95 protein-coding genes and 2 pseudogenes (2 of these 97 cut by a window edge) are annotated in these 115,343 nt (G+C 64.3%); 33 read left to right on the top strand and 64 right to left on the bottom strand.

The features are described from left to right. Positions 1-334: the 5' end (the start) of an FAD-binding oxidoreductase gene (locus tag EN874_RS27570; RefSeq protein ID WP_127428387.1), read on the bottom strand. Its footprint begins 785 nt before the window's first position; only the first 334 of its 1,119 coding nucleotides appear in the window; the start codon lies at positions 332-334; the stop codon falls past the left edge of the window. A gap of 110 nt (positions 335-444) precedes the next feature. Here EN874_RS27570 and EN874_RS27565 point away from each other — a divergent pair, with 110 nt between their 5' ends. The 5 genes from EN874_RS27565 to EN874_RS27545 all read left to right on the top strand — a co-directional run bounded on the left by EN874_RS27565 (position 445) and on the right by EN874_RS27545 (position 7,178). Then, positions 445-1,350 (top strand): LysR family transcriptional regulator, encoded by a 906-nt coding sequence (locus EN874_RS27565; RefSeq protein WP_127428388.1) that lies wholly within the window; start codon positions 445-447, stop codon positions 1,348-1,350. A 90-nt stretch (positions 1,351-1,440) separates the two neighbouring features. Beyond that, on the top strand, positions 1,441-3,525 hold the full coding sequence (locus EN874_RS27560; protein WP_127428389.1) for a hydantoinase/oxoprolinase family protein: 2,085 nt from the start codon (positions 1,441-1,443) through the stop codon (positions 3,523-3,525). Positions 3,526-3,529: 4 nt separating this feature from the next. Next, positions 3,530-5,515, top strand: coding sequence for a hydantoinase B/oxoprolinase family protein (locus tag EN874_RS27555; protein WP_127428390.1), 1,986 nt, complete (start codon positions 3,530-3,532; stop codon positions 5,513-5,515). Next, entirely contained in the window at positions 5,512-5,814 is a 303-nt protein-coding gene (locus EN874_RS27550; RefSeq protein ID WP_127428391.1) for a (2Fe-2S)-binding protein, read from the top strand. The genes EN874_RS27555 and EN874_RS27550 overlap by 4 nt, the downstream gene beginning before the upstream one ends. Further along, on the top strand, positions 5,811-7,178 hold the full coding sequence (locus EN874_RS27545; RefSeq protein ID WP_127428392.1) for an FAD/NAD(P)-binding oxidoreductase: 1,368 nt from the start codon (positions 5,811-5,813) through the stop codon (positions 7,176-7,178). The genes EN874_RS27550 and EN874_RS27545 overlap by 4 nt, the downstream gene beginning before the upstream one ends. Before the next feature lie 23 nt (positions 7,179-7,201). Here EN874_RS27545 and EN874_RS27540 read toward each other — a convergent pair whose 3' ends face one another. Further along, positions 7,202-8,527 (bottom strand): FAD-binding oxidoreductase, encoded by a 1,326-nt coding sequence (locus tag EN874_RS27540; RefSeq protein WP_127428393.1) that lies wholly within the window; start codon positions 8,525-8,527, stop codon positions 7,202-7,204. A gap of 222 nt (positions 8,528-8,749) precedes the next feature. On the opposite strand from EN874_RS27540, the gene EN874_RS27535 reads away from it, so the two are divergent. Beyond that, positions 8,750-9,226, top strand: coding sequence for an Lrp/AsnC family transcriptional regulator (locus EN874_RS27535; RefSeq protein ID WP_126085504.1), 477 nt, complete (start codon positions 8,750-8,752; stop codon positions 9,224-9,226). Positions 9,227-9,308: 82 nt separating this feature from the next. Here the strand turns inward: EN874_RS27535 and EN874_RS27530 are convergent, their stop codons facing one another. From EN874_RS27530 to EN874_RS27465, 14 genes are all read right to left on the bottom strand, one after another. After that, complete coding sequence (locus tag EN874_RS27530; protein WP_127428394.1) at positions 9,309-10,643, bottom strand: FAD-binding oxidoreductase; 1,335 nt, start codon at positions 10,641-10,643, stop codon at positions 9,309-9,311. Between the two features lie 20 nt (positions 10,644-10,663). After that, the gene (locus EN874_RS27525) at positions 10,664-11,017 is read right to left on the bottom strand and encodes a cupin domain-containing protein (protein ID WP_127428395.1); all 354 of its coding nucleotides are present in this window, start codon (positions 11,015-11,017) and stop codon (positions 10,664-10,666) included. Between the two features lie 11 nt (positions 11,018-11,028). After that, entirely contained in the window at positions 11,029-11,721 is a 693-nt protein-coding gene (locus EN874_RS27520) for an ABC transporter permease subunit (RefSeq protein WP_127428396.1), read from the bottom strand. Position 11,722: 1 nt separating this feature from the next. Beyond that, entirely contained in the window at positions 11,723-12,436 is a 714-nt protein-coding gene (locus EN874_RS27515) for an ABC transporter permease subunit (RefSeq protein WP_126085500.1), read from the bottom strand. A gap of 59 nt (positions 12,437-12,495) precedes the next feature. Then, entirely contained in the window at positions 12,496-13,269 is a 774-nt protein-coding gene (locus tag EN874_RS27510; RefSeq protein WP_245513707.1) for a transporter substrate-binding domain-containing protein, read from the bottom strand. A gap of 85 nt (positions 13,270-13,354) precedes the next feature. Beyond that, positions 13,355-14,131 (bottom strand): amino acid ABC transporter ATP-binding protein, encoded by a 777-nt coding sequence (locus tag EN874_RS27505; protein WP_168247631.1) that lies wholly within the window; start codon positions 14,129-14,131, stop codon positions 13,355-13,357. 469 nt (positions 14,132-14,600) lie between these two features. Next, entirely contained in the window at positions 14,601-15,080 is a 480-nt protein-coding gene (locus tag EN874_RS27500) for an Lrp/AsnC family transcriptional regulator (RefSeq protein ID WP_127428399.1), read from the bottom strand. Positions 15,081-15,167: 87 nt separating this feature from the next. Then, positions 15,168-16,823, bottom strand: coding sequence for an ABC transporter ATP-binding protein (locus EN874_RS27495; protein ID WP_127428400.1), 1,656 nt, complete (start codon positions 16,821-16,823; stop codon positions 15,168-15,170). 2 nt (positions 16,824-16,825) lie between these two features. Then, positions 16,826-17,677, bottom strand: coding sequence for an ABC transporter permease (locus EN874_RS27490; protein ID WP_127428401.1), 852 nt, complete (start codon positions 17,675-17,677; stop codon positions 16,826-16,828). Continuing rightward, positions 17,674-18,624: an ABC transporter permease gene (locus EN874_RS27485; protein ID WP_126085494.1), complete on the bottom strand. Its 951-nt coding sequence runs from the start codon at positions 18,622-18,624 to the stop codon at positions 17,674-17,676. The genes EN874_RS27490 and EN874_RS27485 overlap by 4 nt, the downstream gene beginning before the upstream one ends. Before the next feature lie 86 nt (positions 18,625-18,710). Beyond that, positions 18,711-20,321 (bottom strand): ABC transporter substrate-binding protein, encoded by a 1,611-nt coding sequence (locus EN874_RS27480; protein WP_127428402.1) that lies wholly within the window; start codon positions 20,319-20,321, stop codon positions 18,711-18,713. Positions 20,322-20,385: 64 nt separating this feature from the next. After that, a complete protein-coding gene (locus EN874_RS27475) occupies positions 20,386-21,108 on the bottom strand; it encodes an HAD-IA family hydrolase (protein ID WP_127428403.1) in 723 nt (240 codons plus the stop codon). A 237-nt stretch (positions 21,109-21,345) separates the two neighbouring features. Then, complete coding sequence (locus EN874_RS27470; RefSeq protein WP_127428404.1) at positions 21,346-22,722, bottom strand: aspartate aminotransferase family protein; 1,377 nt, start codon at positions 22,720-22,722, stop codon at positions 21,346-21,348. 14 nt (positions 22,723-22,736) lie between these two features. Continuing rightward, positions 22,737-23,576 (bottom strand): GNAT family N-acetyltransferase, encoded by an 840-nt coding sequence (locus tag EN874_RS27465; protein WP_127428405.1) that lies wholly within the window; start codon positions 23,574-23,576, stop codon positions 22,737-22,739. A gap of 318 nt (positions 23,577-23,894) precedes the next feature. On the opposite strand from EN874_RS27465, the gene EN874_RS27460 reads away from it, so the two are divergent. Continuing rightward, on the top strand, positions 23,895-24,563 hold the full coding sequence (locus EN874_RS27460) for a haloacid dehalogenase type II (protein WP_127428406.1): 669 nt from the start codon (positions 23,895-23,897) through the stop codon (positions 24,561-24,563). Between the two features lie 16 nt (positions 24,564-24,579). Further along, entirely contained in the window at positions 24,580-25,854 is a 1,275-nt protein-coding gene (locus EN874_RS27455; RefSeq protein WP_127428407.1) for an FAD-binding oxidoreductase, read from the top strand. 57 nt (positions 25,855-25,911) lie between these two features. Here EN874_RS27455 and EN874_RS27450 read toward each other — a convergent pair whose 3' ends face one another. The 6 genes and pseudogenes from EN874_RS27450 to argE all read right to left on the bottom strand — a co-directional run bounded on the left by EN874_RS27450 (position 25,912) and on the right by argE (position 32,487). Further along, positions 25,912-27,369: an NAD-dependent succinate-semialdehyde dehydrogenase gene (locus EN874_RS27450; protein WP_127428408.1), complete on the bottom strand. Its 1,458-nt coding sequence runs from the start codon at positions 27,367-27,369 to the stop codon at positions 25,912-25,914. A 17-nt stretch (positions 27,370-27,386) separates the two neighbouring features. Then, the gene (locus EN874_RS27445) at positions 27,387-28,430 is read right to left on the bottom strand and encodes a tartrate dehydrogenase (RefSeq protein ID WP_127428409.1); all 1,044 of its coding nucleotides are present in this window, start codon (positions 28,428-28,430) and stop codon (positions 27,387-27,389) included. Positions 28,431-28,440: 10 nt separating this feature from the next. Next, positions 28,441-29,904, bottom strand: coding sequence for an aldehyde dehydrogenase family protein (locus EN874_RS27440; protein ID WP_127428410.1), 1,464 nt, complete (start codon positions 29,902-29,904; stop codon positions 28,441-28,443). 147 nt (positions 29,905-30,051) lie between these two features. Next, positions 30,052-30,405, bottom strand: a complete 354-nt coding sequence (locus EN874_RS27435) for a cupin domain-containing protein (RefSeq protein ID WP_127428411.1) — start codon at positions 30,403-30,405, stop codon at positions 30,052-30,054. A gap of 24 nt (positions 30,406-30,429) precedes the next feature. Continuing rightward, entirely contained in the window at positions 30,430-31,353 is a 924-nt protein-coding gene (locus EN874_RS27430; protein ID WP_127428412.1) for a glyoxylate/hydroxypyruvate reductase A, read from the bottom strand. A gap of 13 nt (positions 31,354-31,366) precedes the next feature. Further along, a pseudogene (gene argE / locus EN874_RS27425) lies at positions 31,367-32,487 on the bottom strand (acetylornithine deacetylase). Positions 32,488-32,771: 284 nt separating this feature from the next. On the opposite strand from argE, the gene EN874_RS27420 reads away from it, so the two are divergent. Beyond that, positions 32,772-33,629, top strand: a complete 858-nt coding sequence (locus EN874_RS27420; protein ID WP_189394142.1) for a GNAT family N-acetyltransferase — start codon at positions 32,772-32,774, stop codon at positions 33,627-33,629. A gap of 183 nt (positions 33,630-33,812) precedes the next feature. Here the strand turns inward: EN874_RS27420 and EN874_RS27415 are convergent, their stop codons facing one another. Next, entirely contained in the window at positions 33,813-34,508 is a 696-nt protein-coding gene (locus tag EN874_RS27415; RefSeq protein ID WP_127428414.1) for a helix-turn-helix domain-containing protein, read from the bottom strand. Positions 34,509-34,614: 106 nt separating this feature from the next. Here EN874_RS27415 and EN874_RS27410 point away from each other — a divergent pair, with 106 nt between their 5' ends. Further along, positions 34,615-36,036, top strand: coding sequence for an FAD-binding oxidoreductase (locus EN874_RS27410; RefSeq protein ID WP_127428415.1), 1,422 nt, complete (start codon positions 34,615-34,617; stop codon positions 36,034-36,036). Positions 36,037-36,181: 145 nt separating this feature from the next. Here the strand turns inward: EN874_RS27410 and EN874_RS27405 are convergent, their stop codons facing one another. After that, on the bottom strand, positions 36,182-37,222 hold the full coding sequence (locus EN874_RS27405; protein WP_127428416.1) for an EscU/YscU/HrcU family type III secretion system export apparatus switch protein: 1,041 nt from the start codon (positions 37,220-37,222) through the stop codon (positions 36,182-36,184). Positions 37,223-37,340: 118 nt separating this feature from the next. Here EN874_RS27405 and EN874_RS27400 point away from each other — a divergent pair, with 118 nt between their 5' ends. After that, positions 37,341-38,111 carry a tetratricopeptide repeat protein gene (locus EN874_RS27400; RefSeq protein ID WP_245513706.1) on the top strand — a complete coding sequence of 257 codons (771 nt, stop codon included), beginning with the start codon at positions 37,341-37,343 and terminating at the stop codon, positions 38,109-38,111. Positions 38,112-38,281: 170 nt separating this feature from the next. Here EN874_RS27400 and EN874_RS27395 read toward each other — a convergent pair whose 3' ends face one another. The 8 genes from EN874_RS27395 to EN874_RS27365 all read right to left on the bottom strand — a co-directional run bounded on the left by EN874_RS27395 (position 38,282) and on the right by EN874_RS27365 (position 44,392). Next, positions 38,282-38,731, bottom strand: coding sequence for a hypothetical protein (locus tag EN874_RS27395; protein ID WP_127428418.1), 450 nt, complete (start codon positions 38,729-38,731; stop codon positions 38,282-38,284). Positions 38,732-38,743: 12 nt separating this feature from the next. Beyond that, the gene (locus EN874_RS27390) at positions 38,744-40,105 is read right to left on the bottom strand and encodes a type II and III secretion system protein family protein (protein WP_245513705.1); all 1,362 of its coding nucleotides are present in this window, start codon (positions 40,103-40,105) and stop codon (positions 38,744-38,746) included. Between the two features lie 48 nt (positions 40,106-40,153). Then, entirely contained in the window at positions 40,154-42,316 is a 2,163-nt protein-coding gene (gene sctV, locus EN874_RS27385) for a type III secretion system export apparatus subunit SctV (protein WP_127428419.1), read from the bottom strand. Next, positions 42,313-42,510: a hypothetical protein gene (locus EN874_RS34555; RefSeq protein ID WP_245468211.1), complete on the bottom strand. Its 198-nt coding sequence runs from the start codon at positions 42,508-42,510 to the stop codon at positions 42,313-42,315. Before EN874_RS34555 ends, sctV begins: the two co-directional genes overlap by 4 nt. Positions 42,511-42,647: 137 nt before the next feature. After that, entirely contained in the window at positions 42,648-43,088 is a 441-nt protein-coding gene (locus EN874_RS27375; protein WP_245513704.1) for a hypothetical protein, read from the bottom strand. Continuing rightward, positions 43,085-44,086, bottom strand: coding sequence for an EscD/YscD/HrpQ family type III secretion system periplasmic domain-containing protein (locus EN874_RS27370; RefSeq protein ID WP_127428420.1), 1,002 nt, complete (start codon positions 44,084-44,086; stop codon positions 43,085-43,087). The genes EN874_RS27375 and EN874_RS27370 overlap by 4 nt, the downstream gene beginning before the upstream one ends. Further along, positions 44,076-44,213, bottom strand: coding sequence for a hypothetical protein (locus EN874_RS33855; RefSeq protein ID WP_168247630.1), 138 nt, complete (start codon positions 44,211-44,213; stop codon positions 44,076-44,078). Before EN874_RS33855 ends, EN874_RS27370 begins: the two co-directional genes overlap by 11 nt. Next, complete coding sequence (locus EN874_RS27365; protein WP_126085472.1) at positions 44,210-44,392, bottom strand: hypothetical protein; 183 nt, start codon at positions 44,390-44,392, stop codon at positions 44,210-44,212. Before EN874_RS27365 ends, EN874_RS33855 begins: the two co-directional genes overlap by 4 nt. Positions 44,393-44,612: 220 nt before the next feature. Between EN874_RS27365 and EN874_RS27360 the strand changes: the two genes are divergently transcribed. Both EN874_RS27360 and EN874_RS27355 read left to right on the top strand, forming a co-directional pair. Beyond that, entirely contained in the window at positions 44,613-45,461 is an 849-nt protein-coding gene (locus tag EN874_RS27360; RefSeq protein WP_245513703.1) for a MurR/RpiR family transcriptional regulator, read from the top strand. Between the two features lie 72 nt (positions 45,462-45,533). Further along, positions 45,534-55,175 (top strand): LysM peptidoglycan-binding domain-containing protein, encoded by a 9,642-nt coding sequence (locus EN874_RS27355; RefSeq protein ID WP_127428422.1) that lies wholly within the window; start codon positions 45,534-45,536, stop codon positions 55,173-55,175. On the opposite strand, the gene EN874_RS27350 is transcribed toward EN874_RS27355, so the two are convergent. Together EN874_RS27350 and EN874_RS27345 are read right to left on the bottom strand one after the other, a co-directional pair. Next, entirely contained in the window at positions 55,148-56,125 is a 978-nt protein-coding gene (locus EN874_RS27350) for a LysR family transcriptional regulator (protein WP_127428423.1), read from the bottom strand. The two genes, EN874_RS27355 and EN874_RS27350, sit on opposite strands and share 28 nt — an antisense overlap. Positions 56,126-56,128: 3 nt before the next feature. After that, entirely contained in the window at positions 56,129-56,851 is a 723-nt protein-coding gene (locus tag EN874_RS27345) for a L,D-transpeptidase (RefSeq protein WP_245513702.1), read from the bottom strand. 234 nt (positions 56,852-57,085) lie between these two features. Here EN874_RS27345 and EN874_RS27340 point away from each other — a divergent pair, with 234 nt between their 5' ends. The 12 genes from EN874_RS27340 to EN874_RS27285 all read left to right on the top strand — a co-directional run bounded on the left by EN874_RS27340 (position 57,086) and on the right by EN874_RS27285 (position 66,178). Continuing rightward, entirely contained in the window at positions 57,086-57,742 is a 657-nt protein-coding gene (locus EN874_RS27340) for a type III secretion protein (RefSeq protein ID WP_245516199.1), read from the top strand. Positions 57,743-57,753: 11 nt separating this feature from the next. Further along, on the top strand, positions 57,754-58,374 hold the full coding sequence (locus EN874_RS27335; protein WP_127428424.1) for a hypothetical protein: 621 nt from the start codon (positions 57,754-57,756) through the stop codon (positions 58,372-58,374). Between the two features lie 16 nt (positions 58,375-58,390). After that, positions 58,391-59,221 (top strand): type III secretion inner membrane ring lipoprotein SctJ, encoded by an 831-nt coding sequence (gene sctJ / locus EN874_RS27330; RefSeq protein WP_245513700.1) that lies wholly within the window; start codon positions 58,391-58,393, stop codon positions 59,219-59,221. Between the two features lie 47 nt (positions 59,222-59,268). Beyond that, a complete protein-coding gene (locus EN874_RS27325; RefSeq protein WP_189394140.1) occupies positions 59,269-59,841 on the top strand; it encodes a SctK family type III secretion system sorting platform protein in 573 nt (190 codons plus the stop codon). Continuing rightward, positions 59,841-60,461 carry a type III secretion system stator protein SctL gene (gene sctL / locus EN874_RS27320; RefSeq protein ID WP_127428426.1) on the top strand — a complete coding sequence of 207 codons (621 nt, stop codon included), beginning with the start codon at positions 59,841-59,843 and terminating at the stop codon, positions 60,459-60,461. The genes EN874_RS27325 and sctL overlap by 1 nt, the downstream gene beginning before the upstream one ends. Beyond that, the gene (locus EN874_RS27315) at positions 60,458-61,816 is read left to right on the top strand and encodes a FliI/YscN family ATPase (RefSeq protein WP_127428427.1); all 1,359 of its coding nucleotides are present in this window, start codon (positions 60,458-60,460) and stop codon (positions 61,814-61,816) included. Before sctL ends, EN874_RS27315 begins: the two co-directional genes overlap by 4 nt. A 1-nt stretch (position 61,817) precedes the next feature. Beyond that, positions 61,818-62,291, top strand: a complete 474-nt coding sequence (locus EN874_RS27310) for a hypothetical protein (RefSeq protein ID WP_127428428.1) — start codon at positions 61,818-61,820, stop codon at positions 62,289-62,291. A 152-nt stretch (positions 62,292-62,443) separates the two neighbouring features. After that, complete coding sequence (sctQ, locus tag EN874_RS27305) at positions 62,444-63,424, top strand: type III secretion system cytoplasmic ring protein SctQ (protein WP_168247629.1); 981 nt, start codon at positions 62,444-62,446, stop codon at positions 63,422-63,424. Further along, the gene (gene sctR, locus EN874_RS27300) at positions 63,417-64,070 is read left to right on the top strand and encodes a type III secretion system export apparatus subunit SctR (RefSeq protein ID WP_127428430.1); all 654 of its coding nucleotides are present in this window, start codon (positions 63,417-63,419) and stop codon (positions 64,068-64,070) included. The genes sctQ and sctR overlap by 8 nt, the downstream gene beginning before the upstream one ends. 18 nt (positions 64,071-64,088) lie before the next feature. Further along, positions 64,089-64,358 carry a flagellar biosynthetic protein FliQ gene (locus tag EN874_RS27295; protein ID WP_127428431.1) on the top strand — a complete coding sequence of 90 codons (270 nt, stop codon included), beginning with the start codon at positions 64,089-64,091 and terminating at the stop codon, positions 64,356-64,358. Between the two features lie 9 nt (positions 64,359-64,367). Then, positions 64,368-65,183 carry a type III secretion system export apparatus subunit SctT gene (sctT, locus tag EN874_RS27290; protein ID WP_127428432.1) on the top strand — a complete coding sequence of 272 codons (816 nt, stop codon included), beginning with the start codon at positions 64,368-64,370 and terminating at the stop codon, positions 65,181-65,183. 167 nt (positions 65,184-65,350) lie between these two features. Then, positions 65,351-66,178, top strand: coding sequence for a DUF1445 domain-containing protein (locus EN874_RS27285; protein ID WP_127428433.1), 828 nt, complete (start codon positions 65,351-65,353; stop codon positions 66,176-66,178). Between the two features lie 225 nt (positions 66,179-66,403). Here the strand turns inward: EN874_RS27285 and EN874_RS27280 are convergent, their stop codons facing one another. The 4 genes from EN874_RS27280 to EN874_RS27265 all read right to left on the bottom strand — a co-directional run bounded on the left by EN874_RS27280 (position 66,404) and on the right by EN874_RS27265 (position 68,944). Further along, positions 66,404-66,922, bottom strand: a complete 519-nt coding sequence (locus tag EN874_RS27280; RefSeq protein ID WP_210236008.1) for an SRPBCC family protein — start codon at positions 66,920-66,922, stop codon at positions 66,404-66,406. Then, the gene (locus tag EN874_RS27275; RefSeq protein ID WP_127428434.1) at positions 66,900-67,265 is read right to left on the bottom strand and encodes a metalloregulator ArsR/SmtB family transcription factor; all 366 of its coding nucleotides are present in this window, start codon (positions 67,263-67,265) and stop codon (positions 66,900-66,902) included. The genes EN874_RS27280 and EN874_RS27275 overlap by 23 nt, the downstream gene beginning before the upstream one ends. Before the next feature lie 256 nt (positions 67,266-67,521). Continuing rightward, on the bottom strand, positions 67,522-67,803 hold the full coding sequence (locus EN874_RS27270) for a hypothetical protein (RefSeq protein WP_127428435.1): 282 nt from the start codon (positions 67,801-67,803) through the stop codon (positions 67,522-67,524). Between the two features lie 103 nt (positions 67,804-67,906). After that, positions 67,907-68,944, bottom strand: a complete 1,038-nt coding sequence (locus EN874_RS27265) for an ATP-dependent DNA ligase (protein WP_127428446.1) — start codon at positions 68,942-68,944, stop codon at positions 67,907-67,909. Between the two features lie 152 nt (positions 68,945-69,096). Here EN874_RS27265 and EN874_RS27260 point away from each other — a divergent pair, with 152 nt between their 5' ends. After that, positions 69,097-69,705 (top strand): cysteine hydrolase family protein, encoded by a 609-nt coding sequence (locus EN874_RS27260; RefSeq protein WP_127428436.1) that lies wholly within the window; start codon positions 69,097-69,099, stop codon positions 69,703-69,705. Positions 69,706-69,747: 42 nt separating this feature from the next. On the opposite strand, the pseudogene EN874_RS27255 reads toward EN874_RS27260, so the two are convergent. From EN874_RS27255 to EN874_RS27245, 3 genes and pseudogenes are all read right to left on the bottom strand, one after another. Next, a pseudogene (locus EN874_RS27255) lies at positions 69,748-70,192 on the bottom strand (PPC domain-containing DNA-binding protein). A 68-nt stretch (positions 70,193-70,260) separates the two neighbouring features. Beyond that, a complete protein-coding gene (locus EN874_RS27250) occupies positions 70,261-71,859 on the bottom strand; it encodes a DHA2 family efflux MFS transporter permease subunit (protein ID WP_127428437.1) in 1,599 nt (532 codons plus the stop codon). After that, positions 71,856-72,836: an HlyD family secretion protein gene (locus tag EN874_RS27245; protein WP_245513699.1), complete on the bottom strand. Its 981-nt coding sequence runs from the start codon at positions 72,834-72,836 to the stop codon at positions 71,856-71,858. Before EN874_RS27245 ends, EN874_RS27250 begins: the two co-directional genes overlap by 4 nt. 557 nt (positions 72,837-73,393) lie before the next feature. On the opposite strand from EN874_RS27245, the gene fghA reads away from it, so the two are divergent. Then, a complete protein-coding gene (gene fghA / locus EN874_RS27240; RefSeq protein WP_127428438.1) occupies positions 73,394-74,230 on the top strand; it encodes an S-formylglutathione hydrolase in 837 nt (278 codons plus the stop codon). A 23-nt stretch (positions 74,231-74,253) separates the two neighbouring features. Here fghA and hutH read toward each other — a convergent pair whose 3' ends face one another. Next, on the bottom strand, positions 74,254-75,750 hold the full coding sequence (hutH, locus tag EN874_RS27235; RefSeq protein WP_127428439.1) for a histidine ammonia-lyase: 1,497 nt from the start codon (positions 75,748-75,750) through the stop codon (positions 74,254-74,256). A 246-nt stretch (positions 75,751-75,996) separates the two neighbouring features. Here hutH and EN874_RS27230 point away from each other — a divergent pair, with 246 nt between their 5' ends. Continuing rightward, the gene (locus EN874_RS27230; RefSeq protein WP_128261480.1) at positions 75,997-78,546 is read left to right on the top strand and encodes a caspase family protein; all 2,550 of its coding nucleotides are present in this window, start codon (positions 75,997-75,999) and stop codon (positions 78,544-78,546) included. Between the two features lie 19 nt (positions 78,547-78,565). Further along, positions 78,566-78,844 (top strand): hypothetical protein, encoded by a 279-nt coding sequence (locus EN874_RS27225; protein ID WP_245513698.1) that lies wholly within the window; start codon positions 78,566-78,568, stop codon positions 78,842-78,844. Positions 78,845-78,974: 130 nt separating this feature from the next. Here the strand turns inward: EN874_RS27225 and EN874_RS27220 are convergent, their stop codons facing one another. Next, positions 78,975-79,541, bottom strand: a complete 567-nt coding sequence (locus tag EN874_RS27220; protein ID WP_127425894.1) for a hypothetical protein — start codon at positions 79,539-79,541, stop codon at positions 78,975-78,977. Positions 79,542-79,712: 171 nt separating this feature from the next. On the opposite strand from EN874_RS27220, the gene EN874_RS27215 reads away from it, so the two are divergent. Then, entirely contained in the window at positions 79,713-80,246 is a 534-nt protein-coding gene (locus tag EN874_RS27215; protein WP_189394139.1) for an OmpA family protein, read from the top strand. A 139-nt stretch (positions 80,247-80,385) separates the two neighbouring features. On the opposite strand, the gene EN874_RS27210 is transcribed toward EN874_RS27215, so the two are convergent. The 8 genes from EN874_RS27210 to tagH (EN874_RS27175) form a co-directional block, all read right to left on the bottom strand. Continuing rightward, on the bottom strand, positions 80,386-82,011 hold the full coding sequence (locus tag EN874_RS27210; RefSeq protein ID WP_127425893.1) for a caspase family protein: 1,626 nt from the start codon (positions 82,009-82,011) through the stop codon (positions 80,386-80,388). A gap of 230 nt (positions 82,012-82,241) precedes the next feature. Beyond that, entirely contained in the window at positions 82,242-84,668 is a 2,427-nt protein-coding gene (locus tag EN874_RS27205) for a M23 family metallopeptidase (protein ID WP_127425892.1), read from the bottom strand. Continuing rightward, entirely contained in the window at positions 84,665-85,075 is a 411-nt protein-coding gene (locus EN874_RS27200) for a DUF1036 domain-containing protein (protein WP_245513697.1), read from the bottom strand. The genes EN874_RS27205 and EN874_RS27200 overlap by 4 nt, the downstream gene beginning before the upstream one ends. A 102-nt stretch (positions 85,076-85,177) precedes the next feature. Continuing rightward, positions 85,178-87,754: a serine/threonine-protein kinase gene (locus tag EN874_RS27195; protein WP_127425891.1), complete on the bottom strand. Its 2,577-nt coding sequence runs from the start codon at positions 87,752-87,754 to the stop codon at positions 85,178-85,180. A gap of 1 nt (position 87,755) precedes the next feature. Then, complete coding sequence (locus EN874_RS27190) at positions 87,756-88,529, bottom strand: protein phosphatase 2C domain-containing protein (protein ID WP_126085448.1); 774 nt, start codon at positions 88,527-88,529, stop codon at positions 87,756-87,758. A gap of 135 nt (positions 88,530-88,664) precedes the next feature. Then, on the bottom strand, positions 88,665-92,195 hold the full coding sequence (gene tssM / locus EN874_RS27185; protein ID WP_189394138.1) for a type VI secretion system membrane subunit TssM: 3,531 nt from the start codon (positions 92,193-92,195) through the stop codon (positions 88,665-88,667). Positions 92,196-92,220: 25 nt separating this feature from the next. Beyond that, the gene (tssL, locus tag EN874_RS27180) at positions 92,221-93,585 is read right to left on the bottom strand and encodes a type VI secretion system protein TssL, long form (RefSeq protein ID WP_348631750.1); all 1,365 of its coding nucleotides are present in this window, start codon (positions 93,583-93,585) and stop codon (positions 92,221-92,223) included. Positions 93,586-94,008: 423 nt separating this feature from the next. Further along, positions 94,009-95,091, bottom strand: a complete 1,083-nt coding sequence (gene tagH / locus EN874_RS27175; RefSeq protein ID WP_127425888.1) for a type VI secretion system-associated FHA domain protein TagH — start codon at positions 95,089-95,091, stop codon at positions 94,009-94,011. Between the two features lie 308 nt (positions 95,092-95,399). Here tagH (EN874_RS27175) and tssI point away from each other — a divergent pair, with 308 nt between their 5' ends. From tssI to EN874_RS27160, 3 genes are read left to right on the top strand one after another with little or no spacing between them, the layout of a single operon-like run. Then, the gene (gene tssI / locus EN874_RS27170) at positions 95,400-97,727 is read left to right on the top strand and encodes a type VI secretion system tip protein TssI/VgrG (RefSeq protein ID WP_127425887.1); all 2,328 of its coding nucleotides are present in this window, start codon (positions 95,400-95,402) and stop codon (positions 97,725-97,727) included. 8 nt (positions 97,728-97,735) lie between these two features. Then, entirely contained in the window at positions 97,736-98,161 is a 426-nt protein-coding gene (locus EN874_RS34550; RefSeq protein WP_127425886.1) for a DUF6484 domain-containing protein, read from the top strand. A gap of 7 nt (positions 98,162-98,168) precedes the next feature. Continuing rightward, positions 98,169-99,251, top strand: a complete 1,083-nt coding sequence (locus EN874_RS27160) for a HEAT repeat domain-containing protein (protein WP_127425885.1) — start codon at positions 98,169-98,171, stop codon at positions 99,249-99,251. 32 nt (positions 99,252-99,283) lie between these two features. On the opposite strand, the gene EN874_RS27155 is transcribed toward EN874_RS27160, so the two are convergent. The 13 genes in view from EN874_RS27155 to tssF are tightly spaced (at most 37 nt apart) and all read right to left on the bottom strand, a layout consistent with a single transcriptional unit that may run on beyond the window. After that, positions 99,284-100,231, bottom strand: coding sequence for a type VI immunity family protein (locus EN874_RS27155; RefSeq protein ID WP_127425884.1), 948 nt, complete (start codon positions 100,229-100,231; stop codon positions 99,284-99,286). 12 nt (positions 100,232-100,243) lie between these two features. Continuing rightward, a complete protein-coding gene (locus EN874_RS27150; protein ID WP_168247627.1) occupies positions 100,244-100,804 on the bottom strand; it encodes an SMI1/KNR4 family protein in 561 nt (186 codons plus the stop codon). A 14-nt stretch (positions 100,805-100,818) separates the two neighbouring features. Further along, positions 100,819-101,763 (bottom strand): DUF4150 domain-containing protein, encoded by a 945-nt coding sequence (locus EN874_RS27145; protein ID WP_127425882.1) that lies wholly within the window; start codon positions 101,761-101,763, stop codon positions 100,819-100,821. Then, positions 101,763-102,818, bottom strand: coding sequence for a beta-ketoacyl synthase N-terminal-like domain-containing protein (locus EN874_RS27140; protein ID WP_127425881.1), 1,056 nt, complete (start codon positions 102,816-102,818; stop codon positions 101,763-101,765). The genes EN874_RS27145 and EN874_RS27140 overlap by 1 nt, the downstream gene beginning before the upstream one ends. A gap of 2 nt (positions 102,819-102,820) precedes the next feature. Beyond that, the gene (locus EN874_RS27135; protein ID WP_127425880.1) at positions 102,821-103,891 is read right to left on the bottom strand and encodes a DUF2169 domain-containing protein; all 1,071 of its coding nucleotides are present in this window, start codon (positions 103,889-103,891) and stop codon (positions 102,821-102,823) included. A gap of 2 nt (positions 103,892-103,893) precedes the next feature. Further along, complete coding sequence (tagF, locus tag EN874_RS27130; protein WP_245513696.1) at positions 103,894-104,436, bottom strand: type VI secretion system-associated protein TagF; 543 nt, start codon at positions 104,434-104,436, stop codon at positions 103,894-103,896. Continuing rightward, positions 104,418-107,957: a type VI secretion system membrane subunit TssM gene (gene tssM / locus EN874_RS27125; RefSeq protein WP_127425879.1), complete on the bottom strand. Its 3,540-nt coding sequence runs from the start codon at positions 107,955-107,957 to the stop codon at positions 104,418-104,420. Before tssM (EN874_RS27125) ends, tagF begins: the two co-directional genes overlap by 19 nt. Continuing rightward, on the bottom strand, positions 107,957-109,285 hold the full coding sequence (gene tssL / locus EN874_RS27120) for a type VI secretion system protein TssL, long form (RefSeq protein ID WP_127425878.1): 1,329 nt from the start codon (positions 109,283-109,285) through the stop codon (positions 107,957-107,959). Before tssL (EN874_RS27120) ends, tssM (EN874_RS27125) begins: the two co-directional genes overlap by 1 nt. A gap of 4 nt (positions 109,286-109,289) precedes the next feature. Further along, positions 109,290-110,624, bottom strand: coding sequence for a type VI secretion system baseplate subunit TssK (tssK, locus tag EN874_RS27115; protein ID WP_127425877.1), 1,335 nt, complete (start codon positions 110,622-110,624; stop codon positions 109,290-109,292). A gap of 37 nt (positions 110,625-110,661) precedes the next feature. Next, positions 110,662-111,114, bottom strand: coding sequence for a type VI secretion system lipoprotein TssJ (tssJ, locus tag EN874_RS27110; protein WP_127425876.1), 453 nt, complete (start codon positions 111,112-111,114; stop codon positions 110,662-110,664). Between the two features lie 3 nt (positions 111,115-111,117). After that, positions 111,118-112,569, bottom strand: a complete 1,452-nt coding sequence (gene tagH, locus EN874_RS27105; protein ID WP_127425875.1) for a type VI secretion system-associated FHA domain protein TagH — start codon at positions 112,567-112,569, stop codon at positions 111,118-111,120. Continuing rightward, positions 112,569-113,648, bottom strand: coding sequence for a type VI secretion system baseplate subunit TssG (gene tssG / locus EN874_RS27100; RefSeq protein ID WP_127425874.1), 1,080 nt, complete (start codon positions 113,646-113,648; stop codon positions 112,569-112,571). Before tssG ends, tagH (EN874_RS27105) begins: the two co-directional genes overlap by 1 nt. Then, on the bottom strand, positions 113,612-115,343 hold the 3' portion of the coding sequence (gene tssF, locus EN874_RS27095) for a type VI secretion system baseplate subunit TssF (RefSeq protein ID WP_127425873.1). The gene runs 143 nt beyond the window's last position; the window shows 1,732 of its 1,875 coding nt (coding positions 144-1,875); the start codon falls outside the window, past its right edge; its stop codon occupies positions 113,612-113,614. The genes tssG and tssF overlap by 37 nt, the downstream gene beginning before the upstream one ends.

Below are 115,343 nucleotides of genomic sequence, written 5' to 3'. Positions count from 1 at the left end.
CCAGCTCAAGCCCCCAAGGCCGCGCGGCTTGAGCATAGGCCCGCATGTCCGCGAGGCCCCCCTCATCGAAGATCAGCCGGATGTGGCCGGTGGCGCGGAATTCCACGTCGCGGCCAAGCATCTTTTCCGCCTCGCCCCACAGGCTGAGCGAGCGATGGGCAAGCGGAAGCTGGGAGATATGCCGCCCGGTGCGCCGGATGTTGCCAAAGGAGGCGACGGTCGCCCCACTGCCGACCCGGTGGCGCTCGATCAGCGTCACGCGCGCGCCGCGCCTGGCGAGGAAATAGGCCGAAGCCGTCCCCATCAGGCCGCCGCCCAATACGATCACATCCATGGCGGCCCCTTGCGAACAGCACCCGAAGTTTGATCGATCTTGTCGCCGCCGCGGCATTGCGTCAAAGATGGGTTTGAACGACAGCCATAAGCTTTACCTATGGAGTGGCAATGCGGGCCCGGCAGCTCGAAGTGTTCATCGCCGTCATGCGCGCAGGCACCGTGACCGCCGCGGCGCGGATGCTGAACATCTCGCAGCCCGCGCTCAGCCAGGTGCTGCTGCACACCGAGGATGAGCTCGGCTTCACCTTGTTCGAGCGCGTCAAGGGCCGGCTGCGGCCGACGCCCGAGGCGCTCGAGATCTTCGCCGATGCCGAGCGGCTGTCGGCGGGGCTGGAGGGCCTTCGCCGCAAGACCACCGACCTGCGTCTCGGCCGTACTGGACTGGTTCGGGTGGCGGCCTCGCCGCCGCCGGCCATGGCGATATTGCCGCGCGCATTCACCAGCTTCCGGGCGCAGCATCCCGACATATTGCTGCGTTCCCATATGGCGCCAATCGCCGCGATCGTCGACATGTTGCGTGCGGGAGATGCTAGCCTCGGCGTCGCCATGGACGACCGCCTGCCTCCCGATGTCGAGGCGGAAGTGATCGGCAGCGTCGGCTTCGCATGTCTTCTGCCCGCCGGGCATGCGCTGGCCATGAAGACCGAATTGACGCTCGCCGATCTCGCCGGCGAGGAGCTGATATCCTATCGCGGAAATACCCGCCCTGCCGACGAACTGGCCCACGCGGGCCGCGCGCAAGGTGTGGCCCTTTCACCATCGCTCGAGATCGACGTGTCGATCTCCGCCGTCGGCTTCGTCCAGGCCGGTTTGGGCATCGCGCTGGTCGACGCGCTGCTGCCTTGGCGCCAATTTGCCGGGCTTGCCGTCAGGCCGCTGGCGGCGGGACCGGAATTCCCGATCGCGCTGCTCACCTCGCGTACACGGGCGCTTGCGCGGGCCGATGAGATGATGCGCGACCACATCCGTACCGCCTGTTCCGCTGTCCTGGCCGGCGACAAAGCAAAGGCATAAGCAGGACTTATATGCTTGCCCGTCATCCATCTTGGACCAGGACCCTCCGGTCGTGCCAGCTTTTGGCAGGCAGACAGGAAGGGATGCGTCATGGATGGTGCCATCGCTCGCGCGGCGGATGAGCCGCAAAACGGAGCCGACTGGAAGGTCGGCGTCGATATCGGCGGGACATTCATCGATTTCTGCGCGCTCGAAGCCCGCTCCGGCCGCGTCGCCTCGCTGAAGGTGCTGACGACGCCGGACGATCCGGGCGCCGAGCTGATGACGGGTCTCACGCTTCTGGCCGAGCGCGAGGGCTTCGATCCCACCCGTATGACGCGCTTCGTGCACGGCACGACCGTCGGCATCAACACCGTCATCCAGCGCAAAGGCGCGCAGCTCGCGCTGTTCACCAATGCCGGCTTCGAGGACGTGATCGAACTGGCGCGGCTTCGCATGCCGGACATGTACTCGCTGTTCTGCGCGCGGCCGGATCCGCTGATCTTGCGCGACATGGTGTTCGGCATTCCGGCCCGCATGCGTGCCGATGGCAGCGAATCCCAGGCGCCGGACATGGCGGCCGTCGAGAGGGCTGTCGCGGTGGCGAAGGCGAACGGGGCGCAGGGGATCATCGTGTCCTTCCTCCATGCCTGGCGCAACGCCGCGCAGGAGGCCTCCGTCAAGGCAGCGATCGCGCGTCTTGCGCCGGACCTCTTCGTCTTCTCCTCGGCAGAGGTCTGGCCGGTCATCCGCGAATATGAGCGCAGTTCGACCGCCATCCTCAACGGCTATGTCCATCCGCGCGTGTCCGGCTATCTGACGGCGTTGGAAGACCGGCTGAAGGCTCGCGGCGTGCCGGCGCGCCCGATGCTGACGAAATCGAATGGCGGGCTGATGAACGCCGCAGAAGGCAAGCGCGCCTGCGTGAACATGCTTTTGTCGGGAACGGCCTCCGGGGTCATCGGCGCGTCGTGGCTGGCGCGTCAGGCAGGCGAGGACAAGGTCCTTACCCTCGACATCGGCGGGACCTCGGCCGACTTCGCGCTGATCATCGGCGGCGAGGCGCAGTTCGGCACCGGCGAGCTGATCGGCGAGTTTCCGCTTCACATCCCATCCGTATCGGTCAGCTCGATAGGCGTCGGGGGCGGTTCGATCGCCAGTGTCGACGCGCAAGGCGTGCTGCGGGTCGGACCGGAGTCGGCCGGCTCGACGCCGGGACCGGCATGCTACGGGCGCGGCGGCGAGCGGGCGACGGTGACGGACGCCATGGTGGTGTGCGGATGGCTCGGCCACAGCGAGATGGCCTACGGCCAGCTCAGGATCGATACCGGACTGGCGCATCGCGCGGTCGGCGAGCTGGCCGCGCGGCTCGGCCGCCCGGTCGAGCAGACCGCGCAGGCGATCCTCGACATCGCGGTGTCGGAAATGTTCGTCGAGGTCGAGAAGCTCGCCTCGCGCGCCGGCGTGGACCTGCGCGATTTCACGCTGATGCCTTTCGGCGGCGGCGGCCCGATGCTCGGCGCCTTCCTTGCCCGCGAACTCGGCATGAAGCGCGTCATGGCGCCGCGCCGCCCCGGTGTGGTGTCGGCGCTCGGCGGGCTGGTGGCGGACCTGCGCGGGGATTTCATCCGCACGATCTTCAGCTCGCTGTCGGCAGCGTCGCTCCCCGCCATCCTCGAGGCCTTCGAGGCGCTTGCGCAAGAGGGCCGCGACTGGCTTGCGGCGCAGGGGCACGATGCAGCCGCGCAACTCAATCTGTCCTGCGACATGCGCTATGTCGGGCAGAGCTACGAGATCGAGGTCGTCCTTTCACCGCAATGGCTGGCGGACGCCAACCCGGAGGCAATCAAGCAGGCCTTCCATCGCACTCATGAGCAGCTCTACGATTTCCACGACCCGGACGGCGAGATTGAACTTGTGAACGTGCGGCTGTCCGCCATAGGCGCGGGGCCGAAACTCTCCTTCCCGGAGACAGACGAGATCGGCGCCGCCGCCATTCCGGCGCGCCGCCTCCCGGTCTACACGGGCGCGAGCCTCGAAGTCGTGGACCTCCACGACCGGCAGACCCTGGTGCCGGGCAGCACCTTCCGAGGGCCTGCCGTGGTCGTGCAGGAAGACACCACCTTCGCCATTCCCGCGGGAGCGCAGGCGCGCGTCGATCGCCACCTCAACCTTCTGCTGACCTTCGCGGAGTGACGCCATGTTTGACCGGACAAACCTGCAGGTTCTGGCGAACCACGCCCGCGCCGCCGCCGAAAACATGGCCCACACGCTGCACCGCGCCGCGCATTCCGCCTTCGTCAAGGAGACGCAGGACTTCACGGTGATGCTGATGGACCGTTCTGGGGCGACCTTCGCCGTGCCGATGGAACTTGGCGCCACCTGGTATCCGGGGCTTTCCTATCACCGTGCGATCGCGATGGTGGGAGACTACCGGCCGGGTGACGTCGCCTTCACCAACGATCCTTATTCCGGCCACGTCGCCACGCACGCGCCCGACACGCATCTATGGAAGCCGGTCTTCGTCGACGGCGAGATCGTCGCCTGGACCGGGGGGCACATCCACAACACCGACATGGGCGGGGCGGTGCCGGCCTCGCTCAGCCGGGCGCTGACCGAAATCCATCAGGAAGGTATCCGCTTTCCGCCGATGAAACTGGTGAGGGAAGGCGTCTTCGACGAGACAATCCTCAGGATCATGAGCACCAATGTGCGCAAGCCCGACCTCAACATCGGCGACATCAAGGCGCTGGTCGGTGCGCTCAACACCGGCGAGCGCAAGATCCAGGCGATCGTGAGGAAGTTCGGCAAGGCCGGCTTCATCGAAGGTGTTGCCGCGCTTCTCGACCATGCTGAGGCGCAGGCGCGCGACGTGTTGCGCTCCATGCCCGACGGCACCTGGGAATTCGCCGACTATGCGGATGAGGATTCGGTCGAAGCCAATCCCTGCCGGCTGAAGCTGAGGCTGACAATCAAAAGCGACGAGGCGGTGCTCGATTTCACCGGCTCCGACCCGCAGCTCGGCTCCTCGCTCAACGTGCCTTCGGGCGGTGATCCGCGCCACACCGTGCTTTTGGTCGGCGTCTACTACGTGCTTTACACGCTCAACCCGAAAATCCTGCTCAACACCGGCCTCACCCGGCCCTTCACCTGCATCACGCCTCAAGGTTCGGTGCTGAACCCGGTTCATCCCGCAGCCGTCGGCATGCGCTCGCTCACCTGCGCCCGGCTGCGTTCGGTCATCTTCGGCGCCTTCTCGCAAGCCGTGCCGGATCGCCTGCCGGCAGCTCCGGCCGGCAACAACTGCATCGTCAACGTCATGACGGTCGATGAGCGGACCAGCCGGAGCGTCATCGCGGCGGTGAACCCGGTGGTGGGCGGCGGCGGGGCGATGCCGCATCGCGACGGCACTAACGGATCGGGCGCGGATGCCGCTTATCTCAAGAACACGCCGATCGAGATCACCGAGACCGAGACACCGGTCGAATTCGTGAAATACGGGCTCGCCAAGGACAGCGGCGGCGCGGGCCGCTGGCGCGGCGGGCTGGCGACCGAAATGGCTTTCCGCGTCTTTGCCCCCGACTCCAGGATCACGGCCCGCAACCGCGACCGCAGCTTCTTTCGTCCGTGGGGCGTGCTGGGCGGCAAGGCTGCCGGCCTGTCGGACATGGTCGTCAATCCGGGGGCCGCGCACGAGCGGCGGCTGGGCAATATCGACACCGCGGTCCTGCAGCCCGGCGACGTGCTCGAGATCCGCTCCGCCGGGGGTGGCGGGCGCGGCGATCCGCTTGAACGCGAGCCCTGGCGGGTCGCGCAGGACGTGCGGCGCGGCTATGTCTCGCCAGCCGTGGCCGAGCGCGACTATGGCGTCGTCCTCCGCGACGGCGCGGTCGACCAGCAGGCGACGGAACTGTTGCGCGCGCGGCACAAGCCGTCCGCCAGCCATTTCCATTTCGGCCCGGAGCGCGAAGGCTACGAAGCGCAGTGGACGCCGGCGGCCTATGACCGGCTCCACGCCCTGCTGGACGTCTTACCCATCCATTGGCGGTTCTTCGCCAAGACCGAGATCTTCCGCCGCATGAAGGGGCGCTCCGGGCCGGACGGCGTCCAGGCGGCCTTCGACGCGGTTTGCGAACGCTTCCCCGAACTGCCGCGTCCTAACCGGATGCCAGAGGCCGCGGAATGATCACGCCCGGCCGCATCGTCCGGTTGGCCGAGCGCGACCGGGCAAGGGTGCAGTTCCTTCTTGACGGTGAAATGCGCGGCGCGCTGGCGGGCGACACGGTGCTGACCGCCATGCTGGCGTCGGGCCACGCTCTGCGAAAGTCCGAGTTCGGCCCCGAGCTTCGCGCCGGCTTCTGCCTGATGGGAGCCTGCCAGGATTGCTGGGTATGGCAGGACGACGGATCGCGTCTGCGCGCGTGCACAACCCCTGTCACAGAAGGCATACGCTTACGCACGACGCCGCCGGAGAGCTGGCCGTGAGCGAGACCCCGTCGCCGAGGATCGTGATCGTGGGCGCTGGCCCCGCCGGCATCAGGGCCGCGGCGACGCTGGTCGAGGCCGGGCTCCACCCGATGGTGATCGACGAAGGGAATCGCGCGGGCGGGCAGATCTATCGTCGTCCGCCTGCCGGGTTCGTCCGCACGCCGGAGCAGCTCTATGCGTCGGAGGCGACGAAGGCGCGCGCGCTGCATGCGCTGTTCGACCGGCTGGCCGAAGAGGGGCGGCTCACCCATTGCGCGCTGAGCTCCGTCATCGCCATGCACGAGGGGCGGCTGCACTTGCTGGGCGAGGGCGGCGTGGAGGTGATCGGCTATGACCGCCTGATCCTTGCCACCGGCGCGTCCGACCGCGTCGCTCCAATCCCGGGCTGGCAGAACGCCGGCGTCTACAGTCTGGGTGCTGCGCAGATCGCTCTCAAGGCGCAGGGCGTGGCCCTCGGGCGGCGCATCGTCCTGATTGGATCAGGGCCCTTGCTGACGCTGGTCGGTGCTCAGCTCCTCAAGGCTGGAGCTAACGTGGCGGCGGTGCTCGACACCTCTCCCTGGCGCCAGCAGATGCGTGGGTTCTGGAACCTCGCCGCCCGTCCGATCGTCGCGCTGCGCGGCCTTGTCCTGCGGGCGAGACTCGGCGGACGCTATCATGCGGGCGTGACGCTCGAGCGGATCGAGGCTGACGCGTCCGGTGTCGCGGCCTTGCGATGGCGCGATGCCGGTGGCCGGGAGCGCCTCACCCCGTGCGATATGATCGGCATGGGCTGGCATCTGCGCGCCGAGACGCATCTGGCTGATCTGGCGGGTTGCGCCTTCACCTATGACGAGCAGTGGCGACAATGGCTGCCGAAGACCGACGAGATGGGTCGGGCCGGCAACGGCGTCTACATTGCGGGCGACGGAGTCCGCCTTCTCGGGGCAGACGGCGCGGAGATCGCGGGCAGGCTCGCCGCGGCGGCGTGCCTGTCCGATCTCGGACGTCCGGCGCCCTCAGCCAACGGCGACCTGCGCAAGCTCGCGCGGCTCGAGCGCTTTGCCCGCGGCCTGGCGACCGCCTTTCCGTGGCCGGAGGCGATGGCACGGGCACTTCCCGACGAGGCTATCGTCTGCCGCTGCGAGAACGTGACGGCCGGAGCCGTACGCGAGAGCGTGGAATGCGGTGGCGGCGAGGCCAACAGGGTGAAATCGCTGTCGCGCGTCGGCATGGGTCGCTGCCAGGGACGCTATTGCCAACTCGCCGCCGCCGATCTCGTCGCAGGGCGGGCCGGCTGCACCGCCGGTGCCGTCGGCAGGTTCCGTGGGCAAGCTCCTGTCCGGCCGGCACCTGTCGGGGCCATTATCCGGGAACGCTGATGCAGTTCCAGAGGTCACGGGCTCTAGAAATCGGCGACCTTCCCCCAGGCCGGAGCATCGAAGCGCCGTGGATCGTAGGATGTCGGGTCGACGATCGGCTCCGACCCCGTGACCAGGTCGGCGACGAGGTGCCCCGCGCCGGGCCCGATGCCGAAGCCATGTCCCGAAAATCCGGCCGCCAGGAAGAAACCCGGAACCGTCTGGATCTCGCCGATGGCAGGCACGCCGTCCGGTGTGCTGTCGATGTAGCCGGCCCAGGCGGCGCTGATTTTGGTCCTTCTGAGATCGGGCAGCAGTTCGAGCGCGCGGGCGTGGGTGAGGCGGATCGTCGCCTGGTCAGGGACTGGATCGAGGATGCGCATGCGCTCCATCGGCGTCGGGTGGTCGAGCCGCCAGCGTTGCAGCGTCTCGTGGCCCGAGCGCATGCCCTCCAGCCCACCGGGCGCGAGGCTGCGCCACCGCTTCAGGAACATGGGAACGAACTGCGGGGAGAAGCGCAGCTGTTGCGACGTGACGTCGACGCGGCCGCGGCCGCTGATGGCGAGCGTGTAGCCGCCGTCGCCGCGACGCGTGGCGGAGATGCGCGCCGTGTGCAGCGCGTCCGGCAGGCCCTCGGCGCCGGGCGAGACGGACAGGATCGAGGAGCGGATCGAGGCCTGCGGAAAGCGGAAGCCGAACTGCCGGCAGAAGGAGGACGCCCAGGCACCGCCGGCCATGATCGCCACCTTCGTCCGGATCGTTCCGCGTTCGGTGACCACGCCGCTCAGGCGCCCGCCCTCGGTCTCGATGCCGCGCGCCGCGCAGATCTGGTGCACAGTGCTTCCGAGCTTCAGGATGGCGCGGGCGACCGCCGGCGCGGCCTGCGACGGGTCGGCGGTGCCGTCGGTCGACGAGAAGACGCCGCCTTTCCAAGTCCGGCCCGTGGCGCGGCCGCGCGCGCCGGCCTCGGCGCTGTCGAGCATGTGCGTGATGACGCCGGCCGTCGTGGCGAAGTCGCGCCAGCGCGCCCAGCCGGCCAGTTCCGCTTCGTCATTGCTGAGATAAAGCAGGCCGCAGCGGCGGAAGCCGGTGTCCTCGCCGGTCTCCGCTGCAAAGCGCTCCCACAGATCAAGGCTGCGGGTCGCCATCGGCAGCTCGCGGGCATCGCGGTTCTGCTGGCGGCACCAGCCCCAGTTCCGCGAAGACTGCTCGGCGCCGATGCGTCCCTTTTCGACAAGCGCCACCTTCATGCCGCGCCGCGCCAGGGAATAAGCCGCGAAGACGCCGACGATGCCGCCGCCGATCACCACCGCGTCCGCGGACTGCGGCAGTTGGCCAGATGTCTCGATTTGCTGCAGCGGCGCGCGCATGGTCCTCTCTGTCTTGAAGCCACAGTCTAGCGTGCTTGGCAGGCAGTCGCTGCTGCAGTTGAGGCTGAAGCAGAATTTTATTTCGGCGACCCCGCTGAAATCGGGAGTCCTTGCGCTTCAAGCGGTATTCCTTCGGATGGACAGGCCGGCGGGCTGTGATAGTCTCGATGGATCTTACATGACAGCATTTTGTGCTGTGGCACGCTTTCCCTGGAGACTGCCATGAAGCTCGATCGGATCGACATCAAGATTTTGCACGAACTGCAGAAGAACGGCCGCATCACCAATGTGGAACTGGCCGAGCTGGTGCACCTGTCGCCCAGCCCATGCTTGATGCGGGTCAAGAAACTCCAGTCGGAAGGCTACATCGAAGGCTATTCCGCGCAGGTCAATCTCGGCAAGCTCGGTCAGACGCTGACCGTCTTCACCGAGATCACCTTGAAGAACCATCGCCAGGTCGACTTCGCCCGCTTTCTCGCCGTCGTCGAGAAGATCGACCAGGTCATCGAATGCCACCTCGTCTCGGGCGGCTACGACTATTTGATGAAATTTGTGACCGCCGGCATCGGCGAGTATCAGACCATCATGGAGCGGCTGACCGACATGGACATCGGCATCGACAAGTATTTCAGTTTCGTGGTGCTGAAGTCTCCCATCGTCAAGGCGCACATGCCTCTGCCAAGCCTGTTCCCGATGTAGTCAGCAGTGGCCGCGCCGAACTAGGGTCCTGCGCACCGCGAAGGCATCGCAAAACCATGCGCGCGACCGCTGAAAAAGATCATCACCGTTTCTCGCGCTCATTCTTGCGGCGCATTGCACGCTTATCCCTCCACGCGTAGAGCGAATAGACGAACGGGATAAACCATGGCTTGCCCTGGTAGAATGGCACTGCCTTCGGCGGGTCGAAGTCGAAGGCCGACAGGGCCTTCTCTGTCTGGCCAAGAAGTTTGAAGGCAGCCTTCTTGCCGAGCCAGCGCGCCCAAACCACGCCGGATCCGCAGAACCCGGTAGCATAGACCGTATTCCCTACGGTAAACATTCGCGGAATCATATCGCGGTTCATGGCGACTTGGCCGAACCAGCTATGCGTGAGGCCAACACCAGCCAGTTCGGGAAATATGCGGCCGAGTTCGAAGCCCAGGTGTGTGGTGGGCGAAAGCGGATCTCCTTCCGTCGTGCCGTCGCGCCCGCCAAATAGAATGCGCGAGCCGTCTGGCGACGGACGATAGTAGTAGCTGAGCTGCCTCGTGTCGCCGTACATCATGCGCTTCGGCATCAGGCGTTCCATGACGCCGTTGCCTAGAGGCTCGGTGGCGACGATACGGCTCCGCACCGGCACGAGACGACGGCGAAGCCAGGGATCGAAGTCGTCAGTATAGGCATTGGTGCACACCAGCACCTTCTTGGCGAAGACCTCGCCACGCGATGTGGCGACACGCACGCCGCCGGCCTCGGCGACCATCCCCAGCACCGCCGTATCCTCGTGAATGACTGCATCGGTTGCCCGGGCGACCCGCAATATGCCGGCCAGCAGCTTGGCGGGATGAAGACCACCAATGTCCATGCGCGCGAAGCCACCCGCGTAGACCTCCGTGCCGATGTATCGCGATACTTCCGCACGGGAAACTGAAAATGCCTCAATCCCTAGGAAACGTTGCAACAACTCGGCGTATCGGCTCAACTCTTCGCATTCGCGTTCATTTATCGCTCCGTCGAAAAGGCCAGAAAGGAAAAAGTCGCACTCCACCTGCTCCCCTTCGAGAAAGGCCCAGAGATCCTCTCGCGCAGCCTTTCCTTCCATCAAGATGCCATTGGCGCGGGCTTCACCAAACCTACGGATCAATTGTTTGCGGCTTGGCCTTATGCTGCCGCTCGCCATGCCGCCGTTTCGGCTGGACGCGGCTTGCCCTATCGGTTGCCGGTCGAAAAGCTGAACGCTGCGTCCGGCCCTCGCGAGCTCGATGGCAGCCGACAGGCCCGCATAGCCACCGCCGACGATGGCGACGTCGCATCTGGGGATCACCGGCCACACCGGCAGAGCAGAAAACGCGCAGTCGTCCCACCAGTACGGCGTGGACTTAAACGGACGTGCGGAGATGGGATCCATGGCGTGCATCTCTGGTTCAATCCACGCGCTCAATCGCGCGAGACCCAGAGCTTCCGGGTGGGCTCGATCACCCGCCAGACCCCCGTGAATCCTGGGTGCATGACGAAGGCATCGCCCGCTGCAATTCGGCGCGGCTCGAACCCATCCTCGATGAGTTCCGAAACCCCCGAAAGGATGTAGCAAAATTCGAAGGTCCCGCCTTTGATGGAACGATAAGCGCCAGGCGTGGCCTCCCATACGCCAGCCTGTACTTGGCCATCAGCGGTCTGCGCGATATCCCAAGTTAGAAACCGGGGATCACCTTCCGCGCGCCGTTCCGGCAGCGGTTCGCCTCTCCTGGGTTCGGGGAGATTGTTCTGATCGAAAAAGGTAAGCTTGGACATAGGGCACCCTTTCAGCGTGCGGAATGCCGTTCGAAAGAGAGACGCCTTTCGATGGCATGCAGGGCAGTCAGACAGATGACGTTGATTGCAAGATAGAAGGCAGCGGTGACGACGAAGATTTCCAAGATGGCGAATGTCTCGCTCATCAGCCGTTTCGCGTAGCCGGTGATTTCAAGCACCGTTATGGTGGAGGCAAGGCTCGATTCCTTGACGATAACGGCGACTTCGGTGCTGTAGGAAGGCACGGCCTGACGCAGCGCCAGGGGAAACTTGATACGGTGGAAGACCACCCATCCGGACATGCCGCAGGCCTCTGCCGCCTCGATCAGTCCGCGCGGTAGCGAGAGCAGGGCAGTACGGAAGATCTCCGCCGTATAGGCACCGGTATTGAGAATGACGGCAAGGATGGCAGCGTGAAGACTGTCGCCGATCAGCCACCATAAAACCGCGTTGTGGCGTATGAAACCTATCTGCGCGAGGCCGTAATAGATCACAAAGATCTGTACGAGCATCGGTGTGCCCCTGAAGACCGCGCAGTAGAAATCGGCGCATTTGCGAACCGTGCCGGTCTGGCAAATGCGGGCTGTTGCCAGCAGGATGCCGAATGGTAATCCAAGACCGACGCCGAAAGCTGCAATCAGCAGGGTCGTCTTCGCGCCGGTGAGGAGAAATGGAACCGCATATGTAACGATGCTGGAATCCATCCTAACCTCTACTAAAGCCGCGGTTGAAATATTTCTCGGCGCGGTTGAACAGAACCTGGCTCACGGCGGTCATGGCGAAGAACATCGCGGCCGCCATGCAATAGAATAGAAGCGGCGAGCGCGTGATTCCTGCGGCGACCGCTGCCGCTCGCATCAGTTCCTGCATACCGACCACGGATACGAGCGAGGTATCCTTGATCGTCATCTGCCACACGTTGTTGATCCCACCCAGAGCCAGTCTGAGGGCGAGCGGTAGCGTCACGCGAAAAAAGGTCACGCGTGGCGACAAAGAAAGCGATCGAGCCGCCTCCAGGAGGCCAATGGGAACTGCCTGCAGCGCGCCTCGTATGACTTCTATCGAGTACGCGCATGAGATGGCGGCGATCGCGACAATGCCGATAAGGAATGGATAGGCGTTTTCGGCGCTATCCGCGTAGCCGAACGCCGAGGCAATGCTTTGCACCCAGTCGACGGAGCCGAAGAACAGGAGATAAATGACCAGTAGTCCCGGAACGCCGCGGATGATGATGCTGTAGGCATCAACAAGCTGTGACAGAACAGGAACCTGACGCCAACGAAGGATGGCAAGCGGTATCGCCGCCGCCAATCCTACAACCACGCCAACAAAGCCGATCAGAAGCGTGATACCGGCCCCGCGCAGCAGCGCGAGGAGCCAGCCCTTCTCGACCATCAGCACCCAGATATCGTGCAACATGAAAGCATTCCATCAGACCGTCGCGACATTTGCCGCGACGGTCTGTTGCCTGTCGGTGATTACTTGTTGCACGCGATGGTGTAGTCGTCCTTGAACCAGTTTTCCGAGGCAGCCTTCACCTTGCCGCTGTCGATCATGTTGCAGAGCGCGCCGTCGAGCTTGGCCTTGAGTTCGGTATTGCCCTTGCGCAGGCCAACACCCATGCCATAGCCCAGCGCTTCGTGATCGTCCGCTCCGGTGACCTTGACGTCGATGCGGGCAAAGTTGGCGCCGTCCGGTGAGCCGAGGAAGTCGACCCAGGTCGGGGAATCGCCGAATGCAGCGTCGAGCCGGCCTGCCGCCAGATCGGAATTCTGTTGGGTCGTGGCGTCGTAGGTCTTCAGGTCCGCGGTCGGAATATGTTTCTTGATGAACTGCGCGTATGTGGTGCCATTCACGACACCTATGGTCTTGCCGGCCAGCCCCTTCTCGATTTCCGCAAGACTCTTTAGTCCCATGAGCGAAGAATCCTTCGGAACCACGAAATACTGGGGTGTGGTTGCATAGGGGACGGAGTAGTCGATCTTCTTCATTCTTTCGTTGGTGATGCCGAGACCCGAGATGATGACATCAAAGCGATCGCTGTCCATCGACGGCACCAAGGAACTGAACGTCTGGACCACGAATTTGCATTTGACCTTAAGCTCGGCGCAAATGCCGTTGGCGATATCGGCGTCGAAGCCGGTAACGTTGCCGTTGGCGTCGGCCATGCTGAACTGCGGGGCATCGCCTTCGGTGCCCACGCGTAAGACGCCGTCCTCGGCCCATGCGACGCTTATTGCCGCCGCCGCCATCAGCCCGGATAGGCAGATTGAGCGAAGTGTGTTCTTTACGAGCATTTTGAGTTACCCCTCTTTGCTTTCTGTTTGATGGCCGCCATCAGGCGGCAGTTGAAATAACGCTGGATAGGAACCGGTTCACCGCCTCGGATGCGGGATTTCGAAACAGTTCTTCCGGCACGGCATCCTGCTCAACGATACCGTTGTGCAGGAATATCATTCGGTTCGACACCTCTCGTGCGAACCTCATTTCATGCGTGACGAGGAGAATGGTCGCTCCGTCGCCGGCAAGCGTTCGGATGACCTTCAAGACCTCGCCGACAAGTTCGGGATCAAGCGCGGAAGTTGGTTCATCAAAAAGCATCAGCTTGGGCTCCATCGCCAAAACGCGCGCGATTGCCACGCGCTGCTGCTGCCCACCCGAAAGCTGGCTTGGATACCGGTGGCCAAAGTCGGCCATGCCCACCTTGGAGAGTGCGGAAAGCGCTGTCTCATCCGCCTCTCGCTTGCCCTTCCGCAGTACGTAGATCAGTGCTTCGGTCACATTCCCGAGCACGGTTCGATGGGGCCACAGGTTGAAGCTCTGAAACACCATGCCGATGCGGCGACGAAAAATCCTGATGTTGGCTGCGTTGACGATTTTCGTTTCGCGGCTTTCGTTCTCAAAGGCGGAAATCGCATCGCCCATCACCTCGATCTCACCGGAGCTCGGGGTCTCAAGAAAGTTAATGCATCGTAGCGCGGTGCTCTTTCCCGAGCCGGAAGAACCAACGAGCGAAATGACCTCGCCTTGCCGCATCCGGAAGCTCACCCCGTTGAGAACGCTGGCAGCGCCGAATGCCTTGCGAAGTTCGTGAACCTTCAGAACAGGAGCCATGCCCAGGCGCCTCCCGTCCGTGCCGTGGTGAAGAGATGTAGAACCGATCGACGGTCCATTTCGGCGACATCTTCGCTGGTCGTCATTCTCGGATCCCTAAGGGGGCCAAATCGCAGAAACAGACGAATTTCAGTTCAACGAAATTCGGCGACGGATGCTGTTGCGCGCCCTCCTGTTCAAGGCCGACTGCTTCCATCTGCATTCCACCCTCGAGGACTACAAAACGTAACCTCAGCTTATGTCCGTCGGGGCACGCAATTTCGTCTTATTCCATTGAATTTCCGCAGAATTCCTGCCAATCGTAGGTTTGTAAGAGGAAACGCTCCGAACGCGTCGGAGTCGGACCGCGGCAGGGTAAACCAGGTCTTCGGATCGGCGCTCACCTCGCGCCCGTTTTTGCGGCACGTTCTTGCAGAGATTCAGATCGCGGGCTGCCTGCACCACGCCGTTGACAGGCCTAGACGCATCATCAATCAAGACAATGCTCGAAATCGATTGGCATGGAAAACCCAACCTTCACTCGATCCATGACAACCATTGTCTTGAACCCCTTGATGTCGTGATTCTCGTAGAAAAATCTCCGGGTAAAAGCTTCATAATCTTCCATGCTTCGGGATGTGACAATGAGAACGAAATCTGCTTCTCCCGTAACGTAGTAGCCGTTCATCACTTCCGGAGTCTGGCGGATCGATTGTTTGAAGCGGTCGACGATGTCAGCTCGTTCGCGCTCGAGCGAAACCAGCACGAGCATCGCAATAGGCCGGCCGACAGTCTTGGGTTTCACGATCGAAACGTCAGCTTCGATTGCTCCCCCTTCCCGAAGCCGTTTGAGACGACGCTGGACCGCCGTTGCCGACAGGCCGACCATTTGGCCAAGCTCTTCCGTGCCGTGGCGATTGTTGGTCTGCAGAATATTAAGCAAGCGAGAGTCCAGTCGATCAAGCTTCATTCTGCCTGCCTGCGCGTTGATCTGGTGACACAATCGTGGCTGAAAAACTTGCCGTCACTCCCAGTCTTCCGGCCTATTCCGATGTAGTCAGCGGTGACCATACTGGCTGACGAGCTCGGGGTCGCGGACGAGGCCGTCGAGCCAGGTCGGGTCGAGCTTCGGCACCGAGGAGAACAGCAGCTTGGAGTAGGGGTGGGTGGGCGTCTTCACCTTGTCGGGCGTGATCTGCTCCACGCGCTCCCCATTGTACATGACCATGATCTCGTCGCAGATGGCCTCGACGACCGAGAGATCATGGCTGATGAAGATGTAGGACAGTCCCAGCTCGCGTTGCAGCTCCTTGAGCAGCTCGATCACGGCGGATGCCACCACCGTGTCGAGCGCCGAGGTGATCTCGTCGCAGATGATGAGCTTCGGGCCGGCCGCCAGGGCGCGCGCGAAGTTCACGCGCTGCTTCTGGCCGCCCGAGAGCTCCGATGGATGACGGTAGCGCAGCGCCCTTGGCAGGCGCACCATGTCGAGCAGTTCATCGACGCGCTTGGAGCGCGCCTGCCTGTCGAGCCCGTGATAGAAAGCCAGCGGTCGCGAGATGATGTCCTCCACCGGCTTGGCCGGATTGAGCGCGGTGTCGGCATATTGGAACACGATCTGCATCTCGCGCAGCTGGTCCTGGCTGCGTCTCCTGGCCGCGCGCTCCAGTTCCTTGCCGTCGTACACGATCTCGCCGGCAGCCGCCGGGTGGATGCCGGCGATAACCCGCGCCAGTGTCGATTTTCCGCAGCCGGATTCGCCGATGACGCCGAGATTGCGCCCCTTGTCCACGACCAGACTGACGGAATCGACGGCCCGGATAAGCGGCAGTCCGTCATCTCGTACCGGGCCGTAGCCGGCCGTCAGATTGTCGATACGCAAGAGCTCTTTCTTTCCGGCATCCGCGTCGGCCTGCGCTTGCCGCGGCTTTGGTTCGAAGGCGGCCAGCAATTCACGCGTGTAGGGGTGCTGGGCCGCCGAAAGGATTTCAGCGGTCGCGGCGGTCTCCTGCACTTCGCCGCCCTTCAGCACCACGATCCGGTCGGCGATCTGGGCAACGACCGCGAGATCGTGGGAGACGTAGACACCGGCGATGCCACCCGCCCGCATGACCGACTTGAACGCCTTCAGCACGTCGATCTGGGTCGTCACGTCGAGCGCCGTCGTCGGCTCGTCGAAGATAACCAGCTTGGGATCGCCGATAAGCGCCATGGCCGCGGCCAGCCGCTGCAGTTGCCCACCCGAAACCTGGTGCGGATAGCGGGCGCCGATTCCTTCCGGATCGGGTAGCGACAGGGCCCTGAACAGCTCGACCGCACGCTTTCGCGCCTGTTCGGGCGGCATCAGCTTGTGGATGCGCGTGACCTCGATCACCTGCTCCATGATCGTCGATGAGGGATTGAAGGCGGCGGCGGCGCTTTGCGGAACATAGGCGATGTCGGTGCCGCGCAACCTGGCGCGTTCCTTTTCGGAAAGTGCAGCCATGTTCTTGCCGTTGAGATTGATCTCGCCGCCGGTGATCCTGCAGCCGGGTCTTGCGTGACCCATGAGCGAAAGCGCCACCGTGGTCTTGCCGGAGCCGCTCTCGCCGATCAGGGCGATGATCTCGCCCTCCGCGATGTCGAGGCTGACGCCCTTGATGATCTCGACCACCCGGCCGGCATCGGTCGTCGCCTCGATCCGCAGGTTTTTGACCTCGACGAGATTGGTCATGCTCAAGCGTCCCTGTCCCTGATCTTCTGCGGCAGGTTGTCGATCAGCAGGTTGACGCTGATGGTAAGGCTGGCGATCGCCAGCGAAGGCACGATGACGGCGGGGGCCGCGAAAGGCAGGCCGCCGATATTCTCGCGCACCAGCGCCCCCCAGTCGGCTAGAGGCGGCTGCAGGCCAAGCCCAAGGAAAGACAAGCCCGAGAGCAAGAGCACGATGAAGACGAAGCGCAGGCCGAAGTCGGCCAGCACCGGACGGATGATGTTGGGCAGGATCTCGGAGCCGATGAGATAGACGGTACTCTCGCCACGGACGCGGGCAACGGTCATGAAGTCCATCGTGTTGATGTTGACGGCGAGCGCCCGCGCGAAGCGGTAGGCGCCCGGGATGTAGATGACGGCGAGCGTCAGGATCAGCACCGGGATCGACGAGCCGACCGCGGCGACGACGACAAGGCCGAACAGCTTGCTGGGGATGGAGTTCATGGCGTCCAGGAAGCGGCTGAGGCAAGTGTCGAGCCAGCCGCCGGTGACAGCCGCGATCATCCCCAGCACGACGCCCGAACAGCAGGCGATGGAGACAGCGGCGAGCGATATGCCGACGGTGTAGCGCGCGCCCATCAGAACCCGCGAGAGCATGTCGCGCCCCAGATAGTCCGAACCCAGCCACAGTCCCTGGCGCATCGGTCCGAAATAGTCGTCGTCGACGATGTCGCCGATCGGATGCGGAATGATGTAGGGCGCGAAGATCGCGACCAGCGTCCACGCCAGGATGACCATCGAGGCCACGACGCCGACAAGGTTGTAGCTGTGGCCCAGGAAGGACCGTCGGGGGGATGCCGCGCGCGCCATCGTCATCTGAGCCTCGGGTTGGACATGATGGCGACGATGTCGGCCGCGGTGATGAGCAGGAGATAGCCGAGGCAGAAGATCATCGCGCAGCTCTGGATCAACGGCAGGTCGCGGGTCGCGACCGCATCGACCATCAGCTTGGCGATGCCGGGATAGTTGAAGATCGTTTCCACGATTATGACGCCACCGACCAGATAGGACAGCGAGAGCGCGACCGCGTTGACGATCGGGCCCAGAGCGTTGGGAAGCGCATGCCTCAACACCATGCGGCTGCGCGAAGCGCCCTTGAGAAGCGCCATCTCTACATAAGGCGTGGACAGCGTTTCGATCACCGCGGCGCGGGTCATGCGGATCATCTGGGCGGAGATGACGAAGGTGAGCGTGATGACCGGCATCGCATAGATGCGCACAATGTCGGTCAGCGAATGCGCCTCGTTGACCGAGGACAGCGCCGGAAGCCATCTGAGATAGACGGCGAAGAGCAGGACCGCCAGCGTCGCGACCATGAACTCCGGCACGGAGATGACCCCGATCGAAAGGATGGTGACGGCGCGGTCGTAGACGGAGCCGCGCAGCATTGCGGCGGTTATGCCGAGCGTCAGCGCCAGCGGAACCGAGATCAGCGTGGTGATGCCGCCAAGCTTCATGGTGTTCACGAAGCGCCCGCCGATCAGCGCCGCGACCGGCATCTCGTTGGCATAGGAAGTGCCGAGGTCGCCGTGGAGCAGGCCGAGAAGCCAGCGCAGGAAGCGCAGGATCGCCGGATCATTGAGATGCATGGCCTCGCGCAGGCCGGCGACCGCTTCCGGCGTCGCAGCCTGGCCGAGAAGGATCGACGCTGTGTCGCCAGGCAGCATGCTGGTGGCGAAAAACACGGCGAACAGGACGATCAGAAGGGTGACGAGCGCGACCGCCAGCCGCTTCAGCACGAGGTTTAGAACCCCAGACTTCATGGAAGCTCCCTGCGGTTGCGTTCAGTCAAGCAATTTTGCGCAATGCAGTGCCGGGGACCGGTTGACCGGCCCCCGGCAGGCGCCTCTCAGGCTTCGAGCCAGAGGTATTCGGCCATTGCGTAGCCCATCATGCCACCGAGCGGGTTCGCTTCCAAACCCTTCACCTTGCTGGAGAGGGCATCCACGTTGGAAATATAGGCGGGGATGATGGTGCCGGCCTCCTCGGCGACCATGACCTGCATCTGGTTGTAGATTTCCTTGCGCTTGGCCTGGTCGAGAGAACCGCGCGCCTCGACGAGCAACTTATCGAACTTCTCGGACTTGTACTGGCTCTCGTTCCACGGCGCGTTGGAGGCATAGAGGAGCGAGAACAGGATGTCCGGCGTCGGGCGTGGGTTGATATTGCCGAAGTGAACCGGCGCCTTGAGCCAGTAATTGTCCCAGTAGCCGTCGGACGGAACGCGCTGCACATCGAGCTTCATGCCGATGTCCGCGCCGGCCGCCTGAATGATCACTGCCATGTCGATCGACGAGGTCGCGGCGTCGGAGGCGACCACGGGGATGGACTGGCCGAGCACGCCCGCCTTCTTGAAGTGGAATTTCGCCTTGTCCGGATCGAACGCCTTCGGCTTGAGGTCGGCATTGTGGAAGATATTCGCCGGCGAGACAGGCTGGTCGTTGCCGATTTCGCCGAGGCCGCGCAATGCCGATTTGACGATCTGCTCGCGGTTGACGAGATACTTCATGCCGGCGACGAAGTCGGCCTTGCTGCCCGGATCCATGTCGAGCCGGATGTTGAGGTCCGTGTAGTTGCCCGAGGTGGTCTTCGACAGTTCGAAACCCTGCTGGCCTGCGATGAGCTTCATGGCACGCGGATTGATCGAAGCTGCAAAACTGATGTCGCCGGAAAGCAGGGCGTTGACGCGGGCGCTGTCGTCGCTGATGGCGATGAACTCGAACGAGTCGAGATAGGGCTTGCCCGACTTCCAGTAGTTCTTGTTCTTGGTCACGACAGACCGCACGCCCGGCTCGAACGTTTCCAGCACGAAGGCGCCGGTGCCGTTGCCCTTCGAGAAATCCGTTGTGCCGTCCTGGACGATCATGAAGTGGTGCAGGGCCAGGATGGTCGGCAGGTCGGCATTCGGATCGGCGAGCGTGATTTCAACCGTCGACTTGTCAACCGCCTTGAAGCCGGTCATCTGCGCGGCGATCTTGGCGACCTTGGAACCGACCGCTTTGTCGAGGTGGCGCTTCAGCGAGAAGACGACGTCGTCGGCGGTGAGGTCCTTGCCGTCGTGGAAGGTGACGCCCTTGCGCAGCTTCACGGTCCAGGTCTTGGCGTCCTTGCTGTCGAAGCTTTCGGCCAGCTCCATCTGCGTCTTGCCGTCCTTGTCGAGGAAGGTCAGGCGATTGTAGAGCGAGCAGCAGCGGACATAGTCGGTGGAGAGCGACGCCTTCGCCGGATCGAGCGTGTCGGCGGTCGACGACGACCAGCCGGCTGCCTTGAAGTTTCCGCCGGAGACCGGCGTCGCGGCGAGGGCATTGGTGGCACGGCCGAGCACCACGCTGCCCGCGGCAACCGCGGCGCCGCCGGCCAGCAGCATCTTGAGGAGTTCGCGGCGGCTTGCGCCCCGCCGGATGGCGTTTTCGACCATGGCATCGTCTGCGCCGGTCCAGTTCGTGATCTTGTCGGTCATGTTCATTCCCCTTTCTGTTGTTTCGTCGGGATGCGCGTCTTGATGCGGCTTTCCGGGCTTGGGCTCAGGTTCGTTCCTTCAGGCTTTCCCGCACGGCTGCCGCGAAGGCGGCCATTGAGGTGAAGTGGTAGTCGGGCACGGTGAAGCGCTCGGGCTTGATCGTGCCGCCATAGCCCTTCTGGGCATGACGGCGCTCGATCCAGCAATTGGTCATGCCAAGCGCCCGGGAGATGCCGATGTCGTGATGCTGGCTTTGCGCGACGTGCAGGATGTCGTCCTTGCTGTCGCCGCGGGACGCCACGAAATCGAAGACCTTATGGAAGAAAACCGGGTCGGGCTTCTCCGCGCCGGTATCGTCGGCTGTGAAGGTGGCGAAGAAGGGCGATCCGAGTTGCTTCTCGAAATGATCGAGCGCCCAGCGCTGGGCATTGGTCATGGCAATCAGCTTGTGCGACTTCGCAAGCTCAGCCAATGCCGCCGCGCTGTCGGGGAAGCCTTTCCACGAGCTCGCGGAATCGCGCAGGCGAACGCCGTATTTATCATCGGCCGGCAGGCCGAGCCGCGGCGCAATGACCATGTAGACGCGTACGAGATCGTCGGGGAATAGGCTCGCATCGGGCATATAGCGGGCCTGTCGGTAAAGGCTCAACGCTTCCTCGCCATCGATGGAAACACCGGCCTCGGCGGCAATGCCGGCCAGGCAGGTCGTGATGCCGCCTTCGAAGTCGATCAGCGTGCCGACCACATCGAAGGTCATATATTTGAATTCGCTAAAGCCCCTGGCCAAGACTGGCTCTCCTCTGCGCGCGGTCGAATTGCATGCGATGAACAGAACAAAATTCCGTGCTGTCCGGGGCGTCGGCCTGTTTCAAAAGCCCGGAAACCTGGGCTCGCTGGCCTTGTCGTAAAAGCAGTCTGGCACTTCCCCCGCGCTGGATTCGCCGAATTGGCGCGGGGCCGCGGCACAAAATTGCGAAATCGTCTGCCCCGGCGATATTTCGAGATGCGAAAAATCGGGCGCCGGTCATGCCAGTGCCTTGCGGACATCGGGATCGTCCAGCGTCTGGTCCAGCGTCCGGCGCGTGCGCTCGACGATCGCATCGATGTCGCTGTCCGTGCAGCAGAGCGGGGGCGCATAGCCGAGAACTCCATGGGCGAACGCGCGGATGATGAGGCCGTTGTCCCACGCCCTGTCGAAGACGCGCCGGGCCGGCATGGCCGACGCCGGAAGCGGCGTCTTCTTTTCCTTGTCGACCACCAACTCGATCGCGGCGAGCATGCCGCGGCCACGCACCTCGCCGACGAGCGGGTGGTCGACCAGGCTTGCCAATCCCGCCATCAGGCGGGCGCCAGCCTTGATGCCGTTCTCCAGCAGGCCGCCGTCTTCATAGAGCCTCAACACCTCGAGCGCGACGGCGGCGCTGACAGGATGAGCCGAATAGGTGTAGCCGTGACCGACCGCAGCGGCGCCCGCGCCATCGGCGATGACGTCGTAGACGTGATCGGCCATGAAGACGGCGCCCATCGGAACATAGCCGGACGTCAGCCCTTTCGCGGTCGTCATGAAATCGGGGACGATGTCCTCCTCCGTGCAGGCGAACAGCGGTCCCGTGCGACCGAAGCCGGTGATCACCTCGTCGGCGATGAACAGGATGCCGTATTCCCGGCAGAGCTCACGTATCGCCTTGATCCAGCCCTTCGGCGGGACGATGACGCCGCCCGAGCCCTGGATCGGCTCGGCATAGAAGGCGGCGACCCGCTTCGGCCCGATCTCCTCGATCTTGGCCTTCAGCGCGGCGAGCGATGCGGCGATGATCGCGTTCCCGTCCTCGCCCACCGGGTTGCGATACGGATAGGGCGAGGGGATCTTGTGCTGCCATTCGAAGGGAATGCCGAAACCGGCGTGGAAGGCGGGCAGGGCGGTGAGGCCGGCGCCGACCACCGAGGATCCGTGATAGCCCTGCTCGATGGAGATGAACTGGTCGCGTCTCGGCTCGCCCCTGGCATTCCAGTAGTAGCGGACAAAACGGATCGTGCTGTCGACCGCGTCGGAGCCTCCGAGCGTGAAGTAGACGTGATTGAGATCACCGGGCGCGCGCTCGGCCAGCTCGGAGGCGAGCCTGATGGCCGGTTCAGAACCGAGGTCGAAATAGGCGGTGGCGTAGGGAAGCTCGCGCATCTGCCGGGCCGCCGCCTCGACGATGCTGTGGTGGCCATAGCCGGCGTTGACGCACCAGAGCCCCGCGAAGCCGTCGACGAGTTGCCGGCCTGACGCGTCGGTCACGGTTGCTCCCTTGGCCGATTTCAGCACCCGCACCCCGAGCGCCTCGTGGCCGCGATATGAGGAGACCGGATGGATGAGATGGGCGCGGTCGAGTTCGATCAGGGAATTGGCGAGCATTGTTTTTCTCCGAACTAGCCGAGCGCCTGGTTGGCGAGGGCATAGACCTTTGGCCTGGCGTGTTTCGAACCCGTCTTGGGCGGACGATCCATGGCGATGCCGCCACCGACATGGGCGAGGCCGATTTCTCCGAGCCAGCCGGCGATGCCGGTCCTGCTGTCGGTGTCTACGCGCAGGAAGGCGCCGGCGCGCGGCGCGGCGAAGAAGCCGATCAGAGCCTTCGCTGCATCGGCATCTCCGGCGATGACCGGACCAATTACTTCGCCGCGTCCGAACGGTCGGATCGCGGCATAGGCCTCAATGGCGCCGTTGCGTCGGATGACGGCGAATTCGCCACGCTCGGCCAGCGCATCGATCAGGGCTTCACGGTTGGCGCCGTAAGCGTCGCGGTCCTTCGCCTTGATTTCCGGCAGATCGCCGGTGTCTGCGGCCTGCACGCCATCGGGCATGCCAAGCGCCGTGACGTTACCCTGATGTTGCAGGATGGTGCCCGACGGCACGAAGCCGAGCTTCTCATAGAGAGGCATGCCGTCCGTTGTCGCGACGAGCCGCAGCGGACGGTTTCCCGCGAGGGTGAAGGCCTGTTCCATCAGCTTGCGCCCGAGCCCCTTGCCGCGCGCGTTCCTGTCGACGATCACCATGTTGATCATGGCGCAATCCGTGCCATAGGGCGTTACCAGGATGGTTCCGGTGACGCGGCCCTGGTCGTCGAGCGCGACCGCGCCGCTGGAGAGCTGCAGCGCCATCTGCCAGTCCTGCGGACGGTGCGGCCAATTCTCCTGGCGAGAAAGCGCGACCGCGCCCTCTATGTGGTCCGGCCCGAAGGCCCGGATTGCGATTTCGCCCTGCTGCATGAGGCATCCTTCCGTCTGCGCCCAAGTCTCGGCCATCGGCGCGCCGCAGATCGTCTGAAGGCTTCGGCTTCGGCGGTATCATTCGCCGTTGCTCGGGGCGCGCGCCGCATCTTGTGCTGCACTACCCCCGGCGGATGCGTTTCACGGCGTGGGGCGGCACTGCCATCGACAGGCAAGATGCTATCGCGTGCCAAACCGGGCCACGGATACAGAACTTTCTGCTTTCGAATAGCCCATTTCGGTCAGGTGGCCCGCCGCCTGCCGGCCTATGATGAAATACATCCAACGCGGATGTGCTTCCACCGGAGATCGACGGACATGGCTTCTTTCAGGCCCAAATACATCACCTTCGACTGCTACGGCACGTTGACCAATTTCCAGATGGCGGAAGCAGCGCGCGACCTCTACGGCAGCCGGCTGGATGAGCCGCGCATGCTGGAATTCATCAAGAACTTCGCGGCCTACCGGCTCGACGAGATCCTGGGCGCCTGGAAGCCCTATGCCGACGTCATCCACAATGCGCTCGAGCGCGCCTGCAAGCGCAACGGGGTCGTCTTCAGCCCTGACGACGCCAGGATGGTATATGAGCGCGTCCCGACCTGGGGGCCGCATGCGGACGTTCCGGCCGGCCTGGCGAAGGTCGCCAAGGAAATTCCGCTGGTCATCCTCTCCAACGCCATGAACGCGCAGATCATGTCCAATGTCGAGAAGCTCGGCGCACCGTTCCATGCCGTCTACACGGCCGAGCAGGCGCAGGCCTACAAGCCTCGCTTCAAGGCGTTCGAGTACATGCTCGATAGGCTGGGCTGCGGTCCGGAAGATATCCTTCACTGTTCGTCTTCATTCCGCTACGACCTGATGTCGGCGCACGATCTCGGCATCAAGAACAAGGTGTGGGTCAATCGCGGCCACGAACCGGCCAACCCCTATTACGGCTATGTCGAGATCGCCAATATTTCTGGTCTTCCGGGCGTGATCGGGCTTTGAGACAGGCGGGCTGCCGATGAAATTCGTCTCCTATTGGCACGACACGGCCCCCGTCTTTTCCGGCGGGATGAAAGGCCCGCTCGAGGGGCATTACGATGCCGCCATCATCGGCGGCGGCTTCACCGGCCTCGCCGCAGCACGCCAATTGGCGAAGGCCGGCGCCAAGGTGGTCGTGCTGGAGGCGGAGCGCGTGGGCTGGGGCGCATCCGGGCGCAATGGCGGGCATCTGAACAACGGCCTCGCCCACAGCTACCTTTCGGCCAAGGCGGAACTCGGCAAGGAACGCGCGATCGCGCTCTACCGGGCGCTGGACTCATCCGTCGACGCCATCGAGGCGCTGGTCGCCGAGGAAGGCATCGACTGCAATTTCCGCCGCGCCGGCAAGCTGAAGCTCGCCTCCAAGCCGCAGCATTTCGAGGCGATCGCCCGCAACTTCGAAGCCATCCATGCCGAGGTCGATCCGGATACGGCGCTGCTGTCGGCGAACGATCTCACCTCCGAGATCGGCTCGCCCTTCCATGGCGCGATGCTGTCGAAGAAAAGCGCCATGATGCATATGGGCCGCTACGCGGCAGGCCTGGCCACGGCCGCCGGCCGCCACGGCGCCGTCATCTACGAGAACGCGGCGGTGACGGATCACAAGCAGACCGGCAAAAGGCATGAGCTGGTCACATCAAGCGGCCGGATCAGCGCCGACAACGTGCTGGTGGCGACCGGCGCCTACACGACGCCGAATTTCGGCTATTTCCGCCGCAGGATCATCTCCGTCGGCAGCTTCATCATCGCCACGCGGCCGCTGAGCGAGGCCGAGATCGCCGCGACCATGCCGGGCAACCGGACATGCGTGACCTCGATGAACATCGGCAACTACTTCCGGCTTTCGCCCGACAACCGCCTGATCTTCGGCGGTCGCGCGCGCTTTTCGGCGACCTCCGACCAGCGTTCCGACGCCAAGAGCGGACAGATATTGCGGGCGAGCCTCGCCGCGATCTTTCCGCAGCTTGCCAAGGTCGAGATCGACTATTGCTGGGGTGGGCTGGTTGACATGACCAAGGACCGTTTTCCGCGCGCCGGCTACCATGACGGGGTCTGGTACGCGATGGGCTATTCCGGCCACGGCGCGCAGCTATCCACCCATCTCGGCATGATCATGGCCGATGCCATGCTCGGCCGCGAGGATTGCAATCCGATGAAAGGCGTCGAGTGGCCTGCCATTCCCGGCTACTCCGGCAAGCCCTGGTTCCTGCCTGTGGTCGGTCTCTATTACAAGATGCTCGACCGGGTCCAGTAGGGGAGTAGGGGAGTAGGTACAGGTGCTCATTCCCTACTGCCTTACTCCCCTATTCCCTTACTGCCCTATCCCCATATGAAAGCTCTTCATCTCGAGATATTCCTCGATGCCGGCCTGGGCGCCCTCGCGCCCGAGGCCGGACTGCTTGACGCCGCCGAAGGGAGCCACCTCCATCGAGACCGAGCCGGTGTTCAGCCCCACCATGCCGAACTCCAGTGCCTCGCCGACGCGCCAGGCGCGTTTCAGATTCTCGGTGTAGAAGTAGGAAGCAAGCCCGTAAGGCGTGCCGTTGGCCAGCGCGATCGCCTCCTCTTCCGTTTCGAAGCGGAAAAGCGGTGCGACTGGACCGAAGGTTTCCTCGTCGGCGAGCTGCATGTCGTTTGTCGCACCAGTCAGCACCAGCGGGGCAACATATTGCGGCCCTTCCGGCAGAGCCGGCCTCTGCGTGACTATCTCAGCACCTTTGGCAAGCGCATCGTCTACGTGGCGGTTGATCTTCTCAACCGCGGCCATGTTGATCATCGGTCCGATGGCGACGCCGGCTTGAGTGCCGGGCCCCACCGTCAAGGCGTTAACGCGGGCGGTGAGCTTCGCGGCGAAAGCGTCATAGATGCCGCCCTGGACGAGGATGCGGTTGGCGCAGACGCAGGTCTGGCCGCCGTTGCGGAATTTCGAGGCGAGCGCGCCCTCGACGGCGAGGTCGAGATCGGCGTCGTCGAAAACGATGAAGGGCGCGTTGCCGCCGAGCTCCAGGCTGAGCCGCTTCACGCTATCGGCCGCGCCGCGCATCAGCAGCGAACCGACGCGCGTCGAGCCGGTGAAGGAGATCTTGCGCACGGTCTCGTTCGCCATCATCTCGTTGCCGATCCCGGCCGGCATGCCGGTGACGATGTTGATGACGCCGGCGGGAATGCCCGCCCGTTCGGCGAGCACGCCGAGCGCCAGCGCCGAATAGGGCGTGAACTCGGACGGCTTGACGACCACTGTGCAACCGGCCGCGAGCGCAGGCGCGACCTTGCGGGTGATCATCGCGTTCGGAAAATTCCACGGCGTGATGATGCCGCACACGCCGACGGGTTCCTTGAGCACGATGATGCGACGGTCTGACGCCGGCGAGGGGATGGTGTGGCCGTTGATGCGACGCGCCTCTTCCGCGAACCATTTGACGAAGGAAGCGCCGTAGCGGATCTCGCCCTTGGCCTCGTCGAGCGGCTTGCCTTGTTCCGTCGTCAGGATCAGCGCCAGATCGTCCAGATGCGCAAGCATCAGGCCATGCCAGGCCTCCAGCAGGGCAGCGCGTTCGGCGTTGGTCTTCTTCCGCCAATCCCGATAGGCGGAGGCCGCTGCGTCTATGGCCGCGCGGGTGTCAGAACCGGCCATGTCGGGCACCGTGCCGATCGCGGCCTGGGTCGCCGGATCAATGACATCGACCGTCCCGCCGGAGGCGGCGGCGACCCATTTGCCGCCGATCAAGCCGGTCTCGCGGAAGAGAGTTTTGTCTATCAAGCCTTTCATCGAAAACGACCTTGTAATCATTTGAGCGCCGCGATAACGGCGGCGGTGATGGCGTTCGTGCTGTCCTTGCCGGCAATGGTTCCAAGGCCCCGAGCGGTTGTCGCCTCGATCGCTTCCATGACGCGGCCGGCTGCGTCTTTTTCGCCCAAGTGCTCGAGCATCATCGCGCCGGACCAGATGGCGGCGATCGGATTGGCGATGCCGAGATGGGCGATGTCGGGCGCGGAGCCGTGCACCGGCTCGAACATCGACGGCGCCGAGCGGTCGGGATTGATGTTGGCGGAGGCGGCGTAGCCGAGCCCGCCCTGAATCGCTGCGCCGATGTCGGTCAGGATGTCGCCGAACAGATTGGAGGCGACGACCACGTCGAGGCTCTCCGGCGCCATGATCATGCGGGCGGCAAGCGCGTCGACATGATAGCTGGTCACGGTGACGTCAGAGTACTCCGCTGCCAGCTTGCGCGTGACCTCGTCCCAGAACACCATCGAGTATTTCTGCGCGTTGGATTTGGTGACGGAGGCAAGCTTGCCTCGCCGCGTCCTCGCTTGCTCGAAGCCGAAGCGCAGGATGCGCTCGACGCCGGCGCGGGTGAAGATTGAGGTCTCGACCGCGACCTCGTCCGCAGTGCCTTGATGCACGCGGCCGCCGGCGCCCGAATACTCGCCTTCGGTGTTCTCCCGGATGCAAAGGATGTCAAAGCTTTCGGCCCTGAGGGGGCTCGTCACGCCCGACAGCAGGCGGTGCGGGCGGATATTGGCGTATTGCACGAACGCCTTGCGGATCGGCAGCAGCAGACCGTGGAGCGAGACGGCATCCGGCACCTCCGCCGGCCAGCCGACGGCGCCAAGAAGGATGGCGTCAAAGCCCCGCAAGGTCTCGATACCGTCCTGCGGCATCATGCGGCCGGTCTCCTTGAAGAAGCGGCAGGACCAGGGGAATTCGGTTCCCGTCAAACCAAAGCCGGAATGTTTGGCTGCCGTTTCCAGCACCGTCCAGGCGGCGGAGGTGACATCACGGCCGATGCCGTCACCAGGGATAAGGGCGATCGAATAGGTTTTCATCGGCGTCTCTTCACAGGCTGATCAGGACGCTCTTGGTCCTGCGATTGGCGAGATAGGCTTCGCGGCCAAGATCCTTGCCGATGCCGGAGCGCTTGTAGCCGCCGGTCGGCAGGATGTGGTCGCGCGAGCGGCTGTAGCGGTTGACCCAGACGGTGCCCGCTTCGAGCTTACGCGCGAAACGCATCGTGCGCGACAGGTCGGAGGTGAACAGGCCGGAAGCCAGTCCATAGATCGGATGGCTGGACAGCGTCAACGCCTCTTCCTCGGTCTCGAAGCTCTGGACGGTCAGGACCGGGCCGAAGATCTCCTCGACGATCGCCGGATTGTTCTGATCGACATTGGCAATCAGTGTCGGCTGGTAGAAATAGCCGGTGCTGTTCATGGCGACGCCGCCCGCCAGGCATTCGCCGCCGGCCTCGACCGCGGCCCGCACAATGCCGTCGACGCGCGCACGCTGCCGCTCCGAGATGATCGGCGAATACTGGGTAGCCTCGTCCCAGGTCGGGCCGGGCCGGGCCGCCTTCATCTTCTCCAGGATCGCCGCCGTCAGCCGGTCGGCGACGCTCTTCTCGACGATCAGTCGGGTGCCGGCCACGCAGGCCTGGCCGGCGTTGTAGGTGACGCTGCCTGCGATCGCCGTCGCCGCTTTGCCCAGATCGGCATCGGCGAAGACGATCTGCGGGCTCTTGCCGCCAAGCTCCAGCGTCATCGGCTTGACGCCGGTGCGGGCGACATTCTCCATGATCGCCGATCCGGCGCGGGTCGAGCCGGTGAAGCTGATCTTGGCGATCTCGGCATGGCCGGTCAGCGCCGTGCCGGTCGTCGGACCGTCGCCCAGGACCACATTGATCAGCCCTGCCGGCAGGCCGGCCCTGACCGCGAGCTCTGCCAAATGGATAGCCGAGAAGGGCGTCATTTCCGACGGCTTCAGCACGACGGCGTTGCCCGCGGCCAGTGCCGGGCCGAGCTTCCATCCCGCCATCGAGATCGGAAAGTTCCAGGGTGTGATGGCGCCGACCACGCCATAGGGTTCGCTCACGATCATGCCGAGACTGGCGTCGTCTGTCGGCACCAGTTCGCTGCCTTCCTTGTCGGCGAACTCGGCGAAGAAGCGGATCTGCTCGGCGGTAACGGCGATGTCCCCGGCAACCACCTGACCAATGGGCCGGGTCGAGCACAGCGCCTCGATCCGGGCCAGCGTTTCGGCTTCCGCCTCGATCAGGTCGGCCCAGGCTTGGAGCGCCCTGGTGCGCTCGCGCGGGCGAACACCGCCCCAGTTGCTGGACTTCAGCGCGGCTTTGGCGCTTTCCACCGCACGGTCGATCATGTCCACGCCGGCCACGGGGCAGGCGGCGTATGCCTTACCGTCCGACGGGCGACGCATCTTGATCGCGCCCTTGGCCGCGATCAGCTCGCCGCCGATGAAATGGCCGGCGGGCAGGGGAACCGTGTCCGGATCGAAACTCAGGCTCATGGGCAACCACTCAGCAGCGTTGGCCGCAGCCTAGCGCGGGCGGGCAAGCAGCATGCGTTGTTCGGCGAAGCGCGGCGGACGATTGTTGCGTGCAGCCCGCGCGGGACGGCAAAATCTGTCGCGGTGGCGGAACGCCAGGCGCATCGGTTACCCGACCGTCACGTAGATCTTGCGCACGGTTTCGATCGTCTTCCAGACGCCGGTGAAGCCCGGCTTCATCACGAAGCTGTCGCCGGCGCGGTAGGTCACCGGCTGGCCGCCATCCGGGAAGATTTCGACCACGCCGGAGAGGATGTGGCAGAACTCGAAGGTCTCACCCTTGATCGAGCGCGTCTCGCCCGGCGTCGCCTCCCAGACGCCGGTGTGGACGAGGTCGCCCTTGGCTGCGTCCTGCGCCCAGGTCTTGAAGGCGGGGTCGCCGGCGATCAGCCGCTCCGGCAGCGCCCTGGATTGGCGTGGCGGGAAGGACGGGTCGGTATCGACGGTCTTGAGCAGGGACATGGAACGGCCTTTCAGGTTGGAGATTCAATAACCGCGCGATCGGTCGACGAGCCCGATCGGGTCGAGACCGGCGCGATGACGCTTGATGTTGTCGATGACGGCGCGCGCGGCGGTCTTGGGCTGGGTGACGCTGGCGACATGCGGGGTGAGAATGATCTTCGGATGCGACCAGAACGGGTGGTTGCCGGGGAGCGGTTCAGGATCGGTCACGTCGATCATCGCCGCACAAAGATGACCGCCGTCGAGCGCCGCGACGAGGGCCGCGTGGTCGAGTTGCGGCCCCCGGCCGGTGTGGATTAGTGCTGCGCCCTCCGGCAGTTTCGCGAACAGCTCGGCATTGAGGAAACCGCGCGTGTCCTGGGTGAGCGGCAGCAGGCAGACCAGCACATCGCTGGCCATAAGGATATTCTCCAGTCCGGGCTCGCCATGATAGCAGGTCACGCCCTCGATCCGCCGCGGCGAACGGCTCCAACCGGCAAGCGGAAAGCCGAAAGGTTTCAGCCGGTCGAGGACAGCCTGCCCGAGCTGTCCGAGGCCGAGCACGCCGATCCGGCGCAACCCTGCCTGGAGCTGCGGGATGTCGCGCCATTCGCCGGCGCGTTGCTGCGCCAGATAGGCCGGTAGGTTGCGGTGCAATGCGAGCACGGCCAGCGCGACATATTCCTGCATCATGCGCACGATGCCTTCCTCGACCATGCGCACGATCTTCACTGTTGCGGGCACCGCATCGAAGCGGAACTGATCGACGCCGGCACCGATTGAAAACAGGATTTCCAAATTGCGGTAGCGGGCCAGGTTTTCCGGCACCGTCCAGGTGATGAGATAGCGCACCACGTCGGGATTGACCGTCACAGCGTCCATGGTGAAGGCGACGTCCGGCATTTCCCGGGCAAAGACTTCGGCGAAGACCGCGCCGCGCCGGGCATCGGAGTTGAACAGGAACGTCATCCTGGTTGCTCCTTCAGGCCGAGCAGTGCGCGCCCAGCGCTTCGATCATCCGCTGGCAGGCGGCGAGTTCGCTGGCGAGGATGTATTCGTCCGGCTTGTGGGCGCGACCGATGTCGCCGGGGCCGCAGATGATCGCGTCCAGCCCGGCGGCCTGGTAGAGCCCGGCTTCCGTGCCGTAGCTGACGGCGGCGAGCGGCGCTTCGCCGGTCAGTTCGCTGAGCAGCGTTGCCAGCGTCGCGTCCTGCGGCAGCGACAGCGCCGGATAGGCGCTTAGCGGCGTCCACTCGACGCGAAAACCGTTGGCCTCACAGGCCTCCGCCCGCGCCCTTACCGGCGCGAGCAGGCTGGCCGGGTCGACGCCGGGTATTGCGCGGGCCTCGAGTTCCAGCGTGCAATAGTCGGGAATGATGTTGACCGATTGTCCGCCCGCGATCACACCCGCCTGCAGCGAGGAGCAGGGCGGCGCGAAGGCCGGGTCGAACGGACCATGCGTCAGCTGCTCGGCTTCGCTCACGACCGCGCTCAGCGTCTCGGCCATGGCATGGATGGCGTTGAGCCCGAGATCGGGGCGCGAGGAATGACCGGTGCGTCCCCGGATGGTCACGCGGGCGGCCGCCTTGCCCTTGTGGCCGCGCACCGCGCGCATGCCGCTCGGCTCGCCGACGATGACGCCGAGCGGCTTGGCGCAGAGTTCGGCCAGGCGGGCGATCAGGTGCGGCACGCCACGGCATCCGACTTCCTCATCGTAAGAGAAAGCAAGGTGGATCGGTCTGGCAAGGCGCAGTCCCGCCAGGTGCGGCACAGCCGCGAGCGCTGCGGCAAGGAACCCCTTCATGTCCGTGGTGCCGCGCCCGTGGAGCCGCTCGCCTTCGCGGCGCAGCGCGAAGGGAGATGAGCTCCATTGAGGCTCGACAGCGGGAACAACGTCCATGTGGCCCGACAGGATGTAGCCCGGGACATCGGCGGGGCCGATCGTCGCGAAAAGATTGGAACGATCGCCTTCTGGCCCTGGCAGCAGGGCGACCCGTGCACCGTGTTCGGCGAGATAGGCTTCGATCCAGCCGGCGATGTCACCGTTCGCCCTGCCTGCGACCGAAAGGCGACGAGACGGTCGAGGATGTCGAAGACGTCCATTCCAGCCCTCAAGGCGTTGGTTCGCAGGGATCGGTTCAGTTGACCGTAAGCTGCTCGATTTCCGCAGAGGGTGCGCGCGTCCTTTCGCGATTGCGTGCCGAAAGCGGAAGTGTTTCAGTTGAATCTAACGTTGGTGCGCGCCTTTCAAGCAAATCGTACCGGCCTGCTTAGTTAGCGTTGGCAGAGGCAAGGGGCGGACTTCGGCGTGTCGCCCTTTATTGCAGCAATCTTTCAGAGGCCTGAAATTGAAGCCGTCCGGAAGCTTGAAAATCGATACCTTTTCGATGCGCATCGGCGACATCGAAAAGGTCGAACTGGATCGGTTGCACGCCCTCTCGCTCTCTGTGGGATGGCCGCATCGGGCCGAGGACTGGCAATTCCTGCGCGAATCGGGACAGGGGTTCGTGGCGCTCGATGAAATCGGCCGCGTTCTCGGCTCGGCCATGTGGTTCCCGCATGGCGCCGATCTCGCGACGGTCGGAATGGTCATCACCTCACCGCGACTACAGACGCTGGGGGCGGGGCAATGGTTGATGAAGCGGGTCTTCGAGAATGTCGCCGGACGCGATCTGCGTCTCAACGCGACCCGTGCAGCGCGGCGGCTTTATCTCTCGCTCGACTTTCAGCCGGAGAAGACCGTCTATCAATGCCAGGGCATCGCCCGCGTGCCGACAACGGGCGGTCCGGCGGAGACGCGCGGCGATATCCGGACTTTGGACGCACGCGATGTTCCGGCAGGGATCGCGCTCGACGCGGCGGGATTCGGTGCAAGGCGGACAGCGCTCATTGAAAAGCTCTTCGCGCATTCGGCCGGCTATGGGCTTTTCAGGGGGAACAAACTGACCGCTTTCGCGCTCTGCAGGCCATTCGGGCGGGGCCATGTCGTAGGGCCGGTCGTCGCCGAAAGCGATGCCGACGCCGTGGCGACCGTGCGGCCGCACGTCGTCGATCATTCGGGGTCTTTCCTCCGAGTCGACACCCATGTGGACAATGGCGAGTTCGCCGCCTTTCTCTCGCACGCCGGAATGCCGGTCTTCGACACGGTGCTGACCATGTCGCTGGGCAAACGCCTTGCCGATTTTGCCGCCGGCGGCTCGGCTATGCCGAAGACCTATGCCCTTGCGAGCCAAACCCTCGGCTAGGTTGGCGTCGCTGTTCGTCGACCGAAGAGCCGGCCAACTTTCAACCATTTTAAAGTTGTTCCCTCGGCATCTTCAACTGGACGCTGCCCTCAAGCGTTGCGAGCTGAACGTCTGGATATGGGCTTGTCAGGCCAGAAACCGCCAGTCGAACTGGCGGAAACCTGCTGCAGCGCTGTCAAGATGTCAGGCGGGGCTCGTGGCGGCGCGGGAGACCGGCCTGATATGCGCGAACATGCTGCGCCCGTTCCAGGTAGGGAAGACTCTTACCAGCGACGGCGGTCCGTCGAGCTGGATACGGCCTCCGCCGATGGCCTGGGTCCAGCTAAGCTGGCCGGTGTGCCATTTGACGAAGGCTTCGGCTTCCGCCGTGATGTAGAGGTCCTCCTCGAAACCGGGGTATCTCTTGCAGATTTCGGTGTCTCCGAATTCGATGAGCAGCCAGTAGCGCTCTCGATGCGGCCGGCCGGTGAAGTCGAAACGTATGACGACGCGTCGATTCGGGAGCCGGTCTCGGCGGAACGCGTTGCACATGGACCAAAGTGCCACAAAGGGGTCGAGATGCTCGGGCGCGATCTCGAGCCAACGCGCACCCCACTCGCCGAGCGACTGGCAGACCCCGAACAGGGCGTGACCCGCCGAGGTGAGCTCGTAATGGTGCCCACGCCCGTCGGACTTGGGTGCTGACGCGATGACACCGAGCCGTTCCAGCTGCTTGAGCCGCTGTGAAAGGAGGGTATGGGAGAGTCCCGGCGCCCCCTCCAGGATTTCGCTGAAGTTTCCGCAGCCCAGGTGCAGGTTGCGGATGATCAGCGGTGTCCAGCGTTCGGCGAAGATCTCGGCGCCGCGAGCGATCGGGCAATACTGGCCGTATGTCCTCATGACACCACTGTTGCGCGCCCGCCTCCGCTTGTGAAGTCCAGATTTTTGACTATCCGGCCGCCTTACGCCGTGGTCCGATGTTGCCTCTCAACAGGAGGAGGAAACGATGACGACGCCGATAACCGCGGAGATCGATCGCGCAAGCACGAAGTCAGCCGCCGTGGAAATCGATGGGTTCCGAGGCCGGTTGATCAGTGCCGAGCACGCCGATTACGACCTCGCCCGCGCAGTCTGGAACGGTGCCATAGACCGGCACCCGCGGCTGGTCGCCCGATGCACCGGCACCGCCGACACGGTCGCGGCAGTGCGTTTCGCCCGCGACCACGATCTGGAGATCGCCATACGCGGTGGAGGCCACAACGTAGCGGGCACCGCCGTTTGCGACGATGGAATCGTCATTGACCTCTCGGCCATGAGGGGCGTGCGAGTCGACCCCACCAACCGCAGGGCCTGGGTGCAGGGTGGCGCGCTGTGGGGCGACGTCGATCATGAGACGCAGGCTTACGGTCTGGCCACCACCGGCGGTATCGTGAGCCACACCGGAGTGGCCGGACTCACCCTGGGCGGTGGCGTCGGCTGGCTGATGCGCAAGCACGGCCTCACGGCCGACAACCTCCTTGCTGTCGACATCGTGACGGCCGACGGCGAGCTGCTGCGGGCATCCGAGCAAGAGCACCCCGAGCTGATCTGGGCACTGCGAGGCGGCGGCGGCAACTTCGGCGTGGTCACCTCGTTCGAATTCCGCCTCCATCCCGTCGGGCCCAACGTCCTGGCGGGGCCCATCATCTGGGACGCAACAGACGCCGGAGAGGTCCTCCGATTCTATCGCGACTTCGTCCGCGACGCTCCCGACGAGCTCGGCACGGTCGTGAGGTTCGGCGCCGCGCCACCCCTACCGGTCATACCCGCGGATCTGCACTGGCGCCCGGTGATGATGGTCGGTACCTGCTATGCCGGGCCGATCGGGGACGGTGAGCAGGCGCTGCGCCCGCTTCGCACTTTCCGGACCCCTGTCGTCGACCTGGTTGCGGCCACACCGTATGTGGGATTCCAGAGCGCGCTCGACTCGACCGTTCCCCATGGTTGGAACTACTATTGGAAGTCCACCCACCTCCCCGAGCTCCGCGACGACCTCATCGACGTGATCATCGAGCACGCGTTCTCTTCTTCATCGCCGCGGTCATACGCGGTTATGTTCCATCTCAAGGGGGCCGTGAGCCGAGTACCCGAGGGCGGGACAGCGTTCGGCAACCGGCAGGCGTCGCACGCAATCACCCTCGATGCGGTGTGGCGGCCCGGCGAGGGCTTCGGCGACCGGGACACTGCCTGGGCAAAGGGGTTCTTCGGCGCCCTCGGCCGCTTCCGCGAGGGCGTCTACGTCAACTTCCTCGGCGGCGACGAAGATCCCGCCCGGGTCCGCGAGGCATACGGCGAAGCCGTCTACGACCGACTGGTGGAGGTGAAGACTGCGTACGACCCCGACAACACCTTCCACCATAACCAGAACATCCGCCCCGCTGGGTCGTGAACAATCGAGTTGGAGTAGGTTAAGACCTCCGTAATCACCGCCGGCAAGGCAGTGAGGATTTTGACGACAATTCTGACGGGATGTTGAGGCATCGCGCGAAGGGCCAGATCTCATACCATCAGGAGGCCCTGCCGACGGTCCTTGCTCAAGTTAGGCCATGTCGTACCAGATGGCGAACGACTGGAGAAAACAACTCCTCGCCGATGTAAGTTCCGGTATTCGCACGCTCGAAAAGCGACCCGGCGACGGCCGCATCCACAACCACTGGGATACCTGACTGGCGCGCTTGCGCCATTATCTCGTGGGCAATGCGCCCCTGGCCCTTGCCGACCACCGCCGGCACCGGCGTTTCGCCCTTGACGTAGCGCAACGCCACGGCCAGGTCGCCGGATACGAAGACTATGACTGCATTCTTCACGCCGAGCTTTGCGGGTTGCAACACCGCCTCGCGCCTCTGCCGCTGCTGTTCATGGCGGATCAACGGATCGCCTTCGAGATCCTTGTGCTCGCGCTTGTATTCGGTTGTCGTCATGCGCATGTCGCGCAGGAACAGCCAACGTTGAACCGGAACATCAATCACGCCGATGGCGACGAAGGCCAGGCCGGCGGCGATTCCGAGAGGCGTCAGGACCGCCTTGATCATCGGGCCCAGGCATGACGGACCGCAACCTGGCGCATCGAAAAGCGGCTGCAGCCATGTGATTAGCACGAACGCGAACAGGCACGCCAGCAGCACCAGCTTGATCACGCCTTTGGCGAACTCGATGACGTTGCGGAGCGACAGGATCTTCTCTAGGCCCTTGGCCGGATTTATGTGGTCGAGCTGCGGCTTGAGCGGCTCAAACGAGAAGACTGGTCCGAACGTCCCCAGCATGCCGAAGACGGCGGTCAAAACGACAACGATGCCAACCAGCGGCGGCGTGGCAAGCATCAGCAGCGACAACGAATGACGGATGGCGCGCAGGCTGACATCCCCGAACGGGCCGCTAGGCACGGTTACGGTCTGCACGAGTTCGGAGAGACGTTCGAAAAGCGTCGGCCAGAAAAAATAGAGATAGGCGAGCGCTGCAAGGAAAGTGAAGCCGGAGGTGAGGTCGCGGCTCTGCGGAACCTTGCCTTTGCGGCGGGCGTCGCGAAGCTTCTTGTCGGAAGCGGGTAGTTTCTTTTCCTCAGCTTCTTCGGCCATGTTGCAATCTTATCGCACTGGCGTGGTTCCAGTCCGTCGATGGTCTGTGTAAGGTGAGGACGGGCTTGAATACGGAGAGGTGGATATGCGGTTGCATGTCGTATTCTTGCCTGTCGTCATGGCGTTGGCGCTGTCCGGTTGCCAGACGGCCAGAACCGGCTCGGTCAGCGCGAAGGACCAACCCCCGGCCTCGCAGTCGGATCGACTGATCAAGCTTGCCGACGATATCAATGCGCGCGGGGACAGTGATACCGCGATAGCGCTCTACCAGCGTGCGGCGGCGATGCCGGACGCCAAGCCGGGTGTGTTCGTCAAGGCGGGTGATGCCTATATGCGGGCCGGATATCCGGCCGATGCCGCCAAAGCGTACCAGGCAGCGCTCGCAAAAGCGCCCAACGACGGCGAAGCGATGCTGGGGCTTGGCTCGGCGATGATTGAGGCCGGCGATATCGAGGCCGGCATGCGCGCGCTCGCACAGGCAGCGCCTTTGGTCAACAGCAGCGCCGCCTATAACCGATTGGGCGTGGCGCAGACATTTGCCGGCCAGACTGCCGAAGCGCAGGCGACCTTCGCCCAGGCATTGAAACTTGCGCCCGGCGATCTGGACGTCGAGACCAACATGGCGTTGGCGGCAGCCCTCGAGGACAACTCGGCCACCGCACTGCCGCTGGTGCAGAAGGTTGCCGCCGCACCCAAGGCGCAATTGCACCACAAGCGCAATCTCGTGATGGTCTATGGGCTTCTCGGCCAGGCCGATCAGGTTAAGGCTTCGCCGCCTATCGGATTGACGACCAAGGAGGTGACCACCTTGCTTGCGCGTGCCAGAACCATCCGGTCGAAGGGCACCACTCAGGCCAAAGCCAAGGCGCTCGGCTCCATCCTCGGCTAGCGCCTGAGGTGTTCCTATGCAAAGCCCGCCGCGCAAACAGGTGCTAGAGCAATTCCAGGAGAAGTGTGGAACGGTTTTCCGTCGGGAATTGCATAAAAACAAATAGTTAGAGCAGTTCAGCGATTGTGTGGATCGCTGAACCGCCCTGAACGGGCGATGATCGCGCCGGCTCACTCGACCGGAAGCGTCGTCTGCGGCGCTGCCGGCGCGCTGTTGGCGCCGCCGATCGGAGCCTCCTCGCCATCGAGATAACGACGGGCCGCGCGCGCGGTCGGCGCGGCGGCCGCCGGCCCCATGCGGCGGCCCTCGACGAGGTCGGGCTGGCTTTCGGCCATGCGCTGAAGATTGTAGGCATTGGCGCAGCCCGCCGGCAGATGGGAGCCGACGCCGGAGACGATAGTCAGGTCGGTCCTGGCGGCGGGGCTGTCGTCGTCGGCCGGTTCCGCCAGACATGCATTGGGAGCAAGGATCGAGCCGCTGACGCCTTTCTCGGAGCCGCCGGGATCGGTCGAGACATAGCTGTAGCCGGGCGAATACTCCTGCCGCTGTTGCGGGCTGTTCATGCAGCCGGCAAGAAACAGCGCGGGAAGCACGAAGCAGAAGGCGGTGCGCAATGTCATGGTCAATTCCCGCTATTTGATGATCAGACCGGTCGCCGACGCGTCCTTGGCGTGCTTGCGACTGAGCCGCTTGGCAGCCGGGCGATCGAGTGGGGTGGCGAGACTGTCCCGCACCGGCGCCACCAGATACGGCGTGATCAGGATCACCAGTTCGGTCTCTTCGTGCTGGAAGCGCTGCGATTGAAAGAGCGGGCCAAGCACGGGCACATCGCCGAGCACTGGAAATTTTTCCAGATTGCGCGAGGTCCGCTGCTGGAACAGGCCCGCGATCGCAAAGGTCTGGCCGCTGGCCACTTCCACCGTCGTGTCCGCTCTTCGCACCACGAAGCTTGGCATGGCAAAACCATTGGCGGTGACCGAGCCGGCATCCGACAGAGAGCTGACTTCCGGCTGGACATGGAGCGCGATGCGATTGCGGCCGATGAGGGTCGGGGTGAAGCCGAGGGATACGCCGAAAGGTTTGTATTGAACGGTCGTGACGTCGGATCCCTGCGCGATGGGCACCGGAATCTCCCCGCCGGCCAGGAAGTTCGCCGTCTGTCCGGTCACAGCGGTCAGGTTCGGCTCGGCCAGTATCTTGACGACGCCGTTGCGTTGCAGGGCCTCGATGAGGACGTCGAAATTGAGGCCGTGCGCCTGGTCGAGGCTCAGACCGAAATTCCCGCCGCCGCCCGAAGGCACGCCGTTGTCCTGGAACATGTTGAATTCGAAACCGCCGCTCTTGTACCCGACGGACCAGTCGACGCCATAAGACTGCAGTTCCGTGCGCGAGACTTCGGCGAAGCGGACCCGGATGTTGACCTGCTGCGAACCCTGCACGGTCATGTTGTTCAACGGCGGCTGTTCCGGCGGCGAGAACGTGCGTGCGACATTGTCCAGATCCTTTGCTTCATCGACGCCTCTTGCCTCGCCCGTGATGACGATGCGGGTTCCGAAAATGTGGAGGTTTGTCGCCGAATTCGGCTGCATGGCATGCTTGGCTTCGGAGGCGGGCGTGACATCGGGTGTGACGCGGAATTGAGCCGTCGCCTCGATCCGCTCGTCGGCGGTGACCGCAATAAGATTGGTCAGGCCGGGTTTGAGGCCGAAGACATAGACCATGCTTGGCGACACGACCTGGAGGTCTGCGATCGTAGTGTCGGCGACCAGGACGGATTCGACCGGCTCATTGAACCGCAGCAATCGGCCTTGCCCGACCGGCAGGTCGAGCGTTGGCTTGCTCGGCAGCGGCGATACGTTCTGCGCCGTTGCATCGGCAATCGTAAACAACAAGGTCACCAAAACGCCAACCGTCGCGATAGCGAGCCGGCGCATGTCCGTCCGCCAGGCGGAAGCGGCGGATCGAACGCCTGCTGCGGTATCGTGGATTGTCATGCTGTTCCTCTCCTGATTCCCCGGATGTCCCCAGTCGTCCGGCTGCCGTCATGAGGCTGCCTCCTGCGCGGCTTTCGCTTGAGCCGCCGGCAGCGCCTGGGCGCGTGCGCCGGCTCTTGCGCTGCGACCGGTGATTGTGGCCAGCGGCTGGACGTTGAATTCCTGCGCAAGTTCCTGGAAGGAAAGGACAGGAAGCTCGATCGCATTGTGCGTCAGCAGGCTGCGCATGTGACGGCGCACATCCATCGCGGCGAGGACGACCGGCGAGACGTCGCTGGAGCTGTGCGCCAGTGCTCGCTCGACTTCGCCGACCAGGGCCTGCGCATCATCATCCGAAAGGTTCAGGAATGTCCCGGTCGATGTGCTTTGCACAGCGTTGCGCAGAACATCCTCCGCCGACCGCTGCAGCACATAAGCCGCGATGATGTTGTTGCGGCCGGCGGAACGGAAGCTGATCTGGCGCTTCAGGGATGTACGGACGTATTCCGTCAGCAGGACGACGTCCTGTTCGCGTTGGCCCCATTCGATCAACGCTTCGAGGATAAGGCGCAGATTGCGGATCGGCACGTTTTCGCCGACAAGGCGGCGAAACACTTCCGCGATCTTCTGCAGCGGCACGATCTCCTGAGCCTGCCTGACCAGATCCGCATATTCCGTCTCCATGTCCGACAGCAGCCTGCGTGTCTCCTGGATGCCGACGAAATGCCCGGCATAGAGCCGAAGCGCATTTCCGGTCCATTTGGCGGCCGTTTCCGCGGGCGTGGAGAATACGAATCCGGCTTCTTGCAGCGCCGGGACGTGGCGGTCATCGACCCATACGAATTTGCGCTGGCCGGCGATCGAAGCAGCTTTTTCGTAAGTCACCTCCAGCAGATCGAGGTGAGTCAGGTCCGCTTCGACGAGAACGCGGGTGGCGGGAATTTCGGCGTCCAGGATGGGCGCGCCTTCCAGGTCGATGCGGATGCTTCGTGGTGAGAGCATCTCGTCGGTCTGCAAGCCGATGGCCGGAACATCGACACCGAGATCGCCGAAGAGTTCGCGGCGAACGCCGTCGGCGAGTGCGCTGAATTCGGGCTCCGGAATCGAGTCCGCGAGTTCGGAGCCGAGGCGTACGACCACGCGATATGTAGCAGGCAGCGTTCCCGTGGAAATTGCCGCAAGCGAGGCGGAACTGCCCCGTTGGTCCTCGACCGCTATCTGGCCGATGCCCTTGGGTTCGGAGTCCTGGGCGTTGTGGCGGCCGATGGCATAGGCGCCTGCGCCGAAGCAGGCGCCAAGAACCAGGAACACGATGGAAGGAAAGCCTGGCACCATGGCGAGGCCAACCATGATCACGGCTGCGAGGGCAAGCGCACGCGAGTCGCGCAGAAGCTGGCTCGTTATCTGCCGGCCAAGGTCGCCGGTTCCGTCAGCGCTGCCGACGCGCGTCACCATCGTGCCGGCGGCGACGGCGACGGGCAGAGCCGGTATCTGCGCCACCAGCCCGTCGCCCACGGTGAGCAGCGAGTAGGTCGCTGCCGCATCGCCCAGCGACATGTCGTGCTGCAGCGTGCCGACGGCGAAGCCGCCGATAAGGTTGACCAGGATGATCACGATCCCGGCGATGACGTCGCCCTTGACGAATTTCATGGCGCCGTCCATCGCGCCGAACAGCTGGCTCTCGCGCTCCAGCTGCTGGCGCAGGCGGCGTGCTTCCGCCTGATCGATATCGCCGTTGCGCAGCTCGGCATCGATGCTCATTTGCTTGCCCGGCAGCGCATCGAGCGTGAAGCGCGCGGCCACCTCGGCGACGCGTTCGGCGCCGCGCGCAACCACGATGAACTGCGCGACGGTGATGATCAGGAAGATGACGAGGCCGACCGCAATGCTGCCGCCGACGACGAAGGTGCCGAAGGCGGTAATGATTTCGCCGGCGTCGGCCTGGAGCAGGATCAGCCGCGTGGTCGTGATCGTGATCGCCAGCCGGAACAAGGTGGCGATGAGGATGACCGACGGCAGCGACGAGAATTGCAGCGGATGGGAAACGTAGAACGAAGCCAGCAGGATGAGCACGCTGATGGCGATATTCGCGGTGATGAGGATGTCCACGAGAAACGTCGGCAACGGGATGAGCATCATCACCACGGCGACGAGCATCAGGACGGCAATGACCAGATCGCTGCGCCGCGACAGCCTGGCAAGGAATTGCAGAAGCCGCTCCGGTACAGTCATGGTTGTTCAACGCCTCGTTGCGACAGGAAGCGCAGCAAGGCGCTGTGAGCCTCAGTCTTGCGCCCGGCCACGAGCAGGGCGCGGCTCTTCAGCAATGCAAGCGCCGGGTGGGCCATTCCTTCCAAGGTCTCCAGCCTGGCAATCGTGGCCAGCGCCTTTTCCGCTTCGCCATCAAGTATGAGCAGGTGCGCCAATGTCCTCAGGAGACCGGCATTTTCCGGCGCCAGCTGCGCGGCGATGAGCAGGTACGTCGCACCCCGCTTGGCCTGCCCATGACATCCGTAAAGATAGCCCAGGACATGCAGCAGATGGACCGTGTCATGCGGGTCGGTCAGATTTCGATTCCTTCCTGCATGCGACCGAGCAGATCGCGATGACGCTCGATCTCGCCCTCGATCAGTGCCCTGGCGAGCGTCTTGAGCTGCTCGCCGCCCTCGAGCTCAGGGACCAGGTTCGTTATGAAATGCTGGAGAATGGGCACGGAGCGACGCAGGATGGCTGGCTCCGGAATGGCGGGCATGACGAAGTTGATCAGGATCTCGTCCAGCGATTCGCCCGCCGCTTCTCGAGAGGCCTGGAACTCCGCCGTCTCAGGCCTCTCTGCGGCAGCAGCCGCTTTCGTGCCCTGGGCGCGCTTTGCGGCCTGGTCGACGCCATTCATCCGTCGCCGGCTGATGGTTTGGTTGCGCACGCCTTCCGCCTGATGGACGTCACGGCCGGCAGTGTCCATCCTCGCCGAATCGAAGCGCGGCCCTTCGAGCCGGCGGTTCACGGATATTTCAGCGCGACCGTAGCGCCGCCCTTGGTCAGCAGAAGTTCCGTCTCGCCGATGTGCTTGATGGTCCAGCCGTCATCCGTGAACGCGCCTTCGTGATAGCGCGCGCCGTCGGCTGCGATGACGTAAGGCCGCTCGCCATACCAGATCGCCTGCAGCGTCAGGCGCGGCGCCTGCGGTGCGTTGCCGACCATGACGTTGGACACCAGCGGGACGCGGGTGCCGAACGCCTCGTCGAACCAGGATTGCGTTTCCGTCCAGACGCCGCTCTTGTCACTCGGGATCATGCCCGAAACCACCAGGCGGCCGGGCGATCGCTGGACCGTCACCGTGTTTATGCCGGACTGATCGAGACGCAGTTTGAGCTGGCTTTCCGCTTCGGCGACAGTCTGAATTTGCGCGGGCGATGAATCGTCCAGCACGCCCTGGCCTTGCTCGCCGGCAAAAGCCATTTTGACCTGGCCGTCCTGGGAAGAAGATGTCTGCGCGCCAATGTCGGACTTGGCGAGAGAGAACCCGTTGGCGGCGACGGAAACGGCGAAAACGGCAAAGAGAACGCTGCCCGCAACCAGCATCGGTCGGTTGCCGATCGACCACCGGTTCGGGGAGCGTTCCGGATTGACCAGCCGGATACGGGCATCGCCGATGCCCAAGATGATCGGCAACCTGCAGCGGCTGCCTTGACCTTGACGGATGATCTCGCCCGTGGCGAGCGCGACATCGCCGCCGACGGCTTCGACTTCAAACTGGCCGCCCTTGCGCCGCAGCCTGGCGTGGATCGGAGCGATGCCGGCATCTCTCAGGACAACGTCCGATTCGGTGCTGGAGCCGATCGTGTACAGGGGCTCGACCAGACTGAGTTCGGCACCGGCATGAAACCCGTGGGTTACGCTCAGCGCAACCGATTTTGCGGTTGCCGGCGACGGAGCGAGAATCGACGGGAGCCACCGCGCCGGCGCGGCATCCAGATATCTGCCGATAGGACTAGCGGTCATGCCACTTCATCTCCCCGCCGGTGAGGATTTCAAATGCAGCCGGACGATGGCGGTCGAAAATATCCGCCATGAGGTACGCCGCCGATTGCTCGCGGCGGCGCATGGGTTCGAGCATCTGCTGCGTCAAGCCTTCTCGGCCGACTCGCCGAGCGTCTTGGCGGTGCTCATCAGCATGTCGTGCTGGGATTTCGCCATCTCCTTGGTGATCTCCAGGCTGAACATGCGCTCCTGCTGCTTGATCATCTTGTCCAGGTTCTGTTCCGGCGACCCTGCAGAGCCGGACGTAATGGGAGGGGTGGCAGCCATCATTGTCTCCTTGAGGGGCTATTCAGTTTGCAAGCCTGGGCCCAGGCGGCCCGAGACTTTGCTATAACAACTTAGGGCAGGACGATCGGAAATGAAAGTCCACTTGGAATATTTGAGGCTAGTTTGTTCCAACTGTTGCGTTTCGGGCGTTCACGGAGTAGCCTGATCGACGGGGTTGGATGGGGTAACGGGAATGGAAAAAGGTCCTTTGGCGGAGCTGTTGGTCGAACGGTTTGAAAACATGCCGCCGCAACTGCGGGTGGCGGCGCGTTTCGTGCTGGATCATCCCAAGGACGTGGCGCTGATGTCGATGCGCGAGCAGGCGCAGCAGGCCGGCGTTTCGCACAGCACGATGATGCGGCTGGCTCGGTGGCTCGGCCTTGAAGGCTATGAGGACATGCGCAGCCTTTATGCGCGCGCGCTGCGTGAGACGACAGCCGGAGAACCGGCCCGACAGGGTGTCGAACGGCATGGCGATCCGGGATATTCGACGGCCGGCGTCGTTGCGGACTCTCTCGCTGCCCAGATTTCAAGCCTTGGCGAGTACGGCAACGCCATGCAGTTCGTCGCCGCCGCCGAGTTGCTTGCGGGAGCGCGCAATCTATTCGGTCTCGGCTCAGGCGCGGCTTATGCGATTGCGAGCCATTTCGTTCACATCATGTCGTTTGCGGCTGGCGGTGAGCGCAAGGTGATGCTTGTCGGCGAGATTGCCGGACAGGGTCTCAATGCGCTTCGGCATGCGGGGCGCGGCGACGTGCTCCTTGCTGTGGGCATGTCGCCCTATGAACGCATGACGATGGAGGTGGCGCGCCAGTCGGCCCGGCAGGGGGTCAGCGTGGTGGCGATCACCGACAGCAGCGTGTCGCCGCTGGCCCGGATCGCGCGGGAAACAATCATCGTGACCTCAAACTCGCAATCGTTCTTCCGAAGCATGTCGCCGGCGTTCGCCGCCGTCGAAATCCTGGCTGCGCTGACGGCGGCGCGGTCCGGAACGGATGCTGCGGAACAAGTGAAGCAGTCGGAAGAGCAGCTTGCTGCTTTCGGCATCTATTGGAAGCCCCCTCGATAACAGCGGAAGCGATCGGGGCGGGCGTGACGGCGGCCGGGCTGCCGGTGATAGTGATTTCCGGAGGTCGTCCAGATGGTTCGCCCGATAACGCTCACCAAGCCGCCGCTCCAGTCGCAAAAGGTCGATCCCAAGGCAAACGCGGCACAGATTGCGCGGCTGGAGGCGCAGGCAGCCGAACTGCGGGAACAGATCAGGCTTGCCAATAGAATGGGCGAGCGCGATTGGGCGGCGCAGGCCCGCCAAGAACTGGCTCAGGTAAACACGCAACTAAGCTCGTTTCAGCCGAACCCGGCAACGGCTCGGGCGACGCCGGGTGTCGTGAACGCCGGTAATGGCACATCCGGCAATGGCGCCACGGTGGCGCCGGCCCTCTATGTGCCCAGCGATCTCGCGTCGACGCCCCTGACGCTGGTGGACTTCGATGGCAGTCCGGCCAAGGATGATCCTGCTGCCGCGGCCACCGCTCGCAATATCGTCAACGACGTTACCGGCGGCAAGAGCATCGACCAGATTGCATCTGCCCGTCACATGACTCGCGAACAGGTCATCGCCGCGCTCAGATCCGGCGGAATGACCGTGTCCACCACCGACCCGACGAGCGGCAACGGCGACGTGCAGACGACGAAGATCACGGATGCCGGCGGTCGCACCGTCACGCAATATTACGACTACCAGCACGACAGCTACTATACGAGCGTCCAGGCACAACCCAACGGCGCGGCAACCACCACGCCGGTCCGCGACGGGCTCGGGCGCAAGGAGACCAACAGCTACAATCCCGATACCGGCGCCATCACGACGCGGTATGAAGACGATCTCGGCACCGGCACCGTCACCGAGCGGACGTCGCTGCCCAACGGCGCATCGGTGGAAACGGTGACGCCGGGCGCCGGACCTTCGCTTCCCGTGACCACCGTCACCGGTCCAGACGGCGGCAAAACCATTCTGAAGCCCTCCCAGGATCCAGGTGGCGCCAGCACGCAGAACATCAAGAACGGCCTTGCCGACGGAAAAAGCATCGACCAGATCGCGAAGGAAAACGACCTCACCAGCCAGCAGGTAATCGCCGAACTGCAAGCCGCGGGCTATAAGGTCACGACCGCCAGCAGCAGCGACGCGCAGTCGGTTGAGCTCGTCGACCCGCGCAGCGGCGGCAAGACCGTCTACTCTTACGACTATCAGCACGACGTACGCACCGTCACGACCACGGCGGACGGCAAGAAAACGTCGATATCCGTCGATGGCAAGGGAACCGAAACCAAGACCGTCACCGACCAGGACGGCCGGGTGACGACCACCACCACCGAGAAGATCAATGGCGGCAAGCGTGTCGAGTACGAGGTCAAGCCGAACGACAACCTGACCCTTATCGCGCAGCACTATGGCGTGACGCTGGATGATCTCAGGCGGACGAATCCTGAGCTTTTCAGCTCGTCGCGCGACCCGAGCACAATCCATACGGGCGAAAAAATTACGATCGACAACGGCACCCGCACGACGGTCGAGGTCACATTCAACGGCTATACGTTGACCACCAAGCCCGATGGCAGCATGACGCTGCACAACAACACCACCGGCACCGACCTGAAAATCGAGGCGGGGAGCACGCAGGAAGCCCTGGCCAGGACGCTGCTGGCGGTGAACCCCAACAGCAGCGATCCCAAGGTGGCAAAGGAGGGCGAGGTCGTGAAGACCTTCGTCGAGGGGCTGTTGGCAGGGGAGACCCTGCCCAGCCTGATCGATGCCGCGGAAAAGGCCGGACAGGACAAACAGGACCTGATCGACAAATACGACCTGGGTACGCCTGCCAAGCCCAAGCTTGATGGGCAGAACAGGGTTGTCGATCCATTCGGCGATCCACCCCAGGGCAACGCCCCCTCCGGGGGAAAATGGATGCCGATGAAGATAGATGGCGTCTGGAGGTGGGTCGATCCCCAAGTTGCCCAGGCCATCATCAACGAGAACGTCGCACTGTCGCGCATCACCGAGACGCGCGCTCTGGCCGGCCAGCGGCAGGAGCAGTTCAACGTCGATCTGCTCGATCCTGCCTATAAGGAAGCCGTCGACGGCGCGCAAACCATCATAAACAAGGCACTGGCGCCGCACGGCCTGCAATGGACGCCGCAGAAACCCGAGGGCAGCCTTGCCGATGCGCAGGCGCGGCTGACCAAAGCCAACACCCTTCTGCAAAACGCACAGGATGCCCGGGGCGAGTATGAGAATGCCGGGCGCGTCCTCAAGGATGCCATTGCCGGGCAAGGCAGGCTCACTCCTCTGGGCGATCCGAATGCGCCGTCGGCCAGGGCGCGGGGTACTCCCGACCTTGATCCGAAATACGACCAGGGCGTCTCCGACCATAGCGCCGTCGACAAGCTGTTTTCCGAGGTCGGCCTGCATCTGAGCAAGGGCGACAAGCTGACCATCGACTACCTGGTTGGGCAGGCCGAGCTCGCCGGCGTCCCCGCGGACTCCAAGGATTACAAGGACCTCAAAGCCCTACAGACGACGGCAGGCAACCAGCTCGAACTGGCTCAAGCCTACCAGAACTATTTCGACGCCCATGCCGATGCCGCACAGGTCAACGCGCGGCAGACGGACCTCGAGCAGAAGCTGGCTAACGAATATCTCAGCAAGCAGAACTTTAACTTTGACGAGAAGTACAATCGCATCAATGGCGACTACCTCGGGCACTACAAGAACTCGACGCTCGAGATCCGTGACGGCCAGCTCTGGGTGGTCAACCACTTCGACGAGGGAACCACTGAACAGCAGCTGACCTACGGCCTGAACGACAAGCATGTCAGGGGCGAATATCGCGATCGCCAGCTCAACAAGGACTGGCAGGCGCTGCTGGCCGGCTACGACTCCAACGCAAAAATGTGCACGGCAAATGGGCTGCAATCGGTGAGGTCCAGCGAGGAGCAGGCGGCAAAGAGCCTCAACGACGTGCTGGACCGGCAGCTCGGCGACAGCCTCGCCGATCTGAACGCCAAGCTGCCGACGCTGCAGACCAATTTCGACAACGCGCTGACGCATGACAAGCCGGGGTCGGTCGATGCTCCCGAAGGCACGTTGCCCGACGGCGTGCAGCCGGTCGAGATCAATGTCGGCGGACAGACGATCAAGGTGGCGCCGGAGGTTGCCCGGAACTATAACGAGCATGGGATCGATGCGCTGACCCAGGGCGGGAAGGCGATCTGGATCGACCTTGATACCAAGGATGACGACCCCAATGGCCGCTGGGTCGATCCCGAACTGGCGGTCGCCAAGCTCAGGCTGGAGGCGACAAGGCTTCAGATAAGTCAAATCCAGGATCTGCGCAGGCAGTTGCAGGGCTTCAACGACTATCACGAGCTTCGGCTCAGCGAGCCGTCTCTGCTGGCCGATGACAACACCACTGTCGACAAAACCTACCTGGACGAGCACGAGCAGCAGACGCTCGACGCCATCTATCAGCCGCGGTTCCAGCAACTGCTCGACAGAGGCTACGACAAGGAGTTCCACCAACAGTTCGGCAAGGATCTGGATACCACGGTAGCCAAAACGCTCGGCCTGGACAGTTCGACCGATGACGGCCGCGAGGCGATCGAGAATGTGACGGGCGAGATCCGCGATATCGGTGGCGACAACCCTTATGTGCGTCGCGTGCCGATCTTCTATGTCGACGACCAGGTCGGAACGCAGCAGGTGGCGCTGTTTGCGGTGCGCGACGGGGACGGCAACACGCGCTACGTCGACGCGACCGGCAAGAAGTTCGACGATCTCGGCGATTTCCAGGACAACAACAGCCAGTTTAGCGAGAACGGCAAGCTCGTCGTTCCCAAAGGCCTGGAAATGAAGGCGGGCGCCGACGGCAAGATCGCGCTCGAAGTGGTGAAAGCGCGCAACGTCTCGGTCTGGGACAAGGTTGTCGATCCGGTGGTCGGCATCGGCACCGGCATTGCAACCATCCTGTCGTTCACGCCGGCCGCGCCGGTCGCCGCACCGCTGGCCTATGCGGGCGCGGCCTATCTTGGAACGAGGGCCGTCATAAACGAGGTGAACCATCTCGACCATGGCGGCGAGTGGGACGATACCGAGTCAATGATGAACATCGCCAGTGCGGCGACCACGGTTCTGCCCATGGCTTCCAGCGGCCTTCGCACGATCGGCATGGCGGCGAAGAGTGAGTCATTCTTGGCAGGCGTTGTCGCCAGTCCCCGCGCCTTCGCCGGCAGCATCGGCGCAACACGGTCGAACTGGGCGTTGGCAGCCGAAACCCGCACATACATGCAGTCGAGCGCCGGACTGAACAAGGCGGCGTGGGGGATGGATGTCGGTTCGGTGATTGTCGGCTCACCGTTACTGGCAACATCCGCCTACGATCTCGCCGCCAACGGAGACCAGATGAACGGTCTCCAGTTTGCCAACGCGCTTACGGGTCTCGGCACCGGCATTACCGGCACGGGGCTCGGCATCCATGGTCTGCGGACGATGCGGCCAGGAACGGGCACGCAGGACTCCGACGCTCCCGGTGCTGATGCCAATCCGCCGCCCGGCGGCGACGGACCGTTCCAGCAGCCGCCCGGCGGCAAAGGACCGTCGCAACTGGCGCTGGAACCCGGCCCTTCGGGTCGTCCGATGGATGTGTATGAAATCGGCGCCGACGGCGTTTATCGGCCAACAGGAAAGCAGGTCTTCCACGACCCCAGCCACCCGGTGATCCCAGGAGAGGTGATCAAGACCGATGACGGCAGCGGCAATGGCTCGACGGCACAGCCGGGTCGCGATCCTGACGGCTCGACTGCCTCCGGCACACCGCACCCCGCCGACGGCGACCCCATCGTCGTGCCGGGTAAGCCAACAGGAAAGGACGGGTCGGTACGCCTCGTCTGGGACCCTGAGACACGCAGCTTTACCGGCATGCCCGACCGCGACACCAGCGGCTACGTCTACACCAGCGGCAAGGATCCGAAGACCCCCTCGGCCTATCTCGACGGCTTGACCGCCGAGCAGCTTGTGAGCCGCTATGAACAGGAGAAGAGCTACTACTCCAGCCGCGAGTTGGCCGAACGCTACGGCCCGGACGGGGTCCAGATACCGCGCACGCCGCTTCGCGAGACCCTGCCGGACTTCCGCGTCGGCGTCACGTTCCGGGCCCGGCTGAACACGGGCCAGGCGTTCGGGATCGGTTCGCCGACCGTTGCTGCCGTCGGCTTCGGCGTTGGTACCAAGACCGATTTCGGCATGATCGGATGGTCGATCGTCGACAGCGTCAGCCAGCGCAACCTGACACCGTTCAAGGACGCGCTCGGCACCCAGGGCGTCGTCTCATACCGGGCCCGCGAATACAGGAACATCACGGCCCTTCAGGCCGGCGTCTGGCCGGTTTCCAACCAGACAGCCTTGCCGGTGCGCAGCAGCGATCTTTCGGCGGCGGCCGGCAAGGCGGTGTTTGGCGATGCGACCGGCTACGGCGCCACCCCGCTGGATGCTGCCATTGTCGGGATGACGCCAGACGGTGAAGGCACGGTGGTCGAGATGACCTACACGCCCTCGCTCAAAGGCGAGGAGGCCGCGCTCGCACCGGGCCAGCATGATTTCTTCGGCGTGCCGGCCGAAAACAGCGCCGGCCATGTCGCGCTGCAGGGCACGCTTCCACTCGATCGCGTCATGACCGAGACCAAGGCCGGCATACGCCTGCCGATCGTGGCCAACCATGTGACGGCGGTTGACCAGATGCCGCGCATCGGTTTCGAGAAGCGCCCGGAACAGCCGGTCAAGGACACGCTCCAGCCTGGCGACATCGTCTCGAAGCAGGTGTACGACCAGATCCAGTCGGCGCTTGGCTCGACGACCCTGAAGATCCAGTTCGCGGTCAAGGACCCCGCCAAGGCATCAGAGCTCGTCGCAGCAATAGGGCAGGGAGACGGCATCCGTTCGATCCACGATCTCGTCAAGTCTGGTCAGATCGATCCATCGAATACGGTCTCCCTCGTCGACGAGCCGACGCTAAGCGGGTTCAGGCTCTCGGCCATACCGGGCAAGGCGCCCACGGCAGATATAGTCTTGCTGACCGGCGAGAAGGCTCGCGTCGTCAACCCCGAAGCGATGCTCGTCGACGTTATCTTCAACGACAGCAACAGGCTGCCGGGCCCGCTGGGTTTCAATCCGGACCGGATGGTCACATCCGCGACCTACAAGGTGAAGTCGACGCTACAGTCCTGGCTTCCGGCGCGTTTCCAATCCGATGGGGCGCCACAGTCCCGCTACATGGCAAGCGCCGGCAACATTTACAAGAACCTTTACGGTTCCGACGGCACTCCGGCGACACGCTACACGGTTTCGTTCTCCACGCCTCCGCTGCCGGCAGGCGCGGTGGCTTACAGTGCCGAAGTGAGATTCCAGTACAAGTCGAAGGCGGCCAAGACCGCTCCTTCGATCGCCAAGGGCGAAAACGCGACACTGACCTTCGATCGGGCCAATGGGCAAAGCGAAACGCTGACGGTCCCGGCCTGGCTTGCGCACGCAGTGGAATCCGGGCGCGACGGTGCCGCGACCGGCATCCCGAAGGGCGGCAAGGCGTCCTTCGACAAGCTCCTGAGCGGACTTGAGCAAAGGGCAGAGCCCGACCAGCTTGCCGCAATCGAGCAATTCAAAAGCGATTTCGGCCCGTCGATCGTTGACGGCGGTTTCATGCGCCAGAACGTCGCCGATGGCGTGCTGACATTCCTTTCCACGCAAGCGAGGCCGCCCGAAGCCGGTGGGGACGGCATCCGACCTGCGCCCAGGCCAGCGCCTCGAGGACAGGGATTTGCGCCGGATGGGTCAAAAGGCCCATCATCCACCAAGCCGCTTACACCCGACGAAATCGCCGCCAACCGCCAAGAGGCGGCAAGCCTGCTCGATGACATGCTCCCTCAGAGCCTCGGCATGCCGGAGGTCACCAAAACCAATCTCATCGACCAGATCAGCCGGTCCCCGACTTTGATGAAGCTCTTGCGCGACGCTCACGCGAAAGACGTGCGCATCGTAAACCCGGCGCGGAACGATCTCAGGATTTCCGACGCCCAGTCAGGCGACGACCTGACCGCGACCGGGTCACAATATATCGGCGACGTGGAGGTCGTCTTTGTCGACGCCGAGACATTCCGCGCTGACGACGCGGACGGCGACACCGTGCTTGCGGAGTTCGTCGACATGCTCGGCCACGAGTTGTCGCATGTTGGGGACGCTCCAATCGATCTCCATCCTGCCGATTTTTCAGATCGGCAGACCTATAGGGATGCGGTGGTCTCCGCCTATCTGAACGTCGAGGGCGAGGCGGGATTTGTTCAATATGCTGTTGCCGACGAGCTTGCGGCTAACGGCGGCAAGCCGGCAGCTATCCTCGGTGCCGACTGGAATTCCGCCCAAGCCGATGTCTTCGCCCGCTACAAGGCTGGCGAGATTGATCGAACACAAGCCGTTGACGAGATGGCGGCGCTCTTCGGGGATAAGGAGCCAAGCACTGCGGACGGAACCTACGTGGATTTCTACAGCCGGTACGCCGATGGCGTATATAACGAATATACCTCTTCTGGTTCTGGTCTCACCGGCGAAACTGGCCGTCCTGCGCCGGCAAACAAGGCTCCGAACAATGGACCGCTCACCCGCGATGGCGTCAGAGCCACCCCGCTTGACCAGGTGCCGGGTCTCCCCATGGGCGATTTCCAGCCGAACCAGGTTCCATGGCTCAAGCGCGAGCAGGTGGCCGAGCTGACGGAGCAGCAGTTCCGCGTCATGGACCAGGCGGGCTTGCTGCCCTATCTGACCAAGACCCAATTGCGCGGTATTCCGAAGGCGAAGACAGGCTATATTAACATAGCGGGCCTCGACGGAAAACAGGTCCCCTGGCTCACCGAGGGCCACATCCGCAATCTGACCGACCCGCAGTTCGGTGATCTCGGCAAGGCCGGTTTTACCCGTCTCCTGACGAAACCGCAGGTACAGGCGATCAAAGGAGACAAGGTCGGGTTCGTTGACGTATCCAAGTTGGATGGGCGCCAGGTTCCGTGGTTCAAGGGGGGCCAGGTCGCGAAGTTCACGTCACCGCAATTCAAGGACCTCGGCGAGGCCGGATTGCTGAAGAACTTGGTCGAGCACCAGGTCCGGGCGATCCCCGAGACCATCATCGGTTCGGTGGACGTGGCGAAGTTCGATGCCAGGCAGGTGCCGTGGCTGACCGGGAGGCAGATCCCGGCGCTGACCCGCGATCAGTGGGGCGCTTTCACCATCCACCACATCGAAGCGCTGACCCAGCCGCAGATCGAAGCGGTGACACCAAAGCAGTTCGAGGAAATGAGCCCCGGCCAGTTCCGCAAGTTCACGCCCGAGCAGTTCGAGTGGATGAGCGGGGATCAGACGAACGGCCTCTCCGTGCTGCAACTGACGACCTTTCGGGCCACCCACAAGAAGACGATGACGCCGGATCAGGCGACCAGCGTCGATCTGGCGCTGCGCCATGCCAGGATGCGCGAAAACGCTCAGGCGCTCGCCACCTTTGGCGGCATGTCGACAACTTCCTATGTGTTGTGGAGTTCGCTGCCCCCGACCTGGAGCGCAACGGCCGGAGCGGTGGCATTTGGCGTGCGAGGCTTCGTTTTCGGCACGCAGGCGATCTTCCCCAACGCAACCGCCAACAACAAGCCGTTCGGGCGATTCCTCAACGCGCTTGGCGGAGCCACATTCATTGCCGCGGCGCCGGGCGCCGCGACCGGGATGATCCAGGGCAAGGATCTTGTCGTCAACAGCACCTTCTCGCTCGGCAACGTCGTCTATGGCACGAAGTCGATGCTGCAGTCGTTCACCGGCAGGCCGGTGATCCGTAACCTGGCCGAGCATCTGGCCGGGCCCGGCTACGTGCTTGGCTGCGCCGTCTATACGCTGCACTCCTGGCCGGCTCCGATCGCCACAGTCGCCGGCACCATGTTCACGTTCGGCTGCGCGGAGTTCTGGGCGTCGGCCATAAGGACGGACCGGATGAATCGTCGTTCGGTGCCCCGAACCGATGCCGGTATCGCGGCGGCGGCAAAGTCCGACAAACGATGGGCCACAGCGGATCGATGGACGCTGGGCATCACCTTTGGCATCGGAATGCTTCTCTTCTCTCTGGACTCCCTGCTCGCGCAGCCCTGGGACGCGAAAACGACCCCTCCGCCCGATCCGAAAAAGCCGGATGACGATTCCTCGTCCCAGCAGCCCGACGATCATTCGGATGTTCCAGGTAAGCCGAAGACCCCGCCCGAAAGCTTCCCACAGCTCGTGGTGTCGGCGGATGACGGCCTGAATTTGCGGAGCAAGCCCGACGGCGATTCCGCCGCGGTGACGGTGCTGCAACCCGGCACGTTTGTCGAGCAGACAGCGAAACCCTCGACCGATCCGTCAGGAGAGGCCTGGATACCCGTCGAAGGTTTCGGACCGGACGGCGAAATGCACAGCGGCTGGGTTTCCGCGGACTATGTCGAGGTTCATCCCGCCGGCAGCAGCAGCTCCGAGGGCCGCACCAATCCGTCGCTGGAGAAAGGCGGCTATCGGTGGGTCGAGGTCAAGAATGGCGACAGCATTCGCCTGATCGCCAATGCGCATTCGGCCGATGTCGCCGATACGGTAGTGCTGAACATGGATCATATTCTGAGGCCGGATATGATTTTCTCCGGCGACCGCATCTATCTGCCGCTTGCGTCGGTGGGCTGAGACGGCGCGGGCTCGACTCGAGAGTCATCGGCAGGCTGCCCCTTGCCGATGCGCGCGGCATATGCATGCGCGATGCAACCCGCCAGCTTTGCCGCGCGCTCCGCTGTCGGATTCGATGGGTCGGAGGAGTAGGAGGCGGTGAACCGCAGGTCGGAGGGATGCCATTCGCAGTCGACGATGCGCAGGGCGCCGCTGGCGGTATGATCCTGGACGACTTCCCTGGGGAGAGAGGCGATACCGATCCCGTTCAGCGTCATCCTGATGGAAGCGGCCAGCGAATTGGCCGGAAAGATACGCGGCGTCGCTTCGAGCTCGCCCGTCAGCTTGCGGTAAAGCTCGCTGTAGGGTCTCGTCGTGCGCGCATAACTGATGATTGGGAATTGCATCAGGTCGTTCAGCGTCAGCTTGCCTCGGTTGGGCAGGTTCAAGGCGGGCGAGCAGACCCACACGAGCGGAAACGATGGCAGCTCCACGTTCTCGATATTGTATTCCAGGATAGGGCCCATCAGCACGGCAAGATCGAGCCGGTGGGACATGAGCTCATTGCGAAGGGTCGTCGTCGTGTCGACGACGATGTCGGCATCGACAAGCGGATAGTTCGCCTGCAATTCCTTGAGGAAATCAGGAAGCCATGTGTGCACGATGGTCTCGGCGATCCCGAGTCTCAGCACCCCTGCTGTTTCCGAAAGAGAGTTAGCCATCAACTGCAGCCGTTCGGCCACGCGCAGGACGCGTTGCGCCGGCGGCAGCAGCCTTTGTCCCTCGGCGGTCAGCCTTACGGTGCTGCGCTGCCTCTCGAACAGCTTGGCGCCAAGCGCTTCTTCCAGACCGGCGATTCGGGTCGAGACAGCTGGCTGTGTCGTGTTCAGGCGTTCAGCCGCCTTTCGGAAGCTTCCGAAAGTCGCCACCAGGAGGAAAGTTTCGAGCTGCTTGATGTTGAAAGGGATCACGTTTCAATGCCGGACAATAATCTGGGCGCCGATCTTCACTCGGTCATATAGGTCGATAACGTCTTCGTTGGTCATTCGAATGCAACCGGAGGAGTTGGCCTGTCCGACGGTCCATGGCTGATTGGTGCCGTGGACGCGATAAAGCGTATTGCCGATGTACAAGGCGCGCGCGCCCAACGGGTTGTTGGGGCCGCCCGCGACCCGAACGGGCAGGAAGCGGCCTTTCGATGCTTCCCTGGATCGCATTTCGGCCGGCGGCCGCCACTCCGGCCAGTCCTTCTTGCTCGAAATCGTGTCGCGACCCGACCACTCGAGTCCCTCCTTGCCGACGCCCACCGCATATCGCAGCGCCTTGCCGTTCCCCAATATGTAATAGAGGCGTCGCTCCGTGGTGTTGATCACAATTGATCCCTTCGGGTGAACCTCGCCGAAATCGACGACCTCCTTGGGGATTGCCGACCATGCCGGCCGCGTTTCTCCACCAGCGGCCTGGTCGGGAGCGGATGGCGAGATCAGCACATTTCGGGCTTGATCGTAGCTCCAGCTTCGCGGGTCGTAGCCGCTATTCGACTGACCCTGCGCCGGCGACATGGCGGCGGTCAACGTGGCGGCAACCAGAACCGACTCACCCAAGCCCCTGACGAGACGCGGGTCGATCAGGGTCCAGCGCCCTTGACTGCCCGCAGGAGCTATCAAGCTCGAGAGCAGGTTCTTGCGTGCTGCCACAGGGGCCGATCCCTTTCAAATTCGAGCAGGAAACCGGCAACCACGAACCGCTTCTGCCTGATTCCATGCGCACCATATCGCTTTGCTCGCCATTCGCAACATTTGGAACCAAGTATGCCTTGGCAGTCCAATTGGACTTCCAATTTGGCAACGCGCGCGATAGGATGAACGCGGCGGGTAAACCATGAGACGGGCGACGCGGGCTATCGCTCCGCTCCCCTGCGATAGGACCCAATGTTGACGGCACGCGGTACCTGCCAAGCGCACCGGTTGTCGAAAGCCAGCGCTGCCTTCGTGGCCGGCGGCCTCGCGGCCATGCTGATGTTCGGCCTCGCTGCTTCGCGGGCGGATGCCGCCGAGCCGCGCTGGCCCGCGGGTCCTTACAAATACATCACCATCGATCAGTCGGTGACGGATGCGCTGGTCGAGCTTGGCCGCAACATGCGGGTGCCGATGCGTGTCAGCAAGCTCGTAAAGGGGCGCCTGAGCGCCGGCATGCCGGTTGGAACGGCGCGCGAGTTTCTTGAAGAGATTTGCAATCGTTACGGCCTTGTCTGGCATTTCGACGGCATCGTCATGAACGTCGCCACCGAAGCGGAGGTCCAGACGGAGATGATTCCGCTTGATGCCAACACGGCTGCCGACGCGGAAGACCGGCTTTCGCGGCTGGGCGTCATCGATCCGAAGTTTCCGGTGAAGGTCTCCAGGCAGGACGATGTCGTGTCGGTATCGGGGCCGCCGTCCTACATCGAGCTCGTCAGGAAGACGCTCGGGGTTCCTGCCGCGCAGGGCAAAAAGCAGGAGCCGGGCAAAGTTGTTTCGGTCCGCGTTTTTCGCGGAAAGCAGGCGGAGGCGCAAACTGTCCCCTCCGGAAAACCGACTAAGGAATAGGAGGCAGGTTCATGCAGATCGCGCCGATTGGAGCCTTGGAGGCGACGCTGGCCAACTTGACCACCAGCATAAGCTCGCAACAGCAGATCAACGCCGGCGCGGCGGCGCAGCCGGGCAACCGGATGGTAGGCGCCAAGCAGGAAAAGCACGATGCCGCGCACCTCAACGCGCCAGAGCGCGGCGATGTCGCTGCACGCGCGGGCCAGCAGGTGGCGCAGGCGTCGTCCGGAGCCAATCCGGCAATGGCCGGACAGTCTTCCAAGTCGGAAAGGGCCGGGCCGATCGTCGAACGCAAACTCTTCGACTATCTGGCCGAGGTGGAGAAGGCTGGAGGAGGAGCGGTCACGGATCCCTCGGCCCTGTTGGGGTCCGCCGTCCAGTCGCTGGAAGGAACCATGCAGCAGGTCCAAAAGGCCCTCGGCAAGGCGAATACGCCGGCAAACGCCGAAACGGCCGCCACGCAGGATGCCGCGCCGTCAGGCAAGGAAGCGGAAAATGCACCGGCAAAGAATGCCGAGCAGCTGCTCGAACGATCCATTTCGGTGATGTGGGCGGCAGCCAATCTCGAGCTCGTGACGAGCAGCGTGAAGGCCGTGACGTCGTCCACCAGCACGCTGATCAAGCAACAATAGGCGCTGCGAAGTGCTCGTGCCCGAATTGGTCCTGCCGCGGCGGTCGGCGCTGTTCAGTCGATGTGTCGCGGGGTGCCGCGTCGCGCTTGTTCTCGTGGCCATGCTTTTGCTCCAGGCCTGTTCGGTGGAGCTCTATTCCAACCTCAATCAGCGGCAGGCCAACGAGATCGTGGCTACTCTGATGCGTCACGGGATTCCGGCACAACGCGAAGCCGGCAAGGACGGCAAGATGACGGTTTCGGTGCAGAAGGGCCGTTTCGCCGAAGCCATGGCTATCCTCGACGAAAGCGGCTTGCCCAAACAGGAATTCCAGACGCTGGGTGAGGTGTTCAAGAGGGACGGGCTTGTGTCTTCGCCGGTGGAAGAACGGGCAACGATGATCTATGGCCTGAGCCAGGAGCTTTCGCAGACAATCTCGGAGATCGACGGCGTGCTTTCGGCGCGCGTTCATCTTGTCTTGCCCGAGAACGACCCGCTGAGACAGCAACTGGTGCCGTCGTCCGCCTCCGTGTTCATCCGGCATCGCGCATCCGTGCCGATGAATGACCTGATCCCGCAGGTCAAGATGCTGGTGGCCAAGGGCATCGCCGGACTGACCTACGACAACGTCTCGGTCACACTCATTCCGGTTGCCGCGACAGCCCCTGAACCGGACTCCGAGGCCGGCTTCACGACCTTCCTTGGTCTCTGGCTGCATCCTGACAGCGTGGCGGCCGCGATGTGGCTGTTCTACGGCATGGCGGCGGCGATACTCGCGCTGGCCGCCCGGTTGGCGTACCTGCAGTGGTACCGACGGCCCGGTGTCTACGCCCTCGACGCTTCCGCAATACCTGTGAAGAAGACATGACCCGGGCCCGCTCGGAGCAAGCCGCCAGCCCGCAGTGGCAGGCATTCATGTCCGGACCCGCATCCTATGCGGACGCGGCCCGGCTGGCGGAGTGTTTTGACGGCATGATCAGCGAGGCTGCTTGCCAACGCATACTGCAGTCGCAGCGCCTGCATGAGCGGTTGTCGAAGCTTCTGCTGGAGCACTACCGGCTCTCATATGCAGCCGATGAACCGTCCGACGAAGTGGATCGGGCGATCGCCCTGTCGTCGGGCGAGGAGCTGGAGGAGCTCGCTCTTCGCTCGGGAGCAATCTACTGGGCGGGCAGTCTTGCCGCCGTCATTGACGGACGCGAGGCCGATGCGCTGCAGGCGGCGCTCGGCGCCGATCTCTGTACCTTCGCCGTCGCCAACCGCGACCTGGCCGGTCCAGTGCGGCCGTTGGAGCCCTTGGAAGATATCCGCAGTCGCATCTATGCCGACGGCGTGAGCTGCCTTGGCGGGTGGTGCCAGGCGATGTCTGGCGAAACCGGCACGCGCGTTCGCCTCAAGCTCATGCCGCACGAACTCATCGACCGGACGGTCGAGCCTTTCGTAGAGTGCGGTCCGGCGATCGTCCGGCGCGCGATGGAGCTGGCGTGATGGTCGAGCCCGGCCCTGCGACCACCGACACGCCAAGGCGGCCCTACGCCCGCATCCTGCGCGCCGCCGAAGCGCGCGCCTGGCAGGATGGCTATGCATTTCTCGATGGCGCGCGGCGTGATGCCCAGCAGATGCGTGACGCCGCCCGGCATGCTTATGCAGCCGAATATGCGCAGGGTTACGAGGACGGCAAGGCGCAAGGCGATGCGGATGCCAGCCAGCTGCTAAGCGAAACGGCTGTCAAGGTCGATCGCTATCTCGGTGGGCTGGAAGCCGAAGTCACCAGTCTCGCCCTCGAGGTCGTCAGGCGAATTCTGGGGGAATTCGACGTCGGCACGCTTGTGGCAAGGGCCGCAAGACAGGCCGTGACCGAAATTCGCCGAGCCAAATATCTGAAGATCCGGGTCCATCCCGCTTCCGTGGAAAGGGTTCGCGAAGAGCTGGACGCGGTGTTGCGCAAGAGCGATCTGGGCATGACGGTCGAAATCGACACGGACGATGCGCTGGCGCCGGCCGCTTGCATCCTTTCGACGGATGTCGCCGTCATTGACGCCAGCATCGACGCCCAGCTCGATGCCATCGCCGCGGCAATCTCGTCTAAGGGCGACGCGCCGGCATGACAGGTCCAGCCATCGATATCGAAGGTCGTCTGGCGGCCATCATTCCGAACCTCCGTTCCGGCCTGCGCGACGATGCCAGCCGCCCCCGGAAAGGCCGCGTGCGGCGGGTGGTCGGCACGGTCATTCATGCGACCGTGGAAGAAGCCCGGATCGGGGAGATATGTGAGCTGGTCGACCCCAAGGCCGGCAGGACGACCAAGGCGGAAGTCGTCGGGCTCATGGATGAGATGGCGATCCTTGTTCCGTTGGGCGATCTGACCGGCCTTTCAAGCCTGACTGAGGTCGTCGCGACCGGAAAGGACCAGATGGTAGCCGTCGGACCCGGCCTTCTGGGCCGCGTGATCAGCGCGTTCGGCGAGCCTTTGGATGGCAGGCCGCTTTCGCCGGACGGCATTGTCGGCAGCTATCCGGTCAATGCCTATCCGCCGTCTCCGCTGGAGCGCAGTTTGATTTCCGAGCCGATCCAGCTTGGCATCCGCGCCGTCGACGGGCTGCTCACCTGCGCGCGCGGGCAGCGCGTCGGCATATTCGGCGAACCCGGCGTCGGCAAGTCGATCCTGCTCTCCGATATCGTCAGCGGCACCGACGCCGATGTTGCGGTAGTCGCCCTCGTCGGCGAACGCGGGCGCGAGGTGCGCGAATTCGTCGAACACCAGCTTGGACCGGAAGGTCGGGAGCGGGCGGTCGTCGTCGTCGCGACGTCGGACCGGCCCGCCATCGAGCGCGTCAAGGCCGCTTATGTGGCGACCAGCATCGCCGAATTTTTTCGCGACCAGGGCAAGCATGTGTTGCTTGCGATGGACAACATAACGCGGTTCGCCCGAGCGCAGCGTGAAATTGGCCTGGCCTCGGGCGAGCCGCCGACGCGAAGAGGTTTTCCGTCTTCGCTGTTCGCGGTCCTGCCGCGCCTGCTCGAGCGCTCGGGGCCCGGCCGCATCGGGTCCATCACAAGCCTCTACAGCGTCCTTCTGGAAGGCGACGGAACGCTGGATCCGGTCGCCGAGGAAATCCAGGCGCTGCTCGATGGCCATGTCTTCCTGTCGAGCGAACTTGCGCAACGCAACCATTTTCCTGCCATCGACATCCTGCGCAGCAGGAGCCGCCTGATGGATGCCGTCGTGCCGTCGACACATCGGACCGACGCCGGCCACCTGCGCGAATTGCTCGCCCGCTACGCCGACATCGAACTTCTCTTGCGTGTCGGCGAGTACGAAAAAGGTAGCGATGCCGTGGCGGACGAGGCGATGGCGAAGATCGACGCCATCACCGCCTTCCCGCGTCAGCCGTCCGCCACGCACGAAAGCATCGAGAGGACTCGGCAATTGATGCGGGAGATCGTCGATGAAGGAGCGTGACATGATCGCCCGGTTGCGCGACCTCAGAAGTCGCCGTGAAGAGCGCGCCAGGGAAGATGTGGTCAGAAGGCACGCGGCTGCGCAAAGGGCGGCAAGGCAAGGCCAGGAAGCCGCCGTCGCGGTGACGGATCATCTCGAGCGCACGGTCGACGCCGAAGACACCGCCTTCGGGGCGCTCGTTGGACAGCCGGTAAAGGCCGCCAGGCTCCGCCGGCTTCAGGGGCGGTTCGAGGGCGCTGCGAGAAAAACCGAGCAGCTGCGGGAAACCGCGAAGATGGCAGCGCTCGCCGAGCAGCAACGCCAGGCGGAACTGTCGATGGCCCGCAATGATCACCGCGCGAGCATGAAGGCGGTGAGCAAGCTGGACAGGCTGTCGGAGCAACTGGCCAAGCGCAACGCGCGTCGTCGCTTGGCCCTCGCCGAGCTTTCCGAGGAAGAGGAGCGCGGCCAACCGCGCCCGCCCGCGGAACAATAGCCCAATTCGTGATCGACATGGATGTGATGCCTCAAGACTTCGCTCCGGCGAAAAGGAAAGCGCGGCTGAAACCGGCGAAACGGGCCGCCGCAGGCGCGGGCGCAGGAGCACGCCTGACGTTGCAAACTGTGGCGCCCGCGGATGTCGGAGCGGTGAACGCCTTCTACCGTCGCCGCGCCGCCGCACAGGTCGCGATTGCAGGCAAGACGGTGGCGATCGCAGCCATCTGGCCGGCGCCTAACTCTGCGGACCAGCCGCAGTGCGCGATTGGGTTCACCGCCGGCGATACGGTCGGGCAATTGCGCCTGCCGCTTTCAGTTGTCGAGCGAGGTCTCGCCGGGATCGACGGAACGATCGATATGAAACGGCTGGCGCCCGCGCATGCCGCACTGCTGCTGGAGACTGCATTCGAAGACGATCTCCAATGGATCGAGGGCAAGCTGGATGAGAGGATCGAGATCACCTCGGTCGCGCTGGGAAATGCCGTCTCAGGCGAGACTCCTTTCGCTTTTGTCCTGACCGGCGTGGATGAGACGATAGGCTGCGTCTTGACCGCGAATGACGTCGGTCTTGCCGTACGGATCGGCCGCCTTCTCGACGAACTGGACAAGACCAGACCGCCGATCCCGGCTGAATTTCCGCTGCCGGTCTGCCTGCGGCGCGGACCGCTTGCGATCAATCTTGGCGAGCTTCAAAGCCTGCAGGTCGACGATGTGGTGCTTTTCAGCGATGCGGAGGAGGGGCGCATGGCGGCGCTCGTCATTGCCGAGCGCCTTTATGCGCCGGTGGCCCTGACAGCCGATGGCCCGCAATTGCTCGCCGCGCCGACCGCCATCGCTGGATCGAATTGGGAGTGGACCATGAACCAGAACACGCAGCCGCCAGCCGGGCAGACCTTGGAAGAATCGACTTTGGACGAGCTGCCGGTCGCGCTTGCCTTCGAGGTCGGCCGCACCGCGATGCCGCTTGGAGAGGTGAGGCAACTTGCGCCTGGCGCCATTGTTCCGCTCGCCGATGTAGCTGAGGCGACGGTCGACATCCTCGCCAACGGCAGGCGTGTCGGTCGTGGCGAGATCGTGCGGATCGGAGAAAGCCTGGGCGTGCGGATCGTCCGTATGTTCGACAATGCTTGATAACTCGCCCAACCTGCTTGGAATTCTAATCGCCGTCGGTGTGGTCGGGTTGCTGCCGCTCGCGGTCGTCACGATGACAGGCTTCCTGAAGATTTCGGTGGTGCTGTTTCTCATCCGCAATGCGCTCGGCGTTCAGCAGATGCCGCCAAATCTGGTGCTCTATGGCATTGCGCTCGTGCTGACGGTCTATGTCACCACGCCATTGCTGAGCGAAATGTCGGGCCGGCTTCAGGAAGGGCAGGTCCAGTTCCAGACGACGGATGACCTTGCCAGGGCGGCGCAATTGGTCAGGGAACCATTGCAGCGCCACCTCATGAAATTCACCCAGCCGCAGGAGCGCCAGTTCTTTCTCGACGGGACGAACCGTCTGTGGCCGGAACAGGCCCGGCAAAATCTCAAGGACGACGATCTGTCGATCCTTGTCCCTGCCTTCGTCGCATCCGAACTTACCCGGGCCTTCGAAATCGGCTTCCTGCTTTATTTGCCTTTCCTCATCATCGATATCGTTGTTGCGAACGTCCTCATGACGCTCGGCATGATCATGGTTTCGCCGGTCCTTATTTCGATCCCGCTGAAACTGTTCCTCTTCGTCGCCATAGACGGCTGGTCGCGGCTGATGCATGGCCTCATCCTGAGCTATGGCTGACGCCGCTGGGGGTTTTGCATGAGCAATGACTTCATCCTGGCGAAGGTCCAAGGCGCGCTTCTGACGGTGTTGCTGGCATCGAGCCCGGCGATCATCGCGGCGCTGGTCGTCGGCATCCTCGTCGGTCTTGCCCAGGCGCTGACTCAGATCCAAGACCAGTCGCTGCCGCAGACCATCAAGCTCGTGGTGATCCTGTTGGTCATCATGGTGTTCGGTCCGCTGCTCGGCCAGCAGATCGCGCAGCAGGCCTCGACGGCGTTGGACGAGTTCCCCGTCGTCACGCGTTGAGGCACGCTGATGCCGATTGAGCCGCTCTTCACCTCGGTCAAGGAGCTCCAGTTCTATCTCCTGGCAGGCGCTTTCGCGCTCGCCCGAATGACCGGGTTCATGCTCCTGATGCCGCTCTTTTCGCGCGTGCCGCTGTCAGGCCTCCTGCGCAGCGGCGTGGCGCTGGCGCTGGCGGTTCCGATCTTCCCGATGATCGTCCACAAGCTGACGAGCACCGATCTCCAGACGACGATGGTCGTGCTCTACATGCTCAAGGAGGTCGTGGTCGGGGTAACGCTCGGCCTGGCGATGGGAATACCGTTCTGGGCGGCGGAGGCCGCGGGCGATATCCTGGATTTGCAGCGCGGTTCCACGATGGGGACGCTGATCGATCCGATGATGACCCATGAGACCGGTGCCACCGGCACCTTCCTCGCCGTCATCATGGTCACGATCTACCTCGCGGCCGGTGGCCTGCAACTTTCCCTGACCAGCCTCTACGACAGCTACGGCCTTTGGCCGATCGACCGACTTCTGCCCCTGTTCAGCCAGGACGCGGCCGGGATCTTCCTCGGCCTGCTGAACCGCATTCTGGTGATGGCGCTGACCCTCGTTTTCCCGCTCGTCATCAGCATGCTCTTGTCCGATATTGTGCTGGCCTTCCTGGCGCGCGCGTCGCCGCACCTCAATGTTTTTGCGCTTTCGCTGGTCGTCAAGACACTGGTCTTCAGCCTGGTCTTTGTCCTCTACGCGGCTTTTCTCCTCTCGTACATGAACCGCGACCTCGGCTTCCTGCGCGAGGCAGGCCGTCAGATACAAGCGATCGGCTGCCTAAGCTGTCAGTGAGAGTCAGTATGTTTATGCAAAAATGCTAATAGTAGAGCATTCGCTGGCTAACCAATAAATACAATTTATCGAAGAGGAAAGATTCTGACGATTTGACAACCGGCTGGCCCGCCGATGATCTTACGCTCTTTCGACGTGTCTGTGAAACGTGCATACTCTCGGACGCCATGCCTCGCCTGACCACTTCATTGTTCTATGACAATTTGCGACTGGTCGATGCAGATAAGCTGCGCAGGCTGGTTAGGATGGGCGCTTATGAAGGGTATACGGGAGGGCTTGCGAGCGGCAAGCTTCAAGCCAATGTCGTGATTGTGCCCAGCCGCTTTGCCGGCGATTTCCATCAGTTTTGCGTGCGCAATCCTAAAGCCTGTCCATTGGTGGGGGTAAGCCGTGCCGGCAGCCCGCTGATGCCGACTTTAGGCAACATCGACATCCGTACCGATGCCCCCCAGTACAACATCTATCGTCATGGTGAGCTCACCGGTCGCAGGACGGATATCATCGACCTGTGGCGGGATGACTTTGCGGCATTTGCGCTCGGCAGCTTGCTTACCGTCGAAGCGGCATTGGTCGAAAAGGGCGTAGCGCTCCGCAGCGTTGCCAGCGGCAAGGCGTTGCCCAAGTTTCGAACCGGAATCGAGACTTGTCGCGCCGGTCCCTTTGGTGGCGAAATGGTCGTTTCGATGCGCCCGATAAGGCGTTGCGATGTTGACAAGGTACGCGCCCTCACGGCACGCTTCCCGGACGCCCACGGCTCTCCAATCCATGTCGGAGACCCCGCGATCATCGGAATAGAAGATTTGATGGCGCCCGATTGGGGCGAAGCGGTAGAAATCATGGAAGGCGAGGTCCCCGTCTTCTGGGCCAGCAGCCTGACCGCTCAGGATGCGCTTGCCCGTGCCGAACTCGCGATCTCGATCTCGGTATCGCCAGGGCATATGTTGATCACTGACGTGAATGCTCGAGCGGACGCGGGAGCTTTCAAGGTCTACTAGCTCCGGCATCCAGCCTTAGAGCAATTCCAGGAAAAGTGTCTACCGGTTTTCCGTCCGGAATTGCGTAAAAACAAATACTTAGAGCGGTTCGGCGATTCTATGAATCGCTGAAGCGGTCTAGGCGGACATATCCTGGAGGCCGCCATCATTTGGGAGTAGGGGGCACACGGCGGCGGCAATTTTCGCCGCCGTTTTGAAACGTCGCCTCTCGATATCTGACGCGCTTCATGACCCTCCCGCGCTTTCGCCCAGGATGAGGAGAAGCTCGTCCAACTGCTCGAACTGCTCGGGCATCCCACCTTCCATCCCGGCGATGGCTTCGTCGAGAGCTTCCTTCGAGGGATAGAGTTCGTGCAGGACCAGCAACGTTTTGTCGCCTTTTTCCTCGAAGGTCACCGTGGTCACGGCGCCGTCCTCACTTTCCTCATTTGTCCAGACGAGGCGCGAGTTCGGTATCACCTCGAGGTACTTACCCACGAATGCCATAGACTCAGAAGCATCGTGGCCAAACTCGACACGGTACCTGCCTCCGACCCGAACATCCATCTCGCAGGAAAGCATAGGCACGCCTGTCGACTTCGCTGCCCACCACCGTATGAACAGCTCGGGCCTGGTCCACGCCGCGAACACGACGCGCGCCGGGCCGTTGAAGGTCCGCGTGATGATCAGCTCACGCTCGGACTTCCGTACGACCGTCGTGCGATTGTTCATGCGGGTGGGCTCACGATCTCTTCTTTCGTCCATCGACCTTCTCCTTCCGTTTCAATTCCTCGACAACTTTGTCCAATTCGTCGAACCGCGCGTCCCAGAGCCGGCGGTACCCCTCGATCCATGCCGCCTCTTCCTCCAATCCGCGTAAGCCGAGCTTGCAGGTTCGCACGCGCCCGACCTTCTCCGTGGTGACGAACCCCGCCTGCTCCAGGACCCCGACGTGCTTCTTCATGCCCGTGAGGGTCATGTGGAACTTCTCGGCAAGCTCCGTGATCGAAGCGTCTGCACGCCCGAGCTGCTCCAGAACGCCGCGTCGGGTGGCGTCTGAGAGCGCGGCGAACGAGGCGTCGAGGCGGACTGTTAAATACTGAACCATGTGGTTCAGTATTTAACGCACGGATTGGCGGCATGCAAGGGGGAAGCCGCAATCAGCCGGCCGCAGTCTGTACGGGAAGGGTCTTGCGCCGACGAACATCGGGCGCGCGGCAATCTCGGCACCTAGAACCAGCCGACTGCAGGCGCGTGATCGGCTAGAGCGTTTCAGCGATTCATAGAATCGCCGAACCGCTCTAAGTATTTGTTTTTACGCAATTCCGGACGGAAAACCGGCACACACTTTTCCTGGAATTGCTCTAGACCTCGTCGAACCGGCTGCCCTCCTTGGAGGGGTCCTTCGACAAAACCTCTTCCTCCTCGTCGTCGGGCAAGGCCTCGTCGCTGTTCTGGCTGGGGTTGTCGTCGTCCTCTTCGGAGGGCGCTTCTTCCGTCTCCCTGGCATCGGGAACGCCTTCTTCCACGACCACGCTGTCGGGAAGCACCCTGTCGCCCTCAAAGGACTCCCAGTCCTGCTGCTCGATGGCAGGGGCCTCGGCCTCGTCTTGCTGCTTGGATCGCTGCTTGTTGCGGGGGTCCATATCGCTCTCCAATTTTGTGAACCTTTTACCGGCGTCCGGTTCGCTCCATTGAAGAACCGCTGGGGTGACCGGTTGTTCCGCGGTTGCCGGCGCGGCACGCGGCTCAACGCTCGATCTGCTCGAATGTGCATTGACGCGGGGCCTTGTCGGGTCGCCAGCGGACCAATTTTGTTCCATGACGGAAGCGGCCACCGGTGACGTGGTCGAAGCGAACCTCCACGACCAATTCCGGCTGTATCGGCTCCCATTCTCCGCTGCGCTCGGTGCTCCAGCGGCTCGGGCCGCCCGGCGCTTTGCCGGTGAAGCCGAGCCCGCCGCGCAAGTTCTCGAGCTTCTTGGTGAGCCCCGCCCGCTCCTGATTGCCGATGGTCGAGGTGAAGCCGACATGGTCGAGTTGGCCCTGGCCGTTATAAAGCCCGAGCAGTAACGACCCGACCTGAGGCTTGCCGTTCAAGTAGCGGAATCCACCGACCACGCAATCGGCTGTGCGCAGCCGCTTGACCTTGATCATCGCGCGCTCGCCCGGCCGGTAGGATCCGCCCAGCGCCTTGGCGACAACCCCGTCGGTCGAGCCCTGACCTGCGCCTTGCAGCCACTGCCTGGCTGTGGCGAGGCTGGTGGTGGAAGGCGAGAGCCGCAAGGAAGCCGTATTGGCTTTCGCCACGAAATTCTCGACTGCCGCCCGCCGCTCCTGCAGGGCGCTTTCGAGCAAAAGCTTGCCGCCTGGCGCGACGAGCATGTCGAACAGGATCAATTGCGCCGGCATCTTCACGCTCAGTTTTTGGATACGGCTCTCGGCTGGGTGCAGCCGCATCTGCAGCGCGTCGAAGGAGGCGCGGCCCTCGATCTCGATTACGATCTCGCCGTCGACGACGAAATCCTTTGCATCGATACCGCGCAGCATGGCTCTAAGCTCGGGGAAGAAACGGCCGAGCGGCTTGCCGGATTTCGCCCTGAGGTCGACGGGATCATGGCCCTTGAAGGCGAGACAACGAAAGCCATCCCATTTCGGCTCGTATGCCCAGGCACCGCGATCCTCGGGCAGCGCCTCGGCGGCGCGCGCTTCCATCGGCTGCGTGTCCAGGGGAAGGGGAAACTCGTTGTTCGACGCAGTTTGGGCGGAAATCCGGGAAGTCTCCATCTCGCTTGAACGTTCGACCAAAGCTGTGGTTTCCGGCCAACAGGAACGAGTCGCACGGCGGGGCGTTGCTTCACCACAAATCAGGAACTTCGGCCATCCAGTCGGGCCGCTTTGCTCCATCACATCAACATGAACTACCGTCAGGAATCCTGATGTCGGTTTCCGGCTTGAGTTATGGTCCTCTCGGCGATCGTTGCACGCATGTCTGTGTTGACATGCAGAGATTGTTCGCTGAACCTTCGGAATGGGCAACGCCCTGGACTACCCGTGTCCTTCCCAGGATCGTGAGCCTCGTCGAGAGGAAAGCCGAGCAGACGATTTTCACACGCTTCTTGCCGGCCGAAAGGCCTGGGAGGGGCGTTGGTACCTGGAGGCGCTACTATGAGCGCTGGGCCTCGATGACCATCGAGAATGTCGGCCCGGAGATGATCGAATTGCTGCCGCCGCTGTCGTCGTTCTGCCCGCCGGCGCGGGCGATCGACAAACACGTCTATTCACCTTGGCCGGAGGGCAATCTGCAGGCCATGCTTGCCGCACGCCGGATCGATACGCTGGTGATCACCGGCGGCGAGACCGACGTCTGCGTGCTTGCAACCGTCCTCGGAGCGATCGATATCGGCTATCGCGTCGTGCTGGTCACCGATGCGCTTTGCAGCTCCTCGGATGCCACGCATGACGCGCTGATGACCGTCTATCATCAGCGCTTCGCGCAACAGGTCGAGACGGTCGAGATGGAGACGGTTCTCTCGGCCTGGAACTGACCGCTATACGACGATCCCTCACGGGCATCGACGCCGCCGGCATCAGGCCTCGAGGTCGATCAACGCGATCCCCAGATCGCGGCGCTTCCTGCGGCGCAGATGAGCGGGCGACTCCAGCACGATGACTTCCAATGTCGGCTGGACGGTGCCTTCCAGCAGATGTCCGCCGCGCGTCCTTCCATCGCTCAGGCCAAGCACGGCGTGAATGTGCAGGCTTGGCCTGCCATTGTCGTCGACGGCGATGTCGCCGATCGCGCTCAGCACTTCGCACTGCTCGTCGACAGGTATCTTGCGGTAGGATTTCGACTTGATGTCGAACCAGCCGACCGCCGCCTTCTCGAACGCGCCGATCGCCGTCAACGAAGCGCCGGTGATGCCCTTCTGCCCGGCAAAATTCGTCAGCGCGGCGATCGCTTCCTCGCCTGGGATCCAGCACGACCACGAAGGTTCTTTGTCCGGAAGTTTCTGAGACCAGCTTCGATTTCATATCGCTCGCAACGGCCATTGCCCTGGGTGCAACTCGCAACCCGCCGCGCATGTTCCCTCGGGAGCGTGCTATTTCGCTGGACGGGACGACTTGGGCGACCGCAGCAGGAGCGCCAGCGGCACCAGCAACGCGGTGGCGATCGCCGAATAGCGGAAGACGTCGACATAGGCGAGTAGCGTCGCCTGGCGGCCGATGAGCTGCGCCACCCAGCCGATTGCTTGTGCCTTGGCCTCGACGGCGGGGGAGCCTTGGACGGTGAAATAGTCGCCGACCTGCCGCAATGTCTGCTGGTATCTGGACGACGATTGTACGGTGTTTGCAATCAGGTTGGACTGATGCAGCTGCGCGTTCTGCGCGATCACCGTGTTCGTCAGCGAGACGCCGATGCTGCCGCCGATGTTGCGGGCGACATTGATCAGCGCCGAAGCCTGGTTGGTCTTCTGCGGCGGCAGGCCGAGATAGGCCGCCGTCGAGATCGGGATGAACAGGAAGGGCAGGCCCACCATCATGAAGACGCGGGCGAATGCGAAGAAGCTGAAGGTCGCATCGGGCGCCAGCGAGGTCATATTCCAGAGCGCTACCGCCACCGCCGACATGCCGATCATGATCAGGTATTTCGGCTGGACGAAACCGGAGGCGAAGCCCGAGACCGGCATCAGCATCAGCATGGCGATGCCGCCCGGCATCATCGAAAGCCCTGACAGCGTCGCGGTATAGTCGAACGCGGTCTGCTGCAGCTGCGGCAGGAGCTGCGTCGAGCTGTACAGCACGGCGCCCACCGCCGTCATGACGAGGAAGGCCGTGCCGAACTGGCGCATGAAGAGCAGCCGCATGTCGACGATCGGATCGCGGCGTGTCAGCTCCCACGGGATGAGGATCAAGAGCGAGACGGCGGAGATCACGGCAAAGACGGTGATGAAGCTCGAGGAGAACCAGTCGTTGCGCTGGCCCTCGTCGAGGAAGACTTCCAGGCACCCGAGCGCCAGCGCCACCAGGATGAAGCCGACCCAATCCACCTTGAGGCCGCCTTTCAGCCTCTCCCGGCGTTCGCGTTTCAAAACGTCCGGCTCGACCACCAGCCATTGCACCAGCGCCAGCGAAAGAATGCCGAAGGGGACGTTGATGAAGAAGATCCAGTGCCAGGAAAAATTGTCAGTCAGCCATCCCCCGATCGTCGGGCCGACCGTCGGCGCGACGATGACCGCGATGCCGTAAAGCGCGAAGGCCTGCGAGCGCTTTTCGGGCGGGAAGGTGTCGGCAAGGATGGATTGCTCGCTCGGCGCCATGCCGCCGCCGCCAAGTCCCTGGAGGATGCGGAACAGGATCAGCATGTCGAGGCTGGGCGCCAGGCCGCAAAGCAGCGACGCGCCCGTGAAGGTGGCGACGCACAGCATGTAATAGCGCTTGCGGCCGATGACGTCGGCGAGCCACCCGCTGATTGGAATGATGACGGAGTTCGCGACGAGATAGGTGGTGATGACCCAGGTGCTTTCGTCCATCCCGGCCGCGAGGCTGCCGGCGATGTTGCGCAGCGCGACATTGGCGATCGAGGTGTCGAGCACCATCATGAAGGTCGCTATCGAGACGACGATCGCGATGAGCCAGGGGTTGCGCCCGCCGGCGGCCGAGCGGCTTTCGCCGCCATGGGCTAATGCTGCGTCAGTCATCGTACCTTGACCGTCGGCACCACCGACATGCCCGGGCCGAGATAGGCATCCGGCGGCTGGTCGAAGACGATCTTCACGGGCACGCGCTGGACCACCTTGACGAAATTGCCGGTGGCGTTCTCGGCGGGCAGAAGGCTGAAAGCGGTGCCGCTGCCGGCCTGCACGCTGTCGACACGGCCATGGAAGGTCTTTTCCGGATAGGCGTCGATGGCGATGTCGACCGGCTGGCCCGGCCGCATCAGGTCGAGCTGCGTCTCCTTGAAGTTCGCCTTCACCCAGACGTGCTTCGGAACGAACATCATCAGCACCTGCCCGGGCTGCGCATAGGTGCCTTTGGCAACGGTGATATTGGTTGCCCGGCCGGCGACCGGGGCCACGACCGTCGTGCGTTTGAGGGTGGTGTTGGCCTGATCCTCGCTGGCGCGCGCCTGCCGCAGTTTGGCTTCGGCGCTCTTCCCCTGCGCCTGCAGCACGGCGAGCTGGCTTTTAGCGGCCTCTGCATTCGCCGTGGCGGTGTCGAGGGCCGCCTGGTCCTGGCGCAGCGTCGACGCGGCCTGCTGTGCCTGCTGTTGCGTGGCGGTGCCCCGGGCCAGCAGCTCGCGGTTGCGCTGGTCCTCCGACTTGGCGAATTCCAGCGCCGCCAGTGCCTGGGCGACCTGCTTGTGCGCGGCGTCGATCTTGGCGTTCTGCGCCTCGGTCTGGGCCTCGACATTGGTGATCTCGGCCTGTGCCGCCGCCACGCCGGCCTCCGCCTGCTTGAGCGAGGCCTGGTAGTCGCTGTCGTCGATGCGAAGAAGCACCGCGCCCGCCTCGACGGATTGATTGTCTGTGACGGCCACCTCCGTGATGCGGCCGGCGATTTCGGCGCCGACGGTCACGGTGCGCGCATCGATGAAGGCGTCATCCGTCCATTCGTAGTTGCGCGCGTTCAGCCACCAGGTCACCGCGCCCGCCCCAACCAGCAGCAGGACAAGCACGACGGTGCCCGCTGTGAGGGGATGCCGTTTGATGGATCCGAAAAGGCTTCCGCGTCGCTTGTCCTGGGAAGCGCCCCCCTCTTTGCGGGATGCCCCGGCCTTATCCCCCGATGCATCGGCGTCTGCTATCTTTCGGGTGTCGGAGCGGCGCGTCGGCGGCTGCGTCTCGCCCACGGGTTCGGCAACTGGAGAATTCGTATCCACCGGCATGCCTTTCGATCGAAGTATTTGTTCTTCCCAATTCCGGATGGAAAGCCGCTGAGCGCTTTTCCGGGAATTGCTCGCATGGGATCTTTGGCGGTGCCGCTGCGCATCGCCAAGCCGAGGGTCAACCTGCGGCATTCGGAAAAGTTCCGTCACAACCGGCTTTGTCTCAAATCCCCAGACACCTGGTCCCCAGACACCTGGTCCCCAGACACCCGGCCCAGTCACTGGCCATTGTCGGTGCTTGGAGGCTTCACTACGGTGGGGCCGGTGCAATCTGCCGGTCACAAGCTTGCCGGCGCCGGGTCGGACGGCTATGCCGGGTCCGAAAATCCTGACGAAGGGCAGTGCCGATGAACGTCGTTTCCACTTCCAAATCGCATGGCGGCATTCAGGGCGTTTATTCGCACGCTTCGGACGTTTGCGCCTGCGACATGACCTTCGCCGTCTTCGTGCCGCCCCAGGCCAAGGACGGACCTTTGCCGGTTCTATGGTATCTGTCGGGGCTCAGCTGCACCCATGCCAATGTCATGGACAAGGGCGAGTACCGGCGCCTGGCGGCCGAGCTGGGGCTCATCATCGTGTGCCCCGACACCAGCCCGCGCGGCCCTGATGTGCCGGACGAAAAGGACAACTGGCAGTTCGGCTGTGGCGCCGGCTTCTATCTCGACGCCACCGAACAGCCTTATGCGAAGTACTACCGCATGTACTCCTATGTCGCCGAGGAACTGTCGGCGCTCGTTGCCGCGAATTTTCCGGTCGACATGTCGCGCCAGTCGATCTTCGGCCATTCGATGGGCGGGCACGGCGCGCTGACGATCGCGCTGAAGAACCCCGGGCGCTTCCGGAGCTGCTCGGCCTTCGCGCCGATCGTGCAGCCGACGACGGCGGGCTGGTCGCGGCCGGCGTTCGAAAAATATCTGGGAACGGACGAGAAGAGCTGGCGCGCCTATGACGCGACGCTGCTCATCGAGGACGGCCATCGCTACGGCGAGCTGCTCGTCGACCAGGGCACCGCCGACGGTTTCCTCCAGGACGGCCTGCGCCCGTGGTTGCTCGAGGATGCCTGCAGCAAGGCGGGCATCTCGCTGACGCTGCGCATGCAGGAAGGCTATGATCATTCCTACAACTTCATGTCGACCTTCATGGACGACCATCTGAAGTGGCACGGCGCGCGGCTGGCGAGGTAGAGAAACGGGGCGGCAAGTTCGGATCAGAGACGCGGCCCCGCCACCATCCGCGCGACCCGCGCCATGTCCGCGCTCATCTCGCGGTCGTCGTCGAGGGGGGCCACGAGCGCGCGCACGGCGGCATAGCTGCGTTGCGGGCCTTCGCCCATGCTGTCGACCACGCCGCGCAACTCAACGCCTGTCGCCGCGAAGATCAGCTCCATGGCGACGAGGTAGCGCAGGCGCTCGATGATGCCGGCGGTCTTGGCCACCACCCGCGGCGCCATCGACGACTGGTCCTCGATGCCGTCCGAGACGGCCAGCGGGCTGAGCGACATCGGGTTGGCGAGATGCCGGATCTCGGCCTCGAGCGCCGCGACCGGCTTCTGCAGTTCCGCGTAGCCCTGGCGGCTGCCGCCCCTGGCCGACAGGAAGCGCGGCAGTTCGGCCACCGTTGGCGACATCAGTTTCATCGAGCGGTTGGCGGTGGCGACCGCGCAATGGGCAAGCGCCTGGCCGAGCTGTTCCCAGGCCAGCGTGAAGGCCGTGAGGTCGAAATTGCCGTTCGAGACGACGCGTTCGGCCGCCGGCAGGATCACCGGATTGTCGCCCGAATGGCCAAGCTCGATCTCCGTCGCCAGCCTGGCCTGCTCGAACGCGTTGAGCAGGCCGCCCCACACCTGCGGCACGCAGCGGAAGCTCAGCGGGTCCTGGAGGCGCCGCGCGGCATTTTCATGCCACAGCCCGCTTCCGGCCAGCTCCGCCCTGAGCCGCGCGCCGATCTCGCATTGGCCGAATGCCGGCCGCGCCGCCAGCGCATCCTCGTCGATGGCCTTGAGGGACGAGCGGAACGCCTCATGGTTGAGTGCCACGGCCGCCAGCGACCAGTCGATGAGGCAGGCGACATCCTCGAGGGCGAGGCAGGCCGTTCCGGTCGAAAGGCTGTTCGCGACGATGATGGCGTGGCCGTCCTTCTCGCGCAGGTCGAGCGGCTCCAGCCCGGCAAGCTTCAGCGCCTCGGCGGCCGGCATGACCCTGCCCTGGAACTCGGCCTCGCCGTCGCCGCCGAGCGCCCTTGCCATGTGGCCGAGAGGAGCAAGGTCGGCCGCGCCGATCGAACCCCAGCTAGGGATCACCGGATGGACGCCGGCGTTGAGCGCGGCAAGCAGTCCCATGATGACCCGCTCGGAGGTGCCGGTGCCACCGGCGGCCATGCCACAGATGCGCGCCGTCAACAGCGCCCGCACCGCCTCGGTCGGCAGGGCCGGCCCGGCGCCCATCGAGTGGCTGAGCGGCACGCTGTGCTGGAAGGCGATCAGATCGGCCTCGGCAAGCGGCGTGTCGACACAGGCGCCGAGGCCGGTGGTGACGCCATAAAGCGGCTTGCCGAGCTGGGTGAGGCGCTCGATGAGCGCGCGGCTGGCGCGGATGCGGCTCATGGCCTCCTCGCCAAGCACGAGGCGGGCATTGCGCCGCGCGATCTCGGCGACATCCGTCGCGCCGAGCGGCCTGGCGTCGAGGACGATCACTCTGGCTGTCATGCCCTTTCATCTATCTCAAGATCGGCGCCGCGCAAATGTGCCACGCCATCCCTTGGACGCGGCGCAGCGTCATTGCGGCGCCCGTGCCTCTGGAGTATTTTAGAATCCGATTGGATGAGACGCATGGCCGCTGTCGTTATGCATGCGTTCTGCTCCGGTCTCGGCAGATTGTGAACTCTTTAACAGACCCATGCGCCGCAAGCTGCATTGCTGCGGCCGACAGGTCATAGCAGTTAAGGATTTGCCATGCTGCGATGCTGCGCCTTCCTTGCAGCCTTGATCCTCGTGGGCTTCACGGCGTTCGAAGCTCATGCCGATCGAAGGGTTGCCTTTGTCATCGGCAATTCCGAATACCAACAGATCCCGGCGCTCAAGAATCCGGACAAGGATGCCGAGGATGTGTCGAACACCTTCCGCATGGCCGGCTTCGATGTGTTCGTCGCCAGGGATCTCACCAAGCTGCAGTTCGAGGAGCAGTTCCGCAACTATCTCGCTGCGGCGGACGGCGCCGATCTCGCAGTCGTCTACTATTCCGGCCATGGCTTTCAGATCGGCGGCGAGAATTTCCTCATCCCGGTCGACGCCTCGCTGAAGGCCGCGGCCGACATCGAGGTCCAGGCGATCAAGCTCGACGACGTGCTGGAGCAGATGCGCTCGAAGTCGAAGATCCAGGTGATCATCCTCGACGCCTGCCGCAACAATCCGTTTCCGCGCAAGGACTATTGGCTGCGCGACCAGCTGATCGCCGCCGGCGGCGCCGGCCTTGCGCAGGTGAAAAGCTCGCTGAACACGCTGATTGCCTTCGCCACCGAACCGGGAGCGGTCGCCTATGACGGGACGGGTGACTTGAGCCCGTTCTCGTCCGCGTTCTCCCGCCGCGCCTTGGCGCCGAACCAGGAGATCCGCACGGTGATGGCGGCAGTCCGCCGCGACGTTGTCAAGGCGACCGACGGCAAGCAGGTTCCCTGGGAAAACTCCTCGCTGATCGACGAGGTGGTGCTGATGCGCCGCGCCAGCCGCCCTGCGCTGCCCCCGGTGCTGGAGAAAGTCGTGCCGTCGGGCGTCGGGCCCGTCGCTCTGGACCTGCCGGAGCCGGTTGACGTCGACGGCGGCGCGGTCACCGTCAGCATCGAGAGACCGCCGGCACTCGGACGCCTGATGCTGGACGGCAAGCCTGTCGCGACCGGCGAGCCGATCGCCGGCAAGGACCTGCCGCGCCTTCAAATGGACGTGCCGAAGGGTTCCGGCGCGCAGGAAGAGGTCGACATGCTGGCCTATGCCACGCGCGACAACTGGGGCGGCGAATCCCAGGGCATCCTCGTGTTCAGGGTCAAGAACGGGAACGCCGCCGAAGGGCAGCAGCTCATGGCCTCGCTCGAGGCCGAGCAGAAGCAGCAGGTGCTGGAGCGCGGCATCCACATCGCCGGCGCGGCCGAGGTGATCGAAAAGCGCGACATCAGCGTTCCGGTCGGTGTCGGGCCTGTGCCGCTGAAGCTCGATTTCCCGACCAAGGATCCCGCCGTCAGCCTGAAGCTGGCGAGCTATCCGGCGACGGGAACGCTGTCGCTGCCTGATCGGACCCTGTCTCCGGATTCCAGCCTGATGGCCGATGAAGTCGACCACTTGCGCTACGAACCCCAGATAGGTGAAGTCAAACCACTCATCGTCGGCGTCGAGATCCGGGCTGACAACACGTCGTCGAAGCAGGCGACGATGAAGCTGTCGCCCAGCGTCGAGCCCTGCGACAGGGAGGCCGGCGAGCCCCTCGACCTGCAGGGCGTCGTGCCCGGCTTGCTGCCGAACGAGATCAGCAGCAACGCCGTGGACGTCTGCCGGGCGGCGGTGAAAGCCTATCCGGACGTCGCCCGCTTCCGCTACGAGCTCGGACGTGCGCTGCTTGTTGTCGGCAAGGTCGAGGAGGCCAAGAAGGCGATCCAGGAGGCTGCCGACAAGGGGCACGTCCGCGCGGTGTTCGAGCTCGGCTACCTCAACGCGACGGGAACGGGGATGCCCGCCAACCGCAAGCAGGCCAACACTTTCTACGCTGCGGCCTCCGACAAGGGCGATCCCTACGGGATGACGTCGTGGGGCCGCGCCCTGTTCAACGGCTATGGCGTCGAACGTGACACCACCAAGGGGCTGGACCTGCTGCTCAAGGCGGCGGCGATGGGGCACACCTATGCCATGAACGATCTCGCCGCGATCTTCACGGAAGGTCGCAACGGCGTGCCTGCCGATCCGGCTCGCGCCGTGGCCTTCCTTAAGGCTGGCGTCGAGCGGCAGGACATGTATTCGATGAACCTGCTCGGCCGCAATTATCTCGCCGGCACCGGGGTCGAGAAGGATCCCAAGACGGCGCTCTCGCTCTTCCAGAAATCCATGGATCTCGGGCAGCCCTACGCTCCCGGCAGCCTTGCGCGCATGTACAGGGACGGTGTCGGCGTGCCGCAGGATCTGGCCGAAGCGCAAAGATTGTTCGAGCTGGCCACTGACCGCGGCGATCAGTCGGCCGCGTATGATCGCGCGGCTCTGGAGATGCAGAGGGGCGACAAGGCCGACCAGGCCGTGGCGGTGCGCTACCTTGCCTTCGCCGCCGCGCTCGATCTTCGCAACGAAATTCCGGATGCAAAGGCCACGATAACGAAATTCGGAGCGAAGGCGAAGACAGCGGCTCTGAAACAGATGCGTGGGGAACTCAAATCGAAGATTTCGGCGAACGGCTCGTTGGACGATCAACTGGTCAAGACGGCCAGGGCGGTCTGGGAACAAGCCAATCCGCGCCGGGACTTGTTCTGATCAACAAGGAGGCAATGTGGTGGGCTGGGCATCGAAACAGGCGATCATTGCAACAATCCTATCCGGCGCTCTAACTGCCGCGGGATGCACGACCGTGATGCCGGGGGTCGAGCCGACCCCGACGGTGAAGCACAGGACGACGGTCGTTCGCACGACGACCGCGCCAAAGGTCGTCAAACAGAAGAAAGTCACCGCCAAGAAACTGATCAAGCCCGTTCAGGAAGAAACCACACCTGTCGTCGTGCCTCCTTTGGGCGGTGGGGGCGGTGGCGGTGGCGGCGGCGGTGGTTGGGGATAAGCCCGGTTTTACAGCATATCATTCCGCGTACTTGGAACCGCGTGTCAGCCGCTGGGTCTGTGAGCAGCACCTCATGCTGCTGTCGCAGGTTGCCGAGCACGGGCGCGATGCGGACGTCTGAAGGTCGGACCTAATAGGCGTCGGCCGATTGCTGCTGCGCCTCCATCTCCGCCATCTGGATGCCCATTTCGACAAAGGCCGAAAGCACGGCAAACCGGTCTGCCAGCGACACCCGCGCAAGCCCCGCCAGGATCCCCGCGCCGACGGCGTGGGCGGTCGGAAATCCGACCGCTGCCTGGTCGACGGCCGAGCCGCTGTCGCGCCAGCCCGCGGCCAGGGCCAGCCACGAGACGGGTGTCGTCGGCGGCACCTCCAAGGCCTGGGCAACCGCTGCGCGATGGTCGGGATTGCCGGGTTCGCCGACCCAGTCGCCGACGAGCGCCAGCAATTCGAGATCCCTGTCGCCGAGCAGCTCCGCAAGATTGCCCAGGCACTCATGCGCCCACCAGACCGCGGCCCGCTCGGGCAGCAGATAGGCGCAAAAGGTGATTGCCTCTTCGGGCACGCGCCCGGCCAGCAGCGCGCGGCAGAACTCGATCGAAGACTGGTCGGTGGGGGTCGCTTTCATATCGTGGGCGACGGCAGGGCAAGCGCTGAAGAGATCCCGCGCCGTCCTGAACCGGAGCCCGTTGGCCATGGCTGCCCGCCCCCACTAGGAATAGAGGTACTGAAACCCCGGCGGGGGCATTGGTCAAGCCTAGCTTAACAAACAGCGGCCGCTCCGGGCGTGTGTTTGTTCACAGACAACCGTCGCGAAATTTGCTATTTTCCGCCGCAGCGAGATCCGCTCAAACAAGGAGTAACGGTCATGCGGTTGGCCAGCTCAGCCTTTGCATTGGCGGCCGTGCTTTTTTCGACGCACGTTTCCGCTGATCCGCTTCAGAAATCCGAGGACATCGTGAAGTTCTTCACCGGCCAGGGCAAACTCGGCGCGTCGCGCGGGATCTGCGTCGGCACCGAGGAAGAGTGCAAGAGCAAGAACGACAAGAACGCGGCCCCCACCAAGACCGGGCTCGACATGATGATCAATTTCGGCCTGGATTCCGCCCAGCTCGATCAGACCGCGCGCGCCGAACTCGACGAGTTCGCCAAGGCGCTGAAGGACAACCGGCTGAGCACGTTTACCTTCGTCGTCGAAGGCCATACCGATGCTTCCGGCTCGACGCGCTATAACCAGGACCTGTCGCAAAGACGGGCACAGTCGGTGGCCGCCTTCCTGACCGCGAACGGCGTTCAGGCCGCCCGGCTCGAGGCGATCGGCCTCGGCAAATCGCACCCGCGCGTCGCCAATCCTTACGATCCGGTCAACCGCCGGGTGGAGATGCGGATCAGGACGGAGTAAGCCGCGGGCACAAAGTCATCCGCGCGCCGCATGCGGCAATCAACGGGAGCCCGGCCAGACCGCCGGACTCCCGTTTCTGTTAAGAGCAATTCCAGGAAAAGTGCGTAGCAGTTTTCCGTCCGGAATTGCGCGAAGACAATCAGGGCTTGTTGAGCACGCCGCCCACCGCGACACCGGTGCCGAAGATCAGCGCCTTGGTCAGGAAGTCGTTGTTGTCGTTCGGCGGCGGGCCTTCCTCGCGAACCACGGTCTCGCGGTCCCGCCTCCGCTGGACGACCTGCTGCTGTCTCTTGCGTGGTTTCTGGGCTACCGGCTTCAGCGTGCGGGTCTTCTGCGCCACAGGCTTCTTGGGCGCCGCCGCGCGCGCCTGGTCGGCGGCATTCTTGGCACGTACCGCATCCATCATCGGGTCGGTCTGGATCACCAGGAACGCCAGCTGCTCGCCCGTCAGATAGGTCGTCTGCGGCAGGCCGTTCTTGCTCTGCCAGACGCCGATCGCCTGGCGCGTCCTCGGGCCGATATTGCCGTCGGCCTGGCCAAGCTCGTTGCCCAGCGCCTCGATGCGCAGCTGCAGGTCGATGCGGCCGTCGCGATCGAGCCCGATGGCGTCTTCCGTCAGTTCGGTGCCCGGCGTCCGCTTCATCTCGTCGCTGATGCCGACCGAGGTGCGCACGGCCGAACCGGCATTGGCGTCAGTCCCATTGGCATCAAGGGCCGCGACCTGCTTGTTTTGTGCGTTCGGGTCCTTCAACTGATCGATGTTGAGCTTGGCCACCGTCGCGAAGCGGCCGTTCGGGAATTGTTCGAGATAGGCTTCGTAGAACGGGATGGCGTTCTTCTTCGAAGCCTCGTCCCAAAGACGCTGCTCGACCTCCCAGGAGGGCGGTTCGCTGGTTGCCGCAGGGGCGGGCGCCGCCGTCGTCTTGGCCGCATCGGCCACGGGCGCCGCGACGGGCGCGGATTCCGCCGCGGGCTTGCCGAGGAAGACCTCGCGTCCGAGCGAAGCATTGTGCCAGGGCCGCTGCCGGCCTTGCGTGGCTTCCGTCACCTCGCCGCGCACCCGCGTCAGGGCGCTCTGGATCTCGACCCCGGGCTCGGTGAGGTGCTTGGCCAAGGCCAGCGAATAGGGGCTGTCGACGCCGTTGCCGTCGAAGGCGATGGCGCCGGGGTCGGTTGCATAGGCGATAAGCACGCCGCCCGTGCCGACGCCGTCGGCTTTCGCTTCCACCGGCGCCAGGCCGGCGCCGAGCGAGCGGCTCTTCGGCAGCGAGGCGGCCAGCGTCCTTGCCAGCGGATTGTCACGGCAGGCGTCGAGGATGATCACGCCGACGGCCGGGTCGGGCGGTAACGCGGCCATGAACTCGTCGATCTGCACGGTGCGGGTCTTGAGATAGGCCGGCGAGGTCAGCTCGGCATCGACCGGGATCAGGTAGTTCTTGCCGTCGACCTGCATGCCGTGGCCGGCATAGAAGATGACGGCGAGGTCGGCGTTATAGGATTCTTCCGTAAACCGGCTGATCAGGCTGTGCATGCCTTGATTGTCCTTGTCGACGCCTTCGATCACCTCGAAGCCGGCATTGCGCAGCGTCGATGCGATGAGCTGCGCGTCGTTGGCCGGGTTGGGCAACGGCACGGCGTTGACATATTTGCTGTTGCCGATGACCAGCGCGACGCGCTTGGCGGCATCTGGCGTGGCGGCCTCGGCGCCGAACGCGGCAAGGACGAACAGAAGAATTCCGCTCAAAAGGACGGCGAACGCTTTCATGGATTTGCCCTCCGCCCCGTGGGGGCGCGTTATCGGTTTCTGCGCATGCTAATTTTCCGCTCGCGACAAAGTCGCTTCTGCCAAAAATGGCTTCTGGACGTATGTGATCCCGGCCACAGTTTTGGTTCACAAAAAAACTTTGCAACCACGCGCCAATATACCATTCGCAAGCATCAAAACCAAACGGCTTGGCTGCCGGGGCGCGATCCGCGGGCGACTGAAACCCGGGGTTAACCAGGCTCCAGCGTGCTTTGAATCGAATTGACCAGCGCCGTTATCGCCTGCTTGTATTTTTCGAACTCCGGCGATGTCTGCCGGATCTGCGTCGTGGTCGTCTGCTGGTTCTGATCGGATGCCACGCGGATCACCTTCTGGCCCATCTTCCGTTCGGCCCAGTCGATGACGTAGCTGGTGGTCTTGCCGGTGAGGAACGGATTGGCCTGGATCACGGCGGCCCCGAGGACCGCGCTCAGTTGCGCCGAGCCCGGCGCCGCCAGCACCTGGGCCGCGCCCTCCATGCCGAGGAAGTGGCAGAGATAGAGCCGCCCGGCGGTGATCTGGTGGCCGCGGGCGCGAAGATAGGCTTCGCCCTCGCGCGCCAGGTTGCGCACCATCTCGCGCGACAGCGTGGCGTCGTAGCGAAGCGCCAGCAGATCGGCGGTCGACAGCGAGCGGGCGAGATCGGGCCGGTAGGTGTTCATCATTCGGATCCAGGTCTTGGTGATGAACTGGCCGGCGCCGGTCGCCGAGGACAGCGGGTTCTTGGCCCGTGCGCTGCCGCCGCTTTCGACATGCACGATCCGGTCGGTCAGCGTCTCGACGGCAGCGTCGCCGGAACCGCCGGAACCGGCTGCAGCATAGGTGGCGACCGTGGTGACCGTCCCCAGCGGATCGATCGCCTCGCCGCTCTGGTAGAGCTCGAAATGCAGATGCGGGCCCGTCGAAAGCCCCGTTGTCCCGATATAGCCGATGACGTCGCCGGCCTTCACCTTGGTGCCGACGCCGCTTGCGATGGCGAATTTCTGCATATGCGCATAGCGCGTCTCGCGCCCGTTGGCGTGCGTGATCTTGACCAGGTTGCCATAGCTGCCGCCATCGCCCTGGAAGGAGATCTCGCCATCGAAGGCGGCCATGATCGGCGTGCCGACCGGAGCGGCCCAGTCGACGCCTTTGTGGATGCGAACTGTGCCCAGGATCGGATGCTTGCGCGGGCCGAAGGTCGAGGTCATGACCCCGCTGACCGGCGTGACCATGCCATTGGTGACGGTCAGCGAACGGACCTCGTCATTGCCCGTGACGCACGCGTACTGCCCGTCGCTCTGCTGGAAGACGAAACAGTCGAGGCTCTTCCCAGTCCCCTGGACGCCGACATAGAGGACCCTTCCGGAGATCTCGCCCTGGCCGCGCGGCGTCTGCGAATAGATCAGCACCAGGCGTTGGTCCTCGCTGGCGAAGGCGTCGAGGTCCTGTCCGCGCGACAGATACATGATCGCCTCGCCGATCACGCTGGTCGGAACCTTGTTGCGCGCCGCCGTCGAATAGATCGCGTCGAGCAGGCGGTACTGCCGCTTCGGCCCGCCCTCGTCGGATGCGCCGGAATAGTTGAACAGGTCCTCGCGCACCCACGGGTCGACGCCCGAGACGAAGGCGCCGGCTGCATTGCGCGTCAGCGTGCCGACATAGACGTTCCTGGCGTAGATCGAGACCTGCATGAGCGACATGGTCATCGTCTCGCGGTTCGGCCTGAATCCGCGCATGGCCACCACATAGCCCGATTGCAGGCCATCGCGGTTGAACAGCGCCTTCAGCGCTTCGTCCGCCAGTTTCGCGTCGTCGGCAGAGAAGTGCGCATCGGCGACGACGCTGTCCAGGCTGCGGTCGTTGAGGATTTTTACGAACGTGTCCCCCGTCGCCTCGAAGCGCTGGTACTCGCTGGTGACGGTGGCGACGGTCGTGTTGTTCTCGATCTCGGTCTTCTTGAAGGCGGGAAGGGCAGCTTCGCCCTGATCGACGGTCTCGCCCCAGCCCGCCTCGGGATCGTCCGCATCCGCCTTGGGCCCAGAAGCCTCAGGCGGTTCGCTCTCGTCCGGCGCCGCCTGAAGGTCGTTCTCCAGATCGCCTTGCTGATCGTCGGCTGCAGCCGGGGCGGGCGGGGCGGCTTGCTGGTCGGGCGCCGTCGCCGGGACTTTTGGCGCGGTCTGCCGCTGCGCCTGGAAGAAGGCGAAATCCTCCTGTGTCGACGGGATCGTCGTCATGAATTTCTCGCTGGCGCTCAGCATCACGTCGGAGAGGATCTCGATCTGCGGCGAGGCGCCGGAACTGTCGAGCTCGGCCGGACGCGCGACGGTCTTGCCCTTCGTTGCGGTGTCGGCGTCGGGCGCCAGCGTGATCCACATCGGGTCGCCTGCGAGGTCGATGATGGCCGGCACATAGACCGAGGCATCGGGCGGTACATCCTCCATGCCTTCGACCGGATGCAGTTCCTCGTCCTCGTCGCCGAACGACCAGTAGTCCTTGGTGAGGTAGAACCCCGTGGCGATCGAAACGACGGCGAGCCCGGCGACCCCGGAAAGAACCCAACGCCAGAGCTTGCGCCGGCGCTCGGCCAGGCGCGCCTGCTTCTTCAACTTGAAGCTCGTGTCGATGCTGTGCGTCACGGGCTGCTTCCGGTCAGGAAATAAGTCCAGCGCACCTGCTCCAGCGTATCGACCTCGACGAAGCGCGCGGCGATATGGCCGCGCTGCCAGCACTCGTCGATGCCGCGGATCGAGAAGCGGCGGCGGTCGATGCACATCTCGGTCGATCCGTTCAGGATCGCATGGCCGAACACGTCCGTGGCGTAGATGTAGATATAGCGATTGGCCAGCTCCTCGCGGATGACGTTGACACACTGGTTGGCGCCGATCGTCCACCAGCCGTCGGTCTGGTCGGCATCGTCGACCTTCTGTCCGACGGCAAGGTTGACGACGTCGAGCGTCTGGTTGCAGACCGTGAATTCGGCATGGGCCCTGCCGGTGGTGAGGATCGAGAGCAGCACCCCGCCGAGCAGTGCGGCAAGCTTCACGCGGCCGGTCGTATCAGCCCGAATTCGAAGCCGGCCACGCTTCTTGCATGGCGGTGACGGAGAGGAAGGACGCGGGTAGCGGAGTTCCATCGGCGTCCATGTCTATCCGCCAAGTCGGAAGTACTTGGCCGTGGCGGAGAATTGGGAACCGTCGGCCTCGATCTCCTCGAGGATCCTGGGCAACAGCTCCGAGGCCGGCGTCGGCCGCGAGAACATCGCGGCCTGGATATCCCGGGGTCCGGTGATCACCAGCATGATCTGCGGCAGCGCCTTGCCGGCCGCCCTGTCGGCGTCGCTGAGACCGATCGGGATGCTGAACGCCGCCTTGCCCGGCTGCGCCACCATGCGCTCGTCGAGGTTGAAGGCGATGCCCTTGTGGTCGATCAGCATCACGTTGGAAATCAGCCCGCCGCGCGTCACGATCGTGCCGCTGATCGGCGCGCCGTCCGGCACGGACGTCCGGTCGAGAACGAGTTGCGGCCGCTCCGTTCCGCTGCGGTCGAGGAAGCGCAGGAAGCTGGTCACCTCGCATTGCGGCTGGTCGATGAGGCGCACGCTGATATCCGGCTCGAGGTGGAATCTCGACTGGAAATCATTGAGCAGTTGTTCGAAGGGCTGCACCGTTGTTCCAAAACCTTCGATCGCGGCGGCGCCGTCCGTCGCCGATGTCAGGCTCGCATAGAAGCAGTCACCGCCGCTGAAGTCGCGCACCCAGGAGGCGCGCTGCGTCAGCTCGTCGAGCTCTTTTGCCGGCGGCGGAACCTGCGGCTTGGGCAGGTTGATGACGACGTCCGTATTCTGCGGTTGCTTGGCTGCAGGCGGCGTTTGCGGCAGCGGTGCCGGTTGCGTCGACGCGCTCGGAGTTGCCGGCTGGCCAGCCGCTTCGGGCGCGGTCGGCTGGCTGGGAGGCGACGCCGGTGCCTGGCTTTCGGCAGGCGGAGCAGTCTTCGGCTTGGGCAACTTGGACAGAGCCTCGACGAGGTCCGATGCGCTGGGCCTGGTCGCCGGCGGCTTTGCTTCCGGCGCCGGAGAGTTTTCTGCTTCCGTCTGGCTCGGTCCTGACGCCTTGGCCGGCGGCGGCTCGTTGGTTGGTTGAGCCGGCTTCTGGCTTTGCGCAACCTTTGGAGCCGGCGTCGGTGTCCCGGTTGACGGTTTCGCGGGTTCGGTCGGCTGCGGGGTTTCGGCCCGATTTTTGGCATCGCTCTCCGGCTGGGCCGCCGGCGTTCTCTGGATCTCCGCCGGCGGTCGAGGCTTGGGTGCGGGCGTTTCGGCGGGCTGCGCCGGATTCTGCTCGGCCCCTGCATCTGCCGGCTTCCCCTCGGGGCCGGTCCTGGCTTCCGCTTGGGACGGCGCGGGCGAAACAGGTTTTGCCGGCTCATTGCCGGCGGCGTTGTTCGACGGCAGGGGCCTCGACGTCTCCGGCTGTGGCTTGGGCGTCTCGGTCACCGGCTCCTGGGCAGGCTTGGGCGCGAGAGGCATCGGCTTCTCGACCGCCGGCGGCCGAGGCGACATGACGCCGGCGAAATAGAGGCCGGCGCCCGCCCCCACGGCCAGCGCCACCACGCCACCTGCGATTGCCGGGAATCGCGAGCGCTTTGGCCGCGCGGAAGGCGCAGGCGCCGCAGCTCGTGGCGCAGCTGCTGCCGAGGAAGGCCGCGGCTCCGACAGATGCGCCGGCCGCACATGCGGAACGAAGCGTGGCTCGCCGGGGACCGTCGACGGCGGGGACCCGGCGTCCGGCGGCGCCGTCCATGCGGCGCGCGGCAGCCCTGAGCGTTCGCGCGGGGCGAAAGACGCCGGCGGCGGCAAGGTCGCGTCGTAATCGTCGTCTCGTGTTGCCCTGGCGATCTCGGCCATGCTTGCCGGGCGGTCTTGCGGATCCGGCTGCAGCATCGCCTCGATGAGAGACCGGAAATCGGGGTCGATGTCCGACAGGTCCGGCACGGTGCGGCGCTTCTCGATCACCTCATATTGCGAGCCGCTCATATCGAGCGGCTTGCCGCGCAGGGCTGCGGCCAGCACCAGTCCGAGGCTGTAGATGTCGGATTGCTCGCTGACCTCGCCGCCATAGAGGCCAAGCTGCTCGGGAGAGACGTAGTTGTATTTGCCGGCAAACTTTCCGCCGATCAGCGTCTCGCCGCCGACATTGGCAGAGCGGGCGATGCCGAAGTCGATGATCTTGGCGCGCTCGACCCGGCCTCCCGGCAGAATGATGTTGTCGGGCGAGAGATCGCGATGGACCGCGCCGGCCTGATGCACGGCGCTCAAGCCGGAGGTGAGGCGATGGCAGAGCCTGCGCACATCCGGCGGCGACATCGGGCCGCGCCGCATGACGTCGAAGAGCGACTGTCCGTCCACGAACTCCATGGCCAGATAGGGACGGCCGATGCCCGGATCGATGGTGAAGACGTGGTATCGCACGACGGCGTCATGCGACAGATGGTTGAGGATCGACGCCTCCTTCCGGAACAGCGACAGGATCGTCTGGTCGCGCGCGAATTCGGGCAGCACGATCTTGATCGCCACATGATCGCCGGTCTGGATGTTATGGCCGCGATAGACCTCGCCCATGCCGCCGGACGCGATGCGCTCGTCGAGTTCATAGATGCCGCTGAGCTGCGTGCCGACGCCGGTATAGGCGAGGCTCGGCGAGATCCGCGTCTTGTCGTCGTCGCTCATCTCACGCAGCCCCCGTTCCGGACTGAGCCGATTGCAGCGGCCCGTTGCGACGGTCGCCGACGCTCACCATCACGATGGTGACATTGTCCGTTCCGCCGCGCGCCAGCACGGTCTCCAAGAGCTTCTCGCACGCCACCTGCGGCGGCCCTGATTTGACCGCGGCTTCGATCTCGGCGTCGCTGACATGGGCGGTGAGCCCGTCGGTGCTGAGCACGAAGACATCGCCCGGCATAAGCTCGCCTTGCTGGAAATCGATCTCGAGTTCGTCGCTGACCCCGACGGCATGGGTGATCACGTTGCGGCGCGGCCAGGTGAGCGCTTCCTCCGCGCTGATCATGCCGCGGTCGAGAAGCTCCTGGACTTCGGTATGGTCCCTGGAAATCTGCGAGATCGCGCCGCCTCGCACCAGATAGATGCGGCTGTCGCCGGCCCATAGGCCCGCGAACCGCCCGTCCATCGCCAGCAAGGCAGCGAAGGTGGAGCCGATGGTGATGCCGCGCGATCGCGATATGTTGCGGATCTCGGCATTGGCGCGGCTCAGCCGATCCTCGAAGCGTGCGCGAAGGTCCGGCGCCGAGCTGGCGATGCCGATCGTAGCCAGGTGGTCGACGATGCTGGCCGAAGCGACTTCACCGGCCTCATGGCCGCCCATTCCGTCGGCCACTACCCAAAGGCCGGTGCGCGGCTCGACGAGGTAGTTGTCCTCGTTGTGGTCGCGCACACAACCCTTGTGGCTCACGCCGAAGCTCTCGATGGGAAGGGCGACAGTGCTCAATTTGCCACCAAGCGCTTCGCGAGCGTCCTCTGTGACGAACCATGGGCCGCGTGCCCAGGCCAGTTTGCCACAAGCGCATACGTTAGAGTACCGAAATGAAGGCTGGCGCCGGCGATGCTCAGGAGCGCTGGCATGTCAAAACGCCTTCGGACAGCTGAAGGCGGACAGCGCAGGGAGGACCAGGGGATTTGCGGCCGAGCCGGTCTCCATCTTGTAGGCGACATCGCGTCCGCCGATCACGAAGCGCGCCTCGGTGTTGCCGCCATCGCCGGTGACGGTCGCCTTGTCCAGCAGGCGCTTCAAGGCCCATGGCCCTTCGAATTTGAGGGCGGACTCGCGGCCCGGCATTTCCGGCGTCAGGCTGAGGCTCGCGGATCCGGACGCGGCGCCGCTCGGCCAGGTCACGGTGCCCGGCGCGTTGCCGGCCTGAGCGCTCTGCACCGTCTGCCCGTCGACATTGAGCACCGCGCTGTCGGCCTCGCTGTTCAACGAGGTGGGCGTGAAGGTGATCGCGACCGATGGCGCCGAACCGCCGGACGGGAAGAAAGCGCTGCGGATTTCCGCCGCCGACTGGAACGCCTTCAAGGTCGACTTGGCGAGATCGCGGCCGGAACGGGCATTCTGTTTCCACGTCCAGTCCTGGCCCGTCATGTCGATCAGCGGCGCAAGATTCTGCGCGAAGAACCGGTCCATCAGGCCGCCCGGGGCGAACAGCCTGGCGAAATCGGCAAAAGAGATTTCCTCGCTGCTATCGCTGGCGAAGGGATAGTGGCCGTTGACGGCTTCCTCGCAGGGGCGCGTGACCGTCTCGTCGAGCGTCTGGTTGAGGTTGGCCACGGAGGTCGCGGCGACATTGCCCTCGAACTCGTCCGCTGCCGCGTCGACCATGCGCGCCAGCTGCTTCGGCAGGCGCGAGGCATTGGCGCGCATCGTCGAAATCTGCAGTTTCAGGTTCGCGTTGACGCGCTCCGTCTGCGCGGGGAAATCCGCTGCCAGCTTCATACTCTGGTAGAGGTCGTGGAAGTTCTGCGTCAGCGCATCGAGCGGGCGGCGTCCGGCGGAGCCGCTCACCAGCGCCTGGAACGGCCTGAACTGCGCTTCCACTGTGGCGCCGGCGTTCTGCGCGGTGGACGAGCTTGCCCCGGCGCGGCTTTGCGACTTGCCGCCGGCGATCTGCAGACCGATCCGGGCCAGGCCCTTGGCCATAACAGCCGGATCCTGCTGCACCGCGCTGGCCCCGCCATCGGACACAGTGTTGTCCTTCGTCAACGCAGTTTCATCGGCGATCGCGGTGAACAGTCGGTCGAGCGGCGAGTCCGGCGACGCGGCGGCTGAGAGCGCGATATATTGCGGCTTGTCCTTCAGCATCGCCTTGAATTTCAACTGGTCGAGCGCGCCGCTCCAGGCGGAAGCGAATTCCTTGCCGTAGCGGTCGATGAGCTCGGGGCCGAGCCTGGGCAGGTCCTGGTCGATGCCGCCCTGCTCGCCGCCGCCGCCGAGGACCCACTGGTCGTCGACCAGCATCTGCGCGATGCGCGAGAGCTGCGGCAGGTAGAAACCGTTGAAGCCGGCCCGGGTGTAGAGGCCGGGAACGTCAAGCTCGGAGAGCTCGCTGCCGTCCATGCGTTCGAACAGCAGCTGCGCTTCCGGACCGGCTTTCGCGGCAACGGAAAAGTCCTGGAGCCTTGCAGCGTAGACCGCCGACCTGATCAGCGCCGACGCACGGTCGGCCAGGCTCATGCGTCCGAGCGAGCGTTGCGCCGCCTCGACCAGCGGCTGGTTGAGCTCGAAGACCGGGTCGTAGGCATCGTCGAGCGCAAGCATGGCGCGCAGATGCTTTTCGAGCTGCGCACGGCCTTCGCGGTTGTTCTCGCCTGGATAGCGGTTTTCTTCCCAGTCCTGCTTCATCCAGGAGACGATCAACTCGTCGTCGACCTTCGGCGCCTTGCCGCCCAGCATCAGATAGATCTTCAACGGCTCGTAAAGCGCGATCGGATCGCCCATCTTGGCCTGGATCGTCCGCTCCGCCTGAACGAGGAGACGGGAGCGGAAGCTCCGCTCCAGCGCCTGCCGGTAGGCCGTCTTGGAGGCCGACAGAAGTCGCTCCCGTTGACTGAGCCCGAAACTCTCCTCGACCGGCTTCGTTTGGGCGGCGGTTTCATATCCCGCCGGCAGGTTGCGCAGCTGGTCGAGCGAGCCGATGACGTTCTCGAGATCGACATCGGTCACCGTCGTGCTCTTGAGCAGCGAATCCGCGCTGTCGCGATATTGCGCCATCGCCTGCCTCGTCGAGGCGATCAGCGACTTGTTGGCGAAGAAGCTGAGGCCGAGAACGCCGAGCGCCGCCAAGGCCGCCAGCGCGATCGCGGCGAGGCCGCCAAATCTGGCAAGCCTGTCGCGCCGCTCCGCGGCCCTGTCGAACGAGACCCAGCCTGCCTCCGGGAAGATCACCTTCGCCAGAAGATCGTGCAGGAAGAAGCTCTTGCCGGTGCCGGAAAGATGCGCCTGGGAAGCGCCGCCGAAACTGCGGCCGATCGCCCCCAGCACCTGGTCGATGGGCGTTCCTTCCTGGGTGCCCGAGGAGAAATAGAGCCCGCGCAGGCTGACCTTGACCTGGCTGCGGGACGGGTCGAACAGGCTGGTGACGAAACGCACGACGCGGGTGCGCAGCGCGCCGAACTGGACCGGGAAGCCGAAGATCGCGATGCGCGCCACCGGATCGGCCTCGTCCTGAAGGCGGTCGGCGAGCTCCTCTGCCAGCTGCCTGGCCAGCGCGTCGAATTCGGCGGGAGCCTCGCCGATCATGTTCCTGTTGCGGTCGGTGGTCTGGAAGGTCGTCCCCCACACCTTGCGCCGCCGGGCCTCGTCGAGATCGCCGAAATAGTCCATGAAGCCTGAGACGAGGTCGGCCTTGGTGAAGAGCAGGTAGACCGGGAACTGGATCTTCAGTGTCTCGTGCAATTCCCGCAGGCGGCTCCTTATCTCGGTGACATGCGCGTCGAGCTGCTGGTCGTCGAGGCCGATGAGATCGGCAAGGCTGATCGCCAGGATCACGCCGTTGATCGGCTGCCTGGTGCGGTACCTCTTCAATAGTCCGAGGAAGGCGAGCCAGCTCGCCCTGTCGCGCTCGCGGTCCGACTCCTGCGTCGTGTAGCGGCCGGCCGTGTCGATCAGCACCGCATCGTCGGTGAACCACCAGTCGCAGGACCGCGTCCCGCCGACGCCTGCCACCGGCTGGGCGTTGCCGGAACCCGCAAGCGGAAACTTCAGCCCCGAATTGACCAGCGCCGTCGTCTTGCCGGCTCCAGGCGGGCCGATGATGACGTACCAGGGTATCTCATAGAGGAAGTTGCGCCTGCCGCTCGACTGCTTCAGCGTCGCGATGGCCTCGCTCATGCGCGCCTCGAGCACCTGCGAATCGTCGTTGCGCTCATCGCCGCGTGCGATCGCTTTCTCGAGCGCCTTCTGCGCCTTGCGCGCCCGCCAGAGGCGGATGCCGTAAACGAGCGCGAGCAGCGCGACCGTGACGCCGATGATCGCAGCCCTGAGCCAGGCAGGCCCGAGGGGCCTTGTATCGGCAAAGCGGATCAGCGGTCCGGCATACCAGACCGCCGCCGAGAAACCGGCGAGCGCCAGCAGGCTGAATATCCTGAGCACCCAGCGCATCAGTGCCGCTCCCCGCCGGCCTCGCTCACAGCGTCTCCTCCTTCGAAATCATCACGTCGACGCGGCGGTTCTTGGCGCGGCCGTCCGCCGTCGCATTGTCGGCGATCGGCTCGTCCTCGCCCTTGCCGTCGACCGTCATCCGCGACGGGTCCTTCAATTGCGCGGCCATCATTGCCTGGACGGCTTTGGCGCGGGCGACGGAAAGATCGAAGTTGGATTTGAACTGGCTCGACTTCTTCGGCTTCACATTGTCGGTGTGGCCGACGATCCGGATCGGTCCGGGCTCGGTATCCAGAGCCGTGGCGATGTCTGCCGCCACGGGCTGGAATTCCGGTTTCAGCTCCGCCTGCCCGGGGGCGAAGAGCAGCTGGTTGTTGACTTCCACCACGATGAAGTTGCCCTTCGTGCCGACCGTCAGTCCGCCGCCGGCGATCTCCTTGGCCAAAGCTGCGCTGATGCGGTCGATCTGGGTGGTGGTGGGGACGGCAAGGGGCGGCGGAGCGGCTTCCGCGAGTTCTGCGGGCGCCGCAACGCTGGCGCGCTCGATGCTGACCGGCGTCGACGGGTTGAGCGCCAGCAATTCGCCGGCGGTCGCGTCGCCCTCGTCGGTGATGAGGACCCGCAGCCCGAAGAAGGTCGCCGTCACCAGCGTCGCCGCGGCGGCGGCGACCGCCCATAGCGGCAGCCGCGCGCGGGGCTTTGACAGCGTCGCCGCCATGCCTTGCCAGTGGGGCGAGATGTCGTCCTCGGGGCGCGGCCTGAAATAGCGGATCGTGTCGTAGACGTCGCGCCGGACGCGCTCGAGATTGTCCCGTTCGCCGGCCCGCCCGCGATACTGGCCCTCGAACCCGAGCGACAGGCAGGCATGCATCAACTCGAGCAGGTCGTGATGACCCTCCGGGCGGCCGAGGATCTTGTTCAGCGCCTCGTAGAAACCGGCGCCGGTGGGCCTGGTGTGGAAGAACCTCGCCACCAGGCTGTGCCCGCTCCAGGCGTCGTCCTTCGGCCAGGGCAGGTTGCCGACGAGATCGTCGGCGGTCTCGCAAAGCGCGAATTTCGCGATTCTGCCGTCCTCTTCGGCGATGCCGGCTTTCGCCATCTCCCGGTCGAACATCTCGATCGCTTCTGCGACATGCTCGGCCAAAGGCACAGCTTGCCGTTCGACCGGCATCAGCCGCAACTGGCCGAACAGCATCAGCAGGGGTGCTGCAGCTGCGAGAATTGGATTTGCCGCGGCGTATCTCACGCCATCCGTGGCATGGAGCAGGATTTCCTGCTGCAGCGCGGGCGTCGAAGCGGCGGCCGCGGCAGCGGGAGCCGCGCCTTGAACGACCACGGTCCCGGTCGACCAGCCGGTCGGCATCTGCCGGCCGATGCCGGCGTCGAACACTGTCGATTCCCGGGCGGCCGGCGGAGCAGGCGCAACGCCGCCCGGGCTCTCGGGAGTCGCGGGCGAGCGTTGTCTTGGCCGTGGCGCCCGGATGACGGTCTTGTCCGCCGGTCGGGAGGAATCGTCCTTCGAGCTCATCGGCGGTCCACCGTCGAGACGCAGCGGCGGGGAGCGGCTTCGCGCTTTTCATGCCAGGATCTGGCGGCGGGCCGGATGGAAAGGCTCATCTCGCCGAAACATGACATTGCTGCACACGCCCCAAGCCACGCCGCTTTGCCCGCCAGGCAAGCTTCCATGCGCATCCTAATCGGCCAAGCACATAAATAAAATCGGCAGCTGATTGAAAACGGAAGAAGGATGATCAAAGTGTCGGGTTCTTCTGTGAGACCCGTCACATAGCGCGTGCTCGGCTGGCCTGGTTGGCTATTTCTGCTTGCTGGCCTTGGCGTAGGCTTCGCTGAAATAGGCCAGGAAGACGTCGAGCATGCCGTTTTCGTGCTTCTCCTCCATCGTCCGCCAGGTTGCGACGAGGGCATCCCACGCCTGGCTCTTCTTGGATGAGAAGGAGGCCGGCGGCAGTTTCCTGGCGACGGCCTCGGGCGACAGGTCGTCGAGCAGCCTGGAGAGCGCGGTCTGCATGGCGGCGTAAGTGGCCAGTTCGTGCGTCTTGAGATCCCGGAAAGCGTCCTCGACGCTGTGGGCGGCGTCAAGATAGCCGGCTCGGCGTTTCGCGAACATGATCTCCACTATGTCGTCGGTGCCCGGAACGAATTTCAACGGGTTGTTGTTTTCGGCGCCGATCATCGTGCGGTTCGCGCTTTTGGCCAGCACCTTGGCCGCGGCGCGCGCCTTGAGCAGCAGTGACAATTGCTCGATCGTGGTTCTGAGCACAGTGCCGATCTCGGTGGCCACGTCATGCGGATCGCGCGATTGCAGCAGCTCAGGCGACATGCCGGCCGCCTTCGCGAGATCCCGCAACAGCGTGTCGGCGTCCGCGGCTCGGCCGGCCGACGCGGCCGCGGCCGGCTGCTGCAGCGCCGAGGATGTCGAGACCGGCGCCCCCTGTCCGGCACGCTGCTCCGTCGGACTGAAAAACGGCTCGTTGCCCAATTCGAGAGGCCTGCCGGTCGACGGCGGCAGCTCGCGTTGCGTCGACCCGGCCCGGGTTTGCGGATGGCCGGCCGCTGGTCGTTCTTCGTCGATCGACACCGCAATGACATAGCGGCCGATCAGCACGCGGTCGCCCTGCGCCAGCCGGTGCGGACCGGCCACGCGCTGGCTGGAGCCGTTGACGAAGGTTCCGTTGCGCGAGACGTCGTAGAGCCAGAAGGCGCCCGCATGGTAGCGGACCTCGCAGTGCCGCCCCGAGATGACCTTTTGCGGATCGGCGAGCGTCCAGTCGCAATTCTCGCGGCCGATCTCGAAGCTGCGGTCGCGCGCGGCGTAGCTCGTCGCGCTGCCGGCGGGCAGCCTGTCGACATTGCTGACCTGGAGAGAGATGAACATCCGCAAGTGTCGCCGAACTTGGTAAACAGATACTTGTTTTCACGCAATTCCGGGCAGAGAACCGCAATGCGCCTTTCCTGGGAATTGCTCCAGCATTCTAGCAGCTTGCGGGAGCGGCGGGAGAGGAGCGTTTCACACCGGCGCACGGGCGCGGTTTAGTCGTCGCTGTTGTTTGGCGGGTACCAAACATGTGCTAGGCTGGACCGTCCGGTGCGGTGAATTCGAAAACGTCCCGAACGTGATGCAGTTTACAGAGCGGGGGCTTCGATCCATCACACTGGCGGCCGCGTCCAGGAGGGGCACGACCCATGCCGAACGAACGTGCCACGGTTGTGCAGACGCCGGTTGGCGGCGATGTGCTGACCTTCACCCATCTCATCGGCCGCGATGAGATCAGCCGTTGTTTCGCCTATACCGTCGGCTTCGTCTCGAAGAGCCATGACGTCGATCCGCTGAAGATGCTGGGTGGCGTCGTCTCGGTCGAGGGTGAATCCGATCCGAAACGCTGGTTCAGCGGCCTCGTGTCGGATTTCAAGCTGACCCGCATCGAGGACCGGCTGGCCTTCTACGAGGCCGTCGTCAGGCCGTGGCTCTGGTTCCTCGGCAACACCACCGATTGCCGCATCTTCCAGAACATGACGGCGGTCGAGATCGTCGAGAAAATCTTCTCGAAATACGGCATCGCGAAATTCGAGAAGCGGCTGCAGGGGTCTTATCCTCAGCGCGAATATTGCGTGCAGTATGACGAGAGCGATCTGGACTTCGTGCAGCGGCTGATGGAGCACGAGGGCATTTTCTATTTCTTCGAGCATGACGAGGGCAAGCATACGCTGGTCCTCTGCGACGCAATGAGCAAGCTGAAGGCAGCACCTGGCTACGAGAAGGTGCTTTATAATTTCGAGGGGCAGGGCTCGCGGCGCGACGTCGAATACATCACCGAATGGATTCCAGGCAGTTCGGTGCGGCCGGGCGCCTATGCCCACACCGACTATGATTTCGAGAAGCCCGGCGCCGACCTGATGGCGAAGTCGGCCCAGCCGTTCAGCCATAAGGAAGCCTCCGGCGAGAACTACCGCCAGCCCGGCGCGCATCTCGATGTCGGGCGCGGCGACATGATTGCCGGGATCCGCCGCGAGGAGCTTCAGGCGGTGCATCAGCGCAGCACCGCGGTGGGCACCGTGCGCGGGCTCTTCTCCGGCTGCAAGTTCAAGCTGGAAAGTTTTCCGCGCGACGACCAGAACCAGGACTATCTGGTGGTCAGCGCGGAATACCGGCTGTTCGACCCTGGCTACCGGACCCAGAACGAGGCCCACAGCGAAAACTTCAGGGTGGTGCTCGGCGTGGCACCCACCAAATTGCCCTATCGGCCGCCGCGCATGACGCCGCGCCCGATCATGCGCGGGCCGCAGACGGCGACGGTGGTCGGTCCTTCCGGCGAAGAGATCTTCACCGACAAATATGCGCGGGTGAAGGTGCAGTTCCATTGGGACCGCCTCGGCAAGAAGGACCAGAACTCTTCCTGCTTCGTGCGCGTGTCGCAGACCTGGGCCGGCAGCGGCTGGGGCTTCATCCAGATCCCGCGCATCGGCCAGGAGGTGATCGTTGATTTCATCGAGGGCGACCCCGACCTGCCGATCATCACCGGCCGCGTCTACAACGCTTCGCAAATGCCGCCCTACGGGCTGCCGGGGAACGCCACGCAGTCCGGCTGGAAATCAAATTCCTCGAAGGGTGGCGGCGGTTACAACGAGCTGATGTTCGAGGACAAGACCGGCTCCGAGCTGGTCAATTTCCAGGCCCAGAAGGACCACCACCTGCTGATCAAGCACGACCGCAACAAGACCGTGCAGCACGACCAGTCCGACCGCATCGACCACGACGCCAAGCACTCGGTGGGCCACAACCTCGACGAGGACGTCGGCAACAACAAGACGGTCAAGGTGGGTGTCGACCAGACGACGAATATCGGGTCGAACGATACCGAGACGGTGGGCGCGGACCGTTCGCTGACGGTGATGGCGAATGAGACGATACACGTCGTCGCCAATTCCACGGAAAACATCGACGCGAACCACTCGCAGACGGTGGGGCTGGTGCAGACGGTCACCGTGGGCGCCGCGCGCATTGATAGTGTCGGAGCAGCAGAGACGAGGACCGTTGGCGCGGCGCAAATGAACACCATCGGCGCAACGCGGTCGGTAAGCGTGGGGATCAGTCAAAGCCACAGCATTGGCGCTGCGGACAGCTGGGACATCGGTGCCGGGCAGACTGTCAATATCGGTGCGGATCAAAGCGTGACCATTGGAAGCGCTCAGTCATTCAACGTCGGAGCGGCGCGGAGCGCCAGTATCGGGGCAGATGACTCGACAAACGTCGGAGGTGCTCATTCGCTGGGGATCGCAAAGGGCAGTTCGATCAGCGTCGGCGAGGACAGCTCGATCAATGTCGGCAAGAAGCTGGTGATCAATGCTGGTGACGAGATCCTAATCCAGACCGGATCGGCCAAGATCATGATGAAGAAGGACGGCACGATCGCGATCGAGGGCAAGGACATCTCCGTCAAGGGATCGGGCAAGATCGTCATCAAGGCATCGGGTGACATCACCATGAAGGGCTCGAAGATTGCGGAGAATTAGGAGGACGCATGGCAAAGCTTCGTAATCGCATCGAAGGTGTCGTAATTGGCCAATTTCTTGGTTTCGACGACGAGCAGCCACTGGTCGTTTTCCCCGGCAATCCGCAGGAGACGGCGCTGCCGGCGCGCAGCTTGGCCGAGCTGAGTTCCGGAATGATAGGGCAGGAGGTCGCGCTGCTGTTCGAAGGCGGTGACCCGCAAAAGCCGCTGATCGTCGGCCGCATTGTAGAGCCCGCCAAGAAATTGTCTGGGGCTCAGGTCTTTCGCGATGGCGAGCGCGTGCGGATCCATGCTGAGGAACGCCTCGAACTGCGCTGCGGCAAGGCCACGATCTTGATGGAGGCGGACGGCCGCATCACCATCCGCGGCACCTTTGTCACCAGTCATGCGAGCGCGACCAATCGCATGCGTGGCGGGTCGATCAATCTGAATTGACAGTCAGATGGCGGGCGCGGCGAAATTGAACCAGCCGCCCATCGCGGCGCAAGGACAGATTGTTCCCGATATTGTACGCCAGCATGTGGAGCAGGCGGCATTCCTCTGGGCACAGCGCGACATGCTGATGGCGCAGGATCCGCGGGACGAGAAGGTCATCGCGGATATTGACCGGCGGCTGGAGGCCAATCTGGACGGCGTGCGCGTCGCCGGCCCGGCCGCCTGGCCATTCATCGTCGTTGCTTATGAGGATTTTCCCGAGACGGGCGAACTGTTCCTCTATGGCTGGGCGGCAATAGAACAGACGGATGGGCGACGTATTCTCGAAGCCGTCGAGTTGGGACGGACGCGGGATGACGGAGCGCACGGGCTGGTCGGCGCGCTCGCATGGCAAGATGCCAAGGCGATCGCGCCGCTAGTGCGCAACTGGATTGTGTCCGAGGATGAGTTCAAGCGCTATCTGGCTGCCGCCGCGTGCCTGGAACATGGCGTCGACCCAAAAGATCTTCTGGTCCGGCTCATCCGCGATCCCGATGTGCGTGTACGCGCAACCACTCTGCGGCTGGCCGGCAAGGTGAAGCGTGCTGACCTGGTGCGCGAGATCGCCGCCGCTTTGGAATCGCAACACGAGCCGGTGCGGCTTTCCAGCGCCCTGTCCCTCAACGAGCTTGGCTTCGCCGCCTTGGCGAAGCCCGAATTGCAGAGGCAGGTCCTGGCGAACGGACCCGACGCGCTGACTGCCTTGCGCGCCATTGTCAAGATCGGGCCCGACAAGGACGTGCGCACCTGGATGGGCGGGCTGCTGAAGTCGCCCGACACCGCGCCGCTCGCCGTGCGCGGCGCTGGCATGCTGGGCGACCGCTCTATCCTGAACTGGCTCGTTCAGCAGATGCGCAATCCGGCGCTGGCAGTGGCGGCAGGTGGCGCATTGCTGGAGCTCTTTCCAGAGGCGCGCGCTGCCGATCTATTTACACTCGACCCCGCGGAAATCGGCCAAGCGTTCGAGGAATATTTCGGCGATTTTGGCCCGAACGTGCCTGTGGCCGACAGGGTGACGGCATGGGGAAGGGCGGCTGCCCTCCTTGACTGAACTTAATCGGATCCGGGTCGCAAGGCGTTAATCTAGGCAGACGTCCAGGCGTTCGGCGCAGCAAATCGATGGATCCAGTCCACGGTGCAACCCTTTTCAATGAACGGTCCTTCGAATTCAGCGATGTTCGTCAGCAAGACAGGATCAAGGAGAGTCCCGGCCGCGAAATAGGAAGCCAACTCGGGCTCAAGACGGTGTCGATCGCCCAGGATGGGTTTCTCCCCGAGTTGAAGCAGCGCGCCTGACCCACAGGGCTTGAGCACTGCGCCAGGGATCGTCCTCAACGACTGTCTCTGACCCTCGATTTTCGGGTCAGCCAGGAACTTGGGACCGATGAATGTAAGCCAGGAAATCGCCTTCATGCCGTTGTGCATGAACGGCAAGGCTGCATTCAGATCCTCGACGTCGACGGCCCAGTAGCGTTTCGCCCACGCGAAAATCTGCGCGAAAGCGGTCGCCTTGAAGTAGGGTTCGTACAGGTGACAAAATCCAGCATGGCCGGACAGATACTTGATCTGTTTTCCCAATTCGTTGGCCAGGCTCGCCACGAGGGCCGGCGCTGTGTCCCAGGGGAAGAGAAATCGGTAGAAGGCATGCTCCGGCTCGTCAGCCTGATGAGCCAGACGGTACATGCAGGCGCTCCAGCTTTGAGAGAGCTTCCCGTCCCAGATGCGAAATTCCGTCCGCCATCCTCGGACCGTCCGATGGCGGATGCGGCGCAGGAACGGAAAGGTCGCGTCGTCCGAAAGCGGAGCGTTGATGTAATCACCGGCCGGCAGCCTGTTGAAGCCGATATCGGGCGAAGCCTTGACCTTCGTCCAGACCTCTGCCGGCGCGTATTTGCGGTAGATATCGAGGACTGCCTCCCATTCCGGCACCGACAGGCGTTCCGCATAAATCGTCAGGTCGAGCCCAATCTCCAGCAGCGGAACGCTCGGATCCCCCGGGGAGGGTTGTGTAAGGAGTGAGGGAGACGTCATCTGGAGCGCCGTCTATTCTGCGTCGGGCTCGGGCCCCGCATCCGCGCCTTTCTCGTCCTTGATCCATCCGCACACCTCGTCATAGTTGCTTTTCAGATATGCGAGCATGTCCTTGTGCCGGGCCAGTTCTCCCTCTTCGTAGGTGTACTCCACGACATCCATTTCGCCACTGGGCCTGCGGGTATCGATGTCGAGGTAAACGACAAAAGTGGTATCGGCGCCAGCGACCACCAGCAGATTGTCCGGATTGTAAGGATCTTCCCCTTCACGCATCATTCTCTTGAAGCTTGCGACGCGGTCACGAATTTCCTCCTCGCGGCGCTGCGCTAAAGACAGCAGGTCAGCTTCATCCTCCAGGGCCGCCCAGCCATCGTGTAGCAGCAGCATCTGGCGATAGCTTGGAGGCAGCGCGTAACCGAGGCTGCGTTCGAAGGTCTGCAGCTGTTGCTCGGAGGCGGGCGGTCCGAGGACCTGGTCAGCGGACTGCCCAAAGGCCACCTGGTAAAACTCTTCTCGGACGTCGTGCAGTTTCGAGACCAGGGTCTGTAGCTGAGTACGGATGTCTTTAGCCATCGTTCCATCCTCATCTATTTGCAACAATCGAGCGCGACGCCGGTGTGTGCCTTGACCTTTTTTCCGCTCGCGTAGGTAAAATCCGTGGTCTTGAAACCCTTCATCTTCGAGCCGATCCATTCGTTCGGTTTGGACGGCATCATCTTCAGGTTCGAGAAGTCTTTGGTCAAACCGCCCACCTGGATTTCTTTCATGTGATCGGGGCTCATTCCCGGCAAGTTGGGTTTGGCTCCCTGAGCCTTCCATCTTTCATGCGCGCACTCATGCACGAAGTTGTCTTTGATATCGTCGGGCGTTTCACCTGCTTTGAGCCGATCGGTCAGCGCCTTGCGGTACGCGTTGGCCCCTGCGTTCCCGAGCTTACGCAGACTCTTTCGTCCCCCCGACCGCGGCGCGTGCGAAGCCTGCCGCCGAAAATTCCCCTGGTTATTCATCTCCAGGCATTTGGCGCACATGCATTTAATGTCACATTCGCGTTTCTCTTTGTTTCTTTCCTCTTTGTAGTCGGAGCATTTGATAACCAGGGGTTCGTCGCCGGCGTTGCACACGTCGGGGATAATCCCCGCCATGCAGATCGTGTTGCCGTGATTCATCTTCAGCTTGTCGCTGAACCGGCACACGTTTGCTCCGTCCATTTTCACGTCGAAGGAGTACGTGATCCACGTCGCCTCCTTCATAAAGGTGCTCGATACGACGCCGCCGGCGGTCCCCGCCTCATCGCCTGAGCAGCGACTGAGTTCAGACCCCTTGATCGCGCAGGAATTCCCATCGACCTTTACCGTCGTCGTGCCGTTGGCCAGATCGCTGGCCATCGAGATGATGACTGGATATGGAATAGGGACAGGTCCGCCGGGGCTAGGTGTCTTGCACACGTCGGGGGCTGTGCTCATCGCGAAGTCGGAGCTGCCCTTGTGGACGATCCCGTTTATCGTGCCGTTGATCTTGACGGTGACCGACATCAGCGTGCTCCTGCCCATGTGCGGTCGTGGGCCAGGAATCCGCAGCGTTCACCCGACTCCGAGCTCGTGAATGCCGCTAGGACAGGCCCCGCAGCGTACCTTTTCTTGGTTGCTGCTTCGGCCAGCATGAGCAGCAGCGGGCCCGAAGCCGCCCCGACATCGCCCCAGCAGTCCGCAGGGGCTGTAAACGCGTCGGGCTCGCGGAACAGGTCGGCCGCGCGGATGCTTGCAAAGCCAAACTCGTCCGCGCGGTACGGCTCGCCGTTCATGTCGCAGTACAGATGGTCCACCTTGACAGCGGTTGGCTCGCCGGCGAGGGCTCGAAACATCGCCAGCATGCCCTCGCCGGTGCACACCGTGTCGGTCTTGATCAGGTTCCTTTCGCGAGCGATGGCGACCGACATGAGCTCCAGCGCGCCCGATAGCTGATATCTCCTCGCTGCGTCCGTGGAGGTCAGCAATACGAACCCCGCTGCTTCGCCGGGGATGAAACCGTAGGCATTATTCTCCGGGCCGGCTGAGTGGACTTGATCGTTGTCTTCCAGCCATTCCAGAGTTTCCGGCTCAAGGTAGGAATCCACGCCGCCTGCCAGCGCAAACTCGGTCGCGCCGGTCCGCACCGCCTGCCACGCCCTTTCGATCGCCATCGTTCCGGCGGCGTGCCCGACTTCGATCACACCGATTTTTTCGATATGGCACAGAGAGGCCAACTCTTCACGCAACCGGGCGACGACCGTGGCCGGCACGTCGCTTCCGCGACCCGGGCGTACTGGGGGTAAACCGACAAACAGGGAAACCGGCAACTGGCCGATTGAAGGCGCCGAAGATGACTCGACAGCTTCAGCCGCAGCGGGCGCTGCCAGTTCCGCCAACCGCGCCGCTCCCCTCACATCTATGCCGATGTATGGCGCTGCGGCCACGATCATGCTGTTGCCGGCAGTGTCGACCACGAATGGATGTTCACCGAAGCCGGCGATACCGGCGCGCACGGCGGCAGCCGTCGCCGCCGCCGTCATCCCGATGGCCGTTCGCGCGCCGGATCCGATAGTCGCCACTCTCACCGCCCACCGCCTTCTTCGTCCGGATCGCGCCAACCCCCATCAATGCCGGAAGGGACCGAGCGCGGATGTGCGTTCGTCACCGACAACAGGCTGACCCGCGTCCGGGTTAGCCGTTGCACGTCGGCGTGCGCGCGCAGCGACGTTCGCCAGACCAGCACCACTCGCGGCACGTCCGGCTCGAGGATAACGGTGTGCAAGGCGCCCCGGTGCGTGATGCGTGGCTTTCCCCTGATATCTGTTTCAAACCGGAAGGCGAGGCGAGGTAGAAGAAACGCCAGCCGCCCGGTCGGCGTCAGATTCAGCAACTCCACCGGCTCTCCGCCCCGGAAGAAATGCTTAGGGCGCTGGTTCTCTGGAGAGCAAAGAAAAAAGCGGTCATCCAGGTCGGTCGGATAGAGCGGGAAGCGATTTTTCTGCCAAGCCTCATCATATGTGCCGGCGTGTTGGACACGCTGGCGCCAGTGCGGCGGGACCGGTCCGAAGCCGGCCGGCTTAGTGCCGCCGTTGGATCCCACGGTTTCGATATTGGGAGCGATCTTGCCGGCCACAGGTACAAAGCCGGTCCCAACCGGGTTGTCCTGGTCGAAACTCGGACGCGCCGGATCTCTGACTGGATCAGGCTCGCGCCCACCAAATGCGCGCTCGTAGACCAGCGGCATCCGTATGAACGGCTGCGGCGACCCAACACTCACACCAGACACGGAGTGCTGATAGGCGCGATCCCCGGTGATTCGCAGAGTCTTTTGCAGGTCACCTATTCTCATATTCACGTCTAAGGACGTGGTGGGTTTGCCTCCGGGGGCATAAGCGTGGCCACGCAGAAGCACGTCGGTCGTCGGCTTCGTCAGGTAAAAATCGGAATCGTACACCAGGCTGCCCGCGCCCGGCCCGCTGCCGAATTTGGGCGCCACGACGGGGGGCTCCTGTTCATCGGCTACGGCCGTTGTTCCATCCGGATTGATGCGAAGGCTGCACCGTACGGCGACCATCCAGACCTCGCCTCCGTCTCGGCCCCTGGTCCAGGTGCCACTTGCCATGAACGGCGTATCGTTCTCGACCTGCCACATCGTCAGCTGGTCTCCCAACTAGCCGCGAAGATCTGCTCCAGCGCCGGCTGCGGCGCCTGCGGGTCGACGTCGAAAATATCCGTGCGTGCGGTCCACATGACGAGGTCGTCTATGAGGTCGCCCTCCGGCTCGACAGATGGCAAGGGCAGGGCAATCAGCGCGGCATCCAACGCATCGGGCGTCAGCTCGCCCCGCCGCGCGGCGAAGGCGGCGTTTTCGATGCCATCGAACCAGGCGTCCGCATAGGCCAGCTTGAGAGGCGCCTCGGCAAGCCTCGCGACGATGCTCAAGGGGAATTGCCGGCCGACCCTGTCGGCGCTTTGCAGCACGATGCCCGCCGAGGCGCCGAAGGAGGCGGGGCCGGCTAGGAAGCGGAGCGCCGTGTCCTCCGGCCACGCCTCGATCCCAAACAGCGGGACGATGTGCTGCGCCAGCCAGCGGTCCCATCCGCGCACGAAATCGCCCGGCAGCCGCCGCGTCACGAAATCGCCGGTGGCGGGCATCTTTCCGTAGAAGCCGGGCACGTTCATATCTGCGGTGGACATGTGAACTTCTTGAACATCTCGAGCGTGTAGGGGTTCTCGACACTGGCTGCCTTGAGCTCGAAGTCGGCATACATGCCTTTCGTGCCGAGCCGCAGGCTGTAGACGTCGGTGAGCTTGGTTCCGTTGAACTTGCCGCCGCGCAGCATCCTCAGCCACGCCCAGCTGCCGGTCTCGTTGAGCATCACCTCGGGCGAGCCGTCGACCGGCTGGAAGGCGAGCGAGATGACGCCTGTCCCGTCCTTGCCCGGCCATGTCATCGGCTGCGGCCGGGTCGCGTTGTTGTAGTAGACGAGGTTCTGGCCATCGAGGTTGAGCGTCACGCGCGCCACGTTAGGCGACAGGTCCTTGGGCTCCAGCGTGAAGTTCATCACCGGGCCGGTGCCGCCGGGAAAGAGGTCGTCGCGGATGTGCCTTGCCTGCTCGAACGCCGCCAGCGCCGCGGCGTCGAGGCCGAAGTCGGCGCGCCATTTCCAGGGCTGGCTGGCGGTGTCGACATAGTTGATCAGATGGTCGTTGATGAAGGCGTCGATCAGCCCGGCGGGCCCGAACAGGCGCTGGAAGTCGCGCACATTGACGTCCACCGCGCTCTCCGGGCTGAACGGATAGCGGTTGTTGAGCGCCGCCTGGCAGAAGGGCAGGATGTCGGCGCGCCAGATGGCGTTGAGCTCGTTGGTGACGGCCTTCTGCGACAGGCCGCTGGTGTCGCCGGCGATGCCGCCAAGCCAGTCGTTGATCGGCGAGGGCAGGATCTGCGCCTGGCGGGCCACCGCGCCCGTCAGCTCGGCGAGGCCGCCCTGCTTCTTGATGGCGTCCTGCGGGTCGGGATTGGCCGTCACCGTCTGCAAGACGTTGGACAGCGCCGTCAGCGCCACCACGGCGGCGTCGAGCGCCGGCGGCTGGCCGTCGACCTCGGCGATCGTGCCCTTGAGCGGCTTGAAATGCTCGGCCACCAGGCTGCCGGTCATGTCGACCTGATCGGCCGAGCCCGCGCGCGGCAGCAGTTTCGCTCCCGTTTTCACCACCTTGCCCAGCTTGCCGAGCTTGGAGAGCAGCTTCGAGCCGGTCTTCGCGGCGCCGCCCTTGTCGTCGGCCGGCGCCTCGTCGGACCGGGTCAGGTCCGTCTCCTGCACCACCGCCTTCAGCAACCGCTTCAGCGCGGAATCGGCGCTCGAAAGGTCCTTGAGGTTTTCGCTGGCGACATTGAGGTCGCTCAGCGGCGCCAGCCGCATGTCGCGCAGGAAGCTGTCCCACTGCGCGATATAGTCGTCGTAGTAGAGCTTCAGAATGTCTTCGGACAGCGCCGACACCGAGGTCTCGGAGTTCTCCGAGCAGCCGCCGGCGAACACTGCCCGGTCGAGCGCAGCCTGCGCCGCCACGTCCTCGACCCGGTCGAGAACCGCGTCATGGAAACCGGCATAGGTATAGGCGCCGGAAACGCCGACGCGCAGCGTCTTGTCGGAGCGGCGCGCGAACACCTTGGCGCCGTTCGGGCCGGCGAAATTGGCGGGCACCCATTCCTTCACGGCCGCCACTTCGGGATCGGCCAGAAGCTGCTTATAGGCGCGCTCCGGCAGCGAGATCGTGCACACCGTCTTCAGCGCCTCGGCCACCAGCTCCTTGTCAGGGGCGATGTAGCTGTCGTCGACCGCCATGCGGCGGATCGCGGCGAGTTGGTGCTCCTCGGCGTCGGCAGTGGTGAAGGGCGGGGCGGGCGCGAATTCCGGCAGGCTGTTTACCCACCAGTTCTGCACGAAGTCGGTGTCCATCTGCGACAGGCCCGTCATCATGCGATAGGTCTTCAGCGCGCCGAGCATGAAATCCGGATCACGGATCTGCCGCCACATCGTGGCTTCGAGCAGCGCCACCATATGCGGCTCGAGCACGTTGCGCAGCGCGTGGTCGTAGGTATCGGTCTGCGCGCGCACGAGTTCCGCGGAAGCCGTCGGGCCGAGCAGATTATGGACAGCATCCGGCGGCGCGGTGCGCGCCGTCGCCACCGCGTCCATCGCGGCCAGCGCTCCGTCCATCGTCGGCTTTTCCACCGAAGCCGGCGCGGCGGCGACATCGGTCAGCGGCGCCTGCAGCGCCTCGAACTGGCCGGCCTGCTCGGTGATCGCATTGCGGTTGTCGAGATAGGACCAGGTGAACAGCCCGCAGGCGAGCAGGGCGGCAAGCACGCATGCCGCAGCCGCGCCGCGCCAGATCCAGGCGCGTCGGCGCTGCGCCAGTGGGTCGAACGTGCCGAGACCCGCTTCCTTGAAGATGACTTCGGTCAGGAGGTTCCTGAGGAAGAAGCTGCGCTTCTCGACGCGCGGCGTAAGCATCGCGCGCCGCGGCGGCAGCCCGAAGGAGGAGGACAGCGCCGCGGTCAGCCGGTCGATCGGCGCGCCTTCCTGCGTCGCCGAGGTCAGATAGAGGCCGCGCAGCCAGGCTGCTTCCTCGTAGCGGCTTTCGCCGAACATCGCCTCGATCAGCACCTGGATCGGCTCGGAGAGGCTGGCGAGCTGGGCCGGGAAGCGGAAGATCTCGGCGCGCGCGCCGAGCTTGTCCTCGTCCTCCAGCCGCGGCACCAGCCGCCGCTCCAGTTCCGTGGCGAGCGCGGCGAGTTCCTTCTCGATGGTCTTGGCATCAATGCGGGCGTCGAGCGGGAAGGTCGTCCCCCACACCTGCTCGCGGGCCGTCGTCGACAGGCCGCCGAAGAAGGCCTCGAACCCCTTGATCAGGTCGACCTTGGTCAGCATCAGATAGACGGGAAGGCGAATTTCGAGGCGGTCGTTCAGCTCCGCCAGCCTGCGGCGGATCTTGCGACCATGCGCCTTGATCGCCTCGTCGCCCTCCGAAAGCGCATCGATCGACAGCGCGACGATGACGCCGTTCAGCGCGCGGCGCCCACGATGCTTCTTCAGAAGATCGAGGAAGCCAAGCCATTCCGTCGCATCGACATCCGGCTGGCTCTCCTGCTGGACATAGCGGCCGGCTGTGTCGATCAGCACCGCGTTCTCCGAAAAGAACCAATCGCAGTTGCGCGTGCCGCCGACGCCTTGCAGGTCGTCGGTGAGGTCGATCGGGAAGTTGAGGCCGGACTGCCGCAGCGCCGTCGTCTTGCCGGTGGCCGGCGGCCCGACGATGACATACCACGGCATCTCGCGCAGGAATTTCCGGCCGCCGAGCTTGCGCCGCTTGAGCTCGGCCATCACCTCGCCGAATTTGGCGCCGACGGCGGCGACGCTCTCCTCGCCGGGGGTAAGCTGCTTTTCCTGCACGGGCGCGGCGATCTCGGCCACGAACATGCGGTTGGCACGGATCGCGCGGCGCTGCGCGATGATCAGCCAGATCAGCCAAAGGATGATCAACCCGGCGATCATGGCGATGCGCACATTGTCGGACTCGAACGGCACGTAAGGGCCGACCTGGACGATCGGGCCGAACACCCAGATCAGCAGCGAAAGCAGCGCAATGCCGATCAGCGTCCAAAGGAAGCGCGAGGTGAGCACGGCCCAGAGGAAGCGCAGGATGAACATCAGAGCCTCTTCTCGACCAGGACCTCGACGCGGCGATTGAGCGCGCGGCCCTCGCGCGTCGAGTTGTCGGCCACCGGATCGGTCTCCGCGCGCCCTTCGGAATGGATGCGCTCCTGCGGCACGCCGGCCTGCACCAGAAGGTCGGCTATGGTCTCGGCGCGCGCTTCCGACAGCCGCTGGTTGGACGAAAGCGGGTTCGATTTTTGCAGACGCACATTGTCGGTGTGGCCGACGACGGTGATGTTTCCGATCAGCTCCTGATTGGCAAGGATCACCTTGGCGATCGACTCGACCAGCGGCTCGTAGCCTGGGGTGAGCGTCGGGCGCGACGACTGGAACAATTCGGGGTTGGAGGACTGGATGACGAGCTTGGCCAGTGACACGCTCTCTGTGCCGCTCAGCGCGCCCTTGAGGTTGTCCGGCGCCTCTGCCTTGAATTCCGGCAGCAAGGCAAAATCGACCGGCTGCGGCGGTTCGGGTTCGGGTGCATCTGGTTTGGGCGCGGCGCGGGTAACGTCGCCACGCGCGGGCGGCGGCAGGGTGCGGGCCAGTGCGGAGAGCTCGACCGCCTGGCTGCTCAGCCCCATCGACAGACCAACATAAGCGGTGGCGGCGATGACCACGGCCGCCAGCGCCATCACCCAGATCGGCACGATGAAGCGCTGCGGCTCGTCGGAGGCGATCACGCCCTTCCAGTTCGGCGACAGCGGCGAGTCTTCGGCGTCGGCATTGCGCAGGAAGCGGGCCGCCGCCACGCGAACCGCGTTGAGCGAGCGGTCGCCGGCGCGGCCAGGCACGCGATATTTGCCGCGGAAGCCGAGCGCCAGGCAGTAATATTGCAGCTCGAGCATTTCGCGGTCGCGGTTGGGGTGCCGCTCCAGTTCGTCGAGACGCGAGAAGAACTGCGTGCCGGCATCGACATCGCCGCGCAGCATCACCACCAGCGGCTGGCGCGGCCATGCGCTGGCGCCGCCCCAGGGCGTGTTGAGCGCGAGATCGTCGAGCAAGGCCGCCACCGCCCAGGCAGCCTGGTCGGCCCGCTCCAGCGAGGAGCCCGCGGCCATCGCGGCATCGCGCGCCCGCACCAGCTCGTCGAGCAGGCGCGTGCGCAGCACTTCCGGGTTCTCGGGCGCCAGGGCGCTTTCGAGCTCCGGCGCGAATTCGAGCAGCGGGGCGAAGGTGTTGATCAGCGTGTTGGGGTGGGCGCGCGCCCGCTTCACCGGCGCGCCCGGCGCCAGCGGCGCCATTGGCCTGGGTGCCGCACCCGTCAGCCTGATGCGCGTGCGTTCGCGATCCTCCGACAGTCCGAAAGGATCATCCCGGCTCATGGCCTCACCTGTTCACCGAATAGCAGTCGACCTGCGGCTCGCTCGGCAGCACGCCGGAAACGCCGATGACGAAACCAGGGGCGTCGAGCAGCGAGGCCCAATGCTCGCTCTTCTGGTCCAACTCCAGGCACAGCCGGTCGCCGTCATAAGGGATTTCGCGCGGCTGCGAATGCAGCGGCTTCAGCGGGATGCCGGGCAGGCGCGACTTCCACAGGCCCTCGAACTGGTCCGCCGCCCCGACCGTCGCCTGGTTGACGAAGATCTTGCGCAACGCGTCTTCCGACAGTTCGGAGCCGACGCGGATGACGATGCGGCTCGCGACAAGCAGCTTCGGATTGTCGATGCGCACCTTCCAGACATTGGTCGCATGCCGCATGACCGGCAGCGCGCGCGATTTCGGCTCGATGTAGCGCAGGCTGAGGATCAGCGAGCGCAAGGCGTCGGCAAGGGCCATGTAGGCCGGCCCGGGCGCCATGTGGTCGTAGGCGGGCAGCTCGCCGAGGCGGCGTGAGCTGGAGCCGTAGGTCGCCATTTCGCCGGCAAGGCCGGCAAGCTCGAGGTAAAGCTCGGCCGGATGGAAGACGTCCTGCGCCAGCATATGCGCAAGCCGCGGCTTGGCCGCGTTGGCAAGGTGGAGCATCAACAGGTCCTCGACGCTGCGGCCAGGGCCGCCCATCACCATCTTGCCATGCGCCTCGGCGATCTGGTCGAGGCCGGTGACGACCTCCTGCAGCAACTGTCGGTACCAGGCGACCGCGCCCGTGATCAGCGTCGGCGGCAGGAAGGTCTCGTCGAGCGAGACGCCGCCGTCGGCGCGAACGCCCTTGATGTCGGCGATCGGCAGCGCGGTGTAGCCGCCGACCGATTTGCCGGGCGCAAGCAGCACCGCTTGCGGCCGGGCGATCTCGATCTCTTCCGGGTCCGAGCCGCCCTGCACGGCATCGCGCACCGAGACGATCTTGCCGTGATAGCGCGCGCCGGTCGACGCCGCATGCGCCGGGTCGAAGCCGACGCCGCCTGGGGGCTCGAGGGGCAGTGCCACCAGCACCGGGCCCGCGCCGGTATCGGCCGTCACCGGCAATGGCTTCGGCGCGTCCATCAGCTCCGGGATGGCAAAGGGCGTGCCGTCCGGAAAAATACCCCGGGCGGACACGATCGAGACCTGGCCGGCGTCGAGCAGCGACTGGTCGAGCGTCAGCTGCTGGAAGCCGAACGTGTGGAGCTGGCCGGCCTGCAACGCGCCGCGCACCATCGCCTCGAAGAACCGGTCCTGCTGCTGGAAATGCTGGGTCCTCAAGAAGAGACCCTCGGACCACAGCACCCTGTTTGCGTCGCTCATGCCGCTGCTCTCTGCACTGCCAACTGTTGTCGCGCCGTCAGGCGGAAATGCCGCCCTTGCCGAGGCTGACGTTGATGGTGAATTTCGACCCCGGCGACACCGACTTGGTCGTGCGCCAGTTCCTGCCGCCAGGTTCGCGGATCAGCGCGACGAAGCCGAGCGCCGCCGCATTGGGCTCGACCGTGATGGTCTTGGCCGCTGTCTTGCCGGGTGCGACGGAGATCGTGTCGGATCCGAGGAGATCGGCGCCGAGCGCCGAGCCCGCATCGCCCTGCAGCGCGAAATAATCGGCCGAGTTGAACTTGCCGGTGCTGGCAAGCCGCATCACCAGCACGGTCACCGGCCTGTCGCCGCCGCCCGGTCCCGGATTCATGCCGGCGCCACCGGTCACGTTGACCGAGATGACCGATGGTTTCGGCGGGCCGCTCTGGCAAGCCGCAAGCAGCCCCGTCGCGCCGAGGGCAACGATGAATTCGCGTCGATCGATCATGTCCTACTCCTCTTCGTAAGCATCCCTGAAGTCCGCGCCGATCTCGCCCAGGAAGCTCGATTCCGCGCTTTGGGCGATGTCGCGATGGCGTTTCTGGTAAAGCTCCCACAGCTTGGCGTTGCGCCCGCCCGAAAGGAGGTTGCCGATCGCGGAATTGGATTTGAGCTCTTCCTCGATCGCCGCCGGATCGAAGCGGTCGATCATGCGCCGCAGCGCCGCCTGGACGCCGCGCCAGGCGCGCACGTGGTGCTGCGCGAGATCCTTCACCGCATCGGAGATCGCAGCTTCGCCCGAGAGAAAACCCGGGCTGCGTTCCGAGATGATGGTGACGATGACGTCCTCGACCGTCGGCAGGAATTTGAGCGGGTTGACTTCCGATGCGCCGACCATCGTCTGGGCGACGCGCGCGCTGCCCTTTTCCTCGGCGCGCTTGCGCAGGAGCTGCATCAGGCCGTCCAGCATCAGCCGGTACTCGCGCCCGAATTTTTCCATCTCGGCAATCGGATCTCGGCCGGGAAAATCGGCCTCCTCGACACCCATACCGCGCAGGAAGGCGGCGCGCAGCGCCATGTCGCCCGGCGCAGGCTGAGATGCACGGGACGGCTTGGGCGCGGGAGCGCGGCGCGGCGAAGGAGGGGGCTCGGCAGCGTGCGCCGGCATATTCCAGGGATGAGCGGCCTGCTGCTTTTCGGCCGGCCGTTCGCCATGACCGGCCGGTTGAGCGGCGTTGGCAGAGACAGGCGCCGCGGCTGGCCCGAAGCCGAAATCGTCATCGAAGCCGGCCGGTTTCGGCGCGGACTCCGCCGTGTTGCCGCGCGACGGCATGTCGCCGAAGCCGAACGGATCCGACCGGCCAGCTCCGGCATCGTCGTTCGATTGAGGCGTCGCAACCGGGTCGAGGCTGAACGGGTCGTCGAAGGCGGGCGAGCTGCGCTGGTTGGAGGCGCGGTCATATGCGCCGGGCACGGGCTGCTCGAACGGGTCCGGCAGGTCGGCCGGACGCGGCCGCCGCGGCTCTTCCTGGACCTTGGCCGAAAAGAAGTCGTCGCCGCCGATATTGGGCGAGGGTCGCGGCTGCGGCGGCGACCATGAGGGGGCGGATTGGTTGGCGACCTGGCCGACCGACGTCTGGCTCGCGTTTGGCTGAACCTCGACGTAGAGAACGTAATCGCCCAGCCTCAGCCGCATGCCGCTTTGCAGCCGCGTCGACCTGCCGGCGCCGAGCGGGCTGTCGGAATCGTCTATGAATAGCCCGCTGCTCGACGTGTCGGTGACGAAGTAGCCGTCGCGGCCGCCGCTGATCTTGCAATGCGCGCGCGAGACGAACATGTCCGGGTCATCGATCTGCCAGCCGGCATCGGCGCTGCGCCCGATCACCAGCTCGCCCTCGTCCAGCCGGGTCTGCCTGACCACTTGGGAGCGCGGACCTTGTTCGAGCGTCAGCAGCAGGCTCATCAGGCCGCCTCCGCCATTTCAGGCCGCCAGCCGACGATGGTGCGCAGCTTGAGATCGTCGGCGTCTCCCTTCTCGGCGGGGCGCGCAAGCCAGGAGGTTCTTCCGAGCTGGACGGTTCCGATCTTCGGCGGCGGCACGGCGTCGCGCGCAAGCACGATGCGCAAATCGACATCGAGCGCTTCGCCGATCATGTCGCGCACTGCTTTCTTGAAAAGGGCGAGGCGCCGTTCGCCGGGCAGGAACGACTTGAAGTCGTCGAGGCTGAGCGGGCCGATGCGCAACTCGATCCGGCTCTGGCGGCTGAAGACGCGCGGCCCGATCGTGGCCCCGCGCCCGAGTGCCGCGTAGGCCTTGCCGACACGGCTCTGCAGCGCCGCCGGTATGGTGATCCAGGACGCGACGAACTCCTTGATCTCAACCGGCACCTTGAAGGCCGTGGCAAGGAACAGCGTCAGCCGCTCCGCGCCGTCGACCTGGTTGGCCAGCGATCCGGCCTGGCGCAGCCGCACCGTGTCGATCTCGGGATCCTGGGTGCCGGGAAGGCCGATCCCGGACATTGCTTCCAGCATGGCGCGGACGCGCCCGCCGACCGAGCGCTCGACCTGCACCGCCGGATGCGCGTCCGCCCAGGCGCGGTAATAAAGCGCAATCATCCGGTGCTGCAGGATGTTGACGAAGTCGACGAAGGTCGTGTCGCTGGTCTGCTCCGCTTCGGCGCCGGTGAACCAGCGCTGCGACAGCCGGTCGAGCACCCAGCGCGTCAGATGCAGCGGCATCGGTCCTTCGGGTCCCAGCAGCCCCAGATTGGCGACGGTCACCCGCGCCGGCGCGTTTTCGCCCGCATCCTGGAATTTGACGACGTCCCTGGCCGAAAAGCTCAAGCGGACATGCTGGCCGAGCCGCGCCGGTTCGCGATTGGCCTGGCCGGAATAGCCGAACAGTCCGCCTCTCTGCTCCAGCCGGCGCAGCAGCTCGAAGAAGTCGAAGCTTTCCGACAGCGCCTCGATTCGGTCCGGGGCGGCCTCGCTCTGGGCGGGCCGCGCTAGATCAGGTAGCGATTGCCGGGCGTCATCGGCCATGGCACATCCTCCTGCTTCTGCAGCAGCCGCGTGCGGGTCCGCACGAAACCGTTTATTCCGGCATGCCGGGCAAACAGCCGCGCAAGCAGGGCCGAAAGCAAAAGCGTGCTTTGCCCTGCCAGCACCGACTGGTCGACATGCAGCGTCACTTCCGTGCCCCGCCCGAAGCACATCGGCCCGTCGATCTTGAGCCGCTCGATGACCGGGCGCGAGTCGATGCGGGTGATCGAATGCACGTTGCGCGCAAGGCTCGGATCGCCGCGATCGGCATAGAGGTCGAGCAGCGCATGCAGCGGATCGACGCCGCGGCCTTCCTTGGCGAGACTGAGGAAGTTGAGCGAGAGCTGCGCCACCAGCCGCCAGGCGAGATTGTCGGCGCGGGATTCGCCTTCGGCACCGGCCGGCAGTGAGGCCGGGATCGCCGGCTGCGGCGGCCGCAGCGCGCCGAGCAGCCTGACCGCTTCGACCGGGTCGGCCGTCTCCAGCGTCAGCGTCGGGGTGTCGTCCAGGATCGGCAGGTCGCGGTTTGTACAGAGCGCCATCACGTCGAGGCGCCTGAGCGGCCGGTTCGCCGGGCTCCCCGCCGGGCGCGAGATCGCCAGGAACACGTCGTCGCCCGTATAGGAGGTGCGGGTCAGGCCGTCGCGGCGCTCGTCTTCGGTGGCCCGGCGCGGGCGCCGCTCGGTCGAATAGACCCAGCCGCTGCCGCGGTTCTGCCCCAGGCTGAAAAGCTCGGGGATCTCGGCCTCGCTGCCTTCCGCATCGGCGTCTTCCACCCGGGTGACGCGAAAAATCTCGAAGTCCCGCGCCCGGGTGCGGTCGGCATGCAGCACCTGCCGCGTCCTGCGCGGATCGATTTCGATGACATTGCATTCGCGCTCGAAGAGATTGATGAGCGGCGTCACGAAGAGCTCGAAATCGGACGGCGTCACGTCGGCAAGCTCGGGCACCGGGCGCCGGAACAGGAAGATGATCTCTATTCCCGCCTCGCACTTGCGCACAACCGGCTGCAGGCCTGAGACCCGCACATAGTGGAAGCGCTCCGGGATCATGAAATATTCGCGCAGCAGCCGGTAGCCCTCGAAGGTCGGGCGGGTCCGCGGCATCAGGGCCTCGTCGTCGCGGATGCCGACCATTTCGGGCTCGGGCAGGGCCGTGAGCGGATTGGTCTTGCCTTCCGTCCGCGCGCCGAGGGCCGAGCAGGCGCCGAAGATCGCGTCGAAAATGAGCGGCGCCTTGTTGCGACCGGCGAAATAGAGGTCGAGCCGGTCGAGCGACAGTTCGCTGAGCTTGCCCTTTCCGGTCCGCGCAAGCGCGATGCGCAGCCCTGCCTCGCCGCGCACGCCGCCGATCGGGCCGATGCCCGCGGCGGCAAGCCCGCTGCGGTCCTGGAAATAGCTGACCGAGGTGATCGCGATCGGCCACAGCGTGATCTCCTGCGCGGTGGTGAAGGTCGAGCGCGTCGACAGCCCCGGAAGCAGGCTGGAGACCAAGCGCGTGCCGCGCGCGACGGCATGGCCGCCGATCATCGACTGCACCTGCTGGCCGGGCTTCAGCACCGCCATCGCCGTTGCCGGCGCCGGGGTGACCAGGTCGGGATAGAGCACATCGAGCACGGCGCGCGAGAAGCGCGAGCGCTCCGCGTCGACCTTCAGCCGCGTGCGCGCGGCAAGAAAGGCCACGCCGTCGAGCAGC

The organism is Mesorhizobium sp. M1D.F.Ca.ET.231.01.1.1, from assembly GCF_003999155.2.
In the GTDB taxonomy this organism is placed as follows: domain Bacteria; phylum Pseudomonadota; class Alphaproteobacteria; order Rhizobiales; family Rhizobiaceae; genus Mesorhizobium.
Note: the sequence above shows the minus strand (reverse complement) of the source record. Positions and strands in the feature narration are given on the sequence as shown.

Excerpts from the sequence above, each read along its gene's own strand:
- EN874_RS27565 (WP_127428388.1), top strand. The coding sequence starts at position 445 with ATGCGGGCCCGGCAGCTCGAAGTGTTCATCGCCGTCATGCGCGCAGGC.
- EN874_RS27560 (WP_127428389.1), top strand. The coding sequence starts at position 1,441 with ATGGATGGTGCCATCGCTCGCGCGGCGGATGAGCCGCAAAACGGAGCC.
- EN874_RS27555 (WP_127428390.1), top strand. The coding sequence starts at position 3,530 with ATGTTTGACCGGACAAACCTGCAGGTTCTGGCGAACCACGCCCGCGCC.
- EN874_RS27550 (WP_127428391.1), top strand. The coding sequence starts at position 5,512 with ATGATCACGCCCGGCCGCATCGTCCGGTTGGCCGAGCGCGACCGGGCA.
- EN874_RS27540 (WP_127428393.1), bottom strand. The coding sequence starts at position 8,527 with ATGCGCGCGCCGCTGCAGCAAATCGAGACATCTGGCCAACTGCCGCAG.
- EN874_RS27535 (WP_126085504.1), top strand. The coding sequence starts at position 8,750 with ATGAAGCTCGATCGGATCGACATCAAGATTTTGCACGAACTGCAGAAG.
- EN874_RS27530 (WP_127428394.1), bottom strand. The coding sequence starts at position 10,643 with ATGCACGCCATGGATCCCATCTCCGCACGTCCGTTTAAGTCCACGCCG.
- EN874_RS27525 (WP_127428395.1), bottom strand. The coding sequence starts at position 11,017 with ATGTCCAAGCTTACCTTTTTCGATCAGAACAATCTCCCCGAACCCAGG.
- EN874_RS27520 (WP_127428396.1), bottom strand. The coding sequence starts at position 11,721 with ATGGATTCCAGCATCGTTACATATGCGGTTCCATTTCTCCTCACCGGC.
- EN874_RS27515 (WP_126085500.1), bottom strand. The coding sequence starts at position 12,436 with ATGTTGCACGATATCTGGGTGCTGATGGTCGAGAAGGGCTGGCTCCTC.
- EN874_RS27510 (WP_245513707.1), bottom strand. The coding sequence starts at position 13,269 with ATGGCGGCGGCGGCAATAAGCGTCGCATGGGCCGAGGACGGCGTCTTA.
- EN874_RS27505 (WP_168247631.1), bottom strand. The coding sequence starts at position 14,131 with ATGGCTCCTGTTCTGAAGGTTCACGAACTTCGCAAGGCATTCGGCGCT.
- EN874_RS27500 (WP_127428399.1), bottom strand. The coding sequence starts at position 15,080 with ATGAAGCTTGATCGACTGGACTCTCGCTTGCTTAATATTCTGCAGACC.
- EN874_RS27495 (WP_127428400.1), bottom strand. The coding sequence starts at position 16,823 with ATGACCAATCTCGTCGAGGTCAAAAACCTGCGGATCGAGGCGACGACC.
- EN874_RS27490 (WP_127428401.1), bottom strand. The coding sequence starts at position 17,677 with ATGACGATGGCGCGCGCGGCATCCCCCCGACGGTCCTTCCTGGGCCAC.
- EN874_RS27485 (WP_126085494.1), bottom strand. The coding sequence starts at position 18,624 with ATGAAGTCTGGGGTTCTAAACCTCGTGCTGAAGCGGCTGGCGGTCGCG.
- EN874_RS27480 (WP_127428402.1), bottom strand. The coding sequence starts at position 20,321 with ATGACCGACAAGATCACGAACTGGACCGGCGCAGACGATGCCATGGTC.
- EN874_RS27470 (WP_127428404.1), bottom strand. The coding sequence starts at position 22,722 with ATGCTCGCCAATTCCCTGATCGAACTCGACCGCGCCCATCTCATCCAT.
- EN874_RS27465 (WP_127428405.1), bottom strand. The coding sequence starts at position 23,576 with ATGCAGCAGGGCGAAATCGCAATCCGGGCCTTCGGGCCGGACCACATA.
- EN874_RS27460 (WP_127428406.1), top strand. The coding sequence starts at position 23,895 with ATGGCTTCTTTCAGGCCCAAATACATCACCTTCGACTGCTACGGCACG.
- EN874_RS27455 (WP_127428407.1), top strand. The coding sequence starts at position 24,580 with ATGAAATTCGTCTCCTATTGGCACGACACGGCCCCCGTCTTTTCCGGC.
- EN874_RS27450 (WP_127428408.1), bottom strand. The coding sequence starts at position 27,369 with ATGAAAGGCTTGATAGACAAAACTCTCTTCCGCGAGACCGGCTTGATC.
- EN874_RS27445 (WP_127428409.1), bottom strand. The coding sequence starts at position 28,430 with ATGAAAACCTATTCGATCGCCCTTATCCCTGGTGACGGCATCGGCCGT.
- EN874_RS27440 (WP_127428410.1), bottom strand. The coding sequence starts at position 29,904 with ATGAGCCTGAGTTTCGATCCGGACACGGTTCCCCTGCCCGCCGGCCAT.
- EN874_RS27435 (WP_127428411.1), bottom strand. The coding sequence starts at position 30,405 with ATGTCCCTGCTCAAGACCGTCGATACCGACCCGTCCTTCCCGCCACGC.
- EN874_RS27430 (WP_127428412.1), bottom strand. The coding sequence starts at position 31,353 with ATGACGTTCCTGTTCAACTCCGATGCCCGGCGCGGCGCGGTCTTCGCC.
- EN874_RS27420 (WP_189394142.1), top strand. The coding sequence starts at position 32,772 with ATGCGCATCGGCGACATCGAAAAGGTCGAACTGGATCGGTTGCACGCC.
- EN874_RS27415 (WP_127428414.1), bottom strand. The coding sequence starts at position 34,508 with ATGAGGACATACGGCCAGTATTGCCCGATCGCTCGCGGCGCCGAGATC.
- EN874_RS27410 (WP_127428415.1), top strand. The coding sequence starts at position 34,615 with ATGACGACGCCGATAACCGCGGAGATCGATCGCGCAAGCACGAAGTCA.
- EN874_RS27405 (WP_127428416.1), bottom strand. The coding sequence starts at position 37,222 with ATGGCCGAAGAAGCTGAGGAAAAGAAACTACCCGCTTCCGACAAGAAG.
- EN874_RS27400 (WP_245513706.1), top strand. The coding sequence starts at position 37,341 with ATGGCGTTGGCGCTGTCCGGTTGCCAGACGGCCAGAACCGGCTCGGTC.
- EN874_RS27395 (WP_127428418.1), bottom strand. The coding sequence starts at position 38,731 with ATGACATTGCGCACCGCCTTCTGCTTCGTGCTTCCCGCGCTGTTTCTT.
- EN874_RS27390 (WP_245513705.1), bottom strand. The coding sequence starts at position 40,105 with ATGACAATCCACGATACCGCAGCAGGCGTTCGATCCGCCGCTTCCGCC.
- sctV (WP_127428419.1), bottom strand. The coding sequence starts at position 42,316 with ATGACTGTACCGGAGCGGCTTCTGCAATTCCTTGCCAGGCTGTCGCGG.
- EN874_RS27370 (WP_127428420.1), bottom strand. The coding sequence starts at position 44,086 with ATGACCGCTAGTCCTATCGGCAGATATCTGGATGCCGCGCCGGCGCGG.
- EN874_RS27365 (WP_126085472.1), bottom strand. The coding sequence starts at position 44,392 with ATGGCTGCCACCCCTCCCATTACGTCCGGCTCTGCAGGGTCGCCGGAA.
- EN874_RS27355 (WP_127428422.1), top strand. The coding sequence starts at position 45,534 with ATGGTTCGCCCGATAACGCTCACCAAGCCGCCGCTCCAGTCGCAAAAG.
- EN874_RS27340 (WP_245516199.1), top strand. The coding sequence starts at position 57,086 with ATGTTGACGGCACGCGGTACCTGCCAAGCGCACCGGTTGTCGAAAGCC.
- EN874_RS27335 (WP_127428424.1), top strand. The coding sequence starts at position 57,754 with ATGCAGATCGCGCCGATTGGAGCCTTGGAGGCGACGCTGGCCAACTTG.
- EN874_RS27325 (WP_189394140.1), top strand. The coding sequence starts at position 59,269 with ATGTCCGGACCCGCATCCTATGCGGACGCGGCCCGGCTGGCGGAGTGT.
- sctL (WP_127428426.1), top strand. The coding sequence starts at position 59,841 with ATGGTCGAGCCCGGCCCTGCGACCACCGACACGCCAAGGCGGCCCTAC.
- EN874_RS27315 (WP_127428427.1), top strand. The coding sequence starts at position 60,458 with ATGACAGGTCCAGCCATCGATATCGAAGGTCGTCTGGCGGCCATCATT.
- EN874_RS27310 (WP_127428428.1), top strand. The coding sequence starts at position 61,818 with ATGATCGCCCGGTTGCGCGACCTCAGAAGTCGCCGTGAAGAGCGCGCC.
- sctR (WP_127428430.1), top strand. The coding sequence starts at position 63,417 with ATGCTTGATAACTCGCCCAACCTGCTTGGAATTCTAATCGCCGTCGGT.
- EN874_RS27295 (WP_127428431.1), top strand. The coding sequence starts at position 64,089 with ATGAGCAATGACTTCATCCTGGCGAAGGTCCAAGGCGCGCTTCTGACG.
- sctT (WP_127428432.1), top strand. The coding sequence starts at position 64,368 with ATGCCGATTGAGCCGCTCTTCACCTCGGTCAAGGAGCTCCAGTTCTAT.
- EN874_RS27285 (WP_127428433.1), top strand. The coding sequence starts at position 65,351 with ATGCCTCGCCTGACCACTTCATTGTTCTATGACAATTTGCGACTGGTC.
- EN874_RS27280 (WP_210236008.1), bottom strand. The coding sequence starts at position 66,922 with ATGGACGAAAGAAGAGATCGTGAGCCCACCCGCATGAACAATCGCACG.
- EN874_RS27275 (WP_127428434.1), bottom strand. The coding sequence starts at position 67,265 with ATGGTTCAGTATTTAACAGTCCGCCTCGACGCCTCGTTCGCCGCGCTC.
- EN874_RS27270 (WP_127428435.1), bottom strand. The coding sequence starts at position 67,803 with ATGGACCCCCGCAACAAGCAGCGATCCAAGCAGCAAGACGAGGCCGAG.
- EN874_RS27265 (WP_127428446.1), bottom strand. The coding sequence starts at position 68,944 with ATGGAGACTTCCCGGATTTCCGCCCAAACTGCGTCGAACAACGAGTTT.
- EN874_RS27260 (WP_127428436.1), top strand. The coding sequence starts at position 69,097 with ATGTCGGTTTCCGGCTTGAGTTATGGTCCTCTCGGCGATCGTTGCACG.
- EN874_RS27250 (WP_127428437.1), bottom strand. The coding sequence starts at position 71,859 with ATGACTGACGCAGCATTAGCCCATGGCGGCGAAAGCCGCTCGGCCGCC.
- fghA (WP_127428438.1), top strand. The coding sequence starts at position 73,394 with ATGAACGTCGTTTCCACTTCCAAATCGCATGGCGGCATTCAGGGCGTT.
- hutH (WP_127428439.1), bottom strand. The coding sequence starts at position 75,750 with ATGACAGCCAGAGTGATCGTCCTCGACGCCAGGCCGCTCGGCGCGACG.
- EN874_RS27230 (WP_128261480.1), top strand. The coding sequence starts at position 75,997 with ATGCTGCGATGCTGCGCCTTCCTTGCAGCCTTGATCCTCGTGGGCTTC.
- EN874_RS27220 (WP_127425894.1), bottom strand. The coding sequence starts at position 79,541 with ATGGCCAACGGGCTCCGGTTCAGGACGGCGCGGGATCTCTTCAGCGCT.
- EN874_RS27215 (WP_189394139.1), top strand. The coding sequence starts at position 79,713 with ATGCGGTTGGCCAGCTCAGCCTTTGCATTGGCGGCCGTGCTTTTTTCG.
- EN874_RS27210 (WP_127425893.1), bottom strand. The coding sequence starts at position 82,011 with ATGAAAGCGTTCGCCGTCCTTTTGAGCGGAATTCTTCTGTTCGTCCTT.
- EN874_RS27195 (WP_127425891.1), bottom strand. The coding sequence starts at position 87,754 with ATGAGCGACGACGACAAGACGCGGATCTCGCCGAGCCTCGCCTATACC.
- tssM (WP_189394138.1), bottom strand. The coding sequence starts at position 92,195 with ATGCGCTGGGTGCTCAGGATATTCAGCCTGCTGGCGCTCGCCGGTTTC.
- tagH (WP_127425888.1), bottom strand. The coding sequence starts at position 95,091 with ATGTTCATCTCTCTCCAGGTCAGCAATGTCGACAGGCTGCCCGCCGGC.
- tssI (WP_127425887.1), top strand. The coding sequence starts at position 95,400 with ATGCCGAACGAACGTGCCACGGTTGTGCAGACGCCGGTTGGCGGCGAT.
- EN874_RS34550 (WP_127425886.1), top strand. The coding sequence starts at position 97,736 with ATGGCAAAGCTTCGTAATCGCATCGAAGGTGTCGTAATTGGCCAATTT.
- EN874_RS27160 (WP_127425885.1), top strand. The coding sequence starts at position 98,169 with ATGGCGGGCGCGGCGAAATTGAACCAGCCGCCCATCGCGGCGCAAGGA.
- EN874_RS27155 (WP_127425884.1), bottom strand. The coding sequence starts at position 100,231 with ATGACGTCTCCCTCACTCCTTACACAACCCTCCCCGGGGGATCCGAGC.
- EN874_RS27150 (WP_168247627.1), bottom strand. The coding sequence starts at position 100,804 with ATGGCTAAAGACATCCGTACTCAGCTACAGACCCTGGTCTCGAAACTG.
- EN874_RS27145 (WP_127425882.1), bottom strand. The coding sequence starts at position 101,763 with ATGTCGGTCACCGTCAAGATCAACGGCACGATAAACGGGATCGTCCAC.
- EN874_RS27135 (WP_127425880.1), bottom strand. The coding sequence starts at position 103,891 with ATGTGGCAGGTCGAGAACGATACGCCGTTCATGGCAAGTGGCACCTGG.
- tagF (WP_245513696.1), bottom strand. The coding sequence starts at position 104,436 with ATGTCCACCGCAGATATGAACGTGCCCGGCTTCTACGGAAAGATGCCC.
- tssM (WP_127425879.1), bottom strand. The coding sequence starts at position 107,957 with ATGTTCATCCTGCGCTTCCTCTGGGCCGTGCTCACCTCGCGCTTCCTT.
- tssL (WP_127425878.1), bottom strand. The coding sequence starts at position 109,285 with ATGAGCCGGGATGATCCTTTCGGACTGTCGGAGGATCGCGAACGCACG.
- tssK (WP_127425877.1), bottom strand. The coding sequence starts at position 110,624 with ATGAGCGACGCAAACAGGGTGCTGTGGTCCGAGGGTCTCTTCTTGAGG.
- tssJ (WP_127425876.1), bottom strand. The coding sequence starts at position 111,114 with ATGATCGATCGACGCGAATTCATCGTTGCCCTCGGCGCGACGGGGCTG.
- tagH (WP_127425875.1), bottom strand. The coding sequence starts at position 112,569 with ATGAGCCTGCTGCTGACGCTCGAACAAGGTCCGCGCTCCCAAGTGGTC.
- tssG (WP_127425874.1), bottom strand. The coding sequence starts at position 113,648 with ATGGCCGATGACGCCCGGCAATCGCTACCTGATCTAGCGCGGCCCGCC.